Raw genomic sequence first — 108823 nt, 5'->3', positions numbered from 1 at the left:
CTTGGCCGCGAGCTCAACGATCCCTACTGGCTGAACTGACCTACTGAATGCCTTGTGGCGGCCTCGCCGCCGCATCCAGAACCATCACCTATCGGACCTCATTCATGAACCTTCTGCTCCTCAGCAATTCCAGCAGCGACGCCGGCTATCTGGTGCACGCCATGGCCGACATCCGCGAACTGATCGAATCCCTGCCGCAAGGCGCGCCGGCCGTGTTCGTGCCGTTCGCGGGGGTCACGCGCAACTGGGACGACTACACGGCGCTGGTCACGTCGGCATTGGCCGACACGGGCCTGGCCATCCAGGGCCTGCACACCGCGCAGGATCCGGTCGCGGCACTGGAAGGCGCATCCGTCATCATCGTGGGCGGCGGCAACACGTTCAACCTGCTGGGCGAATTGCGCCGCCAGGGCCTGCTCGACGTCGTGGCGCGCCGCGTGCGCGAGGGCGCGGCCTACCTGGGCTGGAGCGCGGGTTCCAACCTGACGTGCCCCACCATCTGCACGACGAACGACATGCCCATCACCGACCCGAAAGGCTTCGACGCGCTGGGGCTGGTGTCCTTCCAGATCAATCCGCACTACACCAACGCGCATCCTCCCGGCCACCGCGGCGAAACGCGCGCCCAGCGCCTCGCCGAGTTCTGCACGCTGAATCCGGCCATGCCGGTGCTGGGCCTGCCCGAAGGCGCAGGCCTGCGCGTGCGCGGCGCTAAGATCGCGCTGGTTGGCCCGCACGACGCGCCGCTCTTCCTGGGCCGCGAAGAACCGCGCATGTTCCGTCCTGGCCCGGTGGAGATCCCGGCATGAAGCAGGTGATCGACGCCATCGAATTGCTGTCGTCCGCGCACGTCACGGGCGAATCCGTGGCACGGGTGCTACGCGACGCGGGCAATTGCGAAGTCGAGGTCACGCCTCTTGCGCGTGACGGCTTGGCCACGGATTTTCTGTCCATCGTGATTCCCGGCCTGGATGATTCGGCTCCGCAATTGGGCATCGTCGGCCGGCTGGGCGGCATCGGTGCGCGCCCCGCGGTGACGGGCCTGGTGTCCGACAGCGACGGTGCGGTCGTGGCGATTGCCGCCGCGCTCAAGCTGATGGCGATGGCGAAGCAGGGCGACGTGCTGCCCGGCACGGTCCGCATCCGCACCCACATCTGCCCGCGCGCCGGCACGCGGCCGCATCATCCGGTGCCGATGATGCGCTCGCCGTTCCCCATGCGCGAGATGATGTCGCACGAAGTGGATCCGCGCATGGACGCGATCCTGTCGGTGGACACGACGCGCGGCAACCGCCTGGTCAACAAGCGCGGCGTGGCGCTCACGCCGGTCGCCAAGCAGGGCTACCTGCTGCGCATTCCCGAGACCATGCTGGACGTCATGGGTTGGGTCAGCGGTGAACTGCCGGTGACGCTGCCCTTGACCACGCAGGACATCACGCCCTACGAAAACGGGTTGTGGCACGTGAACTCCCTGATGCAGCCGGCCATCGTCACGGACGCGCCGGTCGTCGGCGTGGCCTTGACGGCGCAGACCACCGTGCCGGGTTGCGCCACGGGTGTCACCAACGCCGTGGATGCCGACGTCGCCATGCGCTTTTGCATCGAGGTCGCCAAGCTCTACGGGCAGCGCGCCATGACCTTCTTCGACGACGCCGAGTGGGGCGCGCTGCAGGCCCGCTACGGTTCGATGGCGCACCTGCAGACCGTCGGCCGCGAAGACGGAGCCGCGCAATGAGCGCCCTCACACCGCGCCGCGTCGCGTTCTTCACCATCGGTCAATCGCCGCGTAGCGACGTGGTGCCGGAGATGGCGCCCGTGCTCGGCGCCCATGTGCGCATCGATGAGTTCGGCGCGCTCGACGGCTTGGACGCGGAAGCTTTGGCCGCGCTGGCGCCGCGACCGCGCGAATACCGCTTTGCCACGCGCATGCGCGACGGTTCCCAGATCGAACTGGACGCAGCCGCTGCCGAGGCGCGCTTGGCCGACGTGATGCGCCAGGCGGACGGGCAGGGCTACGACATCCTGGTCCCGCTGTGCACCGGCACGGCCATCGCGCCGATGCGCACCTTGGTGGTCGAGCCGCAGCAGGTCGTGGATCACCTGGTCGCGGGCCTGGCGCAGCATTGCCGAAAGGTCGGGCTGGTGGTTCCGCTGGAAGCGCAGGTCGACGCTTTTCATATGGCCGTGCCGCTGGAATGCGAAACGCAGGTCGTGCACGCGTCGCCGTACGAGGCCGACGCGCAGCAGGCCGCCCGCAACTTCGAGGCCGCCGGACGCGAACTGGCGTCGTGCGATCTGATCGTCATGCACTGCATGGGCTACGCGCAGTCCATGCGCCGAGCCGTGGCGCAGGCATCGGGCCGCCCCGTGCTGTTGTCCAACCGCCTGGTCGCGCAGGCCTTGGCACAAATACTGGAATAACGCCGCCGGACGCAATCCCGAAGTTCCGGCCGCACAGGTTCGCGCGGCCGGTCCGGGCGAGCGGCGAGAGGAGACGAAGCCGACTTCGTCAATCAATCGTTGGGAGTTTTTTTATGATCAGCCGTACCTTGCACCGCGCCGCTGGCGCTCTATTCGCCGTCGCCGCGCTGTCGGCCACGTCGGCGTATGCCGCCGACGCCTGGAAGCCCGCCAAACCCGTGCGCCTGCTCGTGGGCTTCGCGCCGGGCGGTTCGGCCGATACGCTGGCCCGCCTGCTGGCCGAGCCGCTGTCGGCCCGCCTGGGCCAGCCTGTCGTCGTCGAGAACCTGGCCGGCGCCGGCGGCAACATCATGGCGTACCGCCTGAGCCAGGCGCCCGCCGACGGCTACACCATCGGTATCGCCGCGGCCGGTTCCATGGCCATCACCCATGTCCTGAATCCCAAGGGCACGAACTACAAGCCCGCCGACTTCACGCCCATCACGCTGGCCGCGGTGCAGCCCAATGTGGTCATCGTGAACAAGGACGTGCCGGCCAACAACCTGGCCGAACTGAAGGAATATTTCCAGAAAACGCCGACTGCCACGTACGGCACTGCGGGCGTCGGCATCTCCAACCACCTGATCGCCGAGACCATGCTGTACAAGCTGGGCGTCAAGGTGCCGCACGCCGCCTACCGCGGCGCCGCGCCCGTGATCACCGACCTGCTCGGCGGCCACATCGCCATGACGATGGACAACATTTCGACCGCTGCGCCGTTGGCGTCGCAAGGCAAGGTCAAGGCAATTGCGGTAGCGTCGATCAAGCGCGCCGCGCAATTGCCCAACGTGCCGACGCTGGACGAACAAGGCCTGAAGGGCTTTGACATGCCGACGTGGCAAGGCGTGTTCGCGCCCGCCGGTCTGCCCGCGGACGTGCTGGCCGCCTATTACGCCGCACTGCAGGACGTGCTGAAGCAACCCGCGCTGATCGAGAAGATGGCCGGCCTGGGTTCGGAGCCCGTCACCGGCATGACGCCCGAGAAGTTCAGCGAGTTTCTTGAAAACGACCGCAAGCAATGGGCGGACATCGTCAAGGCCGCGAACATCAGCCTGGAGCAGTAAGGCGCCGCAAGCGGCTTGAACCGCTGTAAGGCAAAACGCCAGACCCGAGAGGGCCTGGCGTTTTTTGTTGGAGCGTCGGAGAAGAGGCGGCGGCTTGTCGGAGCATGACGCGCGGCTGGCCGGCGATTATCGGATCCTGCCTAGGCTCATCGAAGCTTGCGCAAGCCAATCGGCGCTTGCGCAGGCTCGGCGCGGCGTAGCGCGGCAATGCGCCACCGCGTCAGGCCGGCATGCGCGCCGCGATCTCCGCGATGAGACGGCGCGCGGCATCCAGCTTGTTGCCGGCGGGCAGCGGGTGTGTGCCTTGCGCGTCGAACAGCACCAGTTCGGTGGTGTCGGCGTCCATGACCTTGTGCGCCAGATTGCCGACCAGCAGCGGGATGCCTTTGCGCGTGCGCTTGGCTTCGGCGTGCTCGGCCAGCTTTTCCGTTTCGGCGGCAAAGCCCACGCACCAGGGGCCATTTTCGAGCTTGGCCACTTCGGCCAGGATGTCCGGATTGGGCTCGAATTCCATCAGCGGCGCGCCGCCGCCTTCGCTGGTTTTCTTCAGCTTCTGCGTGCTGACGTTCTTGACGCGCCAATCGGCCACGGCGGCGACGGCGATGAAGATGTCGGCATCGCCCACACTGGCCATCACGGCGTCGTGCATCTGGCGCGCGGTGGTGACGGGCAGGGCGGTTACGCCGCGCGGGATGGGCAGGAATGTGGCGCCGGTGATGAGGGTGACACGGGCGCCGGCCTCGCGGGCGGCGCGAGCCAGCGCATAACCCGTCTTGCCGGAAGACCGGTTGCTCAGCACACGCACCGGGTCCACGGGTTCAGAGGTGGGGCCTGCGGTCAGCAGCACGTGGCGGCCGGCCAAGAGCTTGGGCTGGAAGAAGGCGATCAGGTCGGTCAGGATCTCATGGGCTTCGAGCATCCGGCCGTCGCCGGTTTCGCCGCAGGCCTGTTCGCCCGCCGAGGGGCCCAGCACGGTGACACCGTCTCCGCGCAGGGTTTCGACGTTGCGCTGCGTAGCGGGGTTAGCCCACATTTCGCGGTTCATGGCGGGCGCCACCAGCAGCGGACAGGCGCGGGCCACGCACAGCGTGGACAACAGGTCGTCGGCCATGCCGTGTGCCACCTTGGCCATGAAGTCGGCGCTGGCGGGCGCGATCAACACGGCGTCCGCGCCGCGCGTCAGGTCGATGTGCGCCATGTTGTTGGGCACGCGCGCATCCCAGGCGTCCACGAACACGGGGCGGCCCGACAGTGCCTGCATGGTGACCGGCGTGATGAAGTGCGTGGCCGCCTCGGTCATCACCACATCCACCGTGGCGCCTTGTTCGGTCATGCGCCGCACCAGCTCGGCGATTTTGTAGCATGCGATGCCTCCGGTCAGACCGAGGACGATGCGTTTGCGGGCGAGATCGAGCATGAGGACGGAGCGGCGGGTTAGCGCCGCGTAATCGTGGAAGTGAGAGGGATTTTATTCTGCATTGCCGCAATGCGCCGTTCGCCATGCATTAGAGGGGGCATCAAACCGGACGAAAGTCGCGGAAGGCGCAGCATGGGTAGGCCTGATGAAAGCAGAAAGGGGCGCAAAGAGGGCCGCTGAATGGGGGCGCAAACAGGCGCTTCGAAACGGCGCTTGGGAGAAGGCGCTGCAAAAAAGCACTGCAAAAAGGCGCTGCAGAAAAGGGGGGCGTTGCCCCCCCTTGTCTCGTCACGCTTGCGGCTTGCGGGCACGAAGCAGTTCGTCCAGCACCAGCAGCACGGCGCCGCAGGTGATGCCGACGTCCGCCAGGTTGAAGGCGGGGAACTGCCAGTCGTTCCAGTAGAAGAGCAGAAAGTCCACCACGTGGCCATAGGCCACTCGGTCGATGACGTTGCCGATGGCGCCGCCCAGGATGAGCGTCAGCGCCAGGCTGAAACGCGGCTGGCCGTGCGTACGGCGCAGCATCCATACGATGACCACCACCGCCACGACACCGAGTCCGGTGAACAGCCAGCGCTGCCAGCCTTCTTCGGAAGCGAGGAAGCTGAAGGCGGCGCCGCGGTTGAACACCAGCGTGAAGTCGAAGAAGGGCAGGATGTTGACGCGCTCGCCGTACTGGAATGACGTGTTGAAGTACACCTTCGTCAATTGGTCCAGCACGATGATCAGCAACGCCAGCGCCAGCCAGCCACCCACGCGTGCGGGCGCGGCGCGGGCGGGGGCGGCGCCCGTCACTCCGGGTTCGGCGGGGCGGGCCATGTTCAAGCCTTGTCGCGGGCTTCGCCCGAGCCGAACAGGTTGGACACGCAGCGGCCGCAGATCTCGGGATGATCGGCGTCCTGGCCGACGTCAAGACGCCAGTGCCAGCAACGTTCGCACTTCTTGTGGGCCGACGGCGTGACCTCGATGCGGGTGTCACCTTCGCCCGCGTGCACCGCGGCGCGCGAGACGATCAGGACGAAGCGCAGGTCGTCGCCCAGGCTGGCCAGCAGTTGCTGGTCTTCGCCGCTGGCGTACAGGTCGACTTCGGCCTGCAGCGACGAACCGATATCGCCCGCCGTACGCACTTCTTCCAGCTTGCGCTGGACCTCGGCGCGGATGGCGCGCAGGCGCGTCCACTTGGCGGTCAGGGCATCGGCGTCCGCAAACGGCGGCAGCACGTGATAGACCTCGGTGAAGATCGTGGCGCGGGCTGCGTCGGCCTGGTTCTTCAGGGCGGAGGCAACCAGTTCCTTCCAGGCCTCCTCCGCCGTGAACGACAGGATGGGCGCCATCAGCTTGAGCAGCGTCTGCGTGATGTCCAGCAGGGCCGTCTGCGCCGAGCGGCGGGCGCGGCTGTCGGGGGCCGACGTGTAGAGGCGATCTTTCAGGATGTCCAGGTAGAACGCGCCCAGGTCTTCCGAGCAGAACGTCTGCAAACGCGAGACGGCCGGATGGAAATCGTAGCGTTCGTAGTTGGCCTGCACTTCCGACTGCATCTGCGCCGTCATGGCCAGCGCGTAGCGGTCGATCTCGAAGAGTTCGCCGTAAGGCACCGATTGCGACACGGCGTCGAAGTCGGCCAGGTTGGCCAACAGGAAGCGCAGGGTGTTGCGGATGCGGCGATAGCCTTCCACCACGCGCTTGAGGATCTCGTCCGAGATCGACAGCTCACCCGAGTAGTCGGTGGAGGCCACCCACAGGCGCAGGATTTCGGCGCCCAGGGAATCGGAGACCTTCTGCGGGGCAATCACGTTGCCGACCGACTTGCTCATCTTGCGGCCCTGGCCGTCCACCACGAAGCCGTGCGTCAGCAGGGCCTTGTAGGGCGGCTGGCCGTACAGCATGCAGCCGGTCAGGAGCGACGAATGGAACCAGCCGCGATGCTGGTCCGAGCCTTCCAGGTAGAGGTCGGCGGGCCAGGCGAGTTCAGCGCCATGCGAACCGGCGAATTCGCCGTCCTTGCCGCCCAGCACCGTTGCGTGCGTGCTGCCCGAGTCGAACCATACGTCCAGTGTGTCGCGGTTCTTTTCGTACTGGTCGGCTTCGTCGCCGAGAAGCTCGCGGGGATCGAGCGCCTGCCAGGCCTCGATGCCGCCCTGTTCGACGCGCTGCGCCACCTGTTCCAGCAATTCGGACGTGCGCGGATGCAGTTCGCCGGTTTCCTTGTGCACGAAGAACGCCATCGGGACGCCCCACTGGCGCTGGCGCGACAGGGTCCAGTCCGGACGGTTGGCGATCATGGCATGCAGACGGGCGCGGCCCCACGCGGGGTAGAACGCCGTGGCGTCGATGCCGGCCAGCGCCGATTCGCGCAGGGTCGGGCTGCCATCCTTGGGCGCGACATCCATGCCCGCGAACCATTGGCTGGTCGCGCGGTAGATGATCGGCGTCTTGTGGCGCCAGCAGTGCATATAGCTGTGCTTGTGCTTTTCGACGTGCATCAGCGCGCCGGCTTCCTTGAGCGCTTCGACGATCTTGGGGTTTGCGTCCCAGATCGACAGGCCGCCAAAAAGCGCCAGGCTGTCCACGTACTTGCCGTCGCCCATCACCGGGCTGATGAAGTCGGTGTCCTTCATGCCGTGCTCCTTGCACGACACAAAGTCTTCGATACCGTAAGCCGGCGCCGAGTGCACCACGCCGGTGCCGGAGTCTGCCGTGACGTAGTCGCCCAGGTACACGGGCGCCTTGCGATCGTAGGCGGCGTTGAACTGCGCCAGCGGATGGCGGAACTCGATGCCTGACAGGGCCTCGCCGGGCGCCCTAGCGATGACTTCGCCTTCGAGGTCCCACGATTTCAGGCAGGCTTCGACGCGTTCCTTGGCGATGAGCAGCAGGGGACCGAACTTGGGCGTGGCAGCCGAAGTGACCCGCACCAGCGCGTATTCAATTTCGGGATGGACGTTCAGCGCCTGGTTGGACGGAATGGTCCAGGGCGTGGTCGTCCAGATCACGATGGCGCCGTCGTCCACCGAATCCAGGCCGAACGCTTGGGCCAGCCGTTCGTGGTCGGCGAACGGGAACGCGACGTCCACGGCGGGATCCACGCGATCCGCGTATTCGACTTCAGCCTCGGCCAGCGCCGAGCCACAGTCAAAACACCAGTTCACCGGCTTCAGGCCACGGAACACGTAGCCCTTGTCCAGGATGCGGCCCAGCGCACGGATCTCGTCGGCCTCGTTGCTGTAGTTCATCGTCATGTACGGACGATCCCACTCGCCCAGCACGCCCAGGCGCTTGAAGTCCTTGCGCTGGCGATCGATCTGTTCGAGGGCGTAGGCGCGGGCCTTGGATTGCACTTCCGCCACGGGCAGGTGCTTTCCGTACTTCTTTTCGATCTGGATCTCGATGGGCATGCCGTGGCAGTCCCAGCCGGGCACGTAGTGCGCGTCATAGCCGGCCATGTTGCGGCTCTTGACGATGATGTCCTTCAGGATCTTGTTGACCGCGTGGCCGATGTGGATGTCGCCGTTCGCATAGGGCGGGCCGTCATGCAGCACGAAGCGCGGCCGGCCGCGGCTGGCCGCACGGATCGCCTGGTAGACGTGGTTTTCCTCCCATTGCGCAATCCAGGCGGGCTCGCGCTTGGCGAGGTCGCCCCGCATGGGGAAGGGGGTATCGGGCAGGTTGAGGGTCTTTTTATAGTCCATGAACGGCAAAATAGGCGCGCGCGTTTCGCGCGTCTTCGGCGATGGCGGCAGTCAGGGAAGGGAGATCAGGAAATTTTTCTTCGTCCCGCAGCTTTTGCAGGAATTCAACGCGTACGAGTTTACCGTAAGCGTTGACGGACTCGTCGAGCAGGTGTGACTCAAGCAGCACTCTGCCGCGGTCCTCGACCGTCGGGCGCACGCCCAGGCTCGCCACCGCCGGCAGCGCGCGGTCGGCCAGCCCATGAACCTGCACGACGTAGATGCCCGACCGCGCGGCGCATCGTTCGGCCACACGCAGGTTCATGGTGGGATAGCCGAGCGTACGGCCGAGCTTCTGGCCGTGGATCACGTGCCCGCTGATATGGAACGGGTGGCCCAGCAGATGGCGCGCTCGTTCCAGGTCGCCCACGGCCAGCGCGGTGCGCACCTCGGAACTGGAAATGCGGTGACCTTGACGGTCGGTCACGTCCGCCAGCGTCTGGACCTCGAAGCCATGCACCATGCCGGCTTCGCGCAGCAGGTCGATATCGCCGCTGCGCTTGTGCCCGAAGCGAAAGTCCTCGCCCACGAGCAGCCATTTGGTCTGCAGGCCCTGCACCAGTAGGTGCTCAATGAAGGCGTTGGCCGACATTTCAGCCAGCCGGGCATTGAACCGCTCGACCACGACCTGCGATATGCCGTAGCGCGCCAGCGCGGCCAGCTTGTCGCGCAGCCCCGAAATGCGGGTCGGCGCCAGTTCCGGACGCTGGTTGAGGGTGGCGAAATATTCCCGCGGGTGGGGCTCGAACGTCATCACGGCCGGCGTCAGCCCGCGTTCGCGGGCCACCTGGCAGACGCGGGCAAGCATGGCCTGGTGCCCGCGATGGACGCCGTCGAAATTGCCGATTGTCAGCGCGCAAGGGGCGCGCCGTTCGGGCGGGGGCAGGGATCGGTAGATGCGCAGCGATGGTTTCACGAGCGAGAGTTTACAATTTTGGATTACGGGTTTGTTCGTATCCCACCCGCAGGGGGGGCTCAGCCGCCTTTGCGGGCACGGCGTGCGCAGGGCGCGCGCCTGATTTCGGGACTGGAACCGCCCGTTTTCCCTTGGAATTGTTCATCTTGCCGGAAACTTCTTCTATCAAGCGCCGCCTCGTCATCCTGATCTCGGGGCGGGGCAGCAATATGCAGGCGCTGGCCGAGGCCTGCCGCGACGAACACTGGCCGGCGGAAATCGCCGCCGTGATCGCCAGCCGTCCCGACGCCGGCGGCCTCGAATGGGCCGCCGCGCAGGGCATTCCCACAGCGGCCCTGTATCACAAGGACTACGCCAGCCGCGAAGCCTTCGATACCGCACTGGCCGCCGAAATCGATCGCTATGCGCCCGACTACGTCATCCTGGCCGGGTTCATGCGCGTGCTGACGCCCGGCTTCGTCAATCATTACGCCGGCCGTCTGGTCAACATCCACCCCTCGCTGCTGCCCGCATTCCCCGGCCTGCACACCCATGCGCAGGCGCTGGCCACCGGCGTGCGCGTGCATGGCTGCACGGTGCATTTCGTCACCCCGGTGCTGGACCACGGGCCCATCATCGCCCAGGGCTGCGTGCCGGTCCTGGCGGGCGACACGCCTGAATTGCTGGCCGAGCGCGTGCTGGCCGTGGAGCACCAGGCCTTTCCGGCTGCCGTTCGCTGGCTTGCCGAAGGCCGGGTTACCCTGACAAACGATCACCGCGTGGCCGTCCAGGGCGACCCCGTGCGCCTTTTTTCCTGGTCGCCGGCCGCTTGAACGGCCCTGAAAAGCATTTTTCGGGCGGAACGCTTCCGCCCTATTGGAATACACCATGACTAAACCCCAATCCCCGCGTTCCCGCCCGGCCGGCTCCTTCGGCGCCGCCTCGGAAGGCCGCGACGGCCGGTCTTTTTTCTCGCGTCCCAAAGGCGACGCCCGCAAACTGGCGCCGCGTGACCGGGCCGAATCCGGCGACCGCGCGCGCGACGAGCGCACGAGCGATCGCGGCGGCTACGGCCAGGACCGCGGCGAGGGCCGGGGCCGCCCCGACTCCCGCTCGTCGTTTGGTGGACAGCGCAATGAAGGGCGCGGCAGCGAACGCGGTTCGTACAGCCAGGACCGCCGCGAAGGGCAAGGACGCCCGGATTCGCGTTCCTCGTTTGGCGGTCAGCGTGGCGAAGGGCGTGGTTCCTATGGTCAGGATCGCGGTGAAGGCCGAGGCAGCGAACGCGGTTCGTACAGCCAGGATCGCCGTGAAGGCCAGGGACGCCCGGACTCCCGCTCGTCGTTCGGCGGCCAGCGTGGCGAAGGCCGGGGCTCCTTTGGTCAGGATCGCGGCGAAGGCCGAGGCGGCGAACGCGGGTCGTACAGCCAGGACCGCCGTGAAGGTCAGGGGCGCGCGGACTCGCGCTCGTCGTTCGGCGGCCAGCGGGGCGAGGGTCGCGGCTCCTATGGACAAGATCGCGGCGGTGCCCGTGGCGGCGAACGCGTTTCGTATGGACAGGATCGTGGCGAAAGCCGAGGCGGTGAACGCAATCCGTACGGCCAGGACCGTCGTGATGAGCAGGGACGTTCGGACTCCCGCTCCTCCTTCGGCGGCCCGCGCGGCGAGTCGCGCGGCGGCGAGCGCGATCACGCCCCGCAAAAGCCCCAGTCCAATCGACCCCGCCTGTCGCATGCGGCCATCCGCATCGATCAGGTGCAGCGCGTGCTGGGCGAAATCCTGCAATGGACCTATCCGGCCGACGCCGCGCTCTCGCACTGGCTGCGCCATCACCCGAACCTGGGCGCGCGCGACCGTTCCGAAGTCGCCGAGGCCGTGTATGACGTGCTACGCCACCTGCGCCGCTACCGCCAGTACGGCGAAAGCGGTGTCGGCCCCGCGTCGCGCCGTCTTGCCATCCTGGGCCTGAATGCGACCCTGGGCGCCGAGTTCCTGCAGGAGGGCATGGACGCCGCCGAGGCAGAGTGGCTGCAACGGGTCACCCGTATCGACGTCGCGACCTTGCCCCGTGCCGTGCGAGGCAGCATCCCCGACTGGCTGGACGAGCGCCTGAGCGCCATGGAAAGCCCGGAAACGCTGGTGGAAGCCCTGAACCGCCAGGCCAGCCTGGACCTGCGCGTGAACCCGCTCAAGGCCGAGCGCGACGCCATGCTGGCGGAACTGCAACAAGGTGCGGGCCGGTATGAGCCCACGGCCATGCCTTTTTCGCCCTGGGGCATCCGGATGGAAGGCCGCCCTGCCATCAACCGGTGGCCCCAGTTCGAAAACGGCAGCATCGAGGTCCAGGACGAAGGCAGCCAACTGCTGGCCCTGCTGGTCGCCCCGCGCCGTGGCGAAATGATCATCGATTTCTGCGCAGGCGCCGGCGGCAAGACGCTGCTGCTGGGCGCGCTGATGCGGTCGACCGGCCGGCTCTACGCCTTCGACGTCTCGGCGGCCCGCCTGGCGCGCGCCAAGCCGCGCTTTGCCCGTAGCGGCCTCTCGAATGTGGTCCCGGTGGTGATCGACAACGAGAACGACGCCCGTGTGAAGCGCCTGGCCGGCAAAGCCCAGCGCGTGCTGGTCGACGCGCCTTGCAGCGGCATCGGCACCTTGCGCCGCAATCCGGACCTGAAGTGGCGCCAGCACCCCGAGGCGCTGGCGGAACTGGGGCAGCTCCAGGAACGCATCCTGAACAGCGCCGCGCGCTGCGTTGCGCCCGGCGGCCGCCTGGTCTACGCCACGTGCAGCCTGCTGGCCGAGGAAAACGAAGTCCAGGCTGACCGCTTCCTGGCCAGCCATCCGGACTTCGAACGTGTGGATGCCGCCGAAATCCTGGGCGCCCGTTGCGAGTCCCTGAAACTGGAAGGCCCGTACGTGCAACTGCGTCCGGATCTGCACGGCACCGACGGCTTCTTTGCCGCTGTGTTCGAACGCAAGAAGAAGGGCGCCGGGACGGATGCCGCCGAGGCTGCTGAAGCCAACCTCGCCGACGAGGACGACCAGATCGACGCGGCCGATGGCGCTGAGGCCGAAGCCCAAGCGGGCGCCGACGCTCAGACCGTTACGGCCGAGGAAACCGCCGTCGAGCAAGCCGAAGTAAAAGCTTCCGACGTCAAAGAAACGGAAACCGCGGTCAAGGACCCGGCGTAACGCCCACCGTTGCACTGTAGCGGCGGGTTCCGATGGTCTTGTTCTGGTACTTCACTTCCCAGGACAGGGTATCGGAACCCGGCTGGTCGGCTTGGTACACAATCTGCGCCACCGGCACCGATTTGTACGCGCAGCGCCCGGAATTATTGGACTGCCCGCGTGTCTGCTGGATGCTGGCCTTGCCCAGCGTCGGCATCTGGGTGATCGACACGCGCGGCGCCCGCAGCGCCAGGCAGTCCGACCCGCGGATCTCATAGTAAGAAGCCAGGACGGCGACGTCCCCAGACTTCAGCGTTTGCGCTGAAGCCGGGGCGGATATCGCCACACCAAGCGCGGCCAAAACAGTTAAAAAACGGTGACGCATTGTTGTGGGCGACATTCGTGGGAGAATTGAGACAGTGGGCGGGCGGAACGGGGTGCAGTGTGCCCCGGTATCGTGGCGCCTTCAAGACTGCGGGTTTGCCTGACTGGAACTTTAAACGCCAAATGGTGCCAAAACCCGGTGCTACTGCGATTTTCAGGCCGTCCCCCTCTGGGCAAAGCCGCCGCAACCGCACAAGTAAAGCCTCTGCGCGCGCTCAAAGCGCTCGCAGGGCGGCTTTTTGGCTCAAAACCGCGCCTTAGTCCTTGATTTCTCTCAATAACTATTTTGAAACTAGATTGTCATCAGACGGCTAAGGTACGCTAAACTTTCAGCCACCTTCTCATGCGAGGCTCATAACAGCTTTATGGATTACATCCTCTCCTTCATTGCCGGCGGCCTGACCCAAGCGACTTGGTGGCAGATCGTCGTTTTCACTTTGGTCGTGACGCACATCACGATTGTTGCGGTCACGGTTTTTCTCCATCGCAGCCAAGCGCACCGCGGTCTGGATCTCCATCCGGCTGTCATGCACTTCTTCCGCTTCTGGCTCTGGATGACGACCGGTATGGTCACCAAGGAATGGGTGGCTATTCACCGCAAGCATCACGCCAAATGCGAAAAGGAAGGTGACCCGCATTCGCCCATGCTGTTCGGCATCTGGAAGGTTCTGTTCCGCGGCGCCGAGCTGTACCGCGAAGAATCGAACAACAAGGAAACCATGGCCAAGTTCGGCCACGGCACGCCTGACGACTGGCTCGAGCGCAACGTCTACAGCAAGCACAGCCTGTGGGGCGTGCTGACCATGCTCGCCATCGACGTCGCCCTGTTCGGCGCGATCGGCGTCACGGTCTGGGCTGTGCAGATGGCCTGGATTCCCTTCTGGGCCGCCGGCGTCGTCAACGGCATCGGCCACTTCTGGGGCTACCGCAACTACAACAGCCCGGACACCAGCACCAACGTGTTCCCGTGGGGCATCGTGATCGGCGGCGAAGAGCTGCACAACAACCACCACGCCCACGGCACGTCGGCCAAGTTTTCGGCCAAGTGGTACGAGTTCGACATCGGCTGGTGCTACATCAACATCCTGAAGTTCTTTGGCCTGGCCAAGATCAAGAAGGTTGCGCCCAAGCTCAAGCTGGACGACTCCCGCACGGGCATCGACCTGCGCACGCTGCAAGGCGTGATCACGCACCGCTACGAAGTCATGGCCCGCTATGCGGACGTGATCAAAAGCGCCGCCCGTGAAGAACTCGCCAAGCTGAAGGCTTCGCGCCAGGAAGGCAACGCCGAATGCGGCTACACCAAGCTGCACAGCGTGCGTCGCGCCATCCATCGCAACGAAGATATCCTGCAGCCCGAGCAACTGGCTGCCGTGGACAAGGCCATCGCCCAGAACAAGTCGCTGTCGACGCTGGTGCAGATGCGCCGCGAACTCGGCCGCATCTGGGAAAGCTCCAGCGCCAGCAGCGAACAGCTTCTTCACGACCTGCAGGCCTGGTGCCAGCGCGCCCAGCAAAGCGGCATCGCTGGGCTTGAGCAGTTCGCTCAACATCTGCGCCGCTACGCGGCATGATGCTAGAGAAGCTAAATCCTGAACAACGCGCCGCAGTAACGTTAGAACCGCAGCACGCCCTGGTCTTGGCCGGGGCGGGCAGCGGGAAGACCCGGGTGCTCACCACCCGCATGGCCTGGCTGATTCAAACCGGCCAGGCTTCGCCTTTTGGGCTGCTGGCGGTTACGTTCACCAACAAGGCCGCCCGCGAGATGCTGGCGCGCATGTCGGCGATCCTGCCGATCGATACGCGCGGCCTCTGGATCGGCACGTTCCACGGCCTGTGCAACCGCATGCTGCGCGCGCATCATCGCGACGCCGGTCTGCCCCAGAGCTTTCAGATCCTCGACGTCACGGACCAGCTTGCGGCCATCAAGCGCCTCATGAAGGCCAACGGCGTCGACGACGAAAAGTACCCGCCCCGCGATGTGCAGCGCTTCATCAACGGCGCCAAGGAAGAGGGCCTGCGTCCGCCGGACGTCGAAGCCTACGACGCCCATCGCCGCCGCCTGATCGAGATCTACCAGCTCTACGAAGCCCAGTGCCAGCGCGAAGGCGTGGTCGACTTCGCCGAATTGCTGCTGCGTGCCTACGAGCTGCTGTCGCGCAATGCGCCCGTACGCGAACACTATCAGCGCCGCTTCCGTCATATCCTGGTCGACGAGTTCCAGGACACCAACACGCTGCAGTACAAGTGGCTGCGCCTGTTGGCCGGCGGCGGCGCGGCCATTTTTGCCGTGGGCGACGACGACCAGTCCATCTACGCGTTCCGCGGCGCGAACGTCGGCAACATGGCCGACTTCGAGCGCGACTACGCGCATGGCACCGTCATCCGCCTGGAGCAGAACTACCGGTCCTACGGTCACATCCTGGATTCGGCCAACGCGCTCATCGGTCACAACTCGGGCCGCCTGGGCAAGAATCTCTGGACCGATCAAGGCGAAGGCGAGCCTGTCCGCGTCATCGAACAGCCGTCCGATGGCATGGAAGCGCAGTGGATCGTGGACGAAATCCGTTCGCTCATCCACGAAGGCAGCGACCGCCGCGAAATCGCCGTGCTGTATCGCAGCAACGCGCAGTCGCGCGTCATCGAACACGCCATCTTTTCCGCCGGCATTCCGTACAAGGTCTACGGCGGCCTGCGCTTCTTCGAACGCCAGGAAATCAAGCACGCGCTCGCCTACCTGCGCCTGATGGCCAATCCGCACGACGACACCTCGTGGATGCGGGTGGTCAACTTCCCGACGCGCGGCATCGGGGCGCGCACGCTAGAGCAGTTGGCCGACGCCGCCCGGCAGCATGACACCAGCCTGTATGGCGCGGTGGCGCTGGTCGGCGGCAAGGGCGGTTCGAATCTGGCGCAGTTTGCGCAACTGATTCATCGCCTGATCGAAGAAACGCGCGAGCTGCCGCTGCCCGAAATGGTCGAGCACATGCTCGAAGCCAGTGGCCTGAATGCGCACTACAAGGCCGAGCGCGAAGGCGCCGAGCGGCTGGAGAACCTGAACGAACTGATCACGGCCGCGGCCGTGTTCGCGTCCGAGGAAAACTACGACGGCATGCCCGCCGGCCTGGTGCCCGACCACGACACGTCGTCGACGCTCATGCCGGGCGTGGTGGACGCGCCGGCGGTTGCGGGAGACAACCTGACGCCGCTGGCCGCGTTCCTGTCGCATGCGGCGCTCGAGGCCGGCGACAACCAGGCCCAACAAGGCCAGGACGCCGTCCAGCTCATGACGGTGCATGCCGCGAAGGGCCTGGAGTTCGACGCCGTGTTCATCACCGGCCTGGAGGAAGGACTGTTCCCGCACGAGAACAGCATCCTCGAGCCCGCCGGCCTCGAAGAAGAACGCCGCCTGATGTATGTGGCGATCACCCGCGCGCGCCAGCGCCTGTACATCAGCCTGGCGCAAAGCCGGATGCTGCATGGCCAGACGCGCTATGCGATGCGCTCGCGCTTCCTGGACGAAATTCCCGAGCAGCATCTGAAGTGGCTGACGCCCAAGGCTGGACTGGCGCCGATCAGCGCCACGGGCGCGGGCTGGGGTGGCGGCAACCGGGGCGATGCCTTCGGCCGCAAGCCGACCAACACCATTGCGCCGCGTCAACCCCGTGGCGTCGCAACCGGCGTCACGGTGGGCGACAAGCAGTATCGTGTGGGTCAGGGCGTCCGTCACGCGCGTTTCGGCGACGGCACCATCATCGGTCTGAGCGGCGCGGGTCAGGACGCACAGGCGGAAATCCACTTCCGCGACGTAGGCGCCAAAACGTTGGCGCTGGGCATCGCCAAGCTCGACATTGTTCAGGGTTGACTACATATGGCTACCAACGATTCCCCCAAAGCCGAGCTGGCGGCCCTGCGCGCCGAAGTCGACGAGATCGATCAGCAGATCATGTTGCTGCTTGGCGTGCGATTCCGTTGCACCGACATGATCGGCGAACTCAAGACCAACCACGGCATGGACCTGGTCGATCCCAAGCGCGAAGCCCAGCAGGTCGAACGCATCCGCCGTTTGGCGCTGGAAGCGGGCGTTCCGCCCGATCTGGCTGAAACCATCCTGCGCGAAGTCATCGACACGGTAATCGACAACCATACCCGCTTGCGCGAGCGTCCGTACTCGTAACCGCAGGCGCGCGCCCGGCGCTTCCCACGCAAGCGCGCAGCACGCTCAAGCCCAAAGAAATCGGCCCCGGATTGGGGCCGATTTCATTTTGGATCAGGCTTCGCTCTGGTCTATCTCTTCCAGCGAGCCCTGCAGCTCCAGCCACTGCTCTTCCAGTTCCCCCATCCGCTTGCCGTGTTCGCCATGTTCCGCCATGACCTTCTGCCGTTCGGCGCGGCGTGCGTCGGAATACAGGTCCGGGTCGGCGATCACCGCATCCAGGGCGGCCAATTTGCCGCGCAGCTTTTCCATCTCGGTTTCGACCTTGGCCAGCTTGGACTCCAGCGGCTTGCGCAGGGCAGACAGGCGTTGCCGTTGTTCGGCCTCGGCGCGGCGTTGCGCCTTGCGATCCACGACAGGCTCGCCGCTGCTTTCAGCGTTTTCACGCGCCTCGGCCCGCTCGTCCGCGTTGCGCGCGGCCAGCCAGTCGCGGTAGTCCTCAAGGTCGCCGTCGAACTCGCGCACCGCACCGTCCGCCACGATCCAGAAGCTGTCCACCGTAGTCCGCAAGAGGTGCCGGTCGTGCGACACCAGCAACATGCTGCCGCCGAAGTCCGCCAGCGCGGTGGCCAGGGCCTCGCGGGTCTCCACGTCCAAGTGGTTGCTGGGTTCATCCAGCAGCAGCAGGTTGGGCTTTTGCCAGACGATGAGCGACAGCGCCAGCCGCGCCTTTTCGCCGCCCGACATCGGGCCGACCTTGCTGGTGACTGTATCGCCCGAGAACCCGAACCCCCCAAGGTAATTGCGCAGCTCCTGCTCGCGCGCCTCGGGCGCCAGGCGGGCCAGGTGCGCGATCGGCGTGCTGTCCACGTCCAGCATGTCCAGCTGGTGCTGGTGGAAATACCCGATGGCCAGGCCGCGCGAGGCGCGGCGCTCGCCCGCCTGCACGGGGATCTCTTCGGCCAGGGTCTTGATCAGCGTGCTCTTGCCGGCCCCATTGGCGCCCAACACGCCCACGCGGCTGCCGGCGCGCACCATCAGCGTCACGTCGCGCAGGATGGGCACCGCGTTGCCTTCGGCGTCGGTGTAGCCCGCGGACAAGTGTTCCAGCGTCATCAGCGGATCGGGCACCTGTTCGGGTGACGGAATGCGGATGTCGATGCCCGCTTCGGCCTGCAGCGGCGCCAGCACCTGCATGCGCGCCAGCGCCTTCACGCGGCTCTGCGCCTGCTTGGCCTTGGAGGCCTTGGCCTTGAAGCGGTCGATGAAGCCTTGCAGCCGGGCCGTCTCGCGCGTCTGGCGCTCATAGGCAATGTTGGATTGACGCAGGCGCTCGGCGCGTTGCGTCAGGAAGTCGCCATAACCGCCGCGATACCGCGTCAGCTTGGCATGGTCGAAATGCAGAATGGACCGCGCGACGGCATCCAGGAATTCGGTGTCATGGGAGATCAGCATGACGGTGCCTTCGTAGGCGCCGAGCCACTTCTCCAGCCACAACATGGCGTCCAGGTCCAAGTGGTTGGTGGGCTCGTCCAGCAGCAGCAATTCGGACGGAGCCATCAGCGCGCGGGCCAGCGCTAGACGCATGCGCCAGCCGCCGGAAAAGCTCTCGACGGGCTGCGTCCATTCGGCAGGCTTGAAGCCCAGGCCGGCCAGCAGTTGCTCGGCGCGCGAGGCGGCGCTCCAGGCGCCGGCTTCCACCAGCGCGGCTTCCACTTCCGCGATCTGCGTGCCCTGGTCGTCGGACAGCGTCGCGCGCTGCGCCTGCAACGCGCGCAGGTGCGTGTCGCCGTCGATGACGAACTCGCGGGCAGGGCGGTCGTCGGCGTGAAGTTCCTGCTCGACGCTGGCGATGCGCCAGCCGGCGGGCAGCGACAAGGTGCCGGCGTCCAGGTCCAGCGCGCCGGTCAGCAGCGCGAACAGCGAGGACTTGCCCGCGCCGTTTTTGCCTACGATGCCGACCCGTTCACCGGGGTTTACAACGAATTCGGCGCCGTCCAGCAGCACTTTCGTGCCGCGGCGCAGGGTCAATCCAGAGGCGCGTATCACAGGCTCAGTTGCTCGCGGGTAAGCAGCAGCAGCTGGTCCGAGGCTTCCTCGGTGTCCAGCCAGACGGGCGAAAGCTGCGGGAAGGCGGCCTCGAAGAAATCGCGCTCGTGGCCGATTTCCAGCACCAGCACGCCGTTTTCCGACAGGTAGCGTGGCGCGGCGTCCAGGATGCGGCGCACGAGGTCCATGCCGTCGTCGCCGCCGGCCAGCGCCAGTTGCGGTTCGTGCAGATACTCCTGGGGCAGGGCGCGCATCGAACCGCTGTTCACGTAGGGAGGATTGCAGACGATCACGTCGTATTCGCGCGCGGGCAGGTTGTCGAAGAGATTGCTGGCGTGCAGGTCCAGGCGATCGGAAAGCCCGTAGTCGTCGACGTTGCGGCGGGCGACTTCCAGCGCGTCGGCGGAAACATCCACGGCGTCCACGTGGGCGTAGGGAAAGGCCAGCGCCGACAGGATCGCCAGGCAGCCCGAGCCGGTGCACATGTCCAGCACGTTCTCGACCGCCAGCGCGTCCTGCACCCACGGCGACAGCCCCTGGTCCAACAGCTCGGCGATCGGCGAGCGCGGCACGATGACCCGCTTGTCGACGTAGAACCGATGACCGCGAAGCCAGGCTTCGTTGGTCAGGTAGGCGGCGGGCACGCGTTCGGTCACGCGGCGGTCCAGCAGGTCTAGCACGCGCTCGCGCTCTTCGCGCACCACCCGGGCATCCAGGAACGGATCCAGCGTGTCCAGCGGCAGGTGCAGCGCGTGCAGTGTCAGGTAGACCGCCTCGTCCCAGGCATTGTCGCTGCCGTGTCCCAGCGACACCTGGGCGCCATTCAGGCGCGACACGCCGTAGCGGATCAGGTCGCGCACGGTCTGCAGTTCTTCGCGGGAGGTTGCGTTCGTATCAGGCATTCAATTCACCGCCCCAGGGGGAAAACGGAAAAACGCCCCCGGCAGGGGGGGCTAAAAAGATCGCGCGGCGGGACTTGCATCCCGCCGGCGCGAGCATCAAGCGGGCAACAGCAGGTTTTCCAGCGTGCGCCGATAGATGTTCTTGAGCGGTTCCAGCGAGGCGACCTCGATGCGCTCGTTGACCTTGTGGATCGTCGCGTTGCCGGGGCCGAACTCGATGACCTGCGGGCAGATCTTGGCGATGAAGCGGCCGTCGGACGTGCCGCCCGTGGTCGACAGCTCGGCGGTCACGCCGGTTTCGGCATGGATCGCCTTGACCAGTGCATCCGTCAACGATCCGCGCGGGGTCAGGAACGGCTCGCCGCCCAGTTCCCACTCCAGGTCGTATTCCATGCCATGCTTGTCCAGCACGGCATGAACCCGCTGCTTCAGGCTTTCCGGCGTGCTGGCGGTCGAGAAGCGGAAGTTGAACAACGCCACTGCCTCGCCCGGCACCACATTCGTGGCGCCCGTACCGGAGTTCAGATTCGACACCTGGAACGTCGTGGGCGGGAAGTATTCATTGCCCTGGTCCCATTCGATGTTCACGATGTCGGCCAGCGCGGGCGCAAGCTGGTGCACGGGGTTGCGCGCCAGATGCGGGTAGGCCACGTGGCCCTGGATGCCCTTGACCGTGAGCTTGCCCGACAACGAGCCGCGGCGGCCGTTCTTGCAGGTGTCGCCCAGCACGTCGCCCGACGTGGGCTCGCCGACGATGCAGTAATCCAGCTGCTCGCCGCGCGCTTTCAAAGCGTCGCAGACGATGGCGGTGCCATCGATGGACGGGCCTTCCTCGTCGGAGGTGATCAGCAGCGCGATCGAGCCGCCATGGTCCGGATGGGCCGCCACGAACTCCTCGGCCGCCACCACAAAGGCGGCGATCGAGCTTTTCATGTCGGCCGCGCCGCGGCCATACAGCCAGCCGTCGCGTTCGGTGGGAACGAAGGGATCGCTGTTCCACTTTTCGCGCGGGCCCGGGGGCACCACGTCGGTGTGGCCGGCAAAGACCGTCAGCGGGGCGGCGCTGCCGCGCCGGGCCCACAGATTGGTCACGCCGCCCTGCGCGATGGTCTCGCAGGTGAAGCCGATGCGTTCGAGCCGGGCGGCAAGCGCCGCCTGGCAGTCTTCGTCCGCGGGCGTCACTGAGGGACGGGCGATCAGGTCCTTGACCAGATCCAGTACGGCCGAATTGCTCATCAAGCCCTCAGCAGATCGTTGATGCTGGTCTTGGCGCGGGTCTGCGCATCGACACGCTTGACGATCACGGCGCAGGCCAGGCTATGCGAACCGTCAGCCGACGGCAGCGAACCGGGCACCACGACCGAGCCGGACGGCACGCGGCCGTACGTGATCTTGCCGGTGGCGCGGTCGTAGATCTTGGTGCTTTGCGACAGGAACACGCCCATGGCCAGCACCGAGTTCTCTTCGACCACGACGCCTTCCACGACTTCGGAGCGCGCGCCGATGAAGCAGTTGTCTTCGATGATGGTGGGGTTGGCCTGCAGGGGCTCGAGCACGCCGCCGATGCCGACGCCGCCCGACAGGTGGACGTTCTTGCCGATCTGGGCGCACGAACCGACGGTGGCCCACGTGTCGACCATGGTGCCTTCGTCAACGTAGGCGCCGATGTTCACGTACGAGGGCATCAGCACCACGTTGCGACCAATGAACGAGCCGCGGCGGGCGACGGCCGGCGGCACCACGCGGTAGCCGCCTTGCTTGAACGCGTTGTCGCCGAACTCCGAAAACTTGAGCGGCACCTTGTCGTAGAACTGCAGGGGCGCCTGGCCCATGATGGCGTTCTCGTTCAGACGGAACGACAGCAGCACGGCCTTCTTGATCCACTGGTGCACGACCCAGTCGTCATTGATCTTCTCGGCCACGCGCAGGCGGCCCAGATCCAGACCGTCGATGGTGTGCTCGACGGCTTCGCGCACTTCGGCGCTGGCGTCGACGGGCGACAGGTTGGTCCGGTTTTCCCAGGCTTGTTCAATGGTGGTCTGCAGGTCGAGAGTCATATCGGCTCAGCTTTTAAAGGTTGGTCAAACAGAGGTATGTACAAAATGGGCGATGCGCTCGGCCGCCTGCACGCAGTCGGCCAAAGGCGCCACCAGGGCGATGCGGATGCGTCCCTGGCCCGGATTGAAGCCATGGGCCTCGCGTGCCAGGAAACTGCCCGGCAGCACGGTAACACCGGTGCGGCCATAGAGGTCGCGCACGAACGCCGTATCCGAACCGGGCGTTGCCGCCCACAGATAAAACGAAGCTTGCGGCCGTGACACATCCAGCACCTTCTGCAGGATGGGCACGACCGCATCGAATTTCTCGCGGTACTGGCGCCGGTTTTCCTTCACGTGGGTCTCGTCCGTCCACGCGGCAATACTGGCCGCGGACACGATCGGGCTCATCGCACTGCCATGATACGTGCGATACAGCAGAAAACGGCCGATCAGCGCGGCATCGCCGGCCACGAACCCGGAGCGCAGGCCCGGCACGTTGGAGCGCTTGGACAGGCTGGAAAACGCCACCAGATTGCGGTAGTCGTCCCGGCCCAGACGGCGCGCCGCCTGCAAACCGCCCAGCGGGGGATCGCCTTCGTCCAGGTAGATCTCGGAATAACACTCGTCCGACGCAATCACGAAGCCGTAGCGGTCGGACAATTCGAACAGGGTTTTCCATTCTTCCAGCGACATCACGTTGCCCGCGGGATTGCCCGGCGAACACACGAACACCAGGCGCGTCTTCTTCCAGATGTCGTCCGGCACCTGGTTCCAGTCGCTGCCGAAATTGCGCACCGGATCGGCGTTGACGAAGTAGGGCGTTGCGCCCGCCAGCAGCGTGGCGCCTTCGTAGATCTGATAGAACGGATTGGGGCAGATCACCACCGAACCTGCCGACGGATCGATCACGGTCTGGGTGAATGCAAACAGCGCCTCGCGCGATCCGAGTGCCGGCAGCACCTGCGTGTCGGCATCGGGCGCCGGAATGCTGTAGCGGCGCGCCAGCCATTCGGAAATCGCCCGGCGCAATGCCGGATCGCCCTTCGTGGAGGGGTAGACCGACAGCCCGGCCATGCTGTCGCGGATGGCTTGGGCGACGCGCTCCGGCGCGGCGTGTTTGGGCTCGCCGATCGACAGGTTGATGGGCGCAATACTGTCCGGTTGCGAGCTGGCTGAGGCCAGCAAAGCCCGCAGTTTTTCGAACGGGTAGGGGTGTAGGGCATCGAGGCGCGGATTCATGACGCAAGATTTTAACAAGCAAGCTACAATAGCGGGCTTGGCCTATTGCGAAGGTGGCGAAATTGGTAGACGCACCAGGTTTAGGTCCTGACGCCGTAACAGGTGTAGGGGTTCGAGTCCCCTCCTTCGCACCAACTTATTGAAAACTGTTGATAGGCTATCATCAAAGCCTTTCAAATCAACGGTTTGGCGGGGTGGGTGGGTGATTGGTTGACTGCCAAAAAGCAAGAATTCGCAGTCGCCGGCCCCATCCAGGCCCCGCTCCTGGCCCCACATGCCAAGCATCCAAAAGACCGCAAAAGGCTACCGCGCTCAGATCAAACTAGCCGGGGTGCGTGAGAGCGACACCTTTCCGACACGTCGTGAGGCGGTCGAATGGGCTGCGAAACGTGAGGCGGAGATCCGCGATCACGCTACGAAACCTGCCGGCGACCTGCATTCGCTTCGGCAAGCGTTGCGAAAATACAGCGATGAAGTGTCTCCCCACCGTAAGGGCGAGAGGTGGGAGCAGGTGCGCCTCGCGGCGTTCGAGAGCTATCTTCTGCCCCTGGACCTGCCGATTTCCAAGGTGACGGCCCAGCACGTGGCTGCATTCCGAGATGCTCGGTCGAAGAAAATCGGTCCGTCTTCCGTGCTTCGTGAGCTCAGCCTGCTAGCGTCCGTGTTTGAGGCGGCTCGTCTCGAATGGGAGTGGGTCGACGTCAACCCGTGCCGAGGGATCCGCAAGCCCTCGAAGGGAAAGCACCGCGATCGCGTCATCAGTATGTCGGAAGTGCGCGCGATGTTGCGCACAATGGGCTACAGCCGGCGCGGGCGAGTGGCGAGTACGGGCCAGGCCGTGGCCAACTGCATGCTGTTGGCACTGCGTACGGGCATGCGGGCTGGCGAGCTATGCGGGCTGACCTGGGCAAACGTGCATGATCAGCATGCTCATTTGCCTGACACGAAAAGCGATCGCCCGCGCAATGTGCCTTTGTCGACCCGAGCTTTAGCCATTCTGGCGCGGATGAGGGGGTGGGATGATGAGTTGGTGTTGGGTATCAGCTCTGCGTCTCTAGATGCGCTGTTCCGGAAGTACCGCAAACGAGCCGAGCTAGACGGCTTCACTTTCCATGACACCCGGCATACTGCGGCGACGATGATCTCCAAGAAGATCGACGTCCTCGACCTCTGCAAAATGTTCGGATGGACCGATCCGAAGATGGCCATGGTTTACTACAACCCTCACGCCTCAAGCATCGCCGATCGGTTGGGGTAACGTAATCCTTCTCACCTGTGAAGGTATCTATGATCTCCGAGTTGGATCTTGGCAAGTTGGACTTGCACTACAAGACGTTCTTACGTGCGGCCGAAACCGACGATGAGTTGGGAACCGTTCTTCGCCTGCATCTGCTGATCGAGACGTATTTAGAGGTTGCGCGCGATGTGCTGCTGCAGCCGGACGTAAAGCGATTCGCTTCCGAGCCGCGCAACTTCGGGGACAAGCTTGGGTACGCTGCAGTTGCCGGGCTGCCTGTCCCGTTGGCGGCTGTGATGCATCACATCGGCAAGATGCGCAATAAGCTGGCGCATCGAGATGAGAGCGGCATCGACGCGGGCGATATGAAACAGCTCGCCCGCCTCGTCAATCTACTGCAGCCGCTCACACCCGATACGGAAGAGTGGAAGCCCATCGAAAAAGGCTACCTCGAACTGCCTCAAAAATTCCCAGGGAAGCGATGGCTTTTTGGAGGCGGCGACCTGCGCGCGGATTTTGTTATGTGCTTCGGGAAGTTGTGGTACGTTGCGATGGCTTGGCTTATCGTTCGAGCGGCAACTACCTCAGGGAAAGGTAGCGCCTGATTTCGGCGCCTGTAATGCGCCCATCGATGCAGCGGATCTTGCCCTCACAGATCCGCTTTTTCAGAGTGTTGTAGCTCATCCCCAGGCGCGCGCAGGCGTCCTTAAGGTGGTACAGGGTCAGCTCCTCAAACGCCGTGTGCGCGCCGCGTCGAGCGGCCTCCTCGAGCAGCTCGCGCAGCTGGTCCTCGTGCATCGTGACCATTCTTAACCCCGTAGCTTCAGGCGGCTATTGCGCTGGATCGCATCAATCGCGTCCAGCAAGCCATCAACCAGCCGCTGCATGCTTTTCACTTCAAGGCGCGCAGAGGCGTATACGCCGGCGTCGATGGCGGCGATTGACAAGTGCGCAGCGACATCTCGCGGCCCATGCTCAAGCTTGAGCATGGCGTCGTGCCCGGCAGGATGGGTAAACGGGATCGACACATCGGTCGCCTTAATCATGGGTCTGCTCCTGTGCCGGCGGGGCAACGGCCGAGCCTGCCGGGGCCCTGGCCTCCTCGACGCTCGGGGCTGCGCCGCCGGCTGCCTGCGGCAGCGTGTTGGCCTTGCGCGTGCGCTTAGCCGGCTTCTTCGCAGGGGTGGCCGCTTCCTCGCCCACGCTGGCGGCTGTGGCAGGGCTGGCGTCCGTCTGCTCGCCGACCAGGGCCGTTGCTGCATCAGCGGTGGCCTGTGCTGGCGCGGCCTTTTTCGAGCGAGCGGCCGTCTTCTTTGGCTCGGGCCTGGTGGTCGGCGTAGACGCTGCAGCTTCGGCCTGGTCCTGCTTGCCGATAGTGGCCGTCTTCTTGGCGGTTTCTTTGTCGATCTTCTGCGCCTTCGGCTTTGCCTTTTCCCGAGCTTCGGCGCGGAGCGCCTTCTTGGCGGCGCTGGGATCAACGCCGTAACGCTCCGCCGTCGCGATGAGGTACGTCGGCTCGTTGGTCGAGTAAGAATTGACCGCCAATTCAGGCGCGATCGCGATCTCCATGAGCAGCAGGGCCAGCTGGCCGGCAGAGAGCCCGTCGATTCCGGCTCGGACCTCGTCGTGGTTCTTGGGGTCCCATCCCCAAAGGCGGCATACAGTCGGTCTGAGATCGTTCCACAGCCGCGCCATGGAAGCTTGCGCGATCATGAGCAGATCTTCGTGCTTGAGTGTCTCCCCCGCGCTGATGCGCTCCGATACTGCAGCGTGGATGCTTTCGAGCGTCCCCCGGCGCGAATCGCGCTCGAGCTTGCTCTTGGCTTCCTCTTTCTTCATCCGTTCCCGGTGTGCGTCTTGGCTGGACTTGATGCCCTTGTCTGCCAGCGCCTTGATAATCGCCTTCTCCGGAACCATAGCGATCAGCTCGCCGCTGTGCGGATTCTCGACCATCACGGTGGGGGGCATATCGTCGCCGAGGACCTCGGCATAGGACTTTCCGCCCGTGCTGTGCTCCCAAGAGCTCGCATCGGGCTTGACGTAGCCGCGAGGGTACGAATGCTCGCCCGGGAAAATCTTCTCCGCTTCCTTGCCCTGGATGACCTTTTGCCCGGCCTGCTTGGCGGCTTCAGCCAGCTTGGCGACGTGGGCCTGCTTCTTTTGGTCGAAGCACGAAGGGTCCGTGCAGACGTCTGCACTCTCTACATCCGAGAACAGTTCCGGTTGCGCTCCGGTGCGCTTGACGCAGCTGGTGCAGGAGCCGGCCGTGGGGAGCAGGTCGGCTTGGGCGATCGGGAACGCTGCGCGCTTGAGCTCGAGCATGTAGGTTTCTTGAATGTGCTCTGCAGCTTGACGTGCGGACATGGGGCCGTCAGTCCGAGAGTAGTAATCCTCGGCTTCACCGGTGACGACCTCATGAAGCGCCTTGAGCTGCAACTCCCGAACCGGGATGCGGGCGACCAGCAGCGCGACGGAGGCGGTGAGCTTATCCTCGTAGAACGCCGTACGCGCCTCGGGTTGTAGGTCGCACAGTTTGAGGCGGGCGTAGATATAGGCGCGGGACTTCTTGAGGCGCAGCGCCATTTCATTCACGCCGTACTCGGCGTTGTCCTTGTTCGCCGCGAGCAGGGCCTCGTAGCTCTCCGCCTCTTCAATCGGGTGCAGGTCCTGCCGCTGCAGGTTTTCGATCACCTGCAGTTCAAGCATTTCGAGGTCGTCGACGGCGATGATACGGACCGGAACCTGTGCCAGCTTCGCAATCCCAGCTGCGCGCCAGCGCCGCTCCCCCGCGATCAGTTCCAGCTTGCCGGGTTCGGTGGGGTGGGCGCGGCAGAGGATCGGCTGCAAGATCCCGTGCTTGCGGAGGCTGCCTGCGAGCTCCTGCAGGGCCTCTTGATCGAAGCGCTTACGCGGATTGGTCTTGGACGGAATGACGTTATCGCGCGAATACACTGCTTCCACGTACTCGCGGGGCGAATCCCCGGTGACTTCCCTTTCTGCGGATTGCGTCGTCTTGACGCCAACATCGGCGTTGGTTTCAGTGGTCATGGCGTGTCCTAGGCTTGGTGGTTATCCGGCGCGGTGCCGGCATAGACGATGCGGGCGAGGCCTTCGGTTTCGGCTTCGAGGCGCTGCAGCTGCTGGGCGAGCTCGTCGCGATCATGGGCGGCGGTGCCGGAGCGGAGCGCGAGCGTCTGCAGCGAGGCGAGAAAGGCGCGGGCAGCGGAGATTTGACGCTTGGCCTGGCCCCGGAGCTCGTTCGGGCGGGCGGTCATTGGAATACCCCGCCCGCGTTGGGATTGAGCTGGGCGCGCATGGCGGGCACGTACTCGGCGGGAATCTTGATCGTGTGGCCGTCAACCATGATGAGAAATTCACCGGTATTCAGCAGGCCGAACGCCGGGGCCGGGATCTCGGAAAGTCGCTGAGCATCCTGCTGCGCCCGTGCGCGAGGGGCGGGCAACGGTTTGGGCTGGGGCAGAGCGGCGTCATGCCGTGGCGGGCGCATGTGCGCATCCGCCAGATCATTCATGGAGGTGGGCTGGGCCGGGGTGCGCGCGGCCGAGGGGGCTTCGGCCTGGACAAGCGAGTGCCCGAAGTCGGTGAGGCTGTATGCCGCCAGCCCATCGATTTCACCGTCGGTCTTGAGCTTCTTGCTCGTGCGCATGAAGCTTACAAGCTGCGTCGCCTTCTTGGTGTCGCAGCTGATCTGCGCGGCCAGTTGTCGGGTGTTAAGGCGCCCGCGCTGGGCCAGCGCCTGCAGAATCTTTTCGGAGTACGAGGTCGTCATGTTCGGTCCTGATCTAATCGTCATTGGCGGCAATGGAGCGCCAGTCGGCCTTTCCGACGTAGCGCCTGAGCCGCTCCTTGATGGGCGAGGCACGGCGGCGTGCCAACGATTCCGCCGTGTTGGTTAGGGCGATCGCAAGGGCGGGAATAGACATGGCCGTCTCGAGGTCGAGCGTGCAGCGCGCCTCACGGAGTGCGAGGAGTAAGTCTTCCCGGGTCGGTTGCGATCGCATGGGGTCACCTGCGTGCGACGTATTTGCTGCCGCCGGGCGGCTCCCACGCGTCGAGGTAGGGCACGTCCGGGACCGCTTGAACGAGCGATTCACCGTCGGGATTGGTGAACACGCAGGCGTAATAGCCCGAGCTGGGCTCACGGAATAGCTTGCCGCGCGGCTCGCACGCGCGGGCGATCATGCGCTCGCGCCTTTCGTCGTCCGCCTTGAGCATGCGATCGTCATTGGTGACGATGATTTGCGCCCATGAGAACAGCGATGCCACGGCCATGACGACCGCGGCTGCGGCGGCGGAGAGGCAAACGGTTGCTTTGAACTTGGTACCCATGGCTCACCCCCTCCTGTATTCGTTCACTGCCGCCCACGTGCGGCGGAGCAGGAAGCGGGTTTCGTGATGCGCGCCGAGGGCTGCGCACTCGATATCGCGCAGATTGGCGAACGGGAGGACGCGCGCAGCGAAGTCCACCAGAGCAGACAGGTAGGCCTGCGTTTCGGACTCGCGGAAGGCGTGGGGGATGCTGCCGGCCAGGCGGCAGGCGAGGCAATGGCTTCGAACTACGTGGCAGTACGAGCGGATCTCGTCGGCGAATGCATCTGCCAGCCAGTCGGCAGAGATCGCCACGTCAGGGGCGTTAAAGGGGTTCACGCTGGGGCTCCGTTGTAAGGGACAACGGCGCGAGTATAGAAAACCTATCCTTTTTCAGTCAAGGAAATCTATACCTTTTGGGCGTAGGCGTGTTCGCGGCGGTTCTGACGCGGGACTTTTTGCAGGGTTTTGACGAAGTCGGTCGTCTACGGATACATGCAGGACAAATGAACGGCGGCCAAAAGGCGCGCCGTGGAAGACGTTGCCGATGCGGCGGACTCTAGCGACCGTGGGTTCCGGTCGGGAGAGGGTCCCCGTCGCTTTTGTCGCGCTTGCTCTCCCATTCTCGGACTACGACCTCGACCATCGCCTCCGCGCGGATGAGCTCTTCGGTCGGCAGACTGTGCAGCTGCGTCGCGGTAATTCTACGGAACGGCCAATCGGCGATGCCCATAGACAGCCCAGGTAGCGGGAGCTGCCAGCCGGCACGTTCGGCAATTTTGAGCATTTGGGAGTAGCTGGGCTCGTGGCGGTTGTTCTCCCACGCGCTCACGTTGCCTTTAGTGACGCCGAGGGACTCGCCCAACTGTTCTTGATTGATGCCTGCAGCCTTGCGCGCAGCGCGGATCCATTCGCCGATGTTCATGAGGCCAGTGTATGGAATCCCTATACCTGGGAGGGCTAGAGTTTCTTGACCTATAAAGTCTAGAGAATCTATACTTCGCGGCATTATGGATACCTCCTCTATTCATCCTCTCGACCGCGCGGCACAGATTTTCGGTTCGGCCCAAGGGCTGGCAACCGAGCTTGGCGTGTCGAAAGGGGCATTGCACCAATGGAAGCTCGATGGGCGGGGAGTGCCCGCGAAGCATTGCCCAACGATCGAGCGCTTGACAGGTGTCCGCTGCGAGGAGCTTTGCCCCGACGTTGAGTGGTGGGTGCTACGCCGCGTGATTGCAGGCAATAGGGGGCAGCTTGATCTATTGCATTGAGGGCTTATCAGTGCGTCACCGGCGGATTTGCCTCGTCGTACCGAAAGCACAGCTGCTCGAACACGGCTGCCACAACCTGCGGAGCTCCCGTGCCTGTCTCCTCGAGCGCGATGCGCTGCGCGAGCCGAAGGCGATTGCGCAGTTGCCGCTCAATGGCGCTGTAGACGATCCCCGGTTCGGTGCCGTCCAAGTTATCCATGCCCTTAGAACTCACAGCGCTTCTCCTTCGCTTTCGTTAAGCCAGTGGAAGGAAGCGTACGCCGGGATCTCCGCAATGCATACGAGAAAAAAGGTTGATTTTCGGGTGATGCCGTGGGCTGGACAGCCGGGCTCACCCGGGCAAATCGGAGACGGGAGGCAGCCATGACTAAGCGACACAGCAACGGCCATTGGCGCGGGGCCCTGTATAACGCGCTGCGGCGTGCGTCGGATGGCGTGCAGGGTTTCTGCGTGTGGGCAGCGGGCAATCGTGACCGAAAGATCGCCGCCAAGACCCTTTACAAGCGACTCGACGGGACCGCTCCAAATGAGCGCATGTCAATTGAAGACGCTGAGCTGATTACTGAATACTTGCTCCGGGATCGCGCCGCCGATGAATATGCGCTGGACTGGCTGAAAGCGCTCTGCGCGCGATTCGGCCTGGTCGCCATCGAGCTTGACGCGCCGCCGACCGGCGGGCGCTGGCCTTGCGAGATAACTGCCATCGTCCAGAAGGGATTCGAGCTGACCCAGCAAGGTGGGCTCATATCTGGCGCTTTAGCGCGGGCGATACAGGATCGCCGGATCGCTCCACGCGAGGCCGACGAGATTACTGAGATCGCGTACGCAGAGGTGCAGCTGCTGCTGCGGCTGGTGCGAAACGTACAGCGTGCAGCAGATCAAGGCGTGACCGTGCGAGTCGCGGAAGGCAGAGACGATGAGTAGTCGGCTTGCCTCGGCCAAGTGGGGCTTCCATGGCTAGGCCAATTGGACCCCTTGCGCGCCGCATCCTGGCGCGGCTGGCTGCACACCCGTCTACTGCGGCACAACTCGCCGACGCGTTCAAGTTGCCGGTACGAGAGGTGGTCGTGTCCTGCTACAAGCTGCGCGTGGCCGGCCGCATCTTCGTGACCTCGACAGTCCGCGAGGGCGGATCGTGGCGACCCGTCGCGGTGTACTCCACGCAACCACCTCGGCCATGGGTGCCGTCGATCGTGCTGCATCACAGGACAGGTACGAGCTGATGGCACGCGATCTCTTAGGTCGGGCGCCAGTCCAGGCTCAGTCCCCGCGTCGACCGGCTCAGCAAGAGACCCGGGAGCGAGCGCACGTGCGAGACCCTCCTGCGCTCGGACGCGGACCGCCAGGTCCGGCCGAGTACTTCCAATGCGGAACGCGTAACTACAGCCGTGATGAGCTCAAGCGCCTCGTCGACTTCGAAGGCGCATGCCGGCGGATGCCTGACGACGATCTGATCATCGTTGTCGAGACGACCGACGGCCGCTCGCATGCCTACCTAATTGCGCTTCCGCGCAACCACCCGTCAAGACTGGACGCCACTGGGCGCCCGGATCCCGCTCGCCAGCCCTTCTGGCGGCATGGAGAGGTCATGCATATCAAAAAGCAAAGTCAGCCGCCTTAACCGGCCGCAGCCGAGGGACGAAGAGGCTGAATACGCGGTTATCCCTCGGTGTAGTGCCCCAAACCGATCCCAAGGGGCAGCGTGGGTGCGAAAGGCTAGAGCGCGGGTAGGAGTGCCTGTACGGGCGCTGACAGTCTGGCCGAGTCCTGGGGCGTACATCCGCCAGGACGCCCTGATGCATACCGTCGGCTCCGGCGAGGCAAATGCAAGGGTGGGCATTGCTCCTGTTATCCACAGGCGGGTAGGGGGAGCTCTGCCCATTCGCACCCATCTCACCAACGAAGCAATGATCGAAACCTCTCACCTGCTGAGATATCACATGACAGCATTTACTCTGAGCATGCAAGAAAATTCCGCGAGCGCGGGCCGAAAATCCACGGCGGAAGGCCCGGACTTCGCAGCGTTCTGGTCTGTTTGGCCGAGGAAGGTCTCCAAGAAGGATGCGGAGCGGGCATGGTCCAAGCTGAAGGCGCGACACCGGCAAGCAGCTATCGCGGCCGTGCCGAAGCATGTGCAGTTCTGGAACGCGACGAGAGCCGCTGCCCAGTACATTCCGCACGCGGCGACATGGCTAAACGGCGCGCGGTGGGAGGATGAGATCGAGATTCCCGCCGCCCGGACAACGCCACAGCCGGCGCGAGGGCCGGCGTGGTGGACTTCACACGCGCTGATGGACCAGAAGGGGCGTGAGGTCGGCATAGGGTCGGCGCGACCGGGAGAGTCTGCGGAGCAGTACCGCGCGCGGATACAGCAGGCTCTCGTCGAGCGCGAGCGATATGGCGGTCAATCATGAGCAGCCTGCAGCGTATTCGTTGGGTTCGTGAGCGCCTCGATCGGTGGGGTGCATGGCAACTCGTCGGCACGTCCCGGACTGGAGCCTCAGTGCTGGGCCGGTTGTCCGACGCGGCGGCGAAAGGAGGGCGCAAACGCTCCACGGTTCCGTTTGACGATATCGAATGCGGTCTGACGGATCGTGCGGTCGCTCAGTTGCCGAAGGAACTGAAGTCCGCCGTCTCGACCTGGCACACGGAGGAGGGGACGCTCGAGGGTATTGCCGAGCTGCTCGGCGTGTCGAAGATCACACTGCAACGGCGGCTCGCTCACGCGGACCGTCGCATCGAGGAGTGGTTCAGGGCGCGCAAAGCGCATGCGGAGCGCGTGGCCGTAACAATTGGAATTAGGTGATGTAGCCGAGCCCCTCCTAGAATTCGCTACATTCCTGCGGAGCTCGCGTCAAAAGCGCTCCACCATCAAGGCCCGGCCCTCACGCCGGGCCTTTTCTTTTGGTGCTTCCATGCCTGTAGCTCGTCCTCGTCCTTGCCTGCATCCGGGGTGTGCAGCGCTCGTTCGCGGCGGCGGCTACTGCGAGCGGCATGCGCCAGCCCAGCAGGAAGCCGCCCGCGAAAAAGATCGCGAGCGCGGAAGCGCCGCCAGCCGGGGGTACGGTCATCGCTGGGCGAAGACCAGCCAGGGCTTTCTGCGAAACAACCCGTTGTGTTGTGAATGCTCTGCACGGGGCCGGGTGACTGCAGCAGAAGTTACTGACCACATCGTGCCGCACCGGCTGGCGGAGGCGCTGGCGTCCGAGGATGCCGAGCGCATCTTCGCGGCCCGCGCTTTGTTTTGGGACCGCAGCAACTGGCAGCCGCTCTGCTGGCGTTGCCACTCGCGCAAGACTGCGCGAGAAGACGGCGCGTTTGGCAACCGGCGGCGGGGCGGGCCTGCGAATTCGATGCACACGTCTGCACGGGGCGACCCGGGAGGGGTAGGGGGGGCGAAAGTCACGGCAAAACGCGCCGGGACCGAGCGCCCAGCTGCATTTTTATGGGAAAGGTTCGGAAAAGGGGGGGAGGGGTGAAATAGCAGCCCCTCTGACGCATCGAAAGCACAGTAAACGCTTCGCGTGATCCCTCATCAACATTTGGAGTCACGATGGATCAGAAAAAGCCTCCCCTGGGGGTCATTCATGGCGGGGGTGGGTCCGAGGCATGGCGCTCGCCGAGATTCGGCGTTGACCTGCCGACGCCACCTCCTTCGATCAAAGTCGATGCCGAATGGCGGCGCATCTACCTCTGGTTGTGTGACCAGCTGATCGCCAGCAAACGCGACATCACTGCAGCGGGCATGCAGCTCACGTTGCTGGTCGAGTGCATTCGCGCATGGGTGTCGGACCGCGCGCTGTGTGAAAAGGAAGGCCGTTACGCGATCTCCGAAAACGGAAATCGCTACGAGCTGCCGCACAGCTACAACGAGCGTAAGAACGCCGAACAACTTAAACGGGATCTGCCTGAAGCATGTATGACGGTAATGTCTCAAGTCGAGGCGCGGCTCAAGGAGAGCAAGATCGGGGAGGGCGGCCAGGACGATCTGTTCGGCGATCTCGTCGAGCACGGCCGAAGCCGCCCAAGCGCCGCCTGAAGCTCATTCCTCCCGAGGAATCCTGGGAGACCTGGGACCGCGAGTACGGCGTGCCAGTCCTGCGCGGCGAGCTGGTGGTGGGTGAGCTGGTGATGCTGTCCGTCGAGCGGCACTACCGGGATTTGCAGACGTCTGCAAAACGCGGCTTGTACTTCAGTGCCGCGCACGGTTGGCATATGATCGAGTACATCGAAAAGTATTTCGTTCATGTGAAGGGGCGGCTCGCAGGCCAGCCCATCCTGCTGGACCCGTGGCAGAAGTTCTGGACTGCCGTGCTGTACGGTTGGCGCAGGACCGGAACCGGGCGTCGGCGATTCACCCGCGCCTATGAGGAAGTCGCACGCAAGAACGGCAAGTCGACATGGAAGGCACCGCAGGGTGCCTACCTATTCATGATGGATGGGGAGCCAGGCGCGGAGGTTTACGCTGTGGCGACGACGCGAGAACAGGCCATGACGGTATTTCGGCCTGCCTTCGAAAACTTCCGGCGTTGGGCGAGGAAGTCGGCGGGCGTGAAACGCTCGTTCCGAATCTTCGAGGGGCAAAACCAAGAGCGCATCGAAGCGGGCGCGTCCGTTTTCAAGCCAATAGCCAGCAACGCAGACGCCCAGGACGGCTTTAACCCTTCAGCGGTGCTGTACGACGAGCTGCACGCGCAGCGATCGCGGGAGCAGTGGGATGTGCTCGAGTCGGGGTTCGGTGCGCGCGAGCAGCCGTTGCTTTCGGCAATCACCACGGCGGGCTTCATCCTTGACGGCATCTGTACGGAGGTGCGTTCGTACCTTATCTCGGTGCTTCGAGGCGAGCGGGAGGATGACAGCTTTTTCGGCTATGTCTACACGCTTGATTCCGGTGACGACCCATTTGACGAGGAGGTGTGGGTAAAGGCGAATCCTGGCCTGGGTCGGTCAAAGGCGATTGACTATATGCGGGACATGGCGCGCAAGGCGAAGGCGCTGCCATCGGCGCTGGCCAACTTCAAAACGAAGGACCTGAACCTCTGGTGCAACGACGCCGAGGGCTGGCTCGACCTGACCCAGTGGGACCGAGGCGCTGCCGCTGTGACGATTGAGCAACTGCGGGGCCGGAGGTGCTTCGGTGGTCTGGATCTTTCATCCACGCGAGACCTCACGTCGTTCGCTTTGGTGTTCCCGCCGACTGACGATGACCCGCGCTGGTACGTGCTGGTGTGGACGTACTGCCCGAGGTCCAAGGTCGAGGAGCAGTCCAAAGCCGACGCCGCGCCTTACGGAAAATGGGAGGCGGGCGGCTCGCTGGTGGTGACAGAGGGCGAAGTCGTCGATTACCGACCCATGCAGGAGCAGGTGTTGTGGGCGGCGCAGACCTTTGACCTGGCCGAGCTGGCATACGACACGTGGAACTCGACGCACCTGACCAATGAACTTGCGGATGAGGGGGTCAACTTAGTTGAGGTGCCGCAGAACACGCACGGAATGTATCCCGGGTCCAAGAAGCTCGAGGAGTTGGTGTACAGCGGGCGTCTGATCCACGGGGGCAATCCGGTGCTGCGGTGGGCGGCGGGCAACGTCGCCCTCCTCTACGACTCCAACGGCAACTTTCGTCCAGATAAGAAGCGGTCCAAACAGAAAGGCCGGATCGACCCGATCGTTGCGGTCGTCATGGCTCTATCACGCGCGAGTGCGCACAACCAGCAGGACCTGTCTGACTTCCTGCGCAACCCGATCGTGTTCTGATGAAAATCTCAATGAAGGCCGCCGCATCTTGGTTGGGGAGGGTAATAAGCCTTCGCCAGCCAGGATTCTGGCGTTACTACGCGTCCACGACGAACTATTCAGGCAAGAGCGTATCTGCCCAGACGGCGCTGCAGCTCGATGTTGTCTGGGCCTGCGTGAAGCTGATCTCGCAACTGGTGGCGACGCTTCCGTTATCGGTGTATGAGAAGAAGGAGGGCCGACGGCGAAGCGCGAGCGAGCATTGGCTGCACAAGGTCATAGCGGCAGCGCCGAATGCCGACATGACGGCGGCGGATTTCTGGGAATCGCTGCTGACGTCCATTCTGCTTTGGGGAAATGCGTACGCGCTGATCGTGCGCAATGGCGTCGGAAAGATCATCGCCCTCGAGCCGTTGCGGCCGGAGCGCATGGCACCGAAGCTGCAGCGCGACGGGTCGATGCTATTCGTCTACGTCGATCAGAATGGTCATCGGTTTGAATACAGCGAGCTCGAGATCCTGCACCTGAAGGGCTTCACCCTTGACGGCCGGATGGGGCTGTCTCCGATCTCTTACGCGCGTCACACGCTGGGCGCGGCAATGGCGCAGGAGGAAACGGCCGCCACCATATTCAAAAACGGTTTGCGCCCATCCGGCTATGTGACCACGGACCAGGTTCTCACCAAGTCGAATCGCGAGGAGGTGCGTGAGAGCGTCGTCACTCAGGTCGCCAGCGGTTCGGAGTCGGGGCGAACGCTCGTGCTTGAGGCCGGTATGAAGTACGCGCCGGTCGCGATGAACCCGGAGGACGCTCAGCTCTTGCAGAGCCGGGCTTTCTCCATTGAGCAGTTGTGCCGGTGGATGTGCAACGTGCCGCCGGTCTTGATTGGCCACGCCGCCCAAGGTCAAACGATGTGGGGCTCGGGTGTTGAACAGCTGTTGATGGGCTGGAAAGTCACGGGGCTTAACCCGCTGATTATCAAAATTGAACAGGCGCTCAACGGCCTCTTTCCTGCCAACGAGCGGGAACGGTATTACGTCAAGTTCAGTTTGCAAGCGTTGCTTCGCGCGGATGCGAAGGGCCGGGCGGCGCTGTATGCGTCCGGCCTACAAAACGCCTATCTCAGTCCGAACGAGATCATTGAGCTGGAGGACGGAGAGCCGTACGAAGGGGGTGATCGACATTTCGTGCAGGCGAACTTGGTGCCGGTCGATCAGATCGGGAAGGAGGACGCGACGCAGGGAAAAGCGCGCGAGGCGCTGCTTGATTGGCTGGGGAGACCCAAACAGGAAACTCACGATGAAACGTAAAAACGCGTCCTTGAAGATCAGGGACTTCAATCTCGAAATCAAGGCCGTCAGTGATGACGGCCTTTTTTCTGGCTACGGCAGCGTATTCGATGTGGTCGACACCTATGGCGAGGTGGTCGAGCGCGGCGCGTTCACGGAGACGCTCGCCACGATCGCCGCCAAAGGTCGCGCCGTGCCCGTGCTGTGGCAGCACCGTAGCGGCCAGCCGATCGGTGTTTACACGGACATGAAGGAAGACAGCCACGGCCTCTGGGTCGAGGGCCGTCTGCTCAAGGACGAAGTCCAGCAGGCCAAGGAAGCGTACGCGCTCCTGCGGGCCGGCGCCGTATCGGGGCTCTCCATCGGCTACTACGTGCGCGACGACTCGTTTGACCAGAAGGCGGGCGTCCGCCGGCTTAAGCAGCTCGAGCTGGTCGAGGTCAGCCTCGTCACGTTTCCGGCGAACGAAGAGTCGCGCGTTGACGCGGTCAAGTTCGCACTCAGTCAGGGCACCTTGCCCGATCTTCCGGGATTTGAGCGACTCCTGCGCGAGGCAGGGTTCTCCAAGTCCCAGGCCGTGGCCATCGCGAGCCACGGATTCAAGCATCTGCTCCGGAGCGAGTCCGAGGGCGGGCTTGTGACGGACCTGCAGCCGCTCGCCGAGCAGCTGCGCAACTTCACTCTCCCCCAACTTTGAAGGGAAAACTATGCAATCCAATCTGTCTGAACAAGGCGCGCTGATGGGCGCGGTGGCCGGCGCGATGGGCGAAATGGCTCGCAAGAGCGGCGGCGCCGGCAATGATCCCGAGCGCCTCGAGATCAAGAGCCTGCTCGAGGACCTGGCCAAGCGCGACGAGACGATCAAGAAGTTCGCTGAAAAGGCCGGCGAAGAGATCAAGACGCTGGGCAAGATCTCGGCCGAGACCAAGAGCGCTCTTGAGAAGTTCGCCAGCGATGGTCTTGAAGTGCAGCAGCGTCTGTTCGATCTGGAACAGAAGATGGCCCGTCGCGGCGCCGCCGAACAGCCCCAAGTCAAGACCTGGGGTGAGGTCGTCGCCGAGTCCGATGGTTACAAGAGCGTCGCCGAAGGGCGCGCAGCTCGGTCCGGCCGGATCGCAGTCAAGGCGGTCACGAGCACCGTGACGTCCGCGGGCGTCATGGTTCCTGCGGACCGGCTGCCGGGCGTGGTTGTGGCTCCGCTGCGTGAGCTGGTAGTCCGCGACCTGCTCCTGCCGGGTCGCACGACCAGCAATTCGGTCGAGTATGTGCGCGAGGACGTGTTTACGAACAACGCCGCAGCGGTGGCCGAGGGTGCGCAGAAGCCTGAAAGCGACATCACGTTCGAACTCGCCAATGCTGGCGTCAAGACGATCGCCCACTGGATCCCGGCCAGCAAGCAGATCCTCGACGACGCGCCGCAACTGCAGTCCTACATCGACATGCGGATGCTGTACGGCCTGCAGCTCAAGGAAGAGCAGCAGATCCTGCTGGGCGATGGTACTGGCGCCAACATGCTGGGCATCATCCCCCAAGCTGCGGCTTACCAGGTGGCGCGCAACAAAGATGGCGACACGATGATCGACGTGGTGCGGCACGCGTTGCTGCAGGTTCGGCTTTCGCTGTATCGGCCCAGCGCCATCATCATGCATCCGGAAGAGTGGGAGGCGATCGAGCTGACCAAGGACAAGAACGGGAACTACATCTGGTCGAATCCGACGCTCTACAACGGCAAGAACCTGTGGGGCTATCCGGTCGTGGAGTCGATGGCGATGGCTCCTGGCGATTTCCTGGTCGGCGCATTCAACGCCGGCGCGCAGCTGTTCGACCGCGAAGATGCGACGGTCGAGATCTCGGCCGAGGACCGCGACAACTTCATCAAGAACATGCTGACGATTCGCGCCGAAGAGCGGGCGGCGTTGGCCGTTTATCGCCCGGCGTCGTTCGTGCATGGCACGTTCCCGTCGACGGCGGTCGCTCCGCCCTCGGGCGAGTAATTGGGAATCAACGCGACAACATGGAGGGCGGCGGCTGAGCCGCCGCAGCAACGATGAAAGCAATCGCACTCAGCACGTTCGAGAACGAAACCGAGGGCCTGGTACGTCGTGGGACGGTCTTGCAGGACCTTGACTCCCGCCGCTTCAAGGCCCTTCAACTTGCCGGCCTGGTTGATGAGGAGGGAGCCGGCCGCAAGAAGCTCGAGGCCGGTCAGGTGCTGCCGAAGCGCGCTCCGGGGCATGCCGACAAGAAGGCGCCGGAGCCGCAGAACAAGGGTCGCGGAGGAGCGCGCAATGGCGGGGGTACCTAACCTCGAGGAAGTGAAAGAACACCTTCGAATCGATGGCACTGAGTTGGATCGCATCCTCGGCCGCCTCTTAGCGGCGGCGATTGGAAGTGTGGCGCAGACGTTGGGGCGGCCGGTGCCGTGGACCGAGCGCAACGATCAGGGAGTTGACGTTCCGACGTGCCCCGACGCGGTCGCTGCTGCGATCCTCCTGCAGGTGGAAGCCCTTTACGGGCCGAAGGGTAGTTCTCCGGATGTGAACAGTCGCGCGGTACTGGCGCTGCTCACGCCTTATCGCATCAATATGGGGGTGTAGATGGACTATCCCGAGGCAGGCGAATTAGACAAGAGGGTGACTTTTCGCCGGCTGCAGCACATGCCCGCTGCGGGCGGTGGGTTGGCGGATGAATTCCCCGCTTCGTTTGATCGCTGGGCGAAGATCACGCCGGTCGGGACGGCAGCCTATCTGGCGGGGATGCAGATCGACGCCAAGGTGACGCATCGGATCGTGGTGCGCTTTCTCGAAGGGGTGGAGCGTGACTTTCAGATCGTGCACAGGAACGTCACCTATCGCGTCGAGCGCAGCGCACCCCTGAAGGGTGGTCGCGACTTTACCGTCTTCGAGGTGGAGATGTTGACCAATGGCTAAGACGTCTGGTGTTCGCGCCGGGTTGCATGTGGACGGTTGGGACAGCTTCAGGCGCCTGGACTTTGATCGCAAGGAGGTGCGCAAAGGATTCAGGCGCGTAGGGCGCCTTGTCCAAATTGCCGCGCGGAAGAGGATCCGGAAAGGTGCGGCTCTCCAAGACTATCCCGCCGGGCGCCGTGGAACGCTCGCGCGCAGCATCACCGTCAAGGTCAGTCGTCCGGGATTTTTTGTGCGCGTGGCACCGTTCAAGACGCCAGCTATGGGTGAGGATTTCTACCCTGCGTATCTCTTCTACGGGGTGACGGGCAAGCCCAGACGCAAGGACCGTCGGTCCCAGGCCAAGGATGGGAAGTGGCGCGTCAAGCCGCGCGGCAACTACATGACAGATGCTCTGGACGAGCAGACCGGCAACATCCGGTCAGTGCTCTCGTCGGCTCTGGCTCAAGCACTCAAGTAGGGGGGCGAAATGCAAATTTCTCCGGTGGTCGAGCACATAAGGAAGTACGTGCCGGCGTTTGAAGGTCGCGTAGCCGGAGGGCTGGACACTGATGTGGTGATGGGTTCGGCTCACATGAAGCCGCCGGCGGCATATGTCATCCAGACCGAGGACGACGCGGGTGATACGCAGTCGCAGACTTCTTATCTACAGGAGGTCCGGGACTCGATTGACGTTGTTGTGGTCCTTGCGTCCCAGGATGAGCAGGGCTTTCGCGACGCCGACCTATTGCACGAGATCCGGCGGCAGCTGCTGGTGGCGCTGGCGGGGTGGGAGCCTGACCCTGTATACGAAGGGCTGATCTACAACGGCGGCGACCTGGTGCGATTGGATCGTGCTCGCTGCGTTTACCGATTCTCCTTCTCTGCCGCCTTCACGCTCGGTCGTGCTGCCTACGACCAAGCGCCAGGTAAGCCGGCGGAAACGTGGGGGGAGTATCAACGAGATCGACTCGAGCCGTTTGCGGGCGTCACATTGCGTCTGGACGCAATTGATCCTATGGCCGATCCGAACCTCAAGAAGCCCGGCCCCGATGGCCGGATTGAACACGAAGCAAGAATGGAGCTGCCTCATGGCGAAACCTGAAATTCACGTGGTGCCCGCGCCGGGCCGGACCGTTCCGGATCCGGCGCGCGGTGATTACCTGCCCGCCGAAGGGCGCAAGGTGATGCGCGATCCGTACTGGATCCGCCGCATCGATGACAAGGATGTGACCGTTACGGAGCAAGGTGCGGTCAAGAAGGCAGGGAGCAGCAACAAATGATTTCCTTCAACTCCATTCCAAACGATCTGCGCGTACCGCTGTTCTATGCGGAGATGGATAACTCCCAGGCCAACAGCGGGACGACGCAGCTGCGGCGTCTCATCATGGCGCCGGTTAACGACAGCTCCACTGCGCCGACCGAGCTCGTCATCGCCAGCCAAGAAAGCGAGGTGCGCGCGTTGGCCGGTCTCGGTTCGCCGCTCGAGCAAGCGCTCGCCGCATGGCGGCGCTGCGATCCGATGGGCGAAGTCTGGATCCTGCCCGTTAAGCTGGAGGAAGGCACTGCCGCCGCCGGCCAGGTCGTCGTGACTGGCACGGCTACGGAATCCGGCGTGCTCAGCTTCTACGTCGGCGATGACCGCGTGCAGATCACGATCGCTAGCGGCATGAATGCTGCTGCGGTCGGTAGCGCGCTTGTTGCGGCGGTGAATGCGCGGGGCCTTAGCGTTCGCGCCACTACTGCTCCCGCAGAAACTGCGACGGTCGCGCTGACCGCCACCTTTAAGGGGCTGCTCGGAAACGACATTCGCCTCGGCATGAACCTTCGGGGCAGTGCTGGCGGCGAGCGAACGCCGGGCGGCCTGACGCTAGCTGTGACCCAGCCCACTGGCGGTGCGGGCGTTCCGGACGTGGAGGAGCTCCTCGCGAAGGTGGGCGATGCCGAGTTTGAGTTCGTGTTCCACACCTTCACGGACAGCGGATCGCTGGACGCGTTCAAGGTCTGGATGGATGACAGCGCCGGCCGTTGGTCGTGGGGGAAGATGCTGTACGGCCACGTCTACACGGCCCGACGCGGTACGGTGGGAGAGATGGTCACGGAGGGCCGCGCGCGAAATGACCAGCATCACACGATTCATGGATTCGAAGTGCAGACGTCTGCACCGGCGTGGAAAGTGGGTGCTGCCTATGCGGCCCGCCAGGCGGTGTTCATCTCCGCTGATCCCGCGCGTCCGACGCAGACCGGCGAGCTGACGGGGATTGCACCTCCCCCCGAGGGAAAGCGGTTCCTGTTGTTCGAGCGGCAGTCGCTGCTGTGGTCCGGGATCGCGACGTCGTACTGCACCGTCGACGGTGTGCGGATCGAGCGGGCGGTGACGACCTACCAGCGTAACGCGTACGGGCAGCCGGATGATTCTTACCTCGACAGCGAGACGATGCACCAGTCGGCGTACATCATCCGCTTCTTGAAGGGGCGCATCACGAGCAAGTATGGCCGTCACAAGCTCGCGAACGACGGTACGCGCTTCGGCGCGGGCCAAGCCATTGTGACGCCCAGCATCATCCGCAACGAGCTGATCGCAGCGTACAGCGCCCTCGAGCGGCAAGGCATCGTGGAGAACATGGAGGCGTTTCAAGAACACCTGATCGTCGAGCGCGATGCGCAGAACCCGAATCGCGTGAACGTCCTGTTCCCGCCGGACTACGTGAACCAGCTGCGCGTCGTGGCGCTGCTCAATCAGTTCCGGCAGCAGTACCCCGACGCCGCGTAAGCGCACACACGTGCAATCCAGGGCCCGCCAAGTGTGGGCCCCTTTTTTTTGGACAAGGAGTTAGTCATGGGCCAGAAGGTAGCCGGCACCGTCTATTTCAAAGTGGACGGCGAGCAGCTTGAAGTTACGGGCGCGGTGGAGGCGCCGACCACAGACAGCACCCGAGAGAGCCTGCGGCCGGGGTTCTTCTCGGAAACCGACCGCGTGCCGTACGTGAAGGTCGACGCATTGTTTACGCCGGGCTTTCCGATGAAGAAGCTGCAAGATGCGACCGATATGACGGTAACCGCCGAATTCAAGAACGGACGCACCTATGTGCTCTCGGAGGCCTACCAAGTCGGAGAGCCGGTAGTGAGCGGTGATGACGGCAAGATTCAACTGCAGTTCGACGGTGTTAAGGGGGTGTGGCAATGAGCGATGAATACGTCCTGGCCAGCCCCATCAAGGCCCACGGGGAGGACTTGAAGGTCCTCACCCTGCGTAGTCTGACGCCGGCGGATGCGCGGGCTGTGAAGGCGCTGCCCTACCACGTGGCGGCGGATGAGTCCGTCCGTATCGACACCGATGCGGCGGCGAAATACATCGTCCGTATGGCCGGAATTCCGCTCGGTTCGGTCGATCAACTCAACTTGGTGGACTTCAACGCGCTGGCCTGGAAGGTGGCCAGTTTTTTCTTGGGATCGGAGTCGCAACCTACGGCGAGCTCCGACGCCTCGTCTACGACGTCGCGTACTTCTGGCGAATAGACCCGGAAGTAACCATGTCGCGCCCGCTCGAGCTGCTGCTCGAGCAGGCGCAGGAGTGCGATCGCATCGCGCAGTCGCGTGATCAGCAGGAGGGGTAGCAAATGGCCGGAGAGAAGTTCCAGCTTAAGGCGTTGATTACGGGTGTTGACAAGCTCTCGCCTACGCTCGCCGGCGCCCGCAAGAACGTGGCCGGGTTTCGCAAGACGCTCGAGTCGAGCAGCCTCTCAAGGGGCTTTAGCTTGGGCGACGTTGTGCGAGGCGGAGCCTTCGCGGCACCATTCATTGCAGGCGCGAAGGCGGCGATCGAATTTGAATCAGCGATGGCCGACGTTCGCAAGGTCGTCGACTTTGACTCGCCGCAACAGTTTAAGGACATGGGGCAGGACGTCATCAAGATGTCCACGCGCCTTCCGATGGCGGCGAAGGACATTGCGGCGATCGTCGCGGCCGGTGGGCAGGCCGGCCTGGCCCGGGGCGAGCTGACGCGATTCGCCGAAGACGCCGTCAAGATGGGCGTTGCGTTCGACAGCACGGCGGAGGAGTCCGGCGACATGATGGCGAAGTGGCGCACGTCATTTCGCATGACGCAGGATGAGGTCGTCGCGCTGGCCGACAAAATCAACTACCTCAGCAACAACGGCCCGGCGTCCGCAAAGCAGATCTCGTCGATCGTCACGCGGATCGGCCCGCTGGGCGAAGTGGCGGGCTTGGCATCCGGTCAGATAGCAGCGATGGGCGCGACGTTGGCCGGTATGGGCGTACAGGAGGAGGTCGCGGCGACCGGCATGAAGAACTTCATGCTGACGCTGACCTCTGGCGCGTCCGCAACAAAGCAGCAGCAGCAGGTCTTCAAGGCACTGCGTATGGACTCCAAGAAGGTCGCGGTCGACATGCAGAAGGACGCGCAGGGAACGATCGTACGAATCCTGACCGCGATCAGCAAGGTCGACAAAACGAAGCAGGCATCTGTGCTGCAGACGCTCTTCGGGCGCGAGTCCATTGGCGCTATCGCGCCGATGCTCAACAACCTTGATCTGCTCAAGCGCAACCTAGCGAACGTCAGTGCCGAGACCGAGTACGCGGGCTCGATGAACAAGGAGTATGAGGCGCGCGCGGCAACGACCGCGAACAACATCCAGCTCCTGCAGAACCGTGCGGTGGCGCTAGGGAACGCAATCGGCTCGACGCTCCTCCCGCCGATTAACGGCTTCATTGGCGCTGCTGGGCCGATGATCGAACGGGTGACTGGCCTGATCCAGTTAAACCCTTGGCTCGTTAAGGGCGTCCTGGGCGCAGCACTTGCGTTCGGTGCGATCCGCGTGGCGATGGTCGGCGCCGCCTTCGCAATGAAGGCGCTCAATGCAGTCGTCTCAATGAGTCCGCTTGGCATGGTCGTCCGCGGAATGGCACTGGCGGCGGGCTTTTTGCTTGCCAACTGGTCAACCGTTGGACCGTGGTTTAGCGATCTGTGGGGGAGCATTGAAAGCTGGGGCAATGCTGCTTGGCAGGGCATTCAGGGCGTGTGGTCCACAGTGACGGGCTTTTTCGACGGGATCTGGACGTCGGTGGTCGCCGGAGCGTCGGTCGCCTGGGAAGGGCTGAAAGGCGCCTTCCTGAATGCGACTCCGCTTGGCCTGGTCATGAAGAACTGGGAGCCGCTCGTCGGTTGGTTCAAGAATCTGTGGGAGCGGGTGAAGACCTACATCGAGCCGATTACCGGGGGGCTCCAGTGGCTGAAAGACAAGGTGGGAGGGATCTTCGGCGGCGGGGATGAGAAGCCAGCCGCCGGCCTTCCCGATGGCGCCGGTGCGGCGGGTTCTGCGGCTGGCGGGCTGGTCGGTCGTGGGGTGGGGGAAAGCATGGCGGCGTATCAGGAGGCACGAGCGAGCGGTGGTGGTGCGGGCTTGGCGGCCTCCGCAAGCGCTCAGCAGCCTACGAAGCTGGACGGAGACTTGCGGATTCGCTTTGACGGCGCTCCGCAGGGTATGCGGGTGGAGAGCGCGAAGACCAATCAGTCGGGCCTGAGCGTCAGTCCATCCGTCGGTTATCGAACGCTTGGCGGGGTGGGTTGATATGGGCTGGAAAGAAGAAAAGCAGAAAGCGTCGTTCCGTGGTGTGCCGTTTCTTGTCGATGCGGATAGCGGCCGGCGCGGTCGTCGTACTGTGCTGCACGAGTATCCGAAGCGCGACGAGCCGATGGTCGAAGACATGGGGCTCGCGACTCGCAACCACAAAATGGCTGCATGGGTTGCGGGTCCTGACTGCTTTGCCCAGCGCGACGCATTGCTCAAGGTGCTCGAGGAGCCAGGTGCCGGCGAGCTAGTGCACCCGTGGTACGGGCGCGTGGTGGTGGTCTGCACGAGCGTTGACGTTTCTCACTCTGAGAGCGAGGGCGGCGTCGTGCGATTTGATCTGGAGTTCGTCAAGGGCGCCTCTTCTGCCTTTCCGGTTGGTACCGCGAACACGGCTGTGCGGACTGATCTTGCGGCTTCGAACGTGCAGACGTCTGCAATGTCTCGATTCGCAAACGCGACGCGGGCGCTGGACATGGCCAAGGCGCAGAGCAAGGCGGTACTTGGGGCTCTGTCAGAGGTGCGCGGGTTTATCGACCAAACCACTTCGCCGCTGCGGGCCGCGTTTCAATCTGTTCAACAGGTCTATACGGATATCGTCACCGCGCCGGACAAATTTGCTGCGATGCTCTTTTCGATAGTGACTGATGCGCAGCGGGAGTTTGGAGGCTTTGGCAACTTCGCCAAGGGGAGCGGGTTGATCTCGTTGGCGGGAATCTTTGGCAAGAGCAGCGCGGCTCGCAGTCTGGGCAGTGTCAATCGCTCCAATGAGCCGGTGACAGCGGCGCTGATCGGCGGGATTGTCGACCTTACTCGGGATGCCCTGATCGTGGATGCGGTCCGCGATGTGTCCGTCCTGCCTAGCGGCAGTCCGCCTCGACGCCCGTCCGCGATGGTTGCTGTCGGGTCGGCGAAGCAGGATCCCGTCCAGGCCGACGCGGGTAACGGTGGCGAGCTCGCAGAGGTCCTGCTCGGGGATCAGGTGCGCGATCTCCCGGTGGCCGATGACGTGCGCATCGTGCGGGACGAGTTGAAAGAGGCGATCTGGGACGTCGCACTTAACGCGCCGCCTGCGCATTACGAAGCGCTCGCCGGGGCAAGACAGGCTGCGAGCCGACATTTGGACGTTGTGGGTTTGAGGGGGCATCGGCTGACGAGCTACGCGCCGGCCGCTGTCATGCCGGGCCTTGTCCTCGCGTATCGCGAGTACGCGGACGCAACACGCGCGGGCGAGATCGTGACTCGCAACCGAGTACAGCATCCGGGCTTCTTGCCCGCGCGTGAGCTCAAGCTAATTGGAGGAAGCCGTGGGGGCACAGGTTGATCTAGAGAACGTGGTAACGCTCACGGTAGATGGTCAGGATTACCGAGGCTGGAAAGAGATTCAGATCGGCGCCGGCATTGAGCGCCTGGCGCGGGATTTCTCCCTGTCCATTACCTGGCGTTGGCCGGGAAGTACTGAGCGGCCGACCAGGATTCGGCAAGGCGCTCGGTGCGAAGTCCGGATTGGGCGCGATCTGGTTTTGACTGGCTATGTCTTTGCCACGCCGATTCGGTACTCCGCCACGGAGGTAACCGTGTCGGTGACAGGGCGGTCCCTCACGGCGGACCTGATTGACTGCACGGTTGACGAGAAGCCTGGTCAATGGCGGGGGCAATCCGTTGCAGAAGTTGTGCGGGCTTTGGCTGGTTCCTACGGTGTTGCCGTCGTCGATGAGATTGGTGACGGCGCGGTGGTCGCCGATCACAGTGTGGAGCCGACCGAGACTGTGTTCGAGTCGATCGACCGGCTGCTCAGTCTGTCGGAGCTCTTTGCGACCGACGACGGGCGCGGTCGCTTGGTCATGGCACGGCCAGGCAGCGAGGGACGAGCGACCGACGCCCTCGTCCTGGGAGAGAACATTAAGGAGGGGGACGCAGGGCTGGATTTTGCGAGCTTGTACTCCGAGTACCGGTGCGTGGGGCAGCGGTCGGGCTCCGATGAGGAGTTTGCGGAAGCTGCCTCTGAAGTCTCTGCGCGCGTGACCGACGGGCGTGTCCAGCGTCGTCGCACGCTCAAGGTCAATCCAAGCGGGCAGCTTACGCCGGCGTTGGCGCAGCGCCGCGTTGAATGGGAGCGGGACTACCGGCTCAGCCGCGCGCTCAAGGTCTCGTACGTGGTCCAGGGGTGGCGGCAGCGCGACGGGTCGCTGTGGCGACCAAACCTCATCGCGAGAGTGCGGGACGATCTGATTGGGTTTGACCGCGACATGCTGATTTCCGAGGTGTCTTACGTCCTCGGGGATGGCGGCATGGTGAGCCGGATGACGTTGGCGCCGCCCGAAGGGTTCATCCCGGAGCCCTCGCACAAGAAGGGAAGGAAACGCAAGAAGGGGAAGGGCGGTGACGCCTTTGAGTACTTATTGGCTGAAGATTGGGAGGATGGACCATGAGCGGTTTGGGCGGCGCGCTGCGCAATGTTGTTGTCCGTGGTGTGGTTGCCGTGGTGGAGGCCGGGCGAAAGCTGCAGGCGATTCAAGTGCGGCTCACTGCGGGAGAGGTGAAGGGCAATGTCGAGCACTTTGAGCCGTACGGCTGGTCGTCGCACCCGCATCCTGGCGCCGAAGCGGTGATCGCCTTTATCGGCGGCGACCGATCCCACGGCGTGGCCCTCTGCATTGCGGATCGCAGATACAGACTCGTTGGGCTTGAGGCTGGCGAGGTGGCCATCTATTCGGATGAAGGCGATTCAGTGGTACTCAAGCGCGGGCGCGTCGTGGAGGTCACTACCGAGACGTTCCGCCTGAACGCCCAGCGCTGTGAGCTGAACGCTGCCGAAGGCATTTTTCTGAACTCGGACCTTGTTTCAGCAAGCAAAGATATCAGGGCGGAGGGGGACGTTGTTGCAGGCGGGACGAGCGTGCGCGGCCACCGGCACAAAGAGGTGCAGCCAGGCTCAGGTACCAGCGGAGGGCCGGTGTGATGGACCTTCGATACGTATCAGGAGTGAGCACGCCGCTCGGTCGGGCGGTAGTTATCAGCCTTTTCACCTGGCGGCGCGCACTGGATAGCGACCCGGTCGACGACTCGGATCTGCAGGGGTGGTGGGGTGATTCGTTTCCGACGACAACTGACGACCGCATCGGATCGCGTCTGTGGCTGCTTCGGCGCCGCACTTTGACCGAGCAGACGCGGCTCGACGCGATCGCGTACGCGCGCGAGTCGCTGCAGTGGATGATTGATGACGCAATCTTGATTGGTGTCGATATCGAGGCCGAGAGGCAGGGGCGAGAGCGCCTGGCGATGCGCGTCGTCGGCTTGCACGCGGACGGCTCAACCGAGCTGCTCGCTGACTTCAACGATATATGGCAGGTGATAACAAATGCCTTTTGATATTCCATCGTTACCCGTGTTGGTGACGCGTGCCGAAAGCGATCTGACTGCCCTGGCCGATTCGGCATTGCGCCGGTCGGATCAGCAAGTCCTGTCGCGCTGCCACGCTGGGGCAACGTACGGTCTTTACGGATTTCTCGGTTGGCTGTCTCGCCAGATCCTACCGGACACTTGCGAGGAGGACGTCCTCGCGAGATGGGCTGCGATGAAAGCCGTGCCCAGAACTCCCGCAACGAGTGCATCCGGCGGCGTAATGATGCGGGGCGCGGTCAGTTCGATTCTTGATGCCGGCGCCTTACTCCAGTCACAGGACGGCCGGCAGTACGTCACGACTCAAACGGTCATCTTCGCGTCCGACCGTGAGACGGTGCCCGTTCGCGCGGCGGTACCCGGCACCGCAGGTAATGCGCCTGCCGGGACCGCTCTTTCCTTGGTGTCTCCGAATGTCGGCGTACAAGACCAAGGGGAGGTGGCGGCCGGAGGGCTGGCGGCCGGGACCGACGAGGAGCGGCTCGAAGCATGGCGCGCTCGAGTGATCGCGGACTTTAGGCGCGTACCGCATGGCGGGGACGAGGAGGACTACGAGAATTGGGCGATGGAGGTACCCGGTGTGACGCGCGCGTGGGCGCGTGGAAACTACCTTGGGTTGGGCACCGTCGCGGTGTTCTTCGTTCGGGACAATGATCTCAATCCCATACCGGGCGCGGAGGCAATCGCCGCCGTCCTGGCACATCTTGAATCGAAGCGGCCTGTCACGGCAGAGGCTTATGTGCTCGCTCCGAAGCCGCTGCCGGTCGAGTACCGGATCGCGCTGACGCCCGACAGTTCGACGCTTCGCGCAAGGGTTGAGGCATCGCTTCGCGACTTGCATCTGAGGGAGGGGGACCTTGGGCAACGGCTCCTCTGGACTCACATCGGTGAGGCGATCAGCGGGACGCCCGGCGAGGAGGACCATCGCCTGGTGGCGCCATTGGCCGACGTGGTGCCGGGCGCAGACCAATTGCCGACGTTTGGGGGTGTGGAATGGCTTTGAGGTCTGGGCAGGATTATCTCGCGCAGCTCTTGGCACTCCTTCCGCCTGGCCCTGCTTGGGACGTCGAGGCAGTACCGGAGCTGGCCAAGGTGCTAGAAGCGCTCGCCCAGGAGTTCGCCCGCGTGGACGCGCGCGCCGACAGTCTGCTCGGCGAGATGGTGCCTTCTGGGGTGCGCGAATTGTTGCTGGACTGGGAGCGAGTGCTCGGTTTGCCTGATCCTTGCCTCGGAGCTGACGGTGGATTCGCCGAGCGCAGGGTGGAGGTCGTGAGGCGCTTTGGGGAGGTTGGCCGGCAGGATTCGCTTTACTTCGTGGAGATCGCACGCAAGCTCGGCTACCCCGACGCCCGGGTCGAGGAATACAGGGCGCCGCGCTTCGGACGGTCGATATTCGGCCAGGCCCGGTTCGGCACCCGTCGGCAGCAGTTTCTGTGGACGTTTCACCTAGGTGCTCGTCGAGCTGGTGGGGCTCGGTTTGGCGTTACGCAGTGGGGCGAGCGCTTCGGGGCGAACCCGAACAACATCGTTGAGTGCATTGTGCGGCGCTACCGGCCCGCGCACACGCATGTCATTTTTGAATACCAGTGAGGTAACAGATGGACTATCCGAAGAGTGTCCCTGGGGTGGGATTGGTTGCGGGTCGGTTTGTGAACGAGGATCCGATCGCCGGCCGCGCTGGATCGTTGATTCCCGCTGAGTGGGGTTGCGCCGTGACGGACGAACTATTAGCGGTCATCCGGGCGGCTGAGCTCGAGGAGAGTGAGGCGGACAACGCCCAGTTGATACAGGCGATCAACATCCTGATCGAGCGTGCCGTTACCGTGCCCGGGCGTCTCCTCCGTACGTCGGTGTACCGAATCCTCTCCGGCACGCAGCAGGTCAGCGTTGACGGCGGCGCGTTCAGCGCCGCAGGCGCGACGACGTTTTCGTCGTTACCCGGCGCCACGAAAGTTCGAGTGCAAGTTGTTAGCGGTGGCGGAGGTGGCGGCGGGACGGAAGGAAACGGAGCTGGTGCGCGCAGTACCGGCGGTGGCGGTGGTGGCGGTGGTCATGCTGCTTCGCTGTTGGCCGCGCCGCTGTCTTCCATTCCTGTGACAGTGGGTGCTGGCGGCGCTGGCGGTTCGGCAACGGGCGTCGGCGTCGGCGGGACTGGGGGCACAAGTTCGTTCGGCGGGTTGTTGTCCGCGACCGGAGGCGCGGGCGGGGCAAAGGGTCTAACCAGCACCGGGTTCCCGTTGTTGATCTTTGGCGGAACCGGTGGATTCGGGTCGCTTGGAAACCTTATGACTGGCCGGGGCGGGAACGGCGGCGATGGCTACACCCTTTCGGCCTCGGTTGGGGTCAGCGGCGAGGGAGGGTTCTCGCTTTTCGGCCAAGGTGGCGGGAAAACCGGGATCACGAACGGCGACCCGGCGTCCACTGTGGGCGGAGGAGGTGGAGGCGCAGCGGCGGCACCTAGCACGGGTGGGTTTAACGGAGGTGCTGGTGCTGGTGGGGTGATTGTTGTCGAGGAGTACACATGATGCGATCTTTTGCACGTATTGAGAATGGCGCGGTGGTGGAGGTTATCAACCCGCTTCTGTATGACGATGGAAGCGAGATTCCTATCGAGCTGCGGTTCCCATCGCATGTCTTAGAGGCGCTCGTTGATATCACGGAGAAAAGTCCTATGCCGGCAGAGTTCTGGACGTACGATGGAGTGGACTTTTCACCTCCTAGACCTTGAGTGCCAAATCCACAGCCCGCGAAAGCGGGCTTTTTTTATCGTCTAGGGGATGCGATTGAATATCCAAGACTTCGACGCCTTTGCGGCAAAATTCGCCGGCTTGCTCGGCGCCGCAGTGTCCATGCGGTATCTGCAAGGTTCTTGGCCTGCGCGTCTCAGCATGGCCTTAAGCGGCTCGGCCGTGGCGTACTACTCCGCGCCGTATCTTTCGTTGATGCTGGGAATTCCGGAGGGCCTAGCTGGCTTTCTGACTGGAATGTTCGGCATGGCCATCGTGTCGCGTGCCTGGGAGGCCGTCCAGGCGGCGCCTGTCGGCGCCTTGTGGCAGGCCGTGATCGACCGCGTACGCGGTAAAGGGGCGTGACATGGACAGCACCATATACCTCACCTTGTGGGCCGTCCTGGCCTTTGTCTGCTGGCTGTTCGTGGCCGGCGGCGCGGCGCTGGCCGTGTTCGCCCGAGCGATCAAGGACACGACGCTGGAGCGGATCGGCCTGTCGGCGGTCTGCCTGACGGCGACCGGCGCGGCGTGCCGCATCTTCGTGGCGGGCTGGGCCAGCGCGGGAGACGCGGCGCTCGCGGCCTCTGCCGCCTTCTACGTGGCCGCCGTGACGGCCAAGCACATCAGGAGCCCGAAGCAATGACGTTATCCGAAATCATCGCCGCCGGCATCAACCCCGCGCTGGCGCTGCTGCCCGCCAGCATGGACACGCCCGAAGCGCGCATCATGCTGCTGGCGATCGGGCTGCAAGAATCCCGCTTCGAGAATCGGCGACAGCTCGTGGGCAAGCCGCCCCGCCCGATCGGACCCGCGAAGAGCTTCTGGCAAGCGGAGCAGGGCGGCGGCATGGTGCATGGAGTCCGCCTGCACGCCGAAACCCGCGCCGCTGCCGCGCACCTGTACCAGGCCCGTGGCGTGCCAGCGCGCGATGCCGCAATCTGGGATGCCATCGAGAACGACGACGTGCTTGCTGCGGCGTTGGCTCGTTTGCTGCTCTGGACGGATCCGCAGCCCTTACCGAAGGTCGGGGCCGAGGAGGATGCTTGGGCTCTGTACGTGCGTACCTGGCGGCCGGGTGCTTACGCGCGAGGGACGCCGGCACAGCGAGCGGATCTCCGGGCCAAGTGGGGCCGGAACTATGCCTTGGCCGTGGGCGAGGTGGTCGGATGAGCCTAAGCCGAAAGATCCTGGCCAGTCTTGGCGGCTGGAAGGGCTACGCGGTCGTCGCTGGCGCGGCACTTGTAATGGGCACAGGCGCTGCGTGGGTGGCGCAAGGGTGGCGCTATGGCGCTCAGATTGCCGCCATCGAGCGGGACCATGCAAATGAAAAGTCTGACCAGGCCCGAGCTACCGTCGATGCAATCGAAGCCGCGAGGACTGAAGAAAGGCGGCGTACTGCTGCCGTGGAGAAAGTTCGTGAGACTGCAACGAAACAAACCTCTATCGCAGTGGCTGATGCTATTCGCGCTCGTGACGAGCGCGACCGGCTGCTCGTCCGCGCCGACACGCTGGCTCGCGCCGCAGCCGATCGAGATCCCGCCGCTGCCGTCGGAAGCACGGCAGGATCTGACGCCGTCGATCTGCTCGCCCACATGCTCCGACGGGTTAGCCTCCGAGCTGAAGAACTTGCAAGAATTGCAGACCGTGCGCGCATCGCAGGACTGACCTGCGAGCGAGCGTACGACAGTCTCAGGTAGCAGTGGGAGCACATGACATTCGCTCGACTGGTAAATCCAGTAAATTATCGAGCGTTTTTGTTATCATCCAGGCCAATTCTATTGGCGGGAGGGCCAAGGCATGGGCTGGTTGGATTATTTCACCAAGGCGCAGGATTACGTGGGTTTTGACCAGGCGCTGGAAGATGTGGCGGTCGCTACGAAGGACGGAAATATTCCTGAAAACTGGCGCGACGTCACCAAGCATAAAGCTTGGTTCGATCGCCCAGATGCGCTCGCTCATGTTGAAACAATGCGCGCGCAGATGAACCTCTCCGACGAGCAGTCAACACTGTTGCGTCATTGGGTAACTGACGGGTATGTCGTGCTGGAAAAGGCGATTCCTGAAGCCGACATTGATGGCACGGTGGACTTTATTGAGAACCTTTTTACGACCGATATTCCGAACCCGAATATTTCCCTTCTCGGCTACACCCTGGACCCGAGGGGGAAGCCTGGCGCCGTTCCTCATTCTGAGGTGGTGAAGCTGACGCCGGCAGAGCGTCAAGCTAACGCGCGTATCAGCCCTTGGAGGATTCACGAGCTGTGGACCCAATGCGACGCCGCGAAACGGATATATCAAAACCAGGCGCTTACGGACCTCTGTTCACTGATTTTTGACCGCCCGGCATATCCGCGCTCAACGATCAATTTTTACTTGGGCAGCCAGCAAGAGCTGCACCAAGACATGACCGTCTTCCATGTCTTTCCCGGGAATTACTTGATTGGGGCTTGGGTAGCATTGGAAGATATCTCCGCTGATAGTGGCCCTCTACGCTTCGCGCCGAAAACCCATTTGGCGCCACCCTACAAGAAGTTCAAACACCACCCCCAAACCACGCTAAGAACCAACCCGCTCTCCGATTACGCCGGCTATTACAGGTATACCAACCGGCTTGCAAAGAAGCAGGGCGGCGCGAAACCCTTTTTGGCCAAAAAGGGAGATGTATTCCTGTGGCACGGAATGCTGGTTCATGGCGGTAGCCCGGTGAACAATCCGGCATTTACCCGCAAAAGCATGGTGATCCATTACTTAACGGAAGGGGTCGACCAGACAGCCAAGATCACCGGCCCCTTTAATTGGGAGTGACTTCGTTCGGCGCCTCTAGCGGGGCGCCATTCCCTTGCGCAGCTTGGCCGGCGTTTCCATGAGGGCATCCACAATGTCGTCGCGCTCCCGGACGCAGGGCTCCGCAGCCAGCCGAGCCAGGAGCTCGTCGTAGATGTCGCCAATCAGGCCTGTGGGGCGCTTCAGATCGTTGGATACCTGGTGCCAGCGCAATAGCTCGGAGCGCATGCGCTTGACTTCCCATAGCAGGGTGATCACATCGGAATTCCAGGGCTGGCGCTCGCGGATGGTCTGGAGTTCGGAGTGGGTGAGGGGGGGGTTGAAAGTCATGGCGGAAAACACTGGTTGAATAAACAGCATATTCCGCCTTTATAGGGGTCACACCATCGGCGTGGCGACAAGCCGATCATGTGGGTAGGGCACCAGAAAATCCCGGCTTTGCTCGGCGGCGGCCGTCAGCCAATCGCCGTAGGCACCCTCCGGCAGAATCACGAGCATCCGCTTTTCCTTGCCGGTCTGGTGGTAGTCGCGGAACAGTGGGTCTTGATCGGCGTTGATGGTGAGCATGGTGTAGCTCTCCAGCCATGCGCCCGTCGCGTCGCGGTAGCGGTCCCACAAGCCGGCGATGCCCAGAGGCGCGCCGTCGGCCCGGGTGAAGCGGGTGGCTACGGCCTTTCCAGAGCGCCAGTCAGGCTCGAAGATGGCGTCGGCGGGGATGATGCAGTGCTGCGCCCGGCGCCAAGCGTTGCGGAAGGTGAAGGCGTTGGCGACGCGATCGTCGCGTGCGTTGAACGTGGACAGCTTCTCAGCGCCCACCAGGCTGTCAGGCGTGGTTGAGGACGAGATGAGGCCCCAGCGTCCTAGAACCGATTCACGGTCCGCCACGGCTTCGTCGCCTGCGTCATGCTCGGGTGGCCGGCGCACAAACGCGCCCTGGTAGCGCGGCCACATGTCGTACTTGCCAAGCACGCCCGGCCTGGTTACGCCGAACTTCTTGAGCAGTAGCTCAGCGTCCTTCAAGGTCTGATAGTGGCTGCACATGAGATCCTCCGTTGTAGCCTCGGAGTATAGGACCGGCGCATATCGCTGCAGCATCCCGGGCAGACGCATGCGCGCTCTGTTCGGGTCTCAATAGAGGCCTCGCCAAAGCGGTACGCGCAGGCCCCATAACGGCCCCAAGACTATCGCTAACCCGCATGGATGCTCGCGGTACGTTTCCCGCCGTCGGCCTCTATGTGGTGGATCTGGCGATGTCTCGTCAATCTTTTCGATACCGCATCGCCGGCTGCAGCAACTCGAAGATCCGGCTTTTTCGCAGTGCGCGGGCTGTGTACATCATTCCCTGATAGCTGTATATTTATACAGTATTGAGGGCGAACTAATGTACTCGGTTGACCTGTGTTCAGATATTTCATACCGTTCCTGTATGTTTTTTGGAGGAGGGGATATGAAAGCGAAAGAACGGTGGGTTAAGTACTTTGATTGCGTGGTGCGGGCAAGCGTTCGTTCCACCGTTGGGAGGTCTCCCACAATGTCGCGAGTGCGGCCGACGTCCCTCCGTGTGATTCTGGCCGAACTGCAGGCGCTGATTGCGAACGGTCATGTGGTTGAAATCGGTGGTGCCGGCGACAAGCCTTACCTGTGGCTGACCCGCGTGCATCTTCCGCCTCAAGGTGATAAAGCCCTGATCCTGCTGACGCGGTCTGACAGATCTGCCGCTGATTTGGCCATCCATGATTCAGCCACTGGCGAAATCACCATCGCGGCGAAGACAGCAACGCAGGGCAACGCTTACTCCGCTCATATTGGGATCAGTCTGAGTTCACTCGCGGGCGACAGGTATCTCATGGTCGTGGAGGATGCCATTGGGATCGGCGGGGCTGCAATTTCGCGATTGCTCAGCAAGGGAATTCGTGAGGCAACAAAGTTGGGATCGACAGCGTTCCTCTATCCTCACCCCGACAACACCCTCAATCGCGATGGAAGTCCTAAAACTCTGAAAGGCAGCTACAAAATTGAGGTGATGGGTCATCCCTCATTGGACTTCGAATACGAGCTCAACAACGGAGAACTCAAAGATATTGAAGTTGTGGACGCTACGGTCACGGCTCAAAATTATGACGGCTATAACGCCACTAGCTTTCGATCCAAAACGATCCGGTTGAAGCCTCTCAACACACTGAATGTTAAGGCTCATGATGTGGTAAGGGGCGTGTGCAAGCGCGCGGTCCAGCAGAAGATGGATCAAGTGCGGATCAAGTTCGCAGACACGGAAGGAGTAGACCATACGGTCGTCTTGGATCCTCGGAGCGCGGGGATGTTGAATGAAGATAGGTTCATCAAACGCGAACTCATTGACGGCTTCGTGAATCGACTGAGCACGGCGACTGCGGAAATCAACGTAGAAATTCGAGACAGAATTCTTGCCAAACTTTAGCGAGATCAAATGTTCTATCAGCTACTACGTCCATTCTCTTACTTGACCATCAACCACCCTGCAAAGAAAGTGGTTGATTGGCGCGTTCCTGGACTGCTGACGCTTGTTGCGATGTGCGTGCTGGTCGTCGGTCGAGGGGCAATCAATGTGTGGGGAGCCGATGGACTCGTCAGCATCCTTCAGGGCCTGGTGCAGGGGCTCCCTGGCTTTTACATCGCGGCTTTGGCTGCGGTTGCCACCTTCGGTAGGCAAACCACGCTTGACTCATTGATTCCCGAGCCCACTCCAACGATAGAGACGTGGTACGGCGAGGGCAAGATCGAAATTGGACTAACGCGTCGAAGGTTCTTGTGTCTGCTTTTTGCGCATCTCACCGCAGTGAGCGTGTGCATCAGTGTGTTTGCTTCATTTGGGAGGGCTGTTGCCGGCCCGGTTCAGCGAAGTGTGGGATCGTATGCGCTCGACGTGGCCTTCTATGTCGGCTCAACGGTGTACGTTTTTTTCGTTTTTCAAATGATCGTCGTCACGCTTTGGGGGCTCTACTACTTGAGCGACAAGATGCATCAGCCTGATGCGGACCCTCTGGAATTGGTCGTCGACGAGGAGCAGCGCTGACCGATGCCCCAAAGCGTCCTGCTATAGTGACGTTGCTCGCTGGCCCCAGGCTGGCCCCAAATAATCCGGAAAGCCGCGCCAATGCTAGTATTTCGAGTCCCCTCCTTCGCACCACCAAATCCCCCCATGATTTCAATGATTTAGGTTTTAAACCTATCATTTCCTGAATGATTGGGCGGTCAGGCCAAACCCGCTACAGTTCGTGGAAAGTGTCCGGTTACCCGCCGGTTTCCCTGAGCTTTTCAGGCCGATTCGTCCAGACCCACTCTGGAATTCCCAGGCGACAGTGGCACCCAGTGGCGCCATTAAGCCGTGGCCCCATCCACGCAGTCCGTCGGCAGCGATTCATGCGCCGCGTTGACCGCCGATCCATCGACGTGCCGCAGTGACGGGCCGATCGAACAGATTTCCCACAGATTACGCCTGCTCGCTTGAACATTAGCCTTGCCGCGAGCCTTTCCCCGCCCGACCCGTTTGCACAGAGCACGCCATGCTATCGACACTGATATACCGCAGCCGTGCTGTCACTTCGATGAACGCGCAGGATCTGACCGACCTGCTGACGCCCGCCCGAGCTCGCAACGCCGCCCTGCAGGTGACCGGCATATTGCTCTTTGACGGCGTTCATTTCGTCCAGTTGCTGGAAGGCCCCGACGAGGCGGTCAACCTGATATTCGATGCCATCCGGCGCGACGATGCCCACAAGAACGTCGTGCTGCTCATGCAGGATCACGGGCCTACCCGCCGGTTTGGGGGGGATGCGATGGCGCTGCTTGACCTGCGAGCGCTCGATCCCCAACAGGTTTCTGCGCGCATTCTGGCCAAGATGAAAAAGCCGGGGCGCTGGCCGGGCGGTGACGACCGGGTGGTAAAGATTCTTGGCTGGTATGCCGATGCGCATGGCACGGACCATATCGTCGAAGGAGACGACGCGGCCAACTGGCGGTTTGCGGCCAGCGGTGTTCGGTTGGCGCATGAAGATCCCGCAGCGCCTGCGCGGCCGTATCCCTTTGCGCTGCAACCCATTGTCGATCCCCTGCGGCGCGAGATCACCTCCCTTGAATTCCTGATCCGCGGTCAATCGGGCGGATCGCCGGAACAGTTGTTCGCCAGCCTGGATCCCGCGGACCGTTATCGCGTGGATCTGGAATCCAAGGCCTCGGCGTTCGAGCTGGCGCGGCGGCTGGGCCTGACCGATGTAAAGCTGTCGGTCAATCTGTTGCCCATGTCGTTGATTGAAGATCCGGCCGCGGTCGACCGCCTGGTGGATCAGATTGCGGCGTGCGCGCTGTTGCCACAGCATGTGATCGTCGAAATCACCGAACAGGAAGCGATCGAGCGGCCGCGCGCCTTCAGGGATGCGATCGAACGGCTGCGCCGCGCCGGTATCGGCGTTGCGATCGATGATTTCGGGGCCGGCTATGCGGGCCTGTCGCTGCTGGCCGAGTTTCAGCCGGACAAGCTCAAGATCGACCGCCAGCTCATTCAGAACATTCATCAGGACGGACCGCGCCAGGCAATCGTCTGCGGCATTGCCCGCACGTGCAGCGCAATGGGCATCACGCCTGTCGCCGAAGGCGTGGAGCGGATCGAGGAATGGTGCTGGTTGCAGGCTGCCGGAATCGAGCGGTTCCAGGGCTATCTGTTTGCCAAACCAGCGCTCAATGCCGTCCCTGAAGTGCAGTGGCCTGAACGCGTCCGGCTGGACTGATTCGGCTCAGGCAGCGCGCATTACCGCCTGGCCGCTTTGGGCAACCACGCGGTGAACCAGGCCGCTGCGCCGAGCGCCACAAGGATAACCACCGTGCCCACCGTGGTGGTGAAAGCCGGCACGTACATCATCGCCAGATCCGCCACCACGATGACGGCGAACGCGCCTGCCCACGCCCACGCGATCCGTTCTGCGGTGCGCCGGAACGCCGGGCGGGCGGCCACCTCGGGCGACACCCGTTCCATCGCGTACTGAAGCGTGAAGCGGCGGCCGGCAAAGATCGAACCCAGCACGATGGCCAGCAGCCCCGCGTCCACCAGCAGCCGAACGCTCAACAGCGACGGACTGAACGCCGGGAAGCGCGTCGCGAAGGCAAGCGCCCCGAACAGGATCAGCGATCCGACCTCCAGTGTCTTGGGCGAAACATGAAGAACGAACCTGTCCCGGATGACCAGCAGGGCGGAAACGGCCGTGGCGGCCACGAGCGCGGCGTGCGTGCCCACCCGGTGCTCCAACAGCGCAAAGGTGATGAAGGGAACAAAGGCGAGCAGCAGTTTCACGGTGATCCTCCGGCGAAGGCGTCCCGCTGAAATTAGCATCCGCTGTTTGTTTCCCCCAACGAAATCGCGCCCGCCAACCCAGCCAGCGAATGCAGTCCCATCCGCCATCCGAACGATCCCAAGCGGCGTGCGCCCCGGCTATGTTGTCGAGCAGCGTCACGCCTGACGCGCCGGCGTACAAGAATCGTCAAGATTTTCGATTCTTGAATATTGCCCCGCGCGCTTGCCGATACCTTAGGGCTTTCGTTACTGAGGGATGGACATGTATTCACTACCCAAGCGTTGCGGCGCAGAGTTCTTCGGCACCTTCTGGCTGGTGCTGGGCGGTTGCGGCGCGGCGGTGCTTGCCGCCGGTTTTCCCCAACTGGGCATCGGATTCGCGGGCGTTGCGCTGGCGTTCGGCCTGACCGTCCTGACGATGGTCTTCGCTGTGGGCCATATATCTGGCGGGCACTTCAATCCGGCTGTCACAGTCGGCCTGGTGGCCGGCGGACGCTTCCCCGCCCGAGAAATCCTGCCGTACGTGATCGTTCAGGTCCTGGGCGCCATCGCCGCTGCGGCGGTCCTGGCCTGCATCGCCAACGGCAAGCTGGGTTTCGACCTGAGGGCCAGCCACTTCGCCGCCAATGGCTATGGCGCCTATTCACCGGGCAAGTACACGCTGCTGGCCGCGATGGTGACCGAAGTGGTGCTGACGGCCGGCTTTATCTTCGTGATTCTCGGCGCCACCAGCAGGCGGGCGCCGGCCGGCTTTGCGGCCATTCCCATCGGCTTTGCGCTGACCCTCATTCACCTCATCAGCATCCCGGTCACCAACACATCGGTGAACCCGGCACGCTCGACCGGACCGGCGCTGTTCGTGGGTGGCTGGGCGTTGGAACAGTTGTGGCTGTTCTGGCTGGCGCCTATCGTCGGCGCAGTCATCGGCGCGGTGGCCTACCGGCTGGTCAGCGACCCGGCGATCGAACGCGCCTGACAGGGCGGAAACGCGGCGCGGGGGATCATTTCAGAGCTGCTGTGAGCTGAAAACGGGGCCGGTCAGATGATGGCGCGAGGAAGCAGGTTGTACATTACGCACTATCACCTGCTTCACCTTTACAGGATCGCCCATCATGACCGCCCCAGAAGTCGTTATCTCCCCCTCGATCGCCTGCGCGAACGACCGGCCCTTCGTGCTGTTCGGCGGCATCAATGTGCTGGAATCCAAGGATCTGGCGCTGCGCGCGTGCGAGGAATACCAACGCGTCACCCGCAAATTGGGCATTCCCTACGTATTCAAGGCGTCGTTCGACAAGGCCAATCGCTCGTCCATCCATTCGTACCGCGGTCCTGGCCTCGAAGAAGGCATGAAGATCTTCGAAGCCGTGAAAAAGGAATTCGGTGTGCCGGTCATCACCGACGTCCACGAACCGTGGCAGGCGGCGCCGGTGGCCGAAGTTGCCGATATCCTGCAACTGCCGGCCTTTCTGGCGCGCCAGACCGATCTGGTCGTCGCGCTTGCCAAGACGCAGCGCGTGGTCAACATCAAGAAGCCGCAGTTCCTCAGCCCCGCGCAGATGCTGAACATCGTCGAGAAGTTCACCGAGGCCGGCAACGACAAGCTGATTCTGTGTGATCGCGGCACCAGCTTTGGCTACGACAATCTGGTCGTCGACATGCTGGGTTTCGGCGTCATGAAAAAGGTGTCCGGCAACCGCCCGCTGATCTTCGACGTCACCCACGCGCTGCAGCAGCGTTCGTCGCTGGACGCGGCATCCGGCGGTCGTCGTGAACAGGTCGCAGACCTGGCGCGCGCCGGCATGGCGGTCGGGCTGGCGGGCCTTTTCCTGGAAGCCCACCCCGATCCCAAGAACGCGAAATGCGATGGCCCCAGCGCGTTGCCCCTGGACAAGCTCGAGCCCTTCCTGACGCAACTCAAGCAGCTCGACGACCTGGTGAAGTCCTTTGCGCCGATCGACATCGAACCCTGACGCGCTTGCGGTCATCACACGGCCGCCAAGCTGTTATACGATCCAGGCCAAACATTAGGGAGGCCTGGATGTCTTTGTATGTGATCGTCGCCGTGCGCAAAGAGGCCGGAAGTGGCCATATCGCCTACGTGCGCTGGGGGCAGGCCGTGCGCGGCGTTCCCGGCTGGATCTCGGAGCCCACGACGGCCGCAGCCGCCGAAGTCATTGAACTCATCAAGGATGGCGCCGAGGTCGAGACCGCGATCAGTGTCGACGGCCTTACCGTCGCATCCCGCGCGGTGCGTGTGCTGGTGGACGCCGGCGGGCGCGAACACCTCGCGTCGGTGCCGGTGCCCAGTTCCATCTTGCACACGCTGTTCGACCTGCCGGAGTTCTAACCAGTGCGGCTGCCCTAGCGGCGGCCCTCGGCAAAGTTGACGAGCGCGTCGCCGGCCATCCGATAACGCACCCACTCATCCTGGGGCAGTGCGCCGATGGATTGATAGAAATCGATGGCGGGCTGATTCCAGTCCAGCACACTCCACTCGAGCCGTCCGCAGCCGTTCGCCACGGCCTCGCGTGCCAGATGGCGCAGCAGGTCGCGTCCCGCGCCGATTCCACGGTGTTCGGGCGTGACGTACAGGTCCTCGAGATAGATGCCGTTTTTTCCGAGCCAGGTGGAGTAGCTGTAGAAATAGACGGCGTAGCCAATGGCCTTGCCGTCCAGCAGGCACATCAACGCCCGGGCAGGGGCGCCTTCGGCAAACAAGGTGCGTTCGACGTCGTCGGCGCTGGCGATCACCTCATGCGCAGCGCGTTCATAGACGGCCAGTTCGGTAATGAAGGCATGGATCTGGGCCGCGTCCGACGGTGCGGCAGGACGAATTTCGATATTCACGGATCTTTCCTGTTTGTTGGGATGGCTATCCTACTCGCTATTGGCGCAGCGGGCAGGCCGGAACGTGGGGAATACCCTTGTTGCGCGGCGGACCGCCCGGCGCGACGCTTTATCGGGATTGCACCCAGAGTCCAGACGTGCGCTCACGAAGGATGCCTTCAATGCCCGAGACTGCTCCTGCTGTCGCACACAAGCCGCCGTCCGCCGGCCGCCGACGGCGGTTTTCCTGGATCTGGCTGGTGCCGATTGTTGCGGCGCTGGGTGGCCTGCTGCTCGTGCTGAAGGTCTGGATGGACGCAGGGCCCGAGGCCACGATCAGCTTCCAGACGGCGGAAGGGCTGGAGGCCGGCAAGACACAGGTGCGCTACAAGGAAGTCAACGTCGGCACCGTCCAGCGCGTGGCGCTCAACGAGGACCGGACGGGCGTGATTGCGACGGTCCAGCTCAACAAGGACGCGGCTGGGCTCCTGCAGGAGGGCACCGTGTTCTGGGTGGTGCGGCCGCGCCTGACGCTCAGTGGCGTTTCAGGTCTGAACACGTTGCTGTCCGGCGCCTACATCGGCCTGGATCCCGCGGGCCGCAATGGCGGCAGCGATCCGCGCAAGGCGACGAAGTTCGCTTTCGTCGGTCTGGAAGTCCCGCCCGAGGTGACGCAGGACAGGCCGGGCAAGCGCTTCACCCTCAAGGGCCACGACCTTGGTTCGCTGGACATCGGATCGCCCGTCTATTTCCGGCGCATCGCGGTAGGGCAGGTGGTTAGCTATCGCCTGGATGCCACCGGCCAGGGCGTCGATATCCAGGTGTTCGTCGACGCGCCCAACGACGCCTTCGTCAACGAAGGCACGCGTTTCTGGAACGCCAGCGGGGTGGACTTCTCGGTAGATTCAGGCGGGCTGCAAGTGCGATCTCAGTCGTTGGTGTCGGTGATCGTGGGCGGCGTCGCCTTCGACTCGGTCGAGACCCGTTTACACACCGCAGCCAAACCGGATGCCGCGTTCGTCATTTACCCCTCCGAGACCGCGGCGCGCGCGCAGCCGGACGGCACGCCGCTGCGCATCCGCATGCGGTTTGACCAATCGGTGCGCGGACTGTCCGTGGGCGCGCCCATCGACGCGTTTGGCGCGTCGGTCGGGCAGGTGGATGCCATCGGACTGGAACTCGATCGCACCACGCAGCAGTTCTATGCCCTGGTGGATGCCACCCTCTATCCGGAACGGCTGGGCGCCAAGACGTTTGAAGAAATCAAGGAGTTTTCGGGCTCTACGGTCACGCATCCCAGCGGCAAGCTGATGGCGGCCTTGATCGACCAGGGATTACGGGCGCAATTGCGCATCGGCAATCTCCTGACAGGCCAGTTGTATGTCGCCTTTGCGGTCTTCCCGGACGCCGAGCCCGTGACGTTCAAGATGGAGGAGGCGCCTTTCATTCCCACCGTGCCGAACAATCTGGACCAGTTGCAGCTGCAGATCAACAGCATCCTGACCAAGCTGGACAGGATTCCCTTTGAAGGTCTGGGCGCTGAACTCAATAACCTGCTGCAGGGCACATCCAAGCTGGTGAAGCGGCTGGACACACAGCTTGCGCCCGAGGCGACCGCGACGTTGCGCCAGGCAAGCCGGTCGCTCGCCGCCGTCGGTGGGCTGCTCAGCCCCGATGCCGGCCTGCCCGTCAACACGAGCGCACTGCTGCAAGAACTGGCGCGCACGGCGAGGTCGCTACGGGAGTTGGCAGACTACCTGCAGGCTCACCCGGGGTCCCTGCTGCGAGGGCGCGCGCCGGATCCGGTGACGGGTCGGTCGACGGCCCGGTAATCTGCGTAAGCAGCCTTGCATCGTGTTTCCTGGCCCGCAGGTGTCCGATACCCGCGGACCACCTGCCGCATCAAAGTGTGGGCGGCCACCCTTGGTGTCTGACACCGATTTCCATCGGGAACGCCACTTGCTGTATGAGGCCGGGGCGCCGGTGGGTTGCGGACCGAGCGGCTCCCCATCAGAGCGGAGACTCAGCATGGACCATAGTGAAATGATGGCGCGCATGATTACGTTGCCGGTGTCGCCGGGCAGATTCGACGGGTGGGACGGCGTGCTTTCAACCCTTGCGGACTGCCTTATGCAAGTGCAGGGAAAGCTCACGGAAGCTGATGTGAAACGCTTTCTGGACGTGGGCGCGCTGGTGTATCGGACCTGCTGTCAGGACGAGGCGCGCCAGCGCTGGACGGCCGAGGAACTGGCTGCCTATCACCGCAAGGCGCCCGCAGACGCCTGAGGGGCGCGCTTCAAAAAAGGCACTGCCTCAACGCAAAAGTCCTGCCAAACGCGCGGACCTCGTCGCCGTCCACCGATGCCGCCACATCCCAGTGGTCGCCTCGTGTGACCAGAATGGATTGGCTTGAAAAGGCGTGACGAAGCGCAAACTGCCAGAACGCGCCTTCCGAGCCTTCGGGCGCCAGATCATGCGACCCTATCTGCAGCCGGGACGGCCGGGGGGTTGCACCCATCGACCACTTCAGCGCGATCAACAAGAACGCGAAACGCGCGGATGCAGAAGCGGGTTGAATGCACAGGACTCGAATCTTCTCGCTCATGGCCATCACCCTGGCTGAACAGATGAGCCAGCGTAGCAAACGCCGTGCCGCGCCTCCATACCGCGTTTGGTCGATTCAGCGCAGCGCCCGTGTCCTGACGTATGACCGGTTGATAGAATGGCCGGCCGCCCAGCGCCGTCTTGCCCAGGAGATCCGCATGTCCCGAATCGTCGTCAATCCCGATACGGTATTTAATTCTGTGCAGTATGGATTCAGCCAGGCGGTTATCGTGACCGGGCAGCGCCGTATGCTGCTGTCCGGCCAGGTCGGCGTGGACGCCAATGAGAAGACGGTCGGTCCGGGGCTTCAGGTGCAAACCGAGGCCGCGCTGGACAACATCGAGCGCGTGCTGGCGGCGGCCGGCGGCAACCTGTCGCAGGTCATCATGCTGCGCATCTACATCTGCGATTCGGTGAGCACCGAACAGGAAGTCGTGGCGCAGGCGTTGCGGGACCGCTTCAAGGTCGATCCGCCGCCTTCTTCCTGGATCATCGTCAGCGGGCTGTCTTTACCGGAATGGTTGATCGAGATCGAAGCGGAAGCGATGCTCGACTGAGCAGCGGGTTGCGGCTTTCCATTCCTGCTAGGCTGACGCCTCGCGCCATGGCGGCTGGGCAAAAGCTGCGCGCAGGGACGCCAGAAATCCCGCCGTGCGCGCGGACAACTCCTGCCGGGACTTCACCAACGCCACGACATTCGCGTCGGGCAGATTCCAGCCCGCCAGCAACGGCACGAGTTCACCCGTGCGCAGGTGCGCGGTCACGTCCCATTCCGACCGCGCAATGATGCCCTGTCCGGCCCGCGCCCAATCCAACGCCGTCGCGCCGGCATTGCACGACATGACGGGCGCGATGCGCACGGCGACCCCCGCGCCGCGGGCTCGCCTGAACCGCCACAGCGTCACGTCCTCGTCGTTTTCGCGCAAGGCGATGCAGTCGTGGTTGCGCAGGTCCTCCGGCGTGGTCGGCGAGCCACGGCGCGCCAGGTAGTCGGGCGATGCGCACAGGATGCGCCGGTTGGGCGCCAGCGGGTAGGCGACCAGCGTGGAGTCGCGCAATTCTCCGATATGAACCATCACGTCCCAGTTATCCGACGCCAGCCGGGGAGGGCCGTCCGACAATGTCAGACTGGCCGTGACGTCTTCGCTGCGCGACCGGAAATCCGCGACCAATTCGGCGATGTAACGTTGGCCGAACCCCAACGGTGCAACCACCCGCAGGTGTCCCGCTACGACGCCGCGGCGTCCTGCCAGTTCGTCGGCCAGCAAGGTCAGGTCATTGCAGATCTGCCCGGCCCGCATGGCCAATAGACGGCCTTCTTCGGTCAGCGCGATGCCTCGGGCCGACCGATTGACCAGCCGTACGCCCAGCCGCTTTTCCAGCGCGTTAAGGCGCTGGGTGATCGCTGGTGGTGTGACGTCCAGCGCGCGCGCTGCTTGCGCAAGCGAGCCGGCGGTCGAAAGGCTCAGGAAAAAGCGCAGGTCGTCAGTGGCAATCATTCAGTTACGGCTTAATGGGATATTAAGTTGGCATTAAACAAGGTAAGCGCCTTCCGCGCCATACTGCGTGCTGATTCCTGCAGGCCCGTCCTGCCTGCCGCTCACTCGCAAAGAGATTGCCATGACCCTGGAAACCGTCGCATCCACGCTGGATGCCCTGGAAACGCCCTGTCTGCTGCTCGATGAAACGCGCATGATGCGCAATATCGCGCGGCTGAACGCCCTGATGGCCGGCCACGGCGTCGGGCTGCGTCCCCATCTGAAAACGCCCAAGTCCATCGAGGTCGCCCGCCGGCTGATGGCGACGCCGCAAGGGCCAGCCGCCGTCTCGACCTTGCAGGAGGCCGAACAGTTCGCCGCCGCTGGCGTCACGGATCTGCTGTATGCGGTGGGCGTGTCGCCGTCGAAGCTCGACCGCGTGCTGGCCTTGCGACAGCGCGGCGTCGACCTGACCGTTGTCGTCGACAGCATCGAGGCCGCGCGCGCGGTGTCGGCGCGTGCCAAGGCTGCCGGCGATCCCATCCCGGCGCTCATCGAGATCGATTGCGACGGCCACCGTGCCGGCGTGCAGCCCAAGGACACGGACCAACTGCTGGCAATCGCGCGTGTGTTGCACGAAGACGGGGCGTGCCTGCGCGGCGTCATGACGCACGCGGGCGAATCCTATGGCTGCCGCAGCGTCGAGGCGATTGCGGACATGGCCGAACAGGAGCGCTGGGCCGCCGTGAGCTGCGCAGAGGCGATCCGCGGCGCGGGCCTGCCGTGCCCGGTTGTCAGCGTCGGCTCCACGCCCACCGCGCACTTTGCGCGCAATCTGGATGGCGTGACGGAAGTCCGTGCCGGCGTGTACGTCTTCTTCGACTTGGTCATGGCCGGGTTGGGCGTGTGCAGCGTGGACGACATCGCTGCGACGGTGCTGACCACCGTCATCGGCCATCAGCCCGAGAAGGGCTGGATTCTGGTCGACGCGGGATGGATGGCCATGTCGCGGGATCGTGGCACCGCCAAGCAGCCGGTGGATCAGTTGTACGGACTGGTGTGCGATGTGGACGGCAAGGTCTATCCGGACGTGCTGCTGGCCGAAACCAACCAGGAGCAGGGGATCATCAAGGTGCGCCCTGGCAGCAACGCGGTCCTGCCGGACCTGCCCATCGGCGCCAAACTGCGCATTGTCCCGAATCACGCCTGCGCGACGTGCGCGCAGCACGACGCCTACGAGGTCGTGCGCCCCGGCGAGCCGGGCGTGGTGGCACGCTGGGAACGCTTCCGTGGCTGGTGAGCCACGCATCAAAAAGGATTTCGGCATGGACTTCATTCAAACGCCCGATGCCACGCCGCCGGCCGGGCATTATTCCCAGGCGGTTCGCGCCAACGGCTTCGTCTTCGTATCGGGGCAGCTGGGCTTTTTGCCGCCGGCCGGACCCGGCGTGCGCCCCGTGCTGGCGGCGGACGCGGCCGGCCAGACCAGGGAAGCGCTGCGCAGCGTGCGGACCATTCTTGACGCCGCAGGCTCGTCGTTATCGTCCGTGGTCAACGTCACCGTTTACATCCCGGACGTCAGTCTTTGGGATGAGGTCAACGCGGTGTACGAAGCGTGCTTTGGCAGCCACCGCCCCGCGCGCGCCATCGTGCCCACGCGCGAACTCCATTACGGCGCGCTGGTGGAAATCAGTGTCGTGGCGGTGGGCTGACCGAATTCTGCGGGGCAAGGACAGACGCGAGAGGCCGGCACACAGGCGGCGCCTATAATGCGAGCGCCTCAATGCCCTTGGCGGAGACCGTCCACATGCACTACGAGTATCTGTTCTGGTCCATGGCTGCCATGGTGGCCGCCGCACTTGCCGGCGGCGCCTTGTGCGGCCGCCTGCAGTCCGTCAAGCAACTGGTGATCGGCTTGCTGGGGTGGGCGGCGGCAATCTTCGCGGTGGTGCTGCTGCTGGCGCGCCAGGGCGGGTTCGATGAACTGGCGGCGATGCTGTCCATCGCCGCCTTCATGTTCAGTCTGGTGATCGGCGCCGCAGCGGCGCTGCTGACGCGGCGTATCCGGCTACACCGTCAACAACAGCAAATGCCTCAATCGTTGCGCCAATGACGCGCAGAGCGGCCGGCCGGGCCTATCATTCCTCCGGGTCGAAGTCCTCATCCTCTTCGTCGTCCTCATCCTGCTCGAGGGCGTCGTAACCCTTCCAGGTAATCCGCCAGCGCGTCGCACCGGCGTTCGCCGAAGTCTCGCTGACCTGCTTGACCAGGCCAGCGTCTTCCAGCAGGTCCAGGTGATGCGCGATGACCTGCAGGCCTTGCTCTTCGGGATGCGGCGCCAGCGCGGCGTTCTTGATGTCGTGCGTGCTGAGGTTGGGGCCGGGGGCGTCGCGCAGGGCGCCCAGAATCGTGACGACCAAGTCGAAATCGCGTTGCATGTTGTTCACCATGTAGGGGTAAAAGAACACGCCGACGATAGCAGACTTCGGCTGCAGCAATAGGACTGTGCGCGCGCCTGCGTTACAGTCCGGGGTTCTTGCTAAACCACATTCGAAAACACCATGAAAAAACCCGCAGAACGGGATTGCCTGGCGGTCGTCCCCGGCTACACGGGCCAGTCCGCCAAGCTGTTCCTCTCGCGCGGCGAGGATGAGCGCATCGACGGCGTGACCGTCTACGACCTGCTCGGCCACGTCAAGCAGCAGGGCGACGCCGAGGCCGCCGCCGCCTGGGTGGGCGAATGGCTCGCCAAAGAGGCCGACAACCGCAAGGCCCGCCGCACGCAGCTCCAGGCCCAGCTTTTCCTGTGCAAGCTGGCCGGTGACGAGAAGACCGCCTTCCTGGCTGCACAAAAGCCGCTGGCCCGCGTGTTGGCCGAAGCCGGGGTGCGCTGCCGTAGCGTGGCGGCCACGTCCGGGGCCGCCCGCCAGTCTCTGGGCCCCCTGTCCAAGAAACGTTAGCCTAAGGCTGTTATAGTCGCGCCTGGGCGTGCGTGAGCACCTGCATGGTGCAGCGCCCTGGCGGGCTCAGCCCGCAAATCAAGGAAGATGGAAATGGAAATACTCAGTCGGCACGTTGCCGACGTAGCGGGCGGCGTCGAGCTGCACACCACGCTGGATGGCGAAAGCATCAGCGTCTATGTCGTGATGGGCATAGACGATCTCAATGCGATCGCAGACATCGTGCCTCGCGAAAAAGTCGATGCAGGAGCGGACATACACGCCGCCAATGTCGACAATGTTGATAATGCGCAAGAACAGATCGACCAAGTGCTGGAAAATATGAATCCCGGCGACGTGGCGGTTTTCCTTTGCTCGGGTCCCGATGCTTTTGGCGCGGCGCTCGACTTGTTGGGTTTACCTATCGACGAGTAAGCCTGACGGCAAACCATAGTGTCATCCAAACGGCGTATTGCAGGTCGTACGCGCTTTTGATGGCATTTATATAAGCCTTGTTTGTTTTTTTATGATGTATTGGTGTTAACACCAATGCAGGGACTCGTTTACCCTTTAAAAACGTGCGAAATAACTGCGCAGTTTCTCTTTGTTGCATTATTGGCACGTATTTTTTAGGATTATGTTGACTTGTGAGGGGAACATAACGATAGTGTCGGCACACGATCACAAGCGTTGCGATTTTCGATCAGTGCCGTGCCTTTTCCGGCTCAGCGTTATTGTTCTACTGTCCCCTCCTTGATTGATTCGTGACCTCCGGGCATTTGCCCATTATCTCTAGGAAATACAGTATGGAAACCGGCGTCGTTAAGTGGTTCAATTCGGAAAAGGGTTATGGTTTCATCACCCCGGAAGCGGGCGGCAAGGACCTCTTCGCTCACTTCTCCGAAATTCAGGGCTCGGGCTTCAAGTCTCTGGAAGAGAACCAGCGCGTCAGCTTTGTGACGGCCAATGGCCCCAAGGGCCCGCAAGCCACGAAGATTCAAGTCCTGTAAGGAACTGAGTTTTCTCAAGAAGGCCCCTCGCGGGGCCTTTTTTGTTTTCTGCGCGGTATCCTTGACGGCCGATTCTCCTCGCGGCCAACGCTTCGGCGGCGGCAGCGCGTCCAAATCCCCCGAGCCATCGCCGCCATGACCACCACACCGCCAAAGCCGTTCGCCCTGCAACCCGATGATGTAGTCGCATTCTGGCTGGACGCTGGTCCCGCGCAGTGGTTCAGCAAAAGCGCCCAGTTCGATGCGGCCTTTCGGGCGCGCTTCGAAGACGCTCATATGGCGGCCGCTTCCCGCCGGCTCGATGCCTGGCTGGACGAACCCGCCGGCGCGATCGCGTTGATGATCCTGTTGGACCAGTTTCCTCGCAACGCCTACCGCGATACCGGGCATATGTTCGCCACTGACGCGTTGGCGCTGCATTTTGCCGAACGCGCCATCGCGGCGGGCCATGATCTTGCGGTCGACGCCTCGCTGCGCCAGTTTTTCTACATGCCGTTCGAACACGCCGAGAACCTGGCGGCGCAGAATCGGGCCATCGCGTTGATGGAGCCGCTGGGCGCGGAAGCCGTGCGATGGGCCGTCCTGCACCGCGACATCATCAAGCGGTTCGGCCGCTTCCCGCACCGGAACGCGGCATTGGCACGGCAGACGACCCAGGCCGAACGCGAATTCCTGGAATCGGGTGGTTTCGCCGGGTAGGGCGCGCGGCACTCATAGGGACTTCGAGCGGCGCAGTGTCCACCTGTATCGGTACGTGGCAAGTTGAAAATGTTGGGCGTGCCGTGGCGCCCGGCTTGCGCTCTTTAGCGGGTGTAGCGGGCTTTTCCGGGCGTGAATCCAGCCCTTTCGGACATTTGACGTTTTTCCGGGTTCACCAATAAACTGGTTTCAGCGAGATTCTCAAGCGACGCGGTCTGCGTTCTCCTTGGTCGCCGTCAGTGGTGCCGCGGTTGCTATCCTCTCCCATCCTTGAAGATCTGGCGTCCCGCGAGCAATCGCTTTTTAGGTCAAGGACATCCCATGGCAACCGGCATCGTCAAGTGGTTCAACGCCGAAAAGGGTTATGGCTTCATCATGCCCGACGACGGCAGCAAGGATCTTTTCGCTCACTACTCCGAAATCCGTAGCGAAGGCTATAAGTCGCTACAAGAAAACCAGCGGGTCACTTTCGACGTTGGAACCGGCCCCAAGGGTCCCAGCGCCAAGAACATCAAGGTCGCGGCCTGAGCTTCTTGGGTAGTGCTCCGGGTTCTGACCCGGTGTTCTATCCATAAAAAAGCCCCCACGTTTTGCGCGTGGGGGCTTTTTTTGTCCTGGCTTGCCTTAGTGCTTGGCTGAGCTGCCGGTCGACAGCTTGTCGACCAGGGCGATCCCCAGCGCCGACAGGATGAAGATGGCGTGGATGATGGTCTGCCACATCACGCCGGCTTCGATGAAGCGCGCGTTCGGCGTGCCGATGGTGCCGGCTTCGATGAAGGTGCGCAGCAGGTGGATCGACGAGATGCCGATGATGGCCATCGCAAGCTTCACTTTCAGCACGCTGGCATTGACGTGGCTCAGCCACTCCGGCTGGTCCGGATGGTTCTGCAGGCGCAGGCGCGACACGAACGTCTCGTAGCCGCCCACGATGACCATCACCAGCAGGTTGGAGATCATGACCACGTCGATCAGTCCCAGCACGATCAGCATGATTTCCATTTCGCCGAAGCTGGTGGCGTGGGTGACCAAATGCCAGAGTTCCTTGAGGAACAGCATCACGTAGACGCCCTGCGCGACGATGAGGCCCAGGTATAGCGGTAGCTGCAGCCAGCGCGAACTGAAGATGAGGCTGGGAAGCAGGCCTAGGCGGGGAGGGGGATTCGGGATCATGTTGGGTGCGAGCCGTTGGGTTTGCGAAAAAAAGCGCGGCGGCAATTCTATCAACGCCATGGGACAGCGGACATCTCTTTTGACCGGCTTTAAAAGGGCCTCGCGATGCTTAGCATGGCAGCCCTCGAACTGCTCGGCTATTTGGTAAGAGAAAATCGCATTTGCGAAACTCTGTGCCGGAATGCTTCGAAAGCTGTGGGCGTATATAGAATTGCCGCCTCGTTTGCATAGAACAAGTCAATAGGAGTTTGTTCCCATGAAGATCCGCTACACCGTCGCCGCGATGGCCGTTGCGCTCGCCCCTTACTCGGCCGCACATGCGTTGGACATCGGTGGGCTCGTCGGCGCTGGCGCCAAGGTCGTCCAGGCGGCCACGCTGAGCGATGCCGAGATCAAGACCCTGTCGGACAAGGCGTGCGCGCAAAGCGATTCGCAGGAAAAGATCGCCGCGCCGGGCAGCAAGTACGACGCCCGTCTGCAGAAGATCGCCAAGGCGCTGGGCAGCACGGTCAATGGCCAGAAGGCCAGCTACAAGGTCTATGTCACCAAGGACGTCAACGCGTGGGCAATGGCCAACGGCTGCATCCGCGTGTATAGCGGTCTCATGGACATGATGACGGACGACGAAGTGATGGGCGTGGTCGGCCACGAAATCGGTCACGTGGCGCTGGGCCACACCAAGAAGGCGATGCAGACCGCCTACACGGTGTCGGCAGCGCGTGACGCGGCGGGTGCGGCTGGCGGCGCGACGGTGGCTCAGTTGAGCTCCTCGCAACTGGGCGACCTGACCGAGAAGTTCATCAATGCGCAGTTCTCGCAATCGCAGGAAAGTGCGGCGGACGATTATTCGTTCGACCTGCTGCAATCCAAGAAACAGAATACGCGTGGCCTCGTGACCGCGTTCCAGAAGCTGGCCGAGCTGGACGGCGGCAAGAGCGATATGATGAGCTCCCACCCGTCCTCGGCCAAGCGTGCACAGCACATCGAAGACCGCATCGCCAAGGCCAAGTAACCTCTCGGCCAGGCGTCCGTCCTCGCTTTTTGGGCGATAAACGGGGCGCGAGCATCCGGGCAAATCCGGGGCTCGCGCCCCTTTGCGTCAGGGTTCCGGAAGTTTCCGGTAAAATGCCGCGTTTATCCGCCCGTAATCTCATCTCTCGGAAAATAGGTCTTTTAATGCAGCCTGTGGTTGAAACCCTCTCCGGCCTGGAGCGCCGTGTTGATCTGGCCGTCTCGGTGGCCGACGTCGAAAAGGAAGTCCAGGCGCAATTGAAGCGCGTGGCTCGGACCGCCAAGGTCCCCGGCTTCCGTCCGGGCAAGGCGCCGCTCGCCATGCTCGAGCGCAGCCATGGCCCCAGCATCCGCTACGACGTGATCAATAGCCAAGTTGGCCGTGCCTTTGAACAAGCCATCGACGGCGCCAAGTTGCGCGTTGCCGGCGCCCCGAACCTCGAGCCCAAGACGGAAGGCGTTTCCGACGACACGCTGGCGTTCACCGCCACGTTCGAGGTCTACCCCGAAGTCGCCGTGCCGGACTTGTCCGAGCTGGCCGTCACCCGCTACGAAACCGCCGTCACCGACGCAGAAGTCCAGCAGACGCTGGACGTGCTGCGTAAGCAACGCGCCACGTTCGAAGCCCGTGAAGGCCGCGCCAGCGCCGACGGCGACCGCGTCACCCTCGACTTCGCCGGCACCATCGACGGCGTGCCGTTCGAAGGCGGCAAGGCCGAAGACTTCCCGTTCGTGCTCGGCCAAGGCCGCATGCTGCCGGAATTCGAAGAAGCCGCCCGCGGCCTGAAGGCTGGCGAAACCAAGGTTTTCCAGCTCAAGTTCCCGGATGACTACCAAGGCGTCGAAGTCGCCGGCAAGACCGCTGAATTCACCATCACCATCAAGGAAGTGGCTGAAGGCGTCCTGCCCGAACTGAACGGCGAATTCGCCAAGTCGCTCGGCCAAGCCGAAGGCGACGTCGAAAAGCTCAAGGCCGACATCCGCAGCAACATCGAGCGCGAAGTCAAGGTCCGTTCGCAAGGCCGCACCAAGGCCAGCGTCATGGACGCCCTGGTCGAAGCCGGCAAGTTCGACGTGCCGAAGGCCCTGATCGACAACGACGTGCAAGGCCGTATCGCCGCTGCCCGCGAAGAACTGAAGCAGCGCGGCGTGCCCAATGCCGAATCCGTGCCGATCCCGGCCGAGGCTTTCTCGACCGAATCCGAGCGTCGCGTCCGCCTGGGCCTGCTGGTGTCCGAACTGGTCAAGCAAGCTCAGCTGCAAGCCAAGCCGGAACAGGTGCGCGCACGCATCGAAGAATTCGCCCAGAACTACGAACAACCCGCCCAGGTTGTCAGCTATTACCTGGCAGACCGCCAGCGTCGTGCTGAAATCGAGGCTATCGTGCTCGAAGACAACGTCGTCGCGCATGTTCTGGAAAAGGCCAAGGTCACCGACGAAAAGGTGGCTTTCGATCAGTTGATGGGGATGGCGTAACACTATGCAGAGATTCACCGATTTCTATGCGGCAATGAATGGCGGGTCTTCGGTGACCCCCACCGGCCTGGGCTACATTCCCATGGTGATCGAGCAGTCGGGGCGCGGCGAGCGCGCCTACGACATCTATTCGCGTCTGCTCCGCGAACGGCTCATTTTCCTGGTGGGTCCGGTGAACGACGCCACGGCCAACCTGGTCGTGGCTCAGTTGCTGTTCCTGGAATCGGAGAATCCTGACAAGGACATTTCCCTGTACATCAACTCGCCTGGCGGGTCGGTGTACGCGGGAATGGCCATTTTTGACACCATGCAGTTCGTCAAGCCGGACGTGTCCACCCTGTGCACCGGCCTCGCGGCCAGCATGGGCGCGTTCCTGCTGGCGGCTGGCAAGAAGGGCAAGCGTTTCACCCTGCCCAACTCGCGCATCATGATTCACCAGCCCTCGGGCGGCGCCCAGGGGCAGGCTTCCGACATCCAGATCCAGGCTCGAGAAATCCTGGACCTGCGCGAGCGCCTCAACCGCATCCTCTCCAACAACACCGGACAGAGCATGGAGCGCATCGAACTGGACACGGAACGTGACAACTTCATGTCGGCCGAAGATGCGGTATCGTATGGCCTGGTGGACAAGGTCATGGCCTCCCGGTCCGAAGGCTGACTTCCCGGTTGAACCAGACCCGCTGCCATCATGTTTGAGTAAGCGCATGCGCTAGGCCATTTACCCGGCCTGGCGCATCTTTACCTGAGATACGAAAGAAATATGCCTGAAAAAAAGGGATCGGCAGACGCTAAGGTGCTGCATTGCTCGTTTTGCAATAAAAGCCAGCACGAAGTCCGCAAGCTGATCGCGGGTCCGTCGGTGTTCATCTGCGATGAATGCATAGATCTGTGCAACGACATCATCCGCGAAGAGGCGCAGGCCACCGCGCGCGCGGCGATTCGTTCCGAGCTGCCCACTCCGGCTGAAATCAAGACTTTCCTGGACCAGTACGTCATTGGGCAATCGTCGCCCAAGCGCATGCTGGCCGTGGCCGTCTACAACCACTACAAGCGCATTCGCCACGGCGAAATCAAGGGCGACGAAGTCGAGCTCTCCAAGAGCAACATCATGCTGATCGGGCCCACCGGCTCCGGCAAGACGCTCCTGGCCCAGACGCTGGCTCGCATGCTGAACGTGCCCTTCGTCATGGCCGACGCCACCACGCTGACCGAAGCCGGTTATGTGGGTGAAGACGTCGAAAACATCATTCAGAAGTTGCTGCAGAACTGCAACTATGAAGTCGAAAAAGCCCAGCGCGCCATCATCTACATCGACGAGATCGACAAGATTTCGCGCAAGTCCGACAACCCGTCCATCACCCGCGACGTGTCGGGCGAGGGCGTGCAGCAGGCCTTGCTGAAGCTGATCGAAGGCACGGTGGCGTCGGTGCCCCCGCAGGGCGGACGCAAGCACCCCAACCAGGATTTCGTGCAGGTCGACACGACCAACATCCTGTTCATCGTGGGCGGCGCCTTCGACGGACTGGAAAAGGTCATCCGCGACCGCACTGAAAAGTCCGGTATCGGGTTCTCGGCGTCCGTGCGCGCCAAGTCCGAGCGCGGCGTCGGTGAGCTGTTCTCCGAAGTCGAGCCCGAAGACCTCATCAAGTTCGGTCTCATCCCCGAACTGGTCGGCCGTCTGCCCGTGGTCGCCACGCTGGACGAGCTGGACGAAGCCGCGCTGGTCCAGATTCTGACCGAGCCCAAGAACGCCCTGCTCAAGCAATTCCAGAAGCTGTTCGCCATGGAAGGCGCCGAGCTCGACGTGCGCCCCGCCGCACTGAAGGCCATCGCCCGCAAGGCGCTGCGCCGCAAGACGGGTGCTCGCGGTCTGCGTTCCATCATCGAACAGGCGCTGCTCGACACCATGTACGACCTGCCCTCGCAGGGCAACGTCAAGCGTGTGGTGCTCGATGAAAACGCCATCGAAGGCGAGGGCAAGCCCTTGCTGATCTACGCGGATGAAAACGCCGCGCCAGAGAAGCCGGAGCGCGGAGAAGTCCGCGACGCCGCCGCCTGATATTTCAAAAAAGCCCGTTCTCGTAACGGGTTTTTTTGCCTAGGGCGCTTCTCCATCCACGATCACGCTTTTCAGCCGGCCGCCATGGCCGCATACTGAAGACGGTTCCAGGGCCTTTTTGGGGCCTTTTGGTGATCCAGGCGGCCGAGATCTTGAATTTTCGGCTATTGTTCCCATAACAGACGTAATTGACGAGTTTGCTCGGGTATTACCCGGGTGCCCCGTCCCCATACGCCGAGTCATACCGAGGAACCTCATATGTCTGCCAGCCAGACCCTGCCTTCCGACCCGATCGACCTTCCCCTGCTGCCGCTGCGAGACGTCGTAGTGTTCCCGCATATGGTCATCCCGCTGTTCGTCGGCCGTCCGCGCTCCATCCGCGCGCTCGAGGTCGCGATGGAAGCGGGCAAAAGCATCATGCTGGTGGCTCAAAAGTCCGCCGGCAAAGATGACCCCACGCCTGAAGACGTATACGAAATTGGCTGCGTCGCCGGCATCCTGCAAATGCTCAAGCTGCCCGACGGCACCGTTAAGGTGCTGGTTGAAGGCACGCAGCGCGCGCGCATCAACACCATCGAAGACGCCGATTCGCACTTCACCTGCCAGGTGTCGCCTATCGAACCGGACGCCATGCAGGGCTCCGAAACAGAAGCCTTGCGCCGCGCCATCGTTGCGCAGTTCGAGCAGTACGTAAAGCTCAACAAGAAGATCCCCCCGGAGATCCTGACCTCGCTGGCTGGCATTGACGATGCTGGCCGCCTGGCCGACACGATCGCCGCGCATCTTCCCCTGAAGCTCGAGCAGAAGCAAAAGATGCTCGAGATCACCGGCACCTCCGAACGCCTCGAAGGCTTGCTCACGCAACTCGAAACCGAAATCGACATCCTCCAGGTCGAGAAGCGGATTCGTGGCCGCGTGAAGAAGCAGATGGAAAAGAGCCAGCGCGACTACTACCTGAATGAGCAGGTCAAGGCCATTCAGAAGGAGTTGGGCGAAGGCGAAGAGGGCGCGGACATCGAAGAGCTTGAGAAGAAGATCATCGCTGCCCACATGCCCAAAGAGGCGCGCAAGAAAGCCGATGCCGAGCTCAAGAAGCTCAAGCTCATGTCGCCCATGTCGGCCGAAGCCACTGTGGTGCGCAACTATATCGACACGCTCATCAATCTCCCCTGGAGAAAGAAGAGCAAGATCAACAACTCGATCAGCAACGCCGAGACGGTGCTGGACAACGACCACTACGGTCTCGAAAAGGTCAAGGAACGGATCCTCGAATATCTTGCCGTGCAACAGCGCGTGGACAAGGTGAAGGCGCCGATCCTGTGCCTGGTCGGCCCTCCGGGTGTCGGTAAAACCTCGCTTGGTCAGTCGATCGCCAAGGCCACGAACCGCAAGTTCGTGCGTATGGCCCTGGGCGGCGTGCGCGACGAAGCCGAGATCCGCGGTCACCGTCGTACATACATCGGCTCGATGCCCGGCAAGATCGTGCAGAACATGTCGAAGGTCGGCGTGCGCAATCCGCTGTTCCTGCTTGATGAAATCGACAAGCTGGGCATGGATTTCCGCGGCGATCCCTCGTCGGCCCTGCTCGAAGTGCTGGACCCGGAACAGAACCACACGTTCCAGGACCACTACATCGAGGTCGACTTCGATCTCTCCGACGTCATGTTCGTGGCGACCAGCAACACGCTGAACATTCCGCCGGCTCTGCTGGACCGTATGGAAGTGATCCGCCTGTCGGGTTACACCGAGGAAGAAAAGATCCACATCGCCCGCGACCATCTGCTGCCCAAGCTGATGAAGAACAACGGCGTGAAGGATACCGAGCTGACGGTCGACGACAGCGCGCTGCGCGATATCGTGCGTTACTACACCCGCGAAGCCGGTGTCCGTGCGCTCGAACGGGAAGTGGGCAAGATCTGCCGCAAGGTCATCAAGCAATTGCTGACCCAAAGCGATCGCGCCAAGGCCGAGGGCAAGACGCTCGAGGTCAAGGCGGTCAACGTCACGGCCGACAACCTCAGCGATTACCTCGGTGTGCGCCGCTACGCGTTTGGCATGGCCGAAAAGGAAAACCAGATCGGTCAGGTGACCGGCCTGGCGTGGACGGAAGTCGGCGGCGACCTGCTGACGATCGAAGTCGCGGACATGCCCGGTAAGGGCGTCATCCAGCGTACGGGTTCGCTCGGCGATGTGATGAAGGAATCGGTCGAAGCGGCGCGCACCGTCGTGCGTTCGCGGGCTCGCCGGCTGGGCTTTGCCGACAGCGTCTTCGAAAAGCACGACATGCACGTGCACGTGCCGGAAGGTGCGACGCCCAAGGACGGTCCGTCCGCGGGTATCGCGATCACCACGGCCATGGTGTCGGCCCTGTCGCGCATCCCGGTGCGCGCCGACGTCGCCATGACGGGCGAGATCACGCTGCGCGGCGAAGTGCTGCCGATCGGCGGCCTGAAGGAAAAGCTGCTCGCGGCTCACCGCGGCGGTATCAAGACGGTTCTGATTCCGGAAGAAAACGTCAAGGATTTGGCGGAGATCCCGGACAACGTCAAGAACCACCTCGAGATCGTGCCGGTGCGTTGGATCGACAAGGTGCTGGAACTGGCCTTGGAGCGTCTGCCGGAGCCGTTGGCCGAGGAAGAAGCCGTCAAGGAACCCCTGGTTGCCAAGCCGGCTGAACCCGGCTCTACCGACCCGGTCATGAAGCACTGATGGCGTCTTGAACGCCGGGGCGCCCTCGTAAGAGGGCGTCCGAAGCGCAAGGGTGTCTAAAGTCTTACGGACCGCCCCAAAGCAAAAAACCCCGCTCGTGAGCGGGGTTTTCTTTTGGATGTGGCGTACCGGTAGCGAGGTATGGCGTAGGCGGCGTAAGCCGCCTGCAGGGCTTGGCTATGAGCAGGACAAGGTCCCGGTCTAGTGCAGCGCTTGCGTGCGGATAAGACCCACCGCAATGCCTTCCAGCGCGAATTCCTGATCGGCCTTGACCACGATGGTTTCGAAGTCGGGATTTTCAGGCAGGAGCTCGATATGGCCGTTCTGGCGTTGAAGGCGCTTGACCGTGACATCGTCGCCGATACGAGCCACCACGATCTGGCCATTGCGGGCTTCAGATGCCTTTTTGACAGCCAGCAGATCGCCTTCAAGGATGCCTGCGTCGCGCATGCTCATGCCGCGGACTTTGAGCAGATAATCGGGCGCCTGGGCAAAGAGGCTGGGGTCCACGCCGACTTCGCGTTCGACATGCTCGGCCGCAAGAATCGGGCTACCTGCCGCAACACGGCCGACCAGCGGCAAGAGAAGCTGGGCGAGGGCAGGGATGGGGAGTGAGGCCTGGGCGGGCGCGGTGGCGGCGTCCTTCAGACGGATGCCCCGCGAGGCGCCGGCCGTGAGCTCGATGGCGCCCTTGCGTGCCAACGCCTTGAGGTGGTCTTCGGCGGCGTTGGGAGAGCGAAAACCCAGGGCCTGGGCGATCTCGGCACGCGTCGGCGGAAAGCCGGTGCGCGTGACCGTTTGCCTGATGAGGTCCAGGATTTGTTGTTGGCGATCCGTGAGTTTGCTGGCCATGGCGATGATCCGGTGCGAGCGGACTGTACATATATACAGCGCCATTCTGGGGGACGCAGCGCAAAAAAGCAAGCTAGTCTCGAAGGCAGCAAAAACGGGACCCGCAGGTCCCGTTTCTGGCTGAAGACGGCTCGGGCCGCCAAGTGATTTACAGCACAGCCGCGATGCCGGCTGCCACCTTGTCGATGTTGCCGCTGTTCAGCGCGGCCACGCAGATGCGTCCGCTGGACACGGCGTAGACGCCATGTTCTTCACGCAGACGGTCCACCTGAGCGGCGGAGAGGCCCGAGTACGAGAACATGCCGCGCTGCTTCAGCACGAAGCTGAAGTCCTGCTTGCCGCCGTGCTCTTTGATCTTGTCGACCAGTTGCGCGCGCATCAGGCGGATGCGATCACGCATGCCGGCCAGTTCTTCTTCCCAGAGGGCGAACAGCTCGGGCGTGTTCAGCACCGTGGAGACCACCGTGCCGCCGTGCGTCGGCGGGTTGGAGTAGTTGGTGCGGATGACACGCTTGAGCTGGCTCAGCACGCGCGTGGCTTCGTCCTTGCTGCCGGCCACGACGGTCAGCGCGCCGACGCGCTCGCCATACAGCGAGAACGACTTCGAGAACGACGAGCTGATGAACATGGTCATGTCCAGGTCCGCGAACAGGCGCACGACCGAGGCGTCTTCCGTCAGACCGTCGCCAAACCCTTGGTAGGCGATGTCCAGGAACGGGACCAGGTTGTTTTCCTTGACGACAGCGGCGATCTGCTTCCACTGGTCGGGGGTGGGATCCGCGCCCGTGGGGTTGTGGCAGCAAGCATGCAGCACGACGACGGTCTTGGCGGGCGCGGCCTTCAGGTCGGCCAGCATGGCTTCGAAGTTCAGGCCGCGGGTGGTGGCGTCGTAGTAGGCATAGGTGCCGACTTCAAAACCGGCGCGTTCGAACAGGGCGCGGTGGTTTTCCCAGCTGGGATCACTGATCAGGACCTTGGAGCCCGGCAGCAATTGGCGCAGGAAATCGGCGCCGATCTTCAGGGCGCCAGTGCCGCCCAGTGCTTGCGTGGTCAGCACGCGGCCAGCGGCGGCCAGCGCGGAGTCCTTGCCCAGCAGCAGCGCCTGGGCGCCGGCGTTGTAGCCGGCGATGCCTTCGATAGGCAGATAGCCGCGAGCGGCGGCGGCTTCGATGCGGGCGGTTTCGGCCTTGCGCACTGCGCCCAGGAGCGGGATCCGTCCCTGATCATCGTAATACACGCCCACGCCCAGGTTCACTTTACCGGGGCGGGTGTCCGCGTTGTATTGTTCGTTCAGGCCAAGAATGGGGTCGCGCGGCGCGAGCTCGACGGAATCGAATAGGGTGCTCATGGGACTCTGATGAGGTGGGTGGACGCAGTACGAAGTGCTGTGGATAATGGGGGGTTTACCCTGGAACAGTCTAGCATGCCTAAGAGCGCAATAGACCCAAGCGCGGGGGCTCCCGCCGCAGGTCCGGGATTCGTCGATTTCCCTGACAGCCCGTTTCACCTCTATCAACCCTACCCGCCGGCGGGGGACCAGCCCACGGCCATCGCAGGGCTGACGCAGGGTGTTGAAGACGGCCTCATGTACCAGACGCTTCTGGGCGTGACCGGGTCAGGCAAAACCTACACCATGGCCAACGTGATCGCGCGCATGGGCCGCCCGGCGCTGGTCCTTGCCCCCAACAAGACATTGGCCGCGCAGCTCTACGCCGAAATGCGCGAGTTCTTTCCGAAGAACGCGGTGGAGTATTTCGTTTCTTACTACGATTACTACCAGCCCGAGGCCTATGTGCCGACGCGCGACCTGTTCATTGAGAAGGACTCGTCCATCAACGAACACATCGAGCAGATGCGGCTGTCGGCCACCAAAAGCCTGCTCGAACGGCGCGACACGATCATCGTGGGTACGGTGTCGTGCATCTACGGTATCGGCAACCCCGGCGACTATCACGCGATGGTGTTGATCCTTCGCGCGGGCGACCAGATCGCCCGACGCGAGATCCTCGCGCGCCTGGTCGCCATGCAGTACACCCGTAACGACGCCGAGTTTACGCGTGGGGTCTTCCGCGTGCGCGGCGAGACCATCGACATCTTCCCGGCAGAAAGCGCCGAGCTCGCGTTGCGCGTGACGTTGTTCGATGACGAAATCGAAACGCTCGAACTGTTCGATCCGCTGACGGGTCGCATCCGCCAGAAGCTGCCGCGCTTCACCGTCTATCCCGGCTCGCATTATGTGACGCCGCGCGACACCGTGCTGCGCGCCATCGAAACCATCAAGGAAGAGCTGCGCGAACGCGTCAAGCGGTTCGTCGACGATGGCCACCTGGTCGAGGCTCAGCGTCTTGAGCAACGCACCCGCTTCGATCTGGAAATGCTGCAGGAGCTTGGGTTCTGCAAGGGCATCGAGAACTACTCGCGTCATTTGTCGGGCGCCGCGCCGGGCGACCCGCCACCGACCCTGATTGATTACCTGCCGTCCGACGCGCTGATGTTCATCGACGAGAGCCACGTCACGATCGGCCAACTCAGCGCCATGTACCGCGGCGACCGGTCCCGCAAGGAAACGCTGGTGCAGTACGGTTTCCGTCTGCCGTCGGCGCTGGACAACCGTCCGCTCAAGCTCGAGGAGTTTGAGACGCGGATGCGCCAGTGCGTATTTGTTTCGGCAACGCCTGCCGCATACGAGCAGGAGCACGCGGACAACGTCGTGGAGCAGGTGGTGCGTCCCACGGGCCTTGTCGACCCGATCGTCCAGGTGTTGCCCGCTCGCACGCAGGTGGACGACCTGCTGGGCCAGATCAAGGCGCGTGTTGCTCAAGGCGACCGCGTGCTGGTCACGACGCTGACCAAGCGGATGGCCGAAGACCTGACGGACTTCCTGAGCGAGCATGGCGTGAAGGTGCGCTACCTGCACTCGGACATCGACACGGTCGAGCGCGTCGAAATCCTGCGGGACCTGCGCTTGGGCACGTTCGACGTCCTGGTGGGGATCAACCTGCTGCGCGAGGGGCTGGATATTCCGGAGGTGTCGCTGGTGGCCATCCTGGATGCCGACAAGGAGGGCTTCCTGCGGTCAGAGCGCAGCCTCATTCAGACCATCGGCCGCGCGGCCCGCAACCTGAACGGTCACGCAATTCTCTATGCCGACCGCATCACGGATTCGATGAAACGCGCCATGGACGAGACTGCCCGCCGGCGCACGAAGCAGCTTCAATTCAACGTCGACAACGGCATCACCGCGCGCGGCGTGCACAAGGCGGTGCGTGAATTGATCGACGGTATCGTGGCCCCTGCCCAACACGACACGCTGGAAGCGGCAGTTCCCGCGGAATTGTTGAAGGATGAGAAGGCCCTGGCGCGCGAGATCAAGCGACTGGAAAAGCTGATGATGGACCACGCCCGCAATCTCGAATTCGAACAGGCTGCTGCCGCCCGAGACTCGCTCAATGCCCTCAAGCAGCGTGTGCTGCTGGACGGGGCGGTGTAGGGCAGGGCCAAACGTTTCAATTCATGTCTGTTCGCTTACGGTAAGCTTAAAATGCGCAAAAAGTGGTGCGCTGCCATCATGGTGTAACCATTCCGGAATTTTGCACGCGTTGCGTCTCATGGGTTACCTGAATACAAGCTTGCAACTCCATGATTTCTTTGGGATTATGTGCCCCATTAATTTGCGCTACGTCAATTGCGCAGGTGCAAAAAAAGCTTGCCTTATCTCGGGTTTTCCCGCACACTTGCTTCCATGATGACCAAGGTACTTTTCGTTTGCATGGGCAATATCTGTCGCTCGCCGAGCGCAGAGGGCGTGTTTCGCCATTTGGTGAATGACGCGGGTTTGGGCGATGTTGTGCGCATCGACTCCGCGGGCACGCACGCGTTTCATATCGGCGAGGCGCCTGATGCCCGGGCGCAGGCTGCGGCACGTAAGCGCGGCTACGAGATCACTCACTGCGAGGCGCGTCAGGTCACCGCGGAAGACTTCCGTGACTTCGATCTTATCCTCGCCATGGACTGGGACAATCTGTCCGCCATGCAGCAGCAATGCCCCAAGGCGTACCAGCACAAGCTGATGCTCCTGATGCGCTTTGCCAATGAGTTCGAAGAAGCCACCGTGCCCGATCCGTACTACGGTGGCGCCGACGGTTTCGGTAAAGTCCTGGACTATCTCGAAGATGCCTGTCAGGGTGTTCTCGAACTGGTCCGCAAGCGCGCTACCCAGTACCAGGCTGCCTGATCGGCCGGTTGCAGAGTCGCTCGCAGAGCGGCTCTCAGGGGCAGAAGGCAGTAAAAAACCGCGCAGATGCGCGGTTTTTTGTAGCCGGGAGCCATACCAAATTAGTCGGGAATAGGCTATACTTGAGCCAATTACTCGGGTATTGACCGCTGGATTCGCTGGCGGCCACTGCCGGAATCACAGGGAATTCACCATGCGGCTAACTACCAAAGGGCGTTTCGCCGTGACTGCCATGATCGACTTGGCTATGCGGCAGCATAGCGGCCCGGTCACTCTTGCGGCCATCAGCCAGCGTCAGAACATTTCGCTTTCGTATCTGGAACAGCTCTTCGGAAAACTCCGTCGTCACGAGCTCGTGGACAGCGTCCGCGGCCCGGGCGGCGGTTATTCGCTTGCGCGCCTGGCGCGCAACGTGACTGTTGCAGACATCATCTTTGCCGTCGACGAACCGCTGGACGCCACGAGCTGTGGCGGCAAGCGGGACTGTACGAGCGGCAACGACGGCAAGCCGGGCAAGTGCATGACGCATGAACTCTGGGCTACGTTGAATCGCAAGATGGTGGATTACCTGGATTCGGTGTCCCTGCAGGATCTCGTCGACCAGCAGCGTGTGCGCCAATTGCAGGAAGCGACCAATCAAGCGCAGGCCTGCGCAGTGCGCGTGAACCGGGTGGGAGGCGCAACTGCCGCCAACGCCCCGACCACCACTGTTGCTGCCAACGCCACCGTATAAGAAGTAGGAGTTGTAGAAATGACCACCCGTCCGATCTATCTGGATTATTCGGCCACGACGCCTGTCGATCCCCGCGTTGTTGATGCCATGGTGCCGTGGCTGTACGAGAACTTCGGCAACCCGGCGTCGCGCAGTCATGCGTTTGGCTGGGAGTCCGAAGAGGCCGTCGAACGCGCCCGCGAACAAGTCGCCAAGCTGGTCAATGCCGACCCGCGCGAAATCGTCTGGACCTCCGGCGCCACCGAATCCAACAACCTCGCCATCAAGGGCGCGGCAAACTTCTATGCCGAGCGCGGCAAGCACATCATCACGGTCAAGACCGAACACAAGGCGGTTCTGGACACCTGTCGTGAGCTGGAGCGCCAGGGCTTCGAAGTCACCTATCTGAACGTCAAGGACAACGGCCTGATCGACCTGGACGTGTTCAAGGCTGCGCTGCGTCCCGACACCGTGCTGGTGTCCGTGATGATGGTGAACAACGAAATCGGTGTGATCCAGGACGTGGAAGCGCTGGGTGAAATCTGCCGGGAAAAGGGCATCATTTTCCACGTCGACGCCGCTCAGGCGACCGGCAAGGTGGAAATCGACCTGCAAAAGCTCAAGGTCGACCTGATGTCGTTCTCGGCCCACAAGACCTACGGCCCCAAGGGCATCGGCGCGCTGTACGTGCGCCGCAAGCCGCGTATCCGTATCGAAGCGCAGATGCATGGCGGCGGTCATGAGCGCGGTTTCCGCTCGGGCACGCTGGCCACGCACCAGATCGTCGGCATGGGCGAAGCCTTCCGCCTGGCGCGCGAAGAAATGGGCACCGAGAACGAGCGCATCCGCATGCTGCGTGATCGCCTGTGGAATGGCCTGTCGGAGATCGAAGAGGTCTACCTGAACGGCGACATGGACCAGCGCGTGCCGCACAACCTGAACGTGAGCTTCAACTACGTCGAAGGCGAGTCCCTGATCATGGCGATCAAGGAGCTTGCGGTTTCCAGCGGTTCGGCCTGCACCTCGGCCAGCCTGGAGCCGTCGTACGTGCTGCGCGCCCTGGGCCGCAACGATGAACTGGCGCACAGCTCGATCCGCTTCACGCTGGGTCGTTTCACGACCGAGAAGGAAGTGGACTTTGCGGTCGAACTGATCAAGAGCCGGGTTGGCAAGCTGCGCGATATGTCGCCGCTTTGGGAAATGGCCAAGGAAGGCATCGACTTGAACACCGTGCAGTGGGCCGCGCACTAAGCGCCCGCGCCTTGATATACGTGGAGAATTAACATGTCTTACAGCACCAAAGTTCTGGATCACTACGAAAACCCTCGCAACGTCGGTTCGTTCGACAAGTCGGACGACTCGGTGGGCACCGGCATGGTCGGCGCGCCGGCCTGTGGCGACGTGATGAAGCTGCAGATCAAGGTGAACGAAGCTGGCGTTATTGAAGACGCGCGCTTCAAGACCTACGGCTGTGGCTCGGCCATCGCCTCCAGCTCGCTCGTGACCGAATGGGTCAAGGGCAAGACGCTGGACCAAGCCATGAACATCCGCAACACGCAGATCGCCGAAGAACTGGCGCTGCCGCCGGTGAAGGTGCACTGTTCCATCCTGGCCGAAGACGCGATCAAGGCCGCGGTGCAGAACTACAAAGAAAAGCATTCGGCCACCGCCGAAGCTGTGGCGGGCTGATCATGTCCGTTACCCTGACCCAACAGGCTGCCACCCACATCGGCCGCTACTTGCAGAAGCGCGGAAAGGGTATCGGCTTGCGGCTCGGCGTTAGGACGACGGGCTGCTCCGGCATGGCCTACAAGTTGGAGTATGTCGACGCGGTCGAAGCGGAAGATGTCGTCTTCGAGAGCTTTGGCGTGAAGGTCTTCATTGACCCCAAGAGCCTGTCGTATCTCGATGGCACAGAGCTGGACTACGCCCGCGAGGGCCTGAACGAAGGCTTCAAGTTCCGCAACCCCAACGAGAAGGCGACCTGCGGCTGCGGCGAGTCGTTCACGGTGTAAGTCTTGGCTGGTGACGATCACTTCAGCCTGTTTGGCTTGCCGGCACGATTCGACCTGGACGGCCAGGCGCTTGAGCACGCCTGGCGCACCGTCGCCGCGAAGGTGCACCCCGACCGCTTTGCCACGGCCAGCCCTGCGGAACGCCGCGTGGCGATGCAATGGGCGGCACGGGCCAACGAGGCCTATCGCGAATTGAAGGATCCGCTGCTGCGGGCCCGCTACCTGTGCGAGCAGGCCGGCGTGGACCTGCAGACCGAAAGCAACACGTCCCTGGACGGCGCTTTCCTGATGCAGCAGATGACCTGGCGCGAGATGCTGGATGACGGGCGCGACGACGCCAGCGTTCTGAACGCGTTGCAAGCCGAACTGGACGAGGCGCGTGCCGAGATGCGCGCCACGCTGACGCGCCTTCTGGATGACGAACGCGATTACGCGGCGGCCGGGCGCAAGGTGCGGGAATGGATGTTCGTGGAAAAGCTGGCGCAGGAGCTGGCCCACGTGCAGCCCGCGGGATAGCCAACGGCGCGCTGGGGCGTTCCCGACATGGGCGCCTGTCCGGCGCGGCCTACTGACCAGAAAAACAGAATCATGGCCTTATTGCAGATTTCCGAGCCCGGTGAATCGCCCGCGCCGCACCAGCGCAAGCTGGCGGTCGGGATTGACCTGGGCACCACCAATTCGCTGGTCGCTGCCGTGCGCAGCAGCGTGGCTGAAGTGCTGCCCGATGCCCAAGGCCATGCCTTGCTGCCGTCGGCGGTGCGCTATTTCCCCGGCGGCAAGGTCACGACGGGCCGCGAGCCGCTGGCCCAGCAGGCCGAAGATCCCCTGAACACGGTCGTGTCCGTGAAGCGTTTCATGGGCCGGTCGCTGGAAGAGGCGCAGGCAACGCGCGCGCCTTATGAGTTTGTCGATGCTCCCGGGATGGTCCGGATCCGCACGGCGCAGGGCGACCTGAGCCCGGTTGAGGTGTCCGCGCAGATCCTGGCAGTGCTGCGCCAGCGTGCCGAAGACGTGTTGGGCGACGAACTGGTGGGTGCGGTGATCACCGTGCCCGCGTATTTCGACGACGCACAGCGGCAGGCCACGCGCGACGCCGCGCGCCTGGCGGGCCTGAATGTCCTGCGCCTGTTGAATGAACCGACTGCGGCCGCCATTGCCTACGGGCTGGACAATGCCGCCGAGGGTGTCTACGCCGTTTATGACCTGGGCGGCGGCACGTTCGATATTTCCATCCTGCGCCTGACGCAGGGCGTGTTCGAAGTGATTTCCACAGGCGGCGATACGGCGCTTGGCGGCGACGACTTCGATGTCCTGATCGCGGATCACGCCGTGGCGAAGCTCGGCTTGGGCGAACTGTCGCCCGCCGAGCGCCGCGGTTTACTGATGGCCGCGCGCGCCGCGCGTGAAACGCTGTCGGACGCCGACGTGACGAGCCTGAAGCTGACGCTGTCGGGCGGGCGCGACGCCGAACTGCCGCTTACCCGTGCTGAATTTGAATTGCTGGCCCAGCCGCTGATCGAGCGTACGCTGGACACGGCGCGCCGCGCGCTGCGCGATGCGGCGCTCAAGCCGGCCGATGTGCGCGGCGTGGTCATGGTGGGCGGCGCGACTCGCATGCCCGTCGTACGCGCTGCGGTGGCCAAGGTGTTCGGCACGGAACCACTGACCGATCTGGATCCGGATCAGGTCGTGGCGCTGGGTGCCGCGCTGCAGGCCAATCTGTTGGCGGGCAACCGGGCGCCGGGCGAAGACTGGCTGCTGCTGGACGTGATTCCGCTGTCGCTGGGCCTGGAAACGATGGGCGGCCTGGTCGAACGCATCATTCCGCGCAACAGCACCATCCCTGTGGCGCGCGCGCAGGAATTCACGACGTTCAAGGACGGCCAGACGGCCATGAGCATCCACGTGGTGCAGGGCGAGCGCGACCTGGTGGCGGATTCCCGTTCACTGGCGCGCTTTGAACTGCGCGGCATTCCGCCGATGGTGGCGGGCGCCGCACGTATCCGCGTGACCTTCCAGGTCGACGCGGATGGCCTGCTCAGCGTTACGGCGCGCGAGCAGAGCCAGGGCGTCGAGGCAATGGTGTCCGTCAAGCCGTCTTACGGTCTGTCCGACGACGAGATCGCTCAGATGTTGGCCGATAGCGTGGCGCAGGCTGACACGGATGCCAAGGCGCGCATGTTGCGAGAGCAGCAGGTCGACGCGCGCCAGTTGGTGGAATCGGTGCAGGCGGCGCTGGCCGTTGACGGCGACCTGCTCGAGCCGGAAGAACGCAAGCGGGTGGACGAGTGCCTGGACGCCGCGATCGCGGCGCAGCAGGCGCAGGACGTGGACACCGTCACGCAAGCCGTGCAGGCCCTGTCCGCCGCGACCGACGACTTTGCCGCACGCCGCATGGACCGCAGCATCCGCGCCGCGTTGGCCGGCCGCAAACTAGACGAAATCGCCTGATAAGAAGTTATGCCGAAACTGACTGTATTGCCTCATCCCGACTACTGTCCCGAAGGCGCCGTGATCGAAGATGCGCCCAAGGGCGTGTCGATCTGCCGCGTGCTGCTGGACAACCACATCGATATCGAGCACGCCTGCGAACTGTCGTGCGCCTGCACGACCTGTCATGTGGTGGTCAAGCAGGGTTATTCGTCGCTGGAAGACGCCACGGACGACGAGGAAGACCTGCTGGACAAGGCTTGGGGCCTGACCCCCACGTCGCGTCTGTCGTGCCAGGCGCTGGTGACCGATGCCGACCTGACGGTCGAGATTCCCAAGTACACGATCAATCACGCCAAAGAGGGCCATTGATGAAGTGGACCGACACCTACGAGATTGCGGCTGCGCTGTACGACGCGCACCCTGACGTGGACCCGAAGGTGCTGCGTTTTACGCAGTTGCGCGAATGGGTCATGGCCTTGCCGGGCTTCAGCGACGATCCCGCCCACAGCGGCGAGAAGATCCTGGAGGCCATTCAGATGGCCTGGATCGAAGAAGCCGACTGATCGTGGCTGCACAAGACGCTCCCTGTCGGGAGCGTTTTTTTGGGCGAAGCCGCCAGGCTGCGGGCGGCTTCGGGCGCGGTCTCGCGCATGACATGCTCGCGTCGCGCGCGCCACGGTATTATCGGGGATCCGTTTGTTTGTCCTTTCCAGCCGAGTCCACCGATGCCCGCTGCCCAATTGCGTTTTGGCCTGGCCGCCAATCGTTTGCACCATGAAACCCCCGATGCTGCCCTGTTCACCTGGCTGCGTGCGTGTTCGTCCACCATCCGCGAGCTGGGCGTGCAGTTGCACACGGTGGGGCGCACCCATGATGCGATCGTGCGCGAGGGCATGCTGCAGGGTTATCCCGGTCTGATCCGTTACCCGTACGGCCGCGAGGGCGGCCTGATGAAGCTGGTGGCGCGCGTGACCGAAGGTCGTGACGGCCAGGCGCCGTTTGATGGCGCGATTTACCTGATCGATCCCGTTGACCCGTCGTCGATTTTTCCCGAAGCGCTGGCGCTCAAGCGGCAGTGCATCACGCATGGCCGTCCGTTCATTTCGACGCTGGCGGGCGCCATCGAATGGATGGAGGTCGAACGCATACACGCCGGGCTGGCGCCGGATGCATCCGTGTCGCGCCATTTCAGTTTCTCGGGTCAGACGCTGGCGATGATTGCCCACGACGCGCTCAAGGACGAGATGGTGGCGTTTGCCAGCGAGCATTTCGATGTGCTGTCGCGCTTTGCCCGGCGCGTGGCCACCGGCACGACCGGCGGCCGGCTCAATGAGCTGGCGTGGTCGCGCGGCTGGCCCAAGGACACGCCGTGGGTGCATCGCTACCTGAGCGGCCCGCTGGGCGGCGATGCGCAGATTGCGGAGCTGGTGCTTGAGCACCAATGCCAGCGCGTCATCTTCTTTGAAGACCCCCACGTCGCACGCCAGCACGAGGCCGATATCCAGCTGCTGGAACGGGCGGTGCGCGTCGTCACCGAGTCCGCCACCTGCGCCACGTCGCCCACGGTCGCGCGCCGCTGGGCGCAAGCGGTCGAAAAGCGGATCGTCTGAGCGCTACGCGCGCGCCGCGGCAGGCCCCGCGTCGGTGATGATGCGGGCGACGCGGTCCGCGACGGCTGCGGCCGCCAGCGACAGCGGCAGCACGTCGGAACGGCACAGGAATACCGGGCGGGTCAGACGGGGCCGGCTTATCCGCCGCAATTGCACAAGGCCGCGCTCGGCCTCCTGGCGTACGGCTTCAAACGACAGGATCGTATGGGCGACGCCGGCCTGCGCCAGCTCGATCAGCTGCGGGATGGCGTTGGCTTCGGCAATGACGCGGAATTCGACCTGTTCGCGCTGCTGATATTGATCCAGTAAGCGTCGCAGGCTGTGCGGATTGCCCGGCAGCACCAAAGGCAACGCGGACAGGGCGCGCAGGCTGATGGTCGGCAGCGCAGCCAGCTCTGATGATGCGCGTTTGCCGCGTTTTGCCAGGGGCGGTGATACGACCACCAGCTCCTCGTCGATCAGATGCTGGAAACGCAGATCGACGGACGCTTCATCGCTGAATGTCAGTCCCAGATCGGCATGGCCCGAGCTCACGAAGCCGGGGATGTAGCCCGTGCTGGACTCGATGATCTTCAAGTAGACGCCCGGCCAGTGGGCGAGGCTGAACCGCATCAGCGGCACCGTCAGCAGCTTGGCCATGGACATCGACATGGCCAGCGACACCGTGCCACGCGGCGCGTTGAGGTCTTCTCGCACATCGGCACGCGCCGCGTCGATGCGGCCGAGGATTTCACGCGCGTGAGCCAAGAGGCGCGTGCCCGCCGCGGTGGGCGTGACGCCGCGGGCGCTGCGTTGCAGCAGAACGACGCCCAGATCTTCTTCAAGATTGCGGATCTGCAAACTGAGCGCAGGCTGGGCCACATGCAGCGCCGTGGCGGCGCGGCTGATCGAACCCGTTGACACCACCGCGACAAAGCATTGCATCGCGCGTATGGACATGGACATGAAGGATCTCAAAAAAAAAAGCGGGCCATCATTTTTTTGTTATGGCCCGCATATTTAAACGGTATTTCTAATATAGCAATCCGCTTCCGATAATGGGCGTCATCCAAGAAGAACCACAGGAGACATCATGACGCTCAACAAACTGTTTGCCGCCTGCCTCGCTTGCTCGGCGCTGTCCGCGCCCGCGTTTGCGCAAGCGTGGCCCTCCAAGCCCATCACGCTGGTCGTGCCGTTCTCAGCAGGAGGGCCAACGGATTTCATCGCGCGCCTGGTGGCCGAGCCGCTGGCGCGTGAACTGGGCCAGCAGGTCATCGTGCAGAACAAGCCGGGCGCGAGCGGCAACGTGGGCTACCAGAGCGTGCTCAATGGTCCGGCCGATGGCTACACGCTGATGCACAACACGGTGGCCATGCAGGCCATCAATCCGCTGATGTATCCCAGCGCCAGGATGCATCCGCTGAAGGATTATGTGCCGGTCGGCACGACGGGCGCGATGCCGAACCTGCTGGTGGTGAACCCCGAGCGCACGCCCGTCAACACGCTGGCCGAGCTGGTCGAGCGCGGGCGCAGCGCGCCGCACGGCCTGAGCTACGCGACGTTCGGTCCTGGCAGCTCGCCGCACGTGTACGGCGCGTCGCTGCAGAAGCTGGCCAATTTTCAGGCCGTGGGTGTGGCCTACAAGGGCAGCGCCAATGCCGTGACCGATGTGATCGGCGGGCAGGTCGACTTTCTCTTCGACAGCATGTCCACCAGCATCGGGCAGGTGCAAGGCGGCCGGTTGAAGGCGCTGGCCATCACGTCCGCCGAACGATCGCCGTTGCTGCCGAACGTGCCCACCTTGAAAGAGGCGGGCTATCCCAGCCTGGATTTGAAGTTCTGGTTCTCGTTGCAGACGCCCGCGGGCACGCCGGACGACGTCGTGCAGAAGCTGCGCGCCGCGGTCGCCAAGGTGGTGGGCAGCGACGCGTACCGCAAAGCGATGCAGGAGCGCGGGGCCGAGGCCTTTCAGGTGGCGCCGGCCAAGCTGGATGACTTCTTCAAGCAGGAAACCGCGCACTGGACGCAGGCGGCGAACACCATCGGGCTGAAGGCGGAACAGTGAACACGGCAGGCGGGCATCGCATGACTCCATTGAAGAACATTACGGTCCTGGACCTGAGCAAGGTGCTGGCGGGGCCGCTGTGCGGGCAGTATCTGGGCGAGCTGGGCGCGCGCGTGATCAAGGTCGAACCGGTGGGCACCGGGGACGACACGCGGGCGTGGTTGCCGCAGGATGCGGGCCAATCCGCGACCTTTCTGGCCGTCAATCACAACAAGCGCAGCTTGGCGGTGGACTTGAAGTTCGAGGCGGGGCGGGCGGTGGTGCATCGCCTGGCCGCGCAGGCCGACGTCGTGCTTCAGGGATTTGGCGGCAAGACCGCCGCGCGGCTGGGCGTGGATTACGAGACGCTCGCTGGCATCAACCCGCGCCTCGTGTACTGCGAGATCTCGGGCTATGGCCGGGAGGGCCCGATGGGCGAGGAGCCCGGCTACGACGTCATGCTGCAAGCCTTCAGCGGCATGATCAGCACGATGGGCGATCCGGGCGGCAATTTTGCGCGTGCCAGCTTTTCGCCCGTGGATCTGGGCACCGGTTCGTTTGCGCTGAGCGGGATTCTGGCGGCGCTGCTGGAGCGCGGCCAGACGGGCAAGGGGCAGTATCTGGACGTGTCGCTGCTGGATACGTCGTTGGGCCTGATGTCCTACATGGCGCAGAACTATTGGCGCACGGGCAAGGTGCCCCGCCGCATGGGCACCGGGCATCCGGCCATGTGCCCTTACCAGGCCTTTCGCGCATCCGATGGCGATCTGATGCTGGGGGTGGGCAACGACGCGCAGTGGCGGCGTTTCTGCGCGGCGGCGGGGCTGCAGGATTATGTGGATGCGCCGGCGTTTGCGACCAATGCCGAACGTGTTCGCAACTTTGATGCGACGGTTGCCCTGGTGCAGTCGTGCATCGAGACGCGCACGGTGGCGCAATGGCTGGACTTGCTCAAGCCGGCGGGCATTGCCTGTTCCGCCATTCACACGTTGGACCAGGCGCTGGCGCATCCGCAGGTCGCGACGCGTGAGTTGATCGTGACCAGCCAGCATCCGGTCCTGGGCGAGGTGCGCAACGTAGGCCTGCCCGTGCGCTTCGGACGGCAGCCGCGGGTCGCTGCGCGGCCCGCGCCGATGCTTGGCGAGCACAGCCGCGAGATCCTTGCGGAACTCGGCTTTGACGAATCGGAGGTCGCAGCGATGCTGGCAACCGGCAGCGTGCAGCAACACGCCGCCCACGGAGATGCGAAATGAGTCCCTTGCGTTATGAGGTCCGGGACGGCATTGCGGAAATTCATCTGTGCCATGCGCCCGTCAACGCGCTGGACGTGGACGTGCTGGACGCGCTGATCGGCGCGCTGGACGAGGCCAATGCGGATCCGTCCGTGCGCGCGGTGCTGCTGGCAAGCGGTCTGCCGGGCCGATTCTGCGCGGGACTGGATATGAAGCAGCTGCTGCAAAGCACGCCCGCGCGCGTGCGCGAGTTGCTGACGCGGCTCTACATCAAGCTGTATGACGCGCAGTTCAATCTGACGAAGCCGTCGATATCCGTCGTGTCGGGCGCGGTGCGCGGCGGCGGCATGACGGTCGCGATTTCCAGCGACATGATCGTGGCCGCCGACACCGCGACGTTCGGTTATCCGGAGATCGATGTGGGTGTGCTTCCCGCCATTCATTACGTGCATCTGCCGGCCATCGTGGGCAAGCACCGGGCGTTCGATCTGCTGTTCACCGGCCGCACCTTCGACGCGCACGATGCGCACGGGATGGGTCTGGTGACGCGCGTGGCGCCGGAGGCCGAGCTGCTGGATCAAGCGCGCGCGCTGGCGCGGTCGCTGGCCGCCAAGCCCCCGGAAGTCCTGGCGATGGGACGGCGCGCATTCGTGTACAGCAACGACAACGAGTACCGGCGCCGGGTCGCGACGGCGGTGGAGGTGTTCTGCAACGCCGCTGCCACGCCGGAAGCGCACGAAGGTTTGAGCGCCTTTGTGCAGAAGCGCGCGCCCGACTGGGCCAGCGTCGCCGAGGCGCGCTAGCGCTACTGGCCGGTGAAACGGGGAGGACGCTTTTCGCGGAACGCCGCGACGCCCTCCGCGAAGTCCGCCCGTGCGGCCGACTGCAGAAAGCGTGCGGTCTCTTCGGCAAGCTGCGTTTCCAGCGGCGCGTACGCGGCGCTGCGCAGCAATGCCTTGGCGCCTGCGATGCCGTGCGGTGCGTGGCGGGCGAGATCCTGCGCATAAGCCTGCGCCGCAGCCGCCAGCTCACCGGCCGGCGCGGTGCGCGTGATGATGCCCCACGCCTGCGCCTCGTCAGCGGTGAACGCGTCGTGCCGCAACAGAAGATCAAGCGCGCGCTTGGGACCGGCGGCGCGGATGAGGCCGTGCGTCATGCCGGCATCGGGCGTGGCGCCCAGCTTCAGGTAGGCCGTCATGAAGCGCGCGCCGGCTTCGGCGATGGCCAGATCGCAAGCCAGCACCAGCGACAGGCCCGCGCCCGCCGCCACGCCGTGCACCTGCGCGAGCCAGACCTTGTCCATGCGCGGAATGCGCGCGACGAAATCATTGAGCGGCGTGAAGAGATCCGACAGCGTGGCGCGCACCGTTTCGGTGTCGCCCGTGAACATGCTGATGTCGCCGCCCGCGCAGAAGGCCTTGCCCGCGCCGCGCAACAGCACGACCTTAACGGCGTCGCGGGTTTCGAGCCACTGCGCGGCCCGCAGCAGGTCGCGGGCCATGGCGACATCGATGGCGTTGAGCGCGTCCGCGCGGTTCAGCGTCAGGGTGGCGAGGGCGCCGTCGGTCTCCAGCAACAGCGTCTGGAACTCCGGTAGTTCCTGGGTCATGGCGAGTCTCCGTTGTCGGGTAAATACCAACTGTCGATCAAAAAACCGCGATGCTATGGTCTGAACCGAGCGCTTGCTTGGTTGGGGTTCGAGCTCGCTTAGCGTAACGCATAGAACGATTTTCCGGCGCTGTACTGGCGAAGGTAAAGACAGGTTCGTTGCATCACCTGCCTCGCAGGGTCGCCAGGTTCACCGTCGTAAAAAATGCCCGCATCAGGCGGCAAAAAAACTTCGCATCAAAAGCGGGGAGACAAATGGTGGATCAGTCCGACAGGCCTGCGTTGCTGGAGGCCGAGGGGGTGACGCTGGCGTTCGGCGGGGTGAAGGCGCTCACCAATGTGGGCTTTCGCGTCGCGCCCGGCTCCATCACCACGGTCATCGGCCCGAACGGCGCCGGCAAGACCTCGCTGTTCAACACGATCTCCGGGTTCTACAAACCGGCCGCCGGACGCATCCGCTTCGAGGGCCGCGACATCACGCGCGTGCATGCGCCGGAACGCGCCATGCTTGGGCTGGCGCGCAGCTTCCAGAACATTGCGTTGTTCCGCGGCATGACGGTGCTGGACAACATCAAGCTGGGCCGCCACGCGCATCTGCGCACCAACGTGCTGGATGCGCTGTTCTACCTGGGCCGCGCGCGCCGCGAGGAAATGTCGCTGCGGGCTGACATCGAAGAACGCATCATCGACTTCCTGGAGATCGACCATATCCGCCACGCGCCGGTCGCGGCGCTGTCGTACGGGTTGCAAAAGCGGGTGGAGCTGGCGCGGGCGCTGGCGATGCAGCCGAAGGTGCTGATGCTGGACGAGCCGGTTGCCGGCATGAACCGCGAAGAGACGGACGACATGGCGCGCTTCATCCTGGATGCGCGCTCTGAATGGGGCGTGACCGTGCTGATGGTGGAGCACGACATGGGCATGGTGATGGACCTGTCGGATCACGTCGTGGTGCTGAACTTTGGGCAGGTGATCGCCCATGGCACGCCGGCAGAGGTGCAGGCCAATCCCGAGGTCATCAAGGCGTATCTGGGCGCGGGCGACGTGGGCGATCTGCGCCGGCGGTTGCGGGAGGCAGCCTGATGGACTGGCTGTTCCTGCTGGAGGTGTCGCTGGCCGGGCTGGGCAGCGGCGGCCTGTATGCCCTGGCCGCGCTGGCGTTCGTGATCGTGTACAAGGCGACCCGCGTGGTCAACATCGCCATCGGCGAGTTCCTGATGCTGGGCGCCTACGTGTTCTACGCGTTTGCGACGGGCATGGAGTGGCCGATCTGGCTGGCCATCGTCGGCGCGGTCGTCGTGTCCGGCGCGCTGGGCGCCGTTGTCGAGCGCCTGACGATACGGCCGATGCTGGGCGAATCGCCGATCTCCGTCTTCATGATCACCGTGGGCCTCGCGTCGATTCTGGTGGGCGCGGTCGAGCTCATCTGGACGGCTGACCAGCGGCGCCTGCCGGAGTTCATGCCGCGCGCGCCCGTCATGGTGGGCGAGGCGTTCGTGGCGCCCAAGGTGTTCTACGGCTTCTGGGTGGCGGTGGTGCTGGCGCTGCTGGTGCTGGTGGTGTTCCGCTACTGGCGCGGCGGCGTGGCCTTGCGCGCGACCGCGTCGGATCAGGGCGCGGCGTATGCGATGGGCATCAACGTGCCGCGCGTGTTTTCGCTGGCGTGGGTGACGGCGGGCGCCATTGCCGCGGTGTCAGGCGTGATTGTGGGCGCGATCGGCGGGATTTCGTCGTCGATGGGCGTGTTCGGGCTGTCGGTGCTGGTGGTGGTGATCGTGGGCGGCCTGGACAGCGTTGCCGGCGCGCTGGTTGGCGGCATCTTCATCGGCCTGCTGGAAGCGTGGGCCGGCGCGTATCTGGGGGGCGAGTACAAGCTGCTGGCCACGTTCGTCGTGCTGGTGGTGGTGCTGATGGCAAGGCCCTATGGCTTGTTCGGCACCCGTGAAATCGAGAGGCTTTGATCCATGCGCATCGCGACCGCCAAGCAGACTTACCTGGCCGACGAGGCGCTTTTCGACACGCGCACGCAGCACGTGTGGCTGGCGCTGCTGGCGGCCTCGCTGGTGCTGTTTCCCTTTGTGGCGAACGCCTATTGGCTGTATCTGGCGTGCCTGGTCGCCATCAACATCGCCAGCGCGACGGGGCTGAACATCCTGACCGGCTATACGGGGCTGGTCAGCCTGGGGCAGGCGGCGTTCATGGGCCTGGGCGCGTACACCGTGGCGGTGATGGAGCTGCACCTGGGCACGCCGGTTCTCGTAAACCTGCTAGCCGGGGGCATCGTCGCCATGCTGGGCGGGCTGCTGGTCGGCATTCCGTCGTTGCGGGTGAAAGGCCTGTACCTGGCGATCTCAACCATTGCTGCATCCTTCATCGCGCACTTCATCTTTGCCAACTGGCAATTCACCGGCGGGACGAGCGGCCTGCAGGTGCCGCCGGCTCGCATCCTGGGCATGGACCTGGACACCTCGTTCAAGATCTATTGGCTGATCGTGCCGGTGACGGTGCTGATGGTGCTGGGCGCGGCCAATCTGTTCCGCACGCGCATCGGCCGGGCGTTCATTGCGATTCGCGACCGTGACATTTCCGCCGAGGTGCTGGGCATCCGGCTCTTGCGCTACAAGCTGCTGTCCTTCGGACTGTCCTCGTTCTACGCCGGCGTGGCGGGGGGCCTGTGGGCGTACTTTTTCCGCGTGGTCACGCCCGAGAGCTTTCCGCTCATCATGTCGATCTTCTTTCTGGCGGCCATCATCGTGGGCGGCATGGGCTCGATTCTGGGATCCATCCTGGGCGCCATCTTCATGACGATGGTGCCCGAGTTCCTGAAGCTGGTTGTCGGCTGGCTGCCGGTGGGCGGCGACGCACTGCGGCTGATATCGCCGGTGCGCACCATTGTTTTCGGCCTGCTGATCGTGGGCTTCCTGATCTTCGAGCCGCACGGGCTCGCGGAAATCTGGCGGCGCGTGCGCCGATTCTTTCACCTATGGCCATTTCGCACGTAGCGCAATGCGTGCGGCGTGACGGCGGCCACCTATAAGACCCAGGAGACAAACCATGAAGCGCATCCGGATAGGCAGCGGTTTATCGAGATTGTTGGCCCCGTTGGGCCTGGCGGCGGCACTGGCGGCGGCGCCCGCCGCGCAGGCGGCCGAGGATCTGGTGCTGGGCGGCTCGATCCCGCTGAGCGGCGTGTTCGCCTTTGCCGGGCAGGGCATCCACGCCGGGATCACGGACTACGTGAAGATCATCAACGACCAGGGCGGCATCAAGGGCCGCAAGCTGCGTTACGTGCCGGAGGACACCGCGTACAAGGTGGACGCGTCGGTGGCGGCGTTCAAGAAGATCACCAGCCAGAACAAGGTGAATTTCTACTACGGCGATTCGACGGGCTTTTCCAAGACCATCAACGCCGAGCTGAATCGAACGGGCGACATCCTGATGACGGGCGCGTCCTTTGCGACCGAACTCAACGACCCGGCCAAGTATCCCGCCCAGTTCATGCTGGGGCCGGATTACACCGAGATGTTCGGCATCCTGCTGCGCTACATCGCCAAAGAGCAGCCGGGCGCCAAGGTGGCGTTTGTGTATTCGGACACGGAGTTCGGCCGCGACCCGATTGCCAGTTCGCGTGCAGTGGCCGAGAAGCTCGGCTTGAAGGTGGCGACCGAAATCATGACGCCGCCGGGCAGCGTGGACGTGTCGACCGAGGTCATCAAGCTGCGCCGCGCGGATCCGGACTTCACCATCTTCCATGGCTACGTGCTGGCGCCGATTCCCGAGTTCGTGGGGCAGGGCAAGCGCATGGGGCTGAAGACGCGCTACATGGGCACGTTCTGGACGATGGACAACTCGACCGTGATGCAGATGGGCGAGGATGCCGAGGGCTTCATGGGTGTGATGCCGTACCGCTACTACTACGATCAGGCGGCCGACGCGCCGATGCTCAAGAAGATCCGCGAGATGCGGCCGCAGTACCAGAGCACGGGCTACATGCAGGGCTTTCTGGCCGCCATGCTGTTCTCCGAGGTCGCCAAGCGTACGCTGGATGCCGGCAAGGAACTGACCGCGGCCAACATGAAGGCGTCGCTGGATGGCATCAAGGACTTCGATACGGGCGGGCTGATCGGCGTGCCGATCACCATCAAGGGCAACTCGATACCCGTGGGCCGGATCTATCGCGCGGACGTCAAGCAGAAGCAGATGGTGCCGGCGTCCGACTGGATCGTGCTCAAGTGAGGCAGCCGTGAATCCGGGACATGACGCGCGGGGACCAGAGGTGCGAGCGGGCGTGACCGCCACGGCGCCGCCCAAGGCGGTGCTCGACATCAACAACATCGAGGTCGTCTACAACAAGGCGGTGCAGGTGCTGCGCGGCTTGTCCCTGTCGGTGCCGGCCGGCAGCATCGTGGCGCTTCTGGGCAGCAACGGGGCCGGCAAATCGACCACGCTCAAGGCCGTGTCGGGACTGCTGGACCTGGAGGACGGCGAGCTGGTGCGGGGCCACATCGTGTTCGGCGGCGGCGATACGGCGGGCATCAAGCCGCAGAATCTGGTGCGATCGGGCCTGGCGCACGTGATGGAAGGCCGGCGCGTGTTCGAGGACCTGACGGTGGAAGAGAACTTGGTGGCGGCGACGTATGCGCTGACCGGACGGAAGGCGGCACGCGCGGACTTCGATCTGGTCTACGGTTATTTCCCGCGGCTGTTCGAGCGGCGGCGCGGGCTGGCGGGTTATCTGTCCGGCGGCGAGCAGCAGATGCTGGCGATCGGCCGCGCGCTGATCGCCCAGCCGACGCTGATGCTGCTGGACGAGCCGTCGCTGGGACTGTCGCCGATGCTGGTCGAAAGCATCTTTTCGATCATCGCGCGCATCAATAGCGAACAGGGGGTGTCGATGCTGCTGGTGGAGCAGAACGCGTCCGTGGCGCTGGCAGTGGCGCATTACGGCTACATCATGGAGACCGGCAAGGTGGTGATCGACGGTTCCGCGGACAAGCTGGCGGCGGATCCGGACGTGCGCGAGTTCTATCTGGGCATCGGCGGCTCGGGCGAGGCCCGGGGTTTTCGGGACATCAAGCACTACAAGCGCCGCAAGCGCTGGCTGTCATGAAGGACGCGCATACCGATCCGGGCGACTGGCCGCCGCTGACGCTGCCGCAGATGCTGCGCGAGCAGGCGCGCCGGCAACCGTCCTTGGTAGCGATCCGGCAAAAGGACTTCGGCATCTGGAAGCCGATGACGTGGGATCAGTACTGGCAGCGCGCCTGCCGCGTCGGCCTGGGACTGCGCGCGCTGGGGCTTAGCGTGGGCGGGCGGGTTGCTATCGTCTCGGACAACCGGGTGGAATGGCTGCTGACGCAGATGGGCGCCTGCGCGGCGGGCGGCGTGGCGGTGGGCGTCTATTCCACCAGCCCCGCCGAGGAAATGGGCTACGTGCTGGCGCATGCGGATGTCGAACTGGTGGTGTGCGAAGACCAGGAGCAGACGGACAAGGTGCTGCAGGTCGCGGACAGGCTGCCCCATCTGCGCCGCATCGTGGTGATCGAAACGAAGGGCCTTCGATCGTATGCCGACGCGGATCGGGCGCGCATTGTGACCTTTGCCGAAGTGGAGGCCGACGGCAGCCAGCGCGAGGCGCTGGAACTGGCCGCGCTGAACGCCATGCTGGACGGACAGCAACTGGACGACACCGGGTTGATGATCTACACGTCTGGATCGACCGGCAAGCCGAAGGGCGCGATGCTGAGCTATCGCAACATGCGCGGTGTGGCGCCCGGCATTGCCGATCGCCTGTCGATGGATGCGTCCAGCGTGCACCTGTCGTACCTGCCGCTGTGCCACGTCGCCGAGCAGATGTTGTCCACGTTCGTGCCCATCTATTTGGGCTCGCAGGTGAATTTTGGCGAGTCGCTGCGCACCGTGCAGGAAGACCTGCGCGAAGTCGCGCCGACGATTTTCCTGGGTGTGCCGCGCATCTGGGAAAAGCTGCACGCCGCAATTTCGATCAAGATGCAGGAGGCCGGCGCGGTGCAGCGGTGGCTGTACGGCCGCGCGCTGGCGCAATGCGCGCCGTTCCTGGAAAAGTCCCCCGCGCAGTACCGGCTGGGCGAGCGGCTGACGCACTGGCTGTGGTATTGGCTGGTGCTGCGCGCCTTGCAGAACTTCATCGGACTGCGGCGCGTGCGGGTGGCGATGACGGGCGCCGCGCCGATCCCGCCGGACGTCGTGCGCTACTTTCGGACGCTGGGCGTGCCGCTGGTCGAGGTGTACGGCCTGACGGAGTCGACAGGGATGATCTTTGGCCAGCATCCGGACCGCGTGAAGGTGGGCACGGTGGGCGAGCCGATCCTGGGCGTGGAATGGCGCATCGGCGAATCCGGTGAACTGCTGGTGCGCGGCGACATGGTGTTCCAGGGTTATTACAAAAACCCTGAAGCGACGGCCGACACCGTGCGCGACGGCTGGTTGCACACGGGCGATGTCGTGGCCGAGGAGGCCGGGCGCGTGCGCATCGTGGACCGGCTCAAGGACATCATGATCACCGCAGGCGGCAAGAACCTGACGCCGTCCGAAATCGAGAACGCGGTCAAGGGCAGCCCATACGTCAAGGAATGCATCGTCATCGCCGACGGCAGGAAGTACGTGTCTGCGCTGATCCAGCTGGAGTTCGACACGGTGGGCAAATGGGCCGAATCGCGGCGCATCGCATTCACGCATTTCCGGTCGCTGGCCGAATGCCCGCAAGTGCGCGAGCTGGTGCAGCAGGAGGTCGCGCGGGCCAACGCCGGGTTGGCGCCGGTGTCGCAGATCAAGCGTTTCCATCTGCTGACGAAGGAACTGGACCACGACGACGGCGAGGTGACGGCGACGATGAAGGTGCGGCGCGCCAGCATCTACCGCGCGTACGCCAACGAAATTGAAACGCTCTACGTTGAGGAGACGACGGCATGAATCAAGCCGTGATCCTGGAAGCCGTGCGCACGCCGTTCGGGCGGCGCGGCGGATGGTGGGCGCAGACGCGGCCGGACGCGCTGCTGGCCGAGACTGTGCAGGGACTGCTGGCGCGCGCGGCGCTGCCGGGCGACAAGGTCGAGGACCTGATCGCCGGATGCGTCAGCCAGGCGGGGGAGCAGGGTGCCAACATCGGGCGGCTGGCGGCCATGCTGGCCGGGCTGCCGGAGAGCGTGCCGGGCGTGGCGCTCAACCGGATGTGCGGGTCCAGCCAGCAGGCCGTGCATTTCGGTGCGCAGGCCATCGCTGCGGGCGACATGCGCTACGTGGTCGCGGGCGGCGTCGAGAGCATGAGCCGCGTGCCCATGTTCCTGGACGTGACGCTGGGCCAGTCGGAATTCCGCGGCTTTGAATCGCTGAACCCGGCGCTGCTGGCGCGGTATCCGCTGATCCATCAGATAGAGAGCGCGGAGCGCATCGCCAGCCATTGGGGGCTGTCGCAGGCCGAGATGGATCAGTGGGCGCGGGAGAGCCACGCGCGGGCCTGGGCGGCTGCCAGCGCCGGACTTCATGCGGAGTTGCTGCCCGGCACGCCGGCGCCGCGCGACGAGGGCATCCGCGAGACCACGGACGCGGCCCGCATGGCGGCCATGGCGCCGGCGTTGCGGCCGCCGGGTCAGGGCGGCGTCACCGCGGCCAATGCGAGCCAGCTCGCCGACGGCGCGGCGGCGGTGCTGCTGGCCGAGAAGGATACGGCCCTGGCCGATGGCTTGCTGCCGCGGGCGCGATTCCTGGCGCGGGTGGTGGTGGGGTCGGATCCCGTGATGCAGCTGACGGGTGTGATCCCGGCGGCGCGGCAGGCGCTGTCGCGCGCGGGCCTGGCGCTGGAGGACATCGACTGGATCGAGATCAACGAGGCCTTTGCGAGCGTGGTGTTGGCCTGGCAGCGCGAAATGGGCGCCGACCTGGCGCGTGTGAATCCGTGGGGCGGCGCGATTGCGCATGGCCATCCGCTGGGCGCGACGGGCGCGGGTCTGATGGCCAAGATGCTGGCGGGACTGGAGGCGACCGAAGGCGAGCTGGGCATGCAGCTCATGTGCATCGGCCACGGCATGGCGACCGCGACCATCATCCAGAGGGTTTGACGCGCCATGGACAAGACCGGGACCGCCGCGCCGCGGGACGATGGCGCGGAGACCGAGCGGCGGCGGGAACTGGTCCTGGCCGCCGGCCGGCTTTTCAGCAAGCATGGCTACGAGCGCACGACGGTGCGCGAACTGGCCAAGGCCGTGGGGCTGCAATCGGGCAGTCTGTTCCATCACTTTCGCAGCAAGGAGGAAATCCTGGTCGCCGTCATGAACAACGGCATCCAGGAAGTGATCGACCTGGGCGGCAAGGCGCTGGCCAGCTATGTCGAGCCGGAGGACCGCCTGGCGGCGCTGTTCCGCGTGCACATGTGGAGCATGCTGCACGGCGCGGGCGGGGACGCGATGAACGCATTGGTGTACGAATGGCGCAGCCTGTCCGCGCCCAGTCAGGCGGCCGTGAAGGGGCTGAGCGATCGCTACGAGGCGATGTGGCAGTCGGTGGTGGCGGGGGCGGTGGAAGCGGGATTGCTGCAGGGGGACGCACGCGTCATCAAGCGATGCGTGCTGGGCGCAATGAACTTGACGGTGCAGTGGTACAAGCCGGGCGGCAGGCTGGCGCCCGCCGCGTTCATCGACGCCATGCTGCAGGCGTCATTGCCGGCGTTGCCGGCGGGTGCGGGCAGGTGGCCCGTGGACCCTAACCCCGCCGCTTGAGGAATGCGCCGACGGCGCAGGCCACCGACAAGGCCAGCAGCGAGGCCGCAACCGGCAGCAGGAAATCGGCTTCGCCGTGATAGCCGCCGCCGGTGACGCCGCCTGCCACGCCGCCCATCCAGAGCAAGGCGGTCAGAATGGCGGCGATCAGCGAGATGGCGGTGGCGACGCACAGGACGATGAATACCGGCCGCCGCGCGGGGACGGCGCGATAGGGCGCGCCCGGCTGGATGCGGCGGGGTTGCTTGATCCAGTAGACCAGCCCCGCCACGACCAGCAGCAGCATCAGGATCTTGAAGATCATGACGCGCGCCGACGATCAGTCTTCACGGCGCAGGTGCGGGAAGAGGATGACGTCGCGGATGCTGGGGCTGTCGGTCAGCAGCATGACCAGGCGGTCGATGCCGATGCCGCAGCCGCCCGTCGGGGGCATGCCGTATTCCAGGGCGCGGATGTAGTCCGCGTCGTAGAACATGGCTTCTTCGTCGCCGGCGTCCTTGGCTTCGACCTGCGAGCGGAAGCGTTCGGCCTGGTCTTCGGGGTCGTTCAACTCCGAGAAGCCGTTGGCGATTTCGCGGCCGGTCATGAAGAGTTCGAAGCGCTCGGTGATGCCTTCGCGGGTATCGGAGGCGCGCGCCAGCGGCGAGACTTCGACCGGGTAGTCGATGATGTAGGTGGGGTTCCAGAGCTTGGCTTCGGCGGTCTCTTCGAACAGCGCCAGTTGCAGCGCGCCCAGGCCGGCGCGCGACAGCACGGGGCCGTCGGCGTCGGCGCCCAGCTTCTTCAGTTCGGCGCGCACGAACGCCGGGTCATCCAGCTGGGCCTGCGTGTAGCCGTCGGTGTACTTGAGGATGGCTTCGCAGATGGTCAGGCGGTCGAAGGGCTTGGACAGGTCAAGCTCGCGTTCCTGGTAGGTCAGGACGGCGCTGCCGCTGGCCGAGATGGCGGCCTGGCGGATCAGCTCTTCGGTGAAGTCCATGAGCCAGCGGTAGTCCGCGAAGGCTGCGTAGAACTCCATCATCGTGAATTCGGGGTTGTGACGCGGGCTGACGCCTTCGTTGCGGAAGTTGCGGTTGACTTCGAACACGCGTTCAAAGCCACCGACGATCAGGCGCTTGAGGTAGAGCTCGGGCGCGATGCGCAGGAACATTTCCATGTCCAGCGCATTGTGGTGCGTGACGAAGGGCTTGGCCGCCGCGCCGCCCGGGATCGGGTGCAGCATGGGCGTTTCGACTTCGAGGAAGCCCGCGTTCAGCATGAACTGGCGGATGCTGCCCACGGCCTTGCTGCGCGCTTCAAACGTGCGGCGCGTGGCGTCGGTCATGATGAGGTCGACATAGCGCTGGCGATAGCGCAGTTCCTGGTCGGCAACGCCGTGGAACTTGTCGGGCAGGGGGCGCAGCGACTTGGAAAGGAGGCGCGCGGACGCGGCGTGCACCGAGAGTTCGCCCTTGTTGGTCTTGAAGACCGACCCTTCGATCGCGATGATGTCGCCGATGTCCCATTGCTTGAACGCGGCGTAGACGTCTTCGCCGAGCGTGCCGCGGTCCAGGTAGATCTGGATGCGGCCGGTGCTGTCCTGCAGCGTGGCGAAGCTGGCCTTGCCCATGACGCGCTTGAGCATCATGCGGCCGGCGACCTTGACGGTGACGGCGGCGGCGGCCAGGGCTTCCTGCTCCTGGCCGTCGTACTTGTCATGCAGGGCCGCGGCGCGGGCGTCCGGGATGAAATCGTTGGGGTACGCGACCCCGGTTTCGCGCAGTTTGGCCAGCTTGGCGCGCCGTTCGGCGATCAAGCGGTTTTCATCCTGGGCGGGAGCCGGAGTGGTCGAGTGGTCGGTCATGGTCGGGGGATCAGTCGTAATTGCGGATGTCGTCGATTTCGGTCGTGCCGAAATCTTCGCGATCCAGGTAGGCGAGGATGCGGGAGGCTACGTTGGCGGGCGAGGACAGCTTGCCGGTGGCATGGAAGTCCTGGAACTTGGCCAGCGCGGGGAAGCTTTCGGGGTCGCTTGCGCGGATGGCAGCCTGCATGTCGGTGTCGACGATGCCGGGGGCCAGCGCGACGATGCGCGCGCCGTCGGCGCCTTGTTCCTGCTTGACGACGCGGGCGTGCATGTCGAGCGCAGCCTTGGTGGCGCAGTACACACCCCAGCCGGCGTTGGGGTTGCGGCCCGCGCCGGAGGAGATGTTCAGCACGCGGCGGTCGGCCTTGAGGTCGGCGACGGCGGCGAGGAAGCGCGCCGTGAGCAGCATGACGGCGGTGACGTTCAGGTTGAAGGCGGCGGTGATGGCCGCGCCGTCGGTGAGTTCGTCGGTGCGCGCCACGGGATGCACCGTGCCCGCGTTGTTGATCAGCAGATAGCGCTTGGCGTCGCGCGGGAGCGCGGCGCAGATGCGTTCAGCCGCGGATTCGGCCGCTTTCAGGTCCGAGAGGTCCACGGACAGTTGTTCCAGCTGCACATCCTGCGAGCGCGCGTGGGCGGCAAGCTCGGGGTCTTCGCGGCGCGCCAGCGTGATGAGGCGGGCGCCGGGTTTGACCAGGCCGCGCGCCATGGCGGCGCCGATGCCGCGGGAGGCGCCGGTGAGAATTGCAATGGTGTCGGACATTCGTGGACCTCTGGGTGCGTGAAAGCGGGAAGAATCGCGGAACTTAGACGTTTTGCTTCAGGCTGGCCTGGATGAAGGGATCCAGGTCGCCGTCCAGCACCTTCTGCGTGTTGGAGATTTCGACGTTCGTGCGCAGGTCCTTGATGCGGCTCTGGTCCAGCACGTACGAACGGATCTGATGGCCCCAGCCCACGTCGGTCTTGGAGTCTTCCAGCTTCTGCTGCTCGGCCATGCGGTTGCGCATTTCCAGTTCGTAGAGCTTGGACTTCAGCATCTGCATGGCTTCGGCGCGGTTGCGGTGCTGCGAACGGTCGTTCTGGCACTGCACGACGATGCCGGTGGGGATGTGCGTCAGACGCACGGCCGAGTCGGTCTTGTTGATGTGCTGGCCGCCCGCGCCCGAGGCGCGGTAGGTGTCGACGCGCAGGTCGGCGGGGTTCACTTCGACTTCGAAGGAATCGTCGACTTCCGGGTAGACGAAGACGCTGGCGAACGACGTGTGGCGGCCGCCCGACGAGTCGAAGGGGCTCTTGCGGACCAGGCGGTGCACGCCGGTTTCGGTGCGCAGGTAGCCGAAGGCGTAGTCGCCTTCGATCTTGATCGTGGCCGACTTGATGCCCGCGACTTCACCGTCGGATTCTTCAAGGATCTCGGCCTTGAAGC

At 63.8% G+C, this 108823-nt stretch carries 126 protein-coding genes and 1 tRNA gene (2 of these 127 only partly in view); 90 read left to right on the top strand and 37 right to left on the bottom strand.

Features of this window, described 5'->3' with window-relative positions:
- The 5 genes from B3098_RS25905 to B3098_RS25885 all read left to right on the top strand — a co-directional run.
- Positions 1-39: the final stretch of an IclR family transcriptional regulator gene (locus tag B3098_RS25905; RefSeq protein ID WP_191575594.1), read on the top strand. The gene continues 729 nt to the left of window position 1, outside the view; the window shows 39 of its 768 coding nt (coding positions 730-768); its start codon lies beyond the left edge, outside the window; the stop codon is at positions 37-39.
- Positions 40-104: 65 nt separating this feature from the next.
- The gene (gene pepE / locus B3098_RS25900; RefSeq protein WP_175138370.1) at positions 105-809 is read left to right on the top strand and encodes a dipeptidase PepE; all 705 of its coding nucleotides are present in this window, start codon (positions 105-107) and stop codon (positions 807-809) included.
- A complete protein-coding gene (locus B3098_RS25895; protein WP_239214016.1) occupies positions 806-1735 on the top strand; it encodes a DUF1177 domain-containing protein in 930 nt (309 codons plus the stop codon). Before pepE ends, B3098_RS25895 begins: the two co-directional genes overlap by 4 nt.
- Positions 1732-2421: an AroM family protein gene (locus B3098_RS25890; protein ID WP_286899948.1), complete on the top strand. Its 690-nt coding sequence runs from the start codon at positions 1732-1734 to the stop codon at positions 2419-2421. The genes B3098_RS25895 and B3098_RS25890 overlap by 4 nt, the downstream gene beginning before the upstream one ends.
- Positions 2422-2534: 113 nt before the next feature.
- The gene (locus tag B3098_RS25885; RefSeq protein ID WP_175183823.1) at positions 2535-3524 is read left to right on the top strand and encodes a Bug family tripartite tricarboxylate transporter substrate binding protein; all 990 of its coding nucleotides are present in this window, start codon (positions 2535-2537) and stop codon (positions 3522-3524) included.
- A 220-nt stretch (positions 3525-3744) separates the two neighbouring features.
- On the opposite strand, the gene coaBC is transcribed toward B3098_RS25885, so the two are convergent.
- The 4 genes from coaBC to B3098_RS25865 all read right to left on the bottom strand — a co-directional run bounded on the left by coaBC (position 3745) and on the right by B3098_RS25865 (position 9585).
- Positions 3745-4941: a bifunctional phosphopantothenoylcysteine decarboxylase/phosphopantothenate--cysteine ligase CoaBC gene (gene coaBC, locus B3098_RS25880; protein WP_175123442.1), complete on the bottom strand. Its 1197-nt coding sequence runs from the start codon at positions 4939-4941 to the stop codon at positions 3745-3747.
- A gap of 288 nt (positions 4942-5229) precedes the next feature.
- Positions 5230-5760, bottom strand: a complete 531-nt coding sequence (gene lspA, locus B3098_RS25875; protein WP_286899944.1) for a signal peptidase II — start codon at positions 5758-5760, stop codon at positions 5230-5232.
- A 2-nt stretch (positions 5761-5762) separates the two neighbouring features.
- Positions 5763-8630 (bottom strand): isoleucine--tRNA ligase, encoded by a 2868-nt coding sequence (gene ileS, locus B3098_RS25870; protein WP_286899942.1) that lies wholly within the window; start codon positions 8628-8630, stop codon positions 5763-5765.
- Positions 8620-9585, bottom strand: coding sequence for a bifunctional riboflavin kinase/FAD synthetase (locus B3098_RS25865; RefSeq protein ID WP_175123439.1), 966 nt, complete (start codon positions 9583-9585; stop codon positions 8620-8622). Before B3098_RS25865 ends, ileS begins: the two co-directional genes overlap by 11 nt.
- Before the next feature lie 146 nt (positions 9586-9731).
- Here B3098_RS25865 and purN point away from each other — a divergent pair, with 146 nt between their 5' ends.
- Positions 9732-10397 (top strand): phosphoribosylglycinamide formyltransferase, encoded by a 666-nt coding sequence (gene purN / locus B3098_RS25860; protein ID WP_175123438.1) that lies wholly within the window; start codon positions 9732-9734, stop codon positions 10395-10397.
- Positions 10398-11328: 931 nt separating this feature from the next.
- Positions 11329-12756 carry an RsmB/NOP family class I SAM-dependent RNA methyltransferase gene (locus tag B3098_RS29215; RefSeq protein WP_313064628.1) on the top strand — a complete coding sequence of 476 codons (1428 nt, stop codon included), beginning with the start codon at positions 11329-11331 and terminating at the stop codon, positions 12754-12756.
- On the opposite strand, the gene B3098_RS29210 is transcribed toward B3098_RS29215, so the two are convergent.
- Together B3098_RS29210 and B3098_RS29205 are read right to left on the bottom strand one after the other, a co-directional pair.
- Positions 12740-12967, bottom strand: a complete 228-nt coding sequence (locus B3098_RS29210; RefSeq protein WP_239214023.1) for a hypothetical protein — start codon at positions 12965-12967, stop codon at positions 12740-12742. The two genes, B3098_RS29215 and B3098_RS29210, sit on opposite strands and share 17 nt — an antisense overlap.
- A gap of 493 nt (positions 12968-13460) precedes the next feature.
- Entirely contained in the window at positions 13461-13637 is a 177-nt protein-coding gene (locus tag B3098_RS29205) for a hypothetical protein (protein ID WP_370633070.1), read from the bottom strand.
- Between B3098_RS29205 and B3098_RS25845 the strand changes: the two genes are divergently transcribed.
- Genes B3098_RS25845 through B3098_RS25835 form a run of 3 tightly spaced genes read left to right on the top strand, consistent with a single transcriptional unit; the run spans position 13557 to position 17296 of the window.
- The gene (locus tag B3098_RS25845) at positions 13557-14693 is read left to right on the top strand and encodes a DesA family fatty acid desaturase (RefSeq protein ID WP_370633069.1); all 1137 of its coding nucleotides are present in this window, start codon (positions 13557-13559) and stop codon (positions 14691-14693) included. The genes B3098_RS29205 and B3098_RS25845 overlap by 81 nt on opposite strands.
- Complete coding sequence (locus B3098_RS25840) at positions 14690-16984, top strand: UvrD-helicase domain-containing protein (RefSeq protein ID WP_286899939.1); 2295 nt, start codon at positions 14690-14692, stop codon at positions 16982-16984. The genes B3098_RS25845 and B3098_RS25840 overlap by 4 nt, the downstream gene beginning before the upstream one ends.
- Before the next feature lie 6 nt (positions 16985-16990).
- A complete protein-coding gene (locus tag B3098_RS25835; RefSeq protein ID WP_175123434.1) occupies positions 16991-17296 on the top strand; it encodes a chorismate mutase in 306 nt (101 codons plus the stop codon).
- A 93-nt stretch (positions 17297-17389) separates the two neighbouring features.
- On the opposite strand, the gene B3098_RS25830 is transcribed toward B3098_RS25835, so the two are convergent.
- The 5 genes from B3098_RS25830 to dapC form a co-directional block, all read right to left on the bottom strand.
- Positions 17390-19324: an ABC-F family ATP-binding cassette domain-containing protein gene (locus B3098_RS25830; protein ID WP_239214024.1), complete on the bottom strand. Its 1935-nt coding sequence runs from the start codon at positions 19322-19324 to the stop codon at positions 17390-17392.
- On the bottom strand, positions 19321-20226 hold the full coding sequence (gene prmB, locus B3098_RS25825; protein WP_175123432.1) for a 50S ribosomal protein L3 N(5)-glutamine methyltransferase: 906 nt from the start codon (positions 20224-20226) through the stop codon (positions 19321-19323). Before prmB ends, B3098_RS25830 begins: the two co-directional genes overlap by 4 nt.
- A 96-nt stretch (positions 20227-20322) precedes the next feature.
- Positions 20323-21462, bottom strand: a complete 1140-nt coding sequence (dapE, locus tag B3098_RS25820; protein ID WP_279972196.1) for a succinyl-diaminopimelate desuccinylase — start codon at positions 21460-21462, stop codon at positions 20323-20325.
- Positions 21462-22283 carry a 2,3,4,5-tetrahydropyridine-2,6-dicarboxylate N-succinyltransferase gene (gene dapD / locus B3098_RS25815; protein ID WP_175123430.1) on the bottom strand — a complete coding sequence of 274 codons (822 nt, stop codon included), beginning with the start codon at positions 22281-22283 and terminating at the stop codon, positions 21462-21464. The genes dapE and dapD overlap by 1 nt, the downstream gene beginning before the upstream one ends.
- A 24-nt stretch (positions 22284-22307) precedes the next feature.
- Positions 22308-23504 carry a succinyldiaminopimelate transaminase gene (dapC, locus tag B3098_RS25810; protein ID WP_279972195.1) on the bottom strand — a complete coding sequence of 399 codons (1197 nt, stop codon included), beginning with the start codon at positions 23502-23504 and terminating at the stop codon, positions 22308-22310.
- 47 nt (positions 23505-23551) lie between these two features.
- Between dapC and B3098_RS25805 the strand changes: the two genes are divergently transcribed.
- The 3 genes from B3098_RS25805 to B3098_RS25795 all read left to right on the top strand — a co-directional run bounded on the left by B3098_RS25805 (position 23552) and on the right by B3098_RS25795 (position 25346).
- Positions 23552-23638 (top strand) — tRNA-Leu (locus B3098_RS25805).
- A 140-nt stretch (positions 23639-23778) separates the two neighbouring features.
- Positions 23779-24762, top strand: a complete 984-nt coding sequence (locus tag B3098_RS25800) for a tyrosine-type recombinase/integrase (protein ID WP_286899934.1) — start codon at positions 23779-23781, stop codon at positions 24760-24762.
- A gap of 29 nt (positions 24763-24791) precedes the next feature.
- Complete coding sequence (locus B3098_RS25795) at positions 24792-25346, top strand: hypothetical protein (protein WP_286899932.1); 555 nt, start codon at positions 24792-24794, stop codon at positions 25344-25346.
- Here the strand turns inward: B3098_RS25795 and B3098_RS25790 are convergent.
- The 9 genes from B3098_RS25790 to B3098_RS25750 all read right to left on the bottom strand — a co-directional run bounded on the left by B3098_RS25790 (position 25321) and on the right by B3098_RS25750 (position 29995).
- Positions 25321-25539 (bottom strand): hypothetical protein, encoded by a 219-nt coding sequence (locus tag B3098_RS25790; RefSeq protein ID WP_286899931.1) that lies wholly within the window; start codon positions 25537-25539, stop codon positions 25321-25323. The two genes, B3098_RS25795 and B3098_RS25790, sit on opposite strands and share 26 nt — an antisense overlap.
- Before the next feature lie 11 nt (positions 25540-25550).
- Positions 25551-25787 carry a hypothetical protein gene (locus tag B3098_RS25785; protein WP_286899930.1) on the bottom strand — a complete coding sequence of 79 codons (237 nt, stop codon included), beginning with the start codon at positions 25785-25787 and terminating at the stop codon, positions 25551-25553.
- Positions 25780-27789 carry a ParB/RepB/Spo0J family partition protein gene (locus tag B3098_RS25780; RefSeq protein WP_286899929.1) on the bottom strand — a complete coding sequence of 670 codons (2010 nt, stop codon included), beginning with the start codon at positions 27787-27789 and terminating at the stop codon, positions 25780-25782. The genes B3098_RS25785 and B3098_RS25780 overlap by 8 nt, the downstream gene beginning before the upstream one ends.
- An 8-nt stretch (positions 27790-27797) precedes the next feature.
- Positions 27798-28016 (bottom strand): hypothetical protein, encoded by a 219-nt coding sequence (locus tag B3098_RS25775; RefSeq protein ID WP_286899928.1) that lies wholly within the window; start codon positions 28014-28016, stop codon positions 27798-27800.
- The gene (locus tag B3098_RS25770; RefSeq protein ID WP_286899926.1) at positions 28013-28531 is read right to left on the bottom strand and encodes a hypothetical protein; all 519 of its coding nucleotides are present in this window, start codon (positions 28529-28531) and stop codon (positions 28013-28015) included. The genes B3098_RS25775 and B3098_RS25770 overlap by 4 nt, the downstream gene beginning before the upstream one ends.
- A 13-nt stretch (positions 28532-28544) precedes the next feature.
- Positions 28545-28685, bottom strand: a complete 141-nt coding sequence (locus B3098_RS25765) for a hypothetical protein (RefSeq protein ID WP_286899925.1) — start codon at positions 28683-28685, stop codon at positions 28545-28547.
- Between the two features lie 82 nt (positions 28686-28767).
- Positions 28768-29091, bottom strand: coding sequence for a hypothetical protein (locus B3098_RS25760; RefSeq protein WP_286899923.1), 324 nt, complete (start codon positions 29089-29091; stop codon positions 28768-28770).
- 3 nt (positions 29092-29094) lie between these two features.
- Positions 29095-29409 carry a hypothetical protein gene (locus B3098_RS25755; protein ID WP_286899922.1) on the bottom strand — a complete coding sequence of 105 codons (315 nt, stop codon included), beginning with the start codon at positions 29407-29409 and terminating at the stop codon, positions 29095-29097.
- Positions 29410-29629: 220 nt separating this feature from the next.
- On the bottom strand, positions 29630-29995 hold the full coding sequence (locus B3098_RS25750) for a helix-turn-helix transcriptional regulator (protein WP_286899921.1): 366 nt from the start codon (positions 29993-29995) through the stop codon (positions 29630-29632).
- An 85-nt stretch (positions 29996-30080) separates the two neighbouring features.
- On the opposite strand from B3098_RS25750, the gene B3098_RS29200 reads away from it, so the two are divergent.
- Complete coding sequence (locus tag B3098_RS29200) at positions 30081-30341, top strand: transcriptional regulator (RefSeq protein ID WP_414631313.1); 261 nt, start codon at positions 30081-30083, stop codon at positions 30339-30341.
- A gap of 7 nt (positions 30342-30348) precedes the next feature.
- On the opposite strand, the gene B3098_RS25745 is transcribed toward B3098_RS29200, so the two are convergent.
- On the bottom strand, positions 30349-30531 hold the full coding sequence (locus B3098_RS25745; protein ID WP_286899919.1) for a hypothetical protein: 183 nt from the start codon (positions 30529-30531) through the stop codon (positions 30349-30351).
- A gap of 173 nt (positions 30532-30704) precedes the next feature.
- Between B3098_RS25745 and B3098_RS25740 the strand changes: the two genes are divergently transcribed.
- From B3098_RS25740 to B3098_RS25585, 32 genes are all read left to right on the top strand, one after another.
- Positions 30705-31265, top strand: coding sequence for a phage regulatory CII family protein (locus B3098_RS25740; RefSeq protein ID WP_286899917.1), 561 nt, complete (start codon positions 30705-30707; stop codon positions 31263-31265).
- Positions 31266-31294: 29 nt separating this feature from the next.
- Positions 31295-31564 (top strand): hypothetical protein, encoded by a 270-nt coding sequence (locus tag B3098_RS25735; protein WP_286899916.1) that lies wholly within the window; start codon positions 31295-31297, stop codon positions 31562-31564.
- Positions 31565-32281: 717 nt separating this feature from the next.
- A complete protein-coding gene (locus tag B3098_RS25730) occupies positions 32282-32755 on the top strand; it encodes a hypothetical protein (protein ID WP_286899915.1) in 474 nt (157 codons plus the stop codon).
- Entirely contained in the window at positions 32752-33147 is a 396-nt protein-coding gene (locus B3098_RS25725; RefSeq protein WP_286899913.1) for a hypothetical protein, read from the top strand. The genes B3098_RS25730 and B3098_RS25725 overlap by 4 nt, the downstream gene beginning before the upstream one ends.
- A 747-nt stretch (positions 33148-33894) precedes the next feature.
- The gene (locus tag B3098_RS25720; protein ID WP_286899912.1) at positions 33895-34380 is read left to right on the top strand and encodes a hypothetical protein; all 486 of its coding nucleotides are present in this window, start codon (positions 33895-33897) and stop codon (positions 34378-34380) included.
- A 50-nt stretch (positions 34381-34430) separates the two neighbouring features.
- Positions 34431-36095, top strand: coding sequence for a terminase large subunit (locus tag B3098_RS25715; protein WP_286899909.1), 1665 nt, complete (start codon positions 34431-34433; stop codon positions 36093-36095).
- 11 nt (positions 36096-36106) lie between these two features.
- Positions 36107-37384, top strand: coding sequence for a phage portal protein (locus B3098_RS25710; protein WP_286899907.1), 1278 nt, complete (start codon positions 36107-36109; stop codon positions 37382-37384).
- Positions 37374-38060 (top strand): HK97 family phage prohead protease, encoded by a 687-nt coding sequence (locus tag B3098_RS25705; RefSeq protein ID WP_088155666.1) that lies wholly within the window; start codon positions 37374-37376, stop codon positions 38058-38060. Before B3098_RS25710 ends, B3098_RS25705 begins: the two co-directional genes overlap by 11 nt.
- Before the next feature lie 10 nt (positions 38061-38070).
- On the top strand, positions 38071-39357 hold the full coding sequence (locus tag B3098_RS25700; protein WP_286899905.1) for a phage major capsid protein: 1287 nt from the start codon (positions 38071-38073) through the stop codon (positions 39355-39357).
- 53 nt (positions 39358-39410) lie between these two features.
- The gene (locus tag B3098_RS25695; protein WP_286899902.1) at positions 39411-39668 is read left to right on the top strand and encodes a hypothetical protein; all 258 of its coding nucleotides are present in this window, start codon (positions 39411-39413) and stop codon (positions 39666-39668) included.
- Positions 39652-39960, top strand: coding sequence for a head-tail connector protein (locus tag B3098_RS25690; protein WP_286899900.1), 309 nt, complete (start codon positions 39652-39654; stop codon positions 39958-39960). Before B3098_RS25695 ends, B3098_RS25690 begins: the two co-directional genes overlap by 17 nt.
- Positions 39961-40293 carry a head-tail adaptor protein gene (locus B3098_RS25685; RefSeq protein ID WP_280019533.1) on the top strand — a complete coding sequence of 111 codons (333 nt, stop codon included), beginning with the start codon at positions 39961-39963 and terminating at the stop codon, positions 40291-40293.
- Positions 40286-40750, top strand: a complete 465-nt coding sequence (locus tag B3098_RS25680) for a hypothetical protein (RefSeq protein ID WP_286899899.1) — start codon at positions 40286-40288, stop codon at positions 40748-40750. The genes B3098_RS25685 and B3098_RS25680 overlap by 8 nt, the downstream gene beginning before the upstream one ends.
- A gap of 9 nt (positions 40751-40759) precedes the next feature.
- Positions 40760-41374, top strand: a complete 615-nt coding sequence (locus B3098_RS25675) for a phage tail terminator protein (protein WP_286899897.1) — start codon at positions 40760-40762, stop codon at positions 41372-41374.
- The gene (locus B3098_RS25670; RefSeq protein WP_286899895.1) at positions 41361-41552 is read left to right on the top strand and encodes a DUF2635 domain-containing protein; all 192 of its coding nucleotides are present in this window, start codon (positions 41361-41363) and stop codon (positions 41550-41552) included. The genes B3098_RS25675 and B3098_RS25670 overlap by 14 nt, the downstream gene beginning before the upstream one ends.
- Entirely contained in the window at positions 41549-43042 is a 1494-nt protein-coding gene (locus B3098_RS25665) for a phage tail sheath C-terminal domain-containing protein (protein WP_286899893.1), read from the top strand. The genes B3098_RS25670 and B3098_RS25665 overlap by 4 nt, the downstream gene beginning before the upstream one ends.
- Positions 43043-43108: 66 nt before the next feature.
- Complete coding sequence (locus B3098_RS25660; RefSeq protein WP_286899892.1) at positions 43109-43456, top strand: phage tail tube protein; 348 nt, start codon at positions 43109-43111, stop codon at positions 43454-43456.
- The gene (locus B3098_RS25655; protein ID WP_286899891.1) at positions 43453-43788 is read left to right on the top strand and encodes a phage tail assembly protein; all 336 of its coding nucleotides are present in this window, start codon (positions 43453-43455) and stop codon (positions 43786-43788) included. The genes B3098_RS25660 and B3098_RS25655 overlap by 4 nt, the downstream gene beginning before the upstream one ends.
- Positions 43789-43889: 101 nt before the next feature.
- Positions 43890-45860: a phage tail tape measure protein gene (locus B3098_RS25650; protein WP_286899888.1), complete on the top strand. Its 1971-nt coding sequence runs from the start codon at positions 43890-43892 to the stop codon at positions 45858-45860.
- A 1-nt stretch (position 45861) separates the two neighbouring features.
- Positions 45862-47184 carry a DNA circularization protein gene (locus tag B3098_RS25645; protein WP_286899886.1) on the top strand — a complete coding sequence of 441 codons (1323 nt, stop codon included), beginning with the start codon at positions 45862-45864 and terminating at the stop codon, positions 47182-47184.
- Positions 47168-48292 carry a phage baseplate assembly protein gene (locus B3098_RS25640; protein ID WP_286899885.1) on the top strand — a complete coding sequence of 375 codons (1125 nt, stop codon included), beginning with the start codon at positions 47168-47170 and terminating at the stop codon, positions 48290-48292. Before B3098_RS25645 ends, B3098_RS25640 begins: the two co-directional genes overlap by 17 nt.
- Positions 48289-48822 (top strand): phage baseplate assembly protein V, encoded by a 534-nt coding sequence (locus B3098_RS25635; RefSeq protein WP_286899883.1) that lies wholly within the window; start codon positions 48289-48291, stop codon positions 48820-48822. Before B3098_RS25640 ends, B3098_RS25635 begins: the two co-directional genes overlap by 4 nt.
- 23 nt (positions 48823-48845) lie before the next feature.
- Positions 48846-49232 carry a phage GP46 family protein gene (locus B3098_RS25630; protein ID WP_286899881.1) on the top strand — a complete coding sequence of 129 codons (387 nt, stop codon included), beginning with the start codon at positions 48846-48848 and terminating at the stop codon, positions 49230-49232.
- The gene (locus B3098_RS25625) at positions 49222-50265 is read left to right on the top strand and encodes a baseplate J/gp47 family protein (protein ID WP_286899880.1); all 1044 of its coding nucleotides are present in this window, start codon (positions 49222-49224) and stop codon (positions 50263-50265) included. Before B3098_RS25630 ends, B3098_RS25625 begins: the two co-directional genes overlap by 11 nt.
- A complete protein-coding gene (locus tag B3098_RS25620) occupies positions 50256-50852 on the top strand; it encodes a YmfQ family protein (protein WP_286899879.1) in 597 nt (198 codons plus the stop codon). The genes B3098_RS25625 and B3098_RS25620 overlap by 10 nt, the downstream gene beginning before the upstream one ends.
- Before the next feature lie 122 nt (positions 50853-50974).
- Positions 50975-51787: a hypothetical protein gene (locus B3098_RS25615; RefSeq protein ID WP_286899876.1), complete on the top strand. Its 813-nt coding sequence runs from the start codon at positions 50975-50977 to the stop codon at positions 51785-51787.
- The gene (locus B3098_RS25610) at positions 51784-51990 is read left to right on the top strand and encodes a hypothetical protein (protein WP_286899874.1); all 207 of its coding nucleotides are present in this window, start codon (positions 51784-51786) and stop codon (positions 51988-51990) included. The genes B3098_RS25615 and B3098_RS25610 overlap by 4 nt, the downstream gene beginning before the upstream one ends.
- Positions 51991-52045: 55 nt before the next feature.
- Positions 52046-52354 carry a hypothetical protein gene (locus tag B3098_RS25605; protein ID WP_286899873.1) on the top strand — a complete coding sequence of 103 codons (309 nt, stop codon included), beginning with the start codon at positions 52046-52048 and terminating at the stop codon, positions 52352-52354.
- 1 nt (position 52355) lies between these two features.
- Positions 52356-52634, top strand: coding sequence for a hypothetical protein (locus B3098_RS25600; protein WP_286899871.1), 279 nt, complete (start codon positions 52356-52358; stop codon positions 52632-52634).
- Positions 52631-53161, top strand: a complete 531-nt coding sequence (locus tag B3098_RS25595) for a hypothetical protein (RefSeq protein WP_286899870.1) — start codon at positions 52631-52633, stop codon at positions 53159-53161. Before B3098_RS25600 ends, B3098_RS25595 begins: the two co-directional genes overlap by 4 nt.
- Positions 53158-53688 (top strand): DUF2514 family protein, encoded by a 531-nt coding sequence (locus B3098_RS25590; RefSeq protein WP_349677771.1) that lies wholly within the window; start codon positions 53158-53160, stop codon positions 53686-53688. Before B3098_RS25595 ends, B3098_RS25590 begins: the two co-directional genes overlap by 4 nt.
- 100 nt (positions 53689-53788) lie before the next feature.
- On the top strand, positions 53789-54796 hold the full coding sequence (locus tag B3098_RS25585; protein WP_286899869.1) for a phytanoyl-CoA dioxygenase family protein: 1008 nt from the start codon (positions 53789-53791) through the stop codon (positions 54794-54796).
- A 15-nt stretch (positions 54797-54811) separates the two neighbouring features.
- On the opposite strand, the gene B3098_RS25580 is transcribed toward B3098_RS25585, so the two are convergent.
- Together B3098_RS25580 and B3098_RS25575 are read right to left on the bottom strand one after the other, a co-directional pair.
- Entirely contained in the window at positions 54812-55105 is a 294-nt protein-coding gene (locus B3098_RS25580; protein WP_286899868.1) for a hypothetical protein, read from the bottom strand.
- A 48-nt stretch (positions 55106-55153) separates the two neighbouring features.
- Positions 55154-55816, bottom strand: coding sequence for an SOS response-associated peptidase (locus B3098_RS25575; protein ID WP_286899866.1), 663 nt, complete (start codon positions 55814-55816; stop codon positions 55154-55156).
- Positions 55817-56222: 406 nt separating this feature from the next.
- Here B3098_RS25575 and B3098_RS25570 point away from each other — a divergent pair, with 406 nt between their 5' ends.
- The 3 genes from B3098_RS25570 to B3098_RS25560 all read left to right on the top strand — a co-directional run bounded on the left by B3098_RS25570 (position 56223) and on the right by B3098_RS25560 (position 59538).
- Positions 56223-57212: a hypothetical protein gene (locus B3098_RS25570; protein ID WP_286899864.1), complete on the top strand. Its 990-nt coding sequence runs from the start codon at positions 56223-56225 to the stop codon at positions 57210-57212.
- A gap of 9 nt (positions 57213-57221) precedes the next feature.
- On the top strand, positions 57222-57827 hold the full coding sequence (locus B3098_RS25565; RefSeq protein WP_286899862.1) for a hypothetical protein: 606 nt from the start codon (positions 57222-57224) through the stop codon (positions 57825-57827).
- A gap of 490 nt (positions 57828-58317) precedes the next feature.
- A complete protein-coding gene (locus B3098_RS25560) occupies positions 58318-59538 on the top strand; it encodes a diguanylate phosphodiesterase (protein ID WP_286899861.1) in 1221 nt (406 codons plus the stop codon).
- 20 nt (positions 59539-59558) lie between these two features.
- On the opposite strand, the gene B3098_RS25555 is transcribed toward B3098_RS25560, so the two are convergent.
- Positions 59559-60098, bottom strand: a complete 540-nt coding sequence (locus B3098_RS25555) for a hypothetical protein (RefSeq protein WP_286899858.1) — start codon at positions 60096-60098, stop codon at positions 59559-59561.
- Positions 60099-60360: 262 nt separating this feature from the next.
- Between B3098_RS25555 and aqpZ the strand changes: the two genes are divergently transcribed.
- The 3 genes from aqpZ to B3098_RS25540 all read left to right on the top strand — a co-directional run bounded on the left by aqpZ (position 60361) and on the right by B3098_RS25540 (position 62445).
- Positions 60361-61074, top strand: coding sequence for an aquaporin Z (aqpZ, locus tag B3098_RS25550; RefSeq protein WP_175123427.1), 714 nt, complete (start codon positions 60361-60363; stop codon positions 61072-61074).
- Between the two features lie 136 nt (positions 61075-61210).
- Positions 61211-62068 (top strand): 3-deoxy-8-phosphooctulonate synthase, encoded by an 858-nt coding sequence (gene kdsA / locus B3098_RS25545; RefSeq protein WP_175123426.1) that lies wholly within the window; start codon positions 61211-61213, stop codon positions 62066-62068.
- Positions 62069-62136: 68 nt separating this feature from the next.
- Entirely contained in the window at positions 62137-62445 is a 309-nt protein-coding gene (locus B3098_RS25540) for a DUF3892 domain-containing protein (RefSeq protein WP_286899856.1), read from the top strand.
- A gap of 14 nt (positions 62446-62459) precedes the next feature.
- Here the strand turns inward: B3098_RS25540 and B3098_RS25535 are convergent, their stop codons facing one another.
- On the bottom strand, positions 62460-62945 hold the full coding sequence (locus B3098_RS25535; protein ID WP_175123424.1) for a GNAT family N-acetyltransferase: 486 nt from the start codon (positions 62943-62945) through the stop codon (positions 62460-62462).
- A 161-nt stretch (positions 62946-63106) separates the two neighbouring features.
- Between B3098_RS25535 and B3098_RS25530 the strand changes: the two genes are divergently transcribed.
- Positions 63107-64756 carry an intermembrane transport protein PqiB gene (locus B3098_RS25530; RefSeq protein ID WP_286899855.1) on the top strand — a complete coding sequence of 550 codons (1650 nt, stop codon included), beginning with the start codon at positions 63107-63109 and terminating at the stop codon, positions 64754-64756.
- Between the two features lie 196 nt (positions 64757-64952).
- Positions 64953-65210, top strand: a complete 258-nt coding sequence (locus tag B3098_RS25525) for a hypothetical protein (RefSeq protein ID WP_175123422.1) — start codon at positions 64953-64955, stop codon at positions 65208-65210.
- Positions 65211-65220: 10 nt separating this feature from the next.
- Here B3098_RS25525 and B3098_RS25520 read toward each other — a convergent pair whose 3' ends face one another.
- Positions 65221-65529 carry a hypothetical protein gene (locus B3098_RS25520; RefSeq protein WP_286899852.1) on the bottom strand — a complete coding sequence of 103 codons (309 nt, stop codon included), beginning with the start codon at positions 65527-65529 and terminating at the stop codon, positions 65221-65223.
- A gap of 157 nt (positions 65530-65686) precedes the next feature.
- On the opposite strand from B3098_RS25520, the gene B3098_RS25515 reads away from it, so the two are divergent.
- Positions 65687-66085 carry a RidA family protein gene (locus B3098_RS25515; protein ID WP_175183816.1) on the top strand — a complete coding sequence of 133 codons (399 nt, stop codon included), beginning with the start codon at positions 65687-65689 and terminating at the stop codon, positions 66083-66085.
- 27 nt (positions 66086-66112) lie between these two features.
- On the opposite strand, the gene B3098_RS25510 is transcribed toward B3098_RS25515, so the two are convergent.
- Entirely contained in the window at positions 66113-67027 is a 915-nt protein-coding gene (locus B3098_RS25510) for a LysR family transcriptional regulator (RefSeq protein ID WP_286899847.1), read from the bottom strand.
- A gap of 121 nt (positions 67028-67148) precedes the next feature.
- Between B3098_RS25510 and B3098_RS25505 the strand changes: the two genes are divergently transcribed.
- The 3 genes from B3098_RS25505 to B3098_RS25495 all read left to right on the top strand — a co-directional run bounded on the left by B3098_RS25505 (position 67149) and on the right by B3098_RS25495 (position 69119).
- Positions 67149-68306 (top strand): DSD1 family PLP-dependent enzyme, encoded by a 1158-nt coding sequence (locus B3098_RS25505; protein WP_286899846.1) that lies wholly within the window; start codon positions 67149-67151, stop codon positions 68304-68306.
- 25 nt (positions 68307-68331) lie between these two features.
- Positions 68332-68718: a RidA family protein gene (locus tag B3098_RS25500; protein ID WP_286899845.1), complete on the top strand. Its 387-nt coding sequence runs from the start codon at positions 68332-68334 to the stop codon at positions 68716-68718.
- 95 nt (positions 68719-68813) lie between these two features.
- On the top strand, positions 68814-69119 hold the full coding sequence (locus B3098_RS25495; RefSeq protein WP_279972183.1) for a hypothetical protein: 306 nt from the start codon (positions 68814-68816) through the stop codon (positions 69117-69119).
- A gap of 25 nt (positions 69120-69144) precedes the next feature.
- Here the strand turns inward: B3098_RS25495 and B3098_RS25490 are convergent, their stop codons facing one another.
- Positions 69145-69444 (bottom strand): DUF2513 domain-containing protein, encoded by a 300-nt coding sequence (locus tag B3098_RS25490; protein WP_175123415.1) that lies wholly within the window; start codon positions 69442-69444, stop codon positions 69145-69147.
- 123 nt (positions 69445-69567) lie between these two features.
- On the opposite strand from B3098_RS25490, the gene B3098_RS25485 reads away from it, so the two are divergent.
- The 5 genes from B3098_RS25485 to B3098_RS25465 all read left to right on the top strand — a co-directional run bounded on the left by B3098_RS25485 (position 69568) and on the right by B3098_RS25465 (position 72182).
- Positions 69568-69966, top strand: a complete 399-nt coding sequence (locus tag B3098_RS25485; RefSeq protein WP_175123414.1) for a hypothetical protein — start codon at positions 69568-69570, stop codon at positions 69964-69966.
- A gap of 93 nt (positions 69967-70059) precedes the next feature.
- Complete coding sequence (locus B3098_RS25480) at positions 70060-70380, top strand: hypothetical protein (protein WP_175123413.1); 321 nt, start codon at positions 70060-70062, stop codon at positions 70378-70380.
- Positions 70381-70751: 371 nt separating this feature from the next.
- Entirely contained in the window at positions 70752-70955 is a 204-nt protein-coding gene (locus B3098_RS25475) for a cold-shock protein (protein WP_006220190.1), read from the top strand.
- Positions 70956-71090: 135 nt separating this feature from the next.
- Complete coding sequence (locus B3098_RS25470) at positions 71091-71654, top strand: DUF924 family protein (RefSeq protein WP_175138353.1); 564 nt, start codon at positions 71091-71093, stop codon at positions 71652-71654.
- Between the two features lie 321 nt (positions 71655-71975).
- A complete protein-coding gene (locus tag B3098_RS25465) occupies positions 71976-72182 on the top strand; it encodes a cold-shock protein (RefSeq protein ID WP_042794090.1) in 207 nt (68 codons plus the stop codon).
- Between the two features lie 96 nt (positions 72183-72278).
- Here B3098_RS25465 and B3098_RS25460 read toward each other — a convergent pair whose 3' ends face one another.
- Positions 72279-72824: a TIGR00645 family protein gene (locus B3098_RS25460; RefSeq protein ID WP_286899822.1), complete on the bottom strand. Its 546-nt coding sequence runs from the start codon at positions 72822-72824 to the stop codon at positions 72279-72281.
- A 256-nt stretch (positions 72825-73080) separates the two neighbouring features.
- Between B3098_RS25460 and B3098_RS25455 the strand changes: the two genes are divergently transcribed.
- The 5 genes from B3098_RS25455 to lon all read left to right on the top strand — a co-directional run bounded on the left by B3098_RS25455 (position 73081) and on the right by lon (position 80079).
- On the top strand, positions 73081-73836 hold the full coding sequence (locus B3098_RS25455) for a M48 family metalloprotease (RefSeq protein WP_286899821.1): 756 nt from the start codon (positions 73081-73083) through the stop codon (positions 73834-73836).
- Positions 73837-74000: 164 nt separating this feature from the next.
- Positions 74001-75311 carry a trigger factor gene (gene tig / locus B3098_RS25450; RefSeq protein WP_175123409.1) on the top strand — a complete coding sequence of 437 codons (1311 nt, stop codon included), beginning with the start codon at positions 74001-74003 and terminating at the stop codon, positions 75309-75311.
- Positions 75312-75315: 4 nt separating this feature from the next.
- A complete protein-coding gene (gene clpP, locus B3098_RS25445; protein WP_175123408.1) occupies positions 75316-75969 on the top strand; it encodes an ATP-dependent Clp endopeptidase proteolytic subunit ClpP in 654 nt (217 codons plus the stop codon).
- Positions 75970-76071: 102 nt separating this feature from the next.
- Complete coding sequence (clpX, locus tag B3098_RS25440; protein ID WP_056562435.1) at positions 76072-77370, top strand: ATP-dependent Clp protease ATP-binding subunit ClpX; 1299 nt, start codon at positions 76072-76074, stop codon at positions 77368-77370.
- A gap of 258 nt (positions 77371-77628) precedes the next feature.
- Positions 77629-80079 carry an endopeptidase La gene (lon, locus tag B3098_RS25435; protein WP_175123407.1) on the top strand — a complete coding sequence of 817 codons (2451 nt, stop codon included), beginning with the start codon at positions 77629-77631 and terminating at the stop codon, positions 80077-80079.
- 201 nt (positions 80080-80280) lie between these two features.
- Here lon and lexA read toward each other — a convergent pair whose 3' ends face one another.
- Positions 80281-80931 (bottom strand): transcriptional repressor LexA, encoded by a 651-nt coding sequence (gene lexA / locus B3098_RS25430; protein WP_175123406.1) that lies wholly within the window; start codon positions 80929-80931, stop codon positions 80281-80283.
- Positions 80932-81079: 148 nt separating this feature from the next.
- Positions 81080-82279, bottom strand: a complete 1200-nt coding sequence (locus B3098_RS25425; RefSeq protein ID WP_105239416.1) for an amino acid aminotransferase — start codon at positions 82277-82279, stop codon at positions 81080-81082.
- Positions 82280-82354: 75 nt separating this feature from the next.
- Here B3098_RS25425 and uvrB point away from each other — a divergent pair, with 75 nt between their 5' ends.
- The 11 genes from uvrB to B3098_RS25370 all read left to right on the top strand — a co-directional run bounded on the left by uvrB (position 82355) and on the right by B3098_RS25370 (position 91935).
- Positions 82355-84421 (top strand): excinuclease ABC subunit UvrB, encoded by a 2067-nt coding sequence (gene uvrB, locus B3098_RS25420; protein ID WP_286899818.1) that lies wholly within the window; start codon positions 82355-82357, stop codon positions 84419-84421.
- A 252-nt stretch (positions 84422-84673) separates the two neighbouring features.
- A complete protein-coding gene (locus B3098_RS25415) occupies positions 84674-85165 on the top strand; it encodes a low molecular weight protein-tyrosine-phosphatase (protein ID WP_006386176.1) in 492 nt (163 codons plus the stop codon).
- Positions 85166-85358: 193 nt separating this feature from the next.
- On the top strand, positions 85359-85898 hold the full coding sequence (gene iscR, locus B3098_RS25410; protein WP_056318865.1) for a Fe-S cluster assembly transcriptional regulator IscR: 540 nt from the start codon (positions 85359-85361) through the stop codon (positions 85896-85898).
- An 18-nt stretch (positions 85899-85916) separates the two neighbouring features.
- Positions 85917-87128, top strand: a complete 1212-nt coding sequence (locus B3098_RS25405) for an IscS subfamily cysteine desulfurase (protein WP_191575565.1) — start codon at positions 85917-85919, stop codon at positions 87126-87128.
- A gap of 33 nt (positions 87129-87161) precedes the next feature.
- Positions 87162-87566 carry a Fe-S cluster assembly scaffold IscU gene (iscU, locus tag B3098_RS25400; RefSeq protein ID WP_175123403.1) on the top strand — a complete coding sequence of 135 codons (405 nt, stop codon included), beginning with the start codon at positions 87162-87164 and terminating at the stop codon, positions 87564-87566.
- Positions 87567-87568: 2 nt separating this feature from the next.
- Positions 87569-87892 carry an iron-sulfur cluster assembly protein IscA gene (iscA, locus tag B3098_RS25395; protein WP_175123402.1) on the top strand — a complete coding sequence of 108 codons (324 nt, stop codon included), beginning with the start codon at positions 87569-87571 and terminating at the stop codon, positions 87890-87892.
- Positions 87893-87895: 3 nt separating this feature from the next.
- Complete coding sequence (hscB, locus tag B3098_RS25390) at positions 87896-88408, top strand: Fe-S protein assembly co-chaperone HscB (RefSeq protein WP_286899790.1); 513 nt, start codon at positions 87896-87898, stop codon at positions 88406-88408.
- 72 nt (positions 88409-88480) lie between these two features.
- Positions 88481-90343 carry a Fe-S protein assembly chaperone HscA gene (gene hscA, locus B3098_RS25385; RefSeq protein WP_286899788.1) on the top strand — a complete coding sequence of 621 codons (1863 nt, stop codon included), beginning with the start codon at positions 88481-88483 and terminating at the stop codon, positions 90341-90343.
- 9 nt (positions 90344-90352) lie between these two features.
- The gene (gene fdx, locus B3098_RS25380) at positions 90353-90694 is read left to right on the top strand and encodes an ISC system 2Fe-2S type ferredoxin (RefSeq protein WP_013394592.1); all 342 of its coding nucleotides are present in this window, start codon (positions 90353-90355) and stop codon (positions 90692-90694) included.
- Positions 90694-90888: a Fe-S cluster assembly protein IscX gene (gene iscX, locus B3098_RS25375; protein ID WP_175123399.1), complete on the top strand. Its 195-nt coding sequence runs from the start codon at positions 90694-90696 to the stop codon at positions 90886-90888. Before fdx ends, iscX begins: the two co-directional genes overlap by 1 nt.
- Positions 90889-91050: 162 nt before the next feature.
- Complete coding sequence (locus B3098_RS25370; RefSeq protein ID WP_286899783.1) at positions 91051-91935, top strand: methylglyoxal synthase; 885 nt, start codon at positions 91051-91053, stop codon at positions 91933-91935.
- A gap of 3 nt (positions 91936-91938) precedes the next feature.
- On the opposite strand, the gene B3098_RS25365 is transcribed toward B3098_RS25370, so the two are convergent.
- The gene (locus tag B3098_RS25365) at positions 91939-92880 is read right to left on the bottom strand and encodes a LysR family transcriptional regulator (RefSeq protein ID WP_286899780.1); all 942 of its coding nucleotides are present in this window, start codon (positions 92878-92880) and stop codon (positions 91939-91941) included.
- 127 nt (positions 92881-93007) lie between these two features.
- Between B3098_RS25365 and B3098_RS25360 the strand changes: the two genes are divergently transcribed.
- Genes B3098_RS25360 through B3098_RS25350 form a run of 3 tightly spaced genes read left to right on the top strand, consistent with a single transcriptional unit; the run spans position 93008 to position 95996 of the window.
- Positions 93008-93982 carry a Bug family tripartite tricarboxylate transporter substrate binding protein gene (locus tag B3098_RS25360; RefSeq protein WP_286899779.1) on the top strand — a complete coding sequence of 325 codons (975 nt, stop codon included), beginning with the start codon at positions 93008-93010 and terminating at the stop codon, positions 93980-93982.
- Positions 93983-94002: 20 nt separating this feature from the next.
- Entirely contained in the window at positions 94003-95214 is a 1212-nt protein-coding gene (locus B3098_RS25355; RefSeq protein WP_286899776.1) for a CaiB/BaiF CoA transferase family protein, read from the top strand.
- Positions 95211-95996 carry an enoyl-CoA hydratase/isomerase family protein gene (locus B3098_RS25350; RefSeq protein WP_286899775.1) on the top strand — a complete coding sequence of 262 codons (786 nt, stop codon included), beginning with the start codon at positions 95211-95213 and terminating at the stop codon, positions 95994-95996. Before B3098_RS25355 ends, B3098_RS25350 begins: the two co-directional genes overlap by 4 nt.
- A 2-nt stretch (positions 95997-95998) precedes the next feature.
- Here B3098_RS25350 and B3098_RS25345 read toward each other — a convergent pair whose 3' ends face one another.
- Positions 95999-96802, bottom strand: a complete 804-nt coding sequence (locus B3098_RS25345) for an enoyl-CoA hydratase/isomerase family protein (protein WP_286899774.1) — start codon at positions 96800-96802, stop codon at positions 95999-96001.
- A 254-nt stretch (positions 96803-97056) separates the two neighbouring features.
- Between B3098_RS25345 and B3098_RS25340 the strand changes: the two genes are divergently transcribed.
- The 8 genes from B3098_RS25340 to B3098_RS25305 all read left to right on the top strand — a co-directional run bounded on the left by B3098_RS25340 (position 97057) and on the right by B3098_RS25305 (position 105551).
- The gene (locus B3098_RS25340; RefSeq protein WP_286899772.1) at positions 97057-97881 is read left to right on the top strand and encodes an ABC transporter ATP-binding protein; all 825 of its coding nucleotides are present in this window, start codon (positions 97057-97059) and stop codon (positions 97879-97881) included.
- The gene (locus B3098_RS25335) at positions 97881-98759 is read left to right on the top strand and encodes a branched-chain amino acid ABC transporter permease (RefSeq protein ID WP_175123392.1); all 879 of its coding nucleotides are present in this window, start codon (positions 97881-97883) and stop codon (positions 98757-98759) included. Before B3098_RS25340 ends, B3098_RS25335 begins: the two co-directional genes overlap by 1 nt.
- Before the next feature lie 3 nt (positions 98760-98762).
- Positions 98763-99800: a branched-chain amino acid ABC transporter permease gene (locus tag B3098_RS25330; RefSeq protein WP_175123391.1), complete on the top strand. Its 1038-nt coding sequence runs from the start codon at positions 98763-98765 to the stop codon at positions 99798-99800.
- Positions 99801-99852: 52 nt separating this feature from the next.
- Positions 99853-101034 carry an ABC transporter substrate-binding protein gene (locus B3098_RS25325; RefSeq protein WP_056318909.1) on the top strand — a complete coding sequence of 394 codons (1182 nt, stop codon included), beginning with the start codon at positions 99853-99855 and terminating at the stop codon, positions 101032-101034.
- Between the two features lie 79 nt (positions 101035-101113).
- Positions 101114-101908 carry an ABC transporter ATP-binding protein gene (locus B3098_RS25320; protein ID WP_370647810.1) on the top strand — a complete coding sequence of 265 codons (795 nt, stop codon included), beginning with the start codon at positions 101114-101116 and terminating at the stop codon, positions 101906-101908.
- The gene (locus B3098_RS25315) at positions 101905-103749 is read left to right on the top strand and encodes an AMP-dependent synthetase/ligase (protein WP_286899769.1); all 1845 of its coding nucleotides are present in this window, start codon (positions 101905-101907) and stop codon (positions 103747-103749) included. The genes B3098_RS25320 and B3098_RS25315 overlap by 4 nt, the downstream gene beginning before the upstream one ends.
- Complete coding sequence (locus B3098_RS25310) at positions 103746-104894, top strand: thiolase family protein (RefSeq protein ID WP_279972151.1); 1149 nt, start codon at positions 103746-103748, stop codon at positions 104892-104894. Before B3098_RS25315 ends, B3098_RS25310 begins: the two co-directional genes overlap by 4 nt.
- Positions 104895-104900: 6 nt before the next feature.
- Positions 104901-105551: a TetR/AcrR family transcriptional regulator gene (locus B3098_RS25305; RefSeq protein WP_175138338.1), complete on the top strand. Its 651-nt coding sequence runs from the start codon at positions 104901-104903 to the stop codon at positions 105549-105551.
- On the opposite strand, the gene B3098_RS25300 is transcribed toward B3098_RS25305, so the two are convergent.
- The 4 genes from B3098_RS25300 to prfB form a co-directional block, all read right to left on the bottom strand.
- On the bottom strand, positions 105535-105855 hold the full coding sequence (locus B3098_RS25300) for a preprotein translocase subunit TatB (protein WP_175138337.1): 321 nt from the start codon (positions 105853-105855) through the stop codon (positions 105535-105537). The two genes, B3098_RS25305 and B3098_RS25300, sit on opposite strands and share 17 nt — an antisense overlap.
- Positions 105856-105870: 15 nt before the next feature.
- The gene (gene lysS / locus B3098_RS25295; protein WP_286899767.1) at positions 105871-107394 is read right to left on the bottom strand and encodes a lysine--tRNA ligase; all 1524 of its coding nucleotides are present in this window, start codon (positions 107392-107394) and stop codon (positions 105871-105873) included.
- Positions 107395-107404: 10 nt separating this feature from the next.
- Complete coding sequence (locus B3098_RS25290) at positions 107405-108160, bottom strand: SDR family oxidoreductase (protein WP_286899765.1); 756 nt, start codon at positions 108158-108160, stop codon at positions 107405-107407.
- A 43-nt stretch (positions 108161-108203) separates the two neighbouring features.
- Positions 108204-108823 (bottom strand): peptide chain release factor 2 gene (gene prfB / locus B3098_RS25285; protein ID WP_175138336.1); it runs 485 nt beyond the window's last position. Within the gene, positions 108204-108823 belong to an annotated coding region that runs on past the window's edge; the region does not span the whole gene.

The sequence above is a fragment of the Achromobacter sp. UBA2119 genome (assembly GCF_002331005.1).
GTDB lineage: Bacteria > Pseudomonadota > Gammaproteobacteria > Burkholderiales > Burkholderiaceae_B > Achromobacter > Achromobacter animicus.
This window is presented reverse-complemented; position numbering and strand designations above follow the sequence as displayed.

Coding starts and splice junctions, on each gene's coding strand:
- pepE (WP_175138370.1), top strand. CDS start 105: ATGAACCTTCTGCTCCTCAGCAATTCCAGCAGCGACGCCGGCTATCTG.
- B3098_RS25895 (WP_239214016.1), top strand. CDS start 806: ATGAAGCAGGTGATCGACGCCATCGAATTGCTGTCGTCCGCGCACGTC.
- B3098_RS25890 (WP_286899948.1), top strand. CDS start 1,732: ATGAGCGCCCTCACACCGCGCCGCGTCGCGTTCTTCACCATCGGTCAA.
- B3098_RS25885 (WP_175183823.1), top strand. CDS start 2,535: ATGATCAGCCGTACCTTGCACCGCGCCGCTGGCGCTCTATTCGCCGTC.
- coaBC (WP_175123442.1), bottom strand. CDS start 4,941: ATGCTCGATCTCGCCCGCAAACGCATCGTCCTCGGTCTGACCGGAGGC.
- lspA (WP_286899944.1), bottom strand. CDS start 5,760: ATGGCCCGCCCCGCCGAACCCGGAGTGACGGGCGCCGCCCCCGCCCGC.
- ileS (WP_286899942.1), bottom strand. CDS start 8,630: ATGGACTATAAAAAGACCCTCAACCTGCCCGATACCCCCTTCCCCATG.
- B3098_RS29205 (WP_370633070.1), bottom strand. CDS start 13,637: ATGGAGATCCAGACCGCGGTGCGCTTGGCTGCGATGGAGAAAAACCGT.
- B3098_RS25840 (WP_286899939.1), top strand. CDS start 14,690: ATGATGCTAGAGAAGCTAAATCCTGAACAACGCGCCGCAGTAACGTTA.
- B3098_RS25835 (WP_175123434.1), top strand. CDS start 16,991: ATGGCTACCAACGATTCCCCCAAAGCCGAGCTGGCGGCCCTGCGCGCC.
- prmB (WP_175123432.1), bottom strand. CDS start 20,226: ATGCCTGATACGAACGCAACCTCCCGCGAAGAACTGCAGACCGTGCGC.
- dapE (WP_279972196.1), bottom strand. CDS start 21,462: ATGAGCAATTCGGCCGTACTGGATCTGGTCAAGGACCTGATCGCCCGT.
- dapD (WP_175123430.1), bottom strand. CDS start 22,283: ATGACTCTCGACCTGCAGACCACCATTGAACAAGCCTGGGAAAACCGG.
- dapC (WP_279972195.1), bottom strand. CDS start 23,504: ATGAATCCGCGCCTCGATGCCCTACACCCCTACCCGTTCGAAAAACTG.
- B3098_RS25800 (WP_286899934.1), top strand. CDS start 23,779: ATGCCAAGCATCCAAAAGACCGCAAAAGGCTACCGCGCTCAGATCAAA.
- B3098_RS25795 (WP_286899932.1), top strand. CDS start 24,792: ATGATCTCCGAGTTGGATCTTGGCAAGTTGGACTTGCACTACAAGACG.
- B3098_RS25790 (WP_286899931.1), bottom strand. CDS start 25,539: ATGCACGAGGACCAGCTGCGCGAGCTGCTCGAGGAGGCCGCTCGACGC.
- B3098_RS25785 (WP_286899930.1), bottom strand. CDS start 25,787: ATGATTAAGGCGACCGATGTGTCGATCCCGTTTACCCATCCTGCCGGG.
- B3098_RS25780 (WP_286899929.1), bottom strand. CDS start 27,789: ATGACCACTGAAACCAACGCCGATGTTGGCGTCAAGACGACGCAATCC.
- B3098_RS25775 (WP_286899928.1), bottom strand. CDS start 28,016: ATGACCGCCCGCCCGAACGAGCTCCGGGGCCAGGCCAAGCGTCAAATC.
- B3098_RS25770 (WP_286899926.1), bottom strand. CDS start 28,531: ATGACGACCTCGTACTCCGAAAAGATTCTGCAGGCGCTGGCCCAGCGC.
- B3098_RS25765 (WP_286899925.1), bottom strand. CDS start 28,685: ATGTCTATTCCCGCCCTTGCGATCGCCCTAACCAACACGGCGGAATCG.
- B3098_RS25760 (WP_286899923.1), bottom strand. CDS start 29,091: ATGGGTACCAAGTTCAAAGCAACCGTTTGCCTCTCCGCCGCCGCAGCC.
- B3098_RS25750 (WP_286899921.1), bottom strand. CDS start 29,995: ATGAACATCGGCGAATGGATCCGCGCTGCGCGCAAGGCTGCAGGCATC.
- B3098_RS29200 (WP_414631313.1), top strand. CDS start 30,081: ATGGATACCTCCTCTATTCATCCTCTCGACCGCGCGGCACAGATTTTC.
- B3098_RS25740 (WP_286899917.1), top strand. CDS start 30,705: ATGACTAAGCGACACAGCAACGGCCATTGGCGCGGGGCCCTGTATAAC.
- B3098_RS25735 (WP_286899916.1), top strand. CDS start 31,295: ATGGCTAGGCCAATTGGACCCCTTGCGCGCCGCATCCTGGCGCGGCTG.
- B3098_RS25730 (WP_286899915.1), top strand. CDS start 32,282: ATGACAGCATTTACTCTGAGCATGCAAGAAAATTCCGCGAGCGCGGGC.
- B3098_RS25725 (WP_286899913.1), top strand. CDS start 32,752: ATGAGCAGCCTGCAGCGTATTCGTTGGGTTCGTGAGCGCCTCGATCGG.
- B3098_RS25720 (WP_286899912.1), top strand. CDS start 33,895: ATGGATCAGAAAAAGCCTCCCCTGGGGGTCATTCATGGCGGGGGTGGG.
- B3098_RS25710 (WP_286899907.1), top strand. CDS start 36,107: ATGAAGGCCGCCGCATCTTGGTTGGGGAGGGTAATAAGCCTTCGCCAG.
- B3098_RS25705 (WP_088155666.1), top strand. CDS start 37,374: ATGAAACGTAAAAACGCGTCCTTGAAGATCAGGGACTTCAATCTCGAA.
- B3098_RS25700 (WP_286899905.1), top strand. CDS start 38,071: ATGCAATCCAATCTGTCTGAACAAGGCGCGCTGATGGGCGCGGTGGCC.
- B3098_RS25695 (WP_286899902.1), top strand. CDS start 39,411: ATGAAAGCAATCGCACTCAGCACGTTCGAGAACGAAACCGAGGGCCTG.
- B3098_RS25690 (WP_286899900.1), top strand. CDS start 39,652: ATGGCGGGGGTACCTAACCTCGAGGAAGTGAAAGAACACCTTCGAATC.
- B3098_RS25685 (WP_280019533.1), top strand. CDS start 39,961: ATGGACTATCCCGAGGCAGGCGAATTAGACAAGAGGGTGACTTTTCGC.
- B3098_RS25680 (WP_286899899.1), top strand. CDS start 40,286: ATGGCTAAGACGTCTGGTGTTCGCGCCGGGTTGCATGTGGACGGTTGG.
- B3098_RS25675 (WP_286899897.1), top strand. CDS start 40,760: ATGCAAATTTCTCCGGTGGTCGAGCACATAAGGAAGTACGTGCCGGCG.
- B3098_RS25670 (WP_286899895.1), top strand. CDS start 41,361: ATGGCGAAACCTGAAATTCACGTGGTGCCCGCGCCGGGCCGGACCGTT.
- B3098_RS25665 (WP_286899893.1), top strand. CDS start 41,549: ATGATTTCCTTCAACTCCATTCCAAACGATCTGCGCGTACCGCTGTTC.
- B3098_RS25660 (WP_286899892.1), top strand. CDS start 43,109: ATGGGCCAGAAGGTAGCCGGCACCGTCTATTTCAAAGTGGACGGCGAG.
- B3098_RS25655 (WP_286899891.1), top strand. CDS start 43,453: ATGAGCGATGAATACGTCCTGGCCAGCCCCATCAAGGCCCACGGGGAG.
- B3098_RS25650 (WP_286899888.1), top strand. CDS start 43,890: ATGGCCGGAGAGAAGTTCCAGCTTAAGGCGTTGATTACGGGTGTTGAC.
- B3098_RS25645 (WP_286899886.1), top strand. CDS start 45,862: ATGGGCTGGAAAGAAGAAAAGCAGAAAGCGTCGTTCCGTGGTGTGCCG.
- B3098_RS25635 (WP_286899883.1), top strand. CDS start 48,289: ATGAGCGGTTTGGGCGGCGCGCTGCGCAATGTTGTTGTCCGTGGTGTG.
- B3098_RS25625 (WP_286899880.1), top strand. CDS start 49,222: ATGCCTTTTGATATTCCATCGTTACCCGTGTTGGTGACGCGTGCCGAA.
- B3098_RS25620 (WP_286899879.1), top strand. CDS start 50,256: ATGGCTTTGAGGTCTGGGCAGGATTATCTCGCGCAGCTCTTGGCACTC.
- B3098_RS25610 (WP_286899874.1), top strand. CDS start 51,784: ATGATGCGATCTTTTGCACGTATTGAGAATGGCGCGGTGGTGGAGGTT.
- B3098_RS25600 (WP_286899871.1), top strand. CDS start 52,356: ATGGACAGCACCATATACCTCACCTTGTGGGCCGTCCTGGCCTTTGTC.
- B3098_RS25595 (WP_286899870.1), top strand. CDS start 52,631: ATGACGTTATCCGAAATCATCGCCGCCGGCATCAACCCCGCGCTGGCG.
- B3098_RS25590 (WP_349677771.1), top strand. CDS start 53,158: ATGAGCCTAAGCCGAAAGATCCTGGCCAGTCTTGGCGGCTGGAAGGGC.
- B3098_RS25585 (WP_286899869.1), top strand. CDS start 53,789: ATGGGCTGGTTGGATTATTTCACCAAGGCGCAGGATTACGTGGGTTTT.
- B3098_RS25580 (WP_286899868.1), bottom strand. CDS start 55,105: ATGACTTTCAACCCCCCCCTCACCCACTCCGAACTCCAGACCATCCGC.
- B3098_RS25575 (WP_286899866.1), bottom strand. CDS start 55,816: ATGTGCAGCCACTATCAGACCTTGAAGGACGCTGAGCTACTGCTCAAG.
- B3098_RS25570 (WP_286899864.1), top strand. CDS start 56,223: ATGAAAGCGAAAGAACGGTGGGTTAAGTACTTTGATTGCGTGGTGCGG.
- B3098_RS25565 (WP_286899862.1), top strand. CDS start 57,222: ATGTTCTATCAGCTACTACGTCCATTCTCTTACTTGACCATCAACCAC.
- B3098_RS25560 (WP_286899861.1), top strand. CDS start 58,318: ATGCTATCGACACTGATATACCGCAGCCGTGCTGTCACTTCGATGAAC.
- aqpZ (WP_175123427.1), top strand. CDS start 60,361: ATGTATTCACTACCCAAGCGTTGCGGCGCAGAGTTCTTCGGCACCTTC.
- kdsA (WP_175123426.1), top strand. CDS start 61,211: ATGACCGCCCCAGAAGTCGTTATCTCCCCCTCGATCGCCTGCGCGAAC.
- B3098_RS25540 (WP_286899856.1), top strand. CDS start 62,137: ATGTCTTTGTATGTGATCGTCGCCGTGCGCAAAGAGGCCGGAAGTGGC.
- B3098_RS25530 (WP_286899855.1), top strand. CDS start 63,107: ATGCCCGAGACTGCTCCTGCTGTCGCACACAAGCCGCCGTCCGCCGGC.
- B3098_RS25525 (WP_175123422.1), top strand. CDS start 64,953: ATGGACCATAGTGAAATGATGGCGCGCATGATTACGTTGCCGGTGTCG.
- B3098_RS25520 (WP_286899852.1), bottom strand. CDS start 65,529: ATGAGCGAGAAGATTCGAGTCCTGTGCATTCAACCCGCTTCTGCATCC.
- B3098_RS25515 (WP_175183816.1), top strand. CDS start 65,687: ATGTCCCGAATCGTCGTCAATCCCGATACGGTATTTAATTCTGTGCAG.
- B3098_RS25510 (WP_286899847.1), bottom strand. CDS start 67,027: ATGATTGCCACTGACGACCTGCGCTTTTTCCTGAGCCTTTCGACCGCC.
- B3098_RS25505 (WP_286899846.1), top strand. CDS start 67,149: ATGACCCTGGAAACCGTCGCATCCACGCTGGATGCCCTGGAAACGCCC.
- B3098_RS25500 (WP_286899845.1), top strand. CDS start 68,332: ATGGACTTCATTCAAACGCCCGATGCCACGCCGCCGGCCGGGCATTAT.
- B3098_RS25495 (WP_279972183.1), top strand. CDS start 68,814: ATGCACTACGAGTATCTGTTCTGGTCCATGGCTGCCATGGTGGCCGCC.
- B3098_RS25490 (WP_175123415.1), bottom strand. CDS start 69,444: ATGCAACGCGATTTCGACTTGGTCGTCACGATTCTGGGCGCCCTGCGC.
- B3098_RS25485 (WP_175123414.1), top strand. CDS start 69,568: ATGAAAAAACCCGCAGAACGGGATTGCCTGGCGGTCGTCCCCGGCTAC.
- B3098_RS25480 (WP_175123413.1), top strand. CDS start 70,060: ATGGAAATACTCAGTCGGCACGTTGCCGACGTAGCGGGCGGCGTCGAG.
- B3098_RS25475 (WP_006220190.1), top strand. CDS start 70,752: ATGGAAACCGGCGTCGTTAAGTGGTTCAATTCGGAAAAGGGTTATGGT.
- B3098_RS25470 (WP_175138353.1), top strand. CDS start 71,091: ATGACCACCACACCGCCAAAGCCGTTCGCCCTGCAACCCGATGATGTA.
- B3098_RS25465 (WP_042794090.1), top strand. CDS start 71,976: ATGGCAACCGGCATCGTCAAGTGGTTCAACGCCGAAAAGGGTTATGGC.
- B3098_RS25460 (WP_286899822.1), bottom strand. CDS start 72,824: ATGATCCCGAATCCCCCTCCCCGCCTAGGCCTGCTTCCCAGCCTCATC.
- B3098_RS25455 (WP_286899821.1), top strand. CDS start 73,081: ATGAAGATCCGCTACACCGTCGCCGCGATGGCCGTTGCGCTCGCCCCT.
- tig (WP_175123409.1), top strand. CDS start 74,001: ATGCAGCCTGTGGTTGAAACCCTCTCCGGCCTGGAGCGCCGTGTTGAT.
- clpP (WP_175123408.1), top strand. CDS start 75,316: ATGCAGAGATTCACCGATTTCTATGCGGCAATGAATGGCGGGTCTTCG.
- clpX (WP_056562435.1), top strand. CDS start 76,072: ATGCCTGAAAAAAAGGGATCGGCAGACGCTAAGGTGCTGCATTGCTCG.
- lon (WP_175123407.1), top strand. CDS start 77,629: ATGTCTGCCAGCCAGACCCTGCCTTCCGACCCGATCGACCTTCCCCTG.
- lexA (WP_175123406.1), bottom strand. CDS start 80,931: ATGGCCAGCAAACTCACGGATCGCCAACAACAAATCCTGGACCTCATC.
- B3098_RS25425 (WP_105239416.1), bottom strand. CDS start 82,279: ATGAGCACCCTATTCGATTCCGTCGAGCTCGCGCCGCGCGACCCCATT.
- uvrB (WP_286899818.1), top strand. CDS start 82,355: ATGCCTAAGAGCGCAATAGACCCAAGCGCGGGGGCTCCCGCCGCAGGT.
- B3098_RS25415 (WP_006386176.1), top strand. CDS start 84,674: ATGATGACCAAGGTACTTTTCGTTTGCATGGGCAATATCTGTCGCTCG.
- iscR (WP_056318865.1), top strand. CDS start 85,359: ATGCGGCTAACTACCAAAGGGCGTTTCGCCGTGACTGCCATGATCGAC.
- B3098_RS25405 (WP_191575565.1), top strand. CDS start 85,917: ATGACCACCCGTCCGATCTATCTGGATTATTCGGCCACGACGCCTGTC.
- iscU (WP_175123403.1), top strand. CDS start 87,162: ATGTCTTACAGCACCAAAGTTCTGGATCACTACGAAAACCCTCGCAAC.
- iscA (WP_175123402.1), top strand. CDS start 87,569: ATGTCCGTTACCCTGACCCAACAGGCTGCCACCCACATCGGCCGCTAC.
- hscA (WP_286899788.1), top strand. CDS start 88,481: ATGGCCTTATTGCAGATTTCCGAGCCCGGTGAATCGCCCGCGCCGCAC.
- fdx (WP_013394592.1), top strand. CDS start 90,353: ATGCCGAAACTGACTGTATTGCCTCATCCCGACTACTGTCCCGAAGGC.
- iscX (WP_175123399.1), top strand. CDS start 90,694: ATGAAGTGGACCGACACCTACGAGATTGCGGCTGCGCTGTACGACGCG.
- B3098_RS25370 (WP_286899783.1), top strand. CDS start 91,051: ATGCCCGCTGCCCAATTGCGTTTTGGCCTGGCCGCCAATCGTTTGCAC.
- B3098_RS25365 (WP_286899780.1), bottom strand. CDS start 92,880: ATGTCCATGTCCATACGCGCGATGCAATGCTTTGTCGCGGTGGTGTCA.
- B3098_RS25360 (WP_286899779.1), top strand. CDS start 93,008: ATGACGCTCAACAAACTGTTTGCCGCCTGCCTCGCTTGCTCGGCGCTG.
- B3098_RS25355 (WP_286899776.1), top strand. CDS start 94,003: ATGACTCCATTGAAGAACATTACGGTCCTGGACCTGAGCAAGGTGCTG.
- B3098_RS25350 (WP_286899775.1), top strand. CDS start 95,211: ATGAGTCCCTTGCGTTATGAGGTCCGGGACGGCATTGCGGAAATTCAT.
- B3098_RS25345 (WP_286899774.1), bottom strand. CDS start 96,802: ATGACCCAGGAACTACCGGAGTTCCAGACGCTGTTGCTGGAGACCGAC.
- B3098_RS25340 (WP_286899772.1), top strand. CDS start 97,057: ATGGTGGATCAGTCCGACAGGCCTGCGTTGCTGGAGGCCGAGGGGGTG.
- B3098_RS25335 (WP_175123392.1), top strand. CDS start 97,881: ATGGACTGGCTGTTCCTGCTGGAGGTGTCGCTGGCCGGGCTGGGCAGC.
- B3098_RS25330 (WP_175123391.1), top strand. CDS start 98,763: ATGCGCATCGCGACCGCCAAGCAGACTTACCTGGCCGACGAGGCGCTT.
- B3098_RS25325 (WP_056318909.1), top strand. CDS start 99,853: ATGAAGCGCATCCGGATAGGCAGCGGTTTATCGAGATTGTTGGCCCCG.
- B3098_RS25315 (WP_286899769.1), top strand. CDS start 101,905: ATGAAGGACGCGCATACCGATCCGGGCGACTGGCCGCCGCTGACGCTG.
- B3098_RS25310 (WP_279972151.1), top strand. CDS start 103,746: ATGAATCAAGCCGTGATCCTGGAAGCCGTGCGCACGCCGTTCGGGCGG.
- B3098_RS25305 (WP_175138338.1), top strand. CDS start 104,901: ATGGACAAGACCGGGACCGCCGCGCCGCGGGACGATGGCGCGGAGACC.
- B3098_RS25300 (WP_175138337.1), bottom strand. CDS start 105,855: ATGATCTTCAAGATCCTGATGCTGCTGCTGGTCGTGGCGGGGCTGGTC.
- lysS (WP_286899767.1), bottom strand. CDS start 107,394: ATGACCGACCACTCGACCACTCCGGCTCCCGCCCAGGATGAAAACCGC.
- B3098_RS25290 (WP_286899765.1), bottom strand. CDS start 108,160: ATGTCCGACACCATTGCAATTCTCACCGGCGCCTCCCGCGGCATCGGC.